A 115,343-nucleotide genomic window follows, 5' to 3' on the forward strand; every position below is an offset into this window, starting at 1 on the left:
ACCGGCTTTTTTCGCCTGTGGATAATTTTTTTGCCGATCTTGCTGCAGCCCCGACTCACGCGAAGCTCGCGAACGATCGAGGGGGTGTTGACCACCGCGGTAACAGATAACGTATGCAGCGGTGGATAACAGGTGTGCAGTCCGGGCTGTGCACAAACAAGGCTTCTGTCCACAGGAATCAACGCCTCTGTCAGCAGCATGCCCCATGCTTGTCAAGCAATCGAATAACAATGCAAGTTCTCGTAATCTATAGAGTATTTCCACTTATCCACTGAAAATGTCCACACCATTAGTTACTACCACAACAGAACTTCTTTATATATTTCTCATTAATTAATAATGACTCTGTGAGTTAGCGACTCACCGTCAAATCGGGTGTGGAAAACCCCTGACGGTTACCCACAGGAGGTTTATACTGGGCGGCTTTCGTGGCCAACCGTTCTCGGCCACCATGAAAAGCGTCGCTGCGACGGCGCTGAACCTCGTCTTGGCGAGGTCTCGAGATCCATTTGCTGTCGGTGCCGATTCGATGCGTTCGCATCAGCACCTCGTGAGGTAAACCGTGGAGTATCCCGACCGTTTTCAGGTCATCGTGATCGGCGGTGGCCACGCCGGCACCGAAGCCGCACTCGCTGCGGCTCGCAGTGGTGTCCGTACCCTGCTGCTGACGCACAACATCGAGACGCTGGGCCAGATGTCCTGCAACCCCGCCATTGGCGGGATCGGCAAGAGCCATCTGGTCAAGGAGATCGACGCCTTGGGCGGCGCCATGGCGCAGGCCACCGACCTGGCCGGCATCCAATTTCGCGTGCTCAATTCCCGCAAGGGACCGGCAGTGCGAGCGACACGGGCTCAGGCCGATCGAGTCCGTTACAAGGCCGCCATCCGTGGAATGCTGGAAAACCAGCCCAATCTGACCCTGTTCCAGCAGGGCGTCGACGATCTGATCGTCGACAACGACAGCGTCGTCGGTGTCACGACCCAGACCGGCATTCGCTTCATGGCAGATACCGTGGTTTTATGTACCGGAACCTTCCTGGGTGGCGTGATCCACATCGGTCTGGATCATCATGCCGGCGGCAGGGCCGGAGATCCGCCGGCCAATGCGCTGGCTCAGCGGTTGCGAGCCCTGCCGTTCCGGGTCGATCGGCTGAAGACCGGTACCCCGCCGCGGATCGATGCCAAGAGCGTCGATTTTTCCAAACTCGAGCGTCAGCCAGGTGACACGCCGTTGCCGGTGATGTCGTATCTGGGCAGCCGCGATCAGCATCCGCGGCAGGTCGATTGCCATATCGGGCACACCAACGAACGCACCCACGAGATCATTTTCGCCAATCTCGACCGCTCGCCGATGTATTCCGGCGTGATCGAGGGCGTCGGGCCGCGTTACTGCCCGTCGATCGAGGACAAGGTTCATCGCTTCGCCGACAAGACCAGCCATCAGGTCTTCGTCGAACCCGAAGGGCTGGATACCCACGAGCTCTATCCCAACGGCATTTCCACGTCGCTGCCGTTCGATGTCCAGCTGCAGGTCGTGCGCTCGATCGTCGGAATGGAAAATGCCCATATCACGCGGCCCGGCTACGCCATCGAATACGACTTCTTCGATCCGCGCGATCTCAAGCATTCGCTGGAAACCAAATTTATCCACAACCTGTTCTTCGCCGGTCAGATCAACGGCACCACGGGTTACGAGGAAGCCGGCGCTCAGGGGCTGCTGGCCGGCATCAATGCCGCCAGACGTGTCCGGGGCGAATCGGCCTGGTGGCCACGCCGCGACGAGGCCTATCTGGGCGTGCTGGTCGACGACCTGATCACCATGGGCACGCAGGAGCCCTACCGGATGTTCACCTCGCGTGCCGAATATCGCCTGCTGCTGCGCGAGGACAACGCTGATCTGCGGCTCACCGCCATCGGCCGCGATCTGGGGCTGGTCGACGATCATCGCTGGTCGGCGTTCGAGACCAAGCGCGAGAAGATCGAGCAGGAGAGCGCACGACTGCGTTCGACCTGGATCCAGCCGAAGACCGAGGCCGGCGAGCGTGTGGCCGAAAAGCTCGGTCAGCCGCTGTCGCATGAGTACAGCCTGATGGAGCTGCTCAAGCGTCCCGAGCTCACCTACGCCGACGTGGCGTCGCTCAAGGGCGAGCCCGTCAGCGAGGAGCCGGTCGCCGAGCAGGTCCAGATCGAGGCCAAGTACGAGGGTTACATCGCGCGTCAGCAGGACGAGATCGATCGTCTGCGGCGCCATGAAGCCACCCCGCTGCCGGAATCGCTGGATTACGCCAGGGTCGAAGGTCTCTCCACCGAGATTCGCCAGAAATTCGAACAGACCCGACCGGAGACGCTGGGCCAGGCCGGCCGCATCTCGGGGGTCACGCCGGCCGCCGTGTCGATTCTGCTGATCCACCTCAAGAAGCGTCGTCTGATCGACGACAGCCGGGCATTGAGCGCATGACGCCAGTTTGTGAACGTCTGCTGGATGACGGTCTGGCGGCGCTGAACGTCGAAATCGAGAGCCCGCAGCGGCAACGATTGCTGTCGCTGCTCGCGCTGTTGCACAAGTGGAATCGCGCCTATAACCTCACCGCAGTGCGCTCGCCCGAGGCGATGGTCAGCCGCCATCTGCTGGACAGCGTCAGCGTGGCCTTTGCCGTGCGCGGACCCACCCTGCTGGACGTAGGGTCGGGACCGGGGTTCCCGGGTCTGGTGCTGGCGATCCTGAATCCCGAACTTCAGGTCACGCTGGTGGACAGCAACGGCAAAAAAGTCCGCTTTCAGCGCCAGGCAGTGATGGAGCTCGGGCTCGACAACGTCAGCTGCGAGCAGGTTCGGGTCGAATCTTTCGATGCGACCTTCGACCAGATCATCTCGCGTGCTTTCGCGGCGCTAGGCGATTTCGTCACGCTGACCGAGCCGCTGCTGGCCGAAGGCGGTGAATGGCTGGCAATGAAAGGGGGGCTCGAATCGCGTGAACTCGAATCGCTGCCGGCCCATGTCGCCATCCACGAACGGCTGGCGCTGACGGTGCCCGGTGTCGATGATGCCGAACGCCAGTTGCTCCGTCTCGGTCGAGTCGATGAGGCGGGCCGACGCTCGTAACGGCGTCAACGGGCCGTTTTGTTATGAAACGGCGGTGTCGTTCATGCCATGCCGGATACACGCTAGCGGATCGCTCGCGATCCACAGGATCAGCCTCGACGAAGGGAGTCGCCAGTGACCAGAATCATTGCCTTGACCAATCAGAAAGGCGGGGTGGGCAAGACCACCACCGCGGTCAATCTGGCGGCTTGCCTGGCGGCACTCGATCGCCGCGTGTTGCTGATCGATCTCGATCCGCAGGGCCATGCCACCATGGGCAGCGGCGTCGACAAGCATGATCTCGACGGCAGCGTGCTCGACGTGCTGCTCGGCGACAAGAGCGCCGCCGAGGTGATCGTCGACTGCGCCGTGGCCGGTTACGCGCTGTTGCCGGGCAACGGCGATCTGACCGCCGCCGAGGTCGATCTGCTCGATCGCGACGGTCGCGAACGGGTGCTGCAGAGCGCCATCGAGAGCGTGGCTGCGGATTACGACGTGGTGATGATCGACTGCCCGCCCTCGCTCAACATGCTGACGGTCAACGCCTTGACCGCCGCCCATGGCGTGCTGATTCCGGTTCAGTGCGAATTCTATGCGCTCGAAGGTCTCTCGGCGCTGCTCGATACCGTCGAGCAGATCCAGGAAAGTGTGAACCCCACCCTCGAGATATTCGGCATCGTGCGGACCATGTATGACCCGCGCAACAGCTTGACCCGAGACGTCAGCAAGCAGCTCGGCCAGTATTTCGGCGACTCCCTGCTCAAGACCACCATCCCGCGTAACGTCCGCGTGGCCGAAGCGCCCAGTCATGGCGTGCCGGTCACCAAGTACGCGCGCCTTTCGCGTGGCAGCCAGGCCCATCGTGTTCTGGCCAAGGAACTGATTCGGCGGTTGGTGCTGTAATGACGATGACTGCTGCGAGGAACACCCCATGACGACGCGCAAACGCCCGCTGGGCCGCGGCCTCGATGCCTTGATCGGCTCCAGTGCCCGTCGCCGCGATAGCCTGTCGCAGGAAGCCGACGCGAATATGCCGGCGCCAGCGCAGGTCTCGCCCGAATCACAAGGGATCGGCGAGCGTCTGGAGCGCCTGCCGTTGCGCCAGCTGACCCGCGGCAAATATCAGCCGCGACGCGATATCCAGCCTGAAGCGCTGGAGGAACTGGCCGATTCGATCCGGGCCCAGGGCGTAATGCAGCCGATCGTGGTGCGACAAATTGGCGCAGAGCGATACGAGATCATTGCCGGCGAAAGGCGCTGGCGGGCATCGCAGCTGGCCGAGGTCGAAACCATCCCCGCGGTCATTCGCGAGGTCAGCGACGAGGTCGCACTCGCCCTGGCGCTGATCGAGAATATCCAGCGTGAAAACCTCAATCCGGTCGAGGAGTCGATGGCGCTGAAACGCCTGCTCGACGAGTTCGAACTGACCCAGCAGCAGGTTGCCGATGCGGTAGGGCGCTCGCGGGCTCAGGTTGCCAATCTGCTGCGTCTACTGGCCCTCGATCCGCAGGTGCTGACGCTGCTGGAACGCGGCGATCTGGACATGGGGCACGCCCGTGCCCTGCTCAGCCTGCCGGCCGCCAAGCAGCGGCACGCGGCGCATGAGGTGGTGGCGCGCGAGCTCACCGTGCGCCAGACCGAAGCACTGGTCAAGCAGATCGCCAGCGGCCAGAAGAAGGCCGAAGACAAGCGCCCCCCGGCCGATGTCGGACGGCTCGAGAATCGTCTCGGCGACCTGCTGGGCGCGCCGGTCAAGATTCATCACAATTCGTCCGGCAAAGGGCGTGTCACGATTCGTTACACCAGCCTCGACGAGCTGGATGGCATACTCGAGCATATCCGCTGATCGGTCTGGCGGGTCGACAGCCGAAGCACGGACGCATCGACGAAAGTATTTAGCGCGTTAACGGGATTTGCGCACTTTTCGCGATCTTTTGCTCAGCAAGATGCCTCAGATCGGTGCAGGTTCGGTTGAAGCGGCATGATCGCTTCTCTATAATCCGGCGGGATTCGTCAGACTGACGCCGCATGGTGACATCGAACGTCGCAGCAGCGAATTCATCCCAGGAATCAACGGCGAGACCGAAGCCATGCAGCCAGCGGCACCGGCCAAGCTTGCAAGACCGCGAATCGCGGGGTTGATCCTGTTACAGTGCGGCGTGGTGATGGGGTTGGCCCTCATCGGCTGGGGTGTCTGGGGTCGCGGAACGGCATTTTCCGCCTTGACCGGTGGTCTCGTCGCTGCCATTCCCAACGCCTTCTTTGCCTGGTGTGCCTTTCGTTATCAGGGCCCGGCACAGGCAAGAAACATCGTCAAAAGCTTCTATCAAGCCGAGGCCGGCAAGTTCGGTTTGACGGCGGTACTGTTCACGCTGGCGTTCGTGGCCGTGCCCCCCTCAAACCCCGCTTTCTTCTTTGGCGCTTATGTAGTGACACTGCTGGTGCATTGGCTGGGCCCATGGCTGCTGCGCCGACCGTCACACATTCAATCTCGAGGCTGAACCATGGCTGGCAACAACATGACGAGTACGGAGTACATCCAGCACCACTTGCAGAACATGACCTATGGTCTGCATCCGGAAAACGGCTGGTCGATGGCTCACTCCGCCGCCGATGCCAAGGCGATGGGGTTCTGGGCCATACACGTCGATACCATGTTGTGGTCGATCGGCCTCGGGGTGCTGTTTCTGTGGCTGTTCCGCTCGGTGGCCAAGCGCGTCTCCACCGGTGTTCCCACCGGTCTGCAGAACTTCGTCGAGATGATGGTCGAATTCGTCGATGGCTCGGTACGCGAGACGTTCCATGGCAAGAGCCGATTGATCGCTCCGCTGTCGCTGACGATTTTCTGCTGGATTTTCCTGATGAACATCATGGACCTGGTGCCGGTGGATTTTCTGCCGATGCTGGCGCAGAAAATCGGCAGCTGGTTCGGTGCCGATCCGTCGCATGTCTATTTCAAGGTCGTCCCGACCACCGACATCAATGCCACGCTCGGTATGTCGCTGTCGGTCTTCGCACTCATCATCTTCTATTCCATTCGCTCCAAGGGACTGTCGGGTTTTATCGCCGAGTTGACGTTGCACCCCTTCAATACGTCCAATATTTTTGCCCAGATCCTGTTGATTCCGGTCAATTTACTGCTTGAACTCGTGACCTTGTTGGCCAAACCGGTTTCGCTGGCGTTACGACTGTTCGGTAACCTCTACGCCGGCGAACTGATCTTTATCCTGATAGCGATGGTCGGACTGTGGCAGCTGCCGCTGCACTTCCCGTGGGCCGTGTTCCACATCCTGATCATCACGCTGCAGGCCTTCATCTTCATGATGCTCACCATCGTCTATCTGAGCATGGCGACGGAAGAGCAGCATTGAGTAGCGTTCCCGTTAACCCCTGACCCCTGAAACTCAACTGAGCAAGACTCGACTGAGCAAGACTCGACTGAAAACTGGAGACAACCATGGAAGCACAAGTTCTGGGCATGACCGCGATTGCCGTTTCTCTGTTGATCGGCCTGGGTGCCCTTGGCACCGCGATCGGCTTCGGTATCCTCGGCGGCAAGTTTCTGGAAGGCGCCGCGCGCCAGCCGGAAATGATCCCGCAGCTGCAGGTCAAGATGTTCATCGTTGCGGGCCTGCTCGACGCCGTGACCATGATCGGCGTCGGTATCGCCCTGTTCTTCACCTTCGCCAATCCGTTTGTCGGTTAACGGCGCCGTTCGTGGCCCACGAGGCCTCCGGTGACCCTTAATCCCAAACCCGTGACGCGAGAGGTGCTGGCGTGAATCTGAACCTTACACTGATTGGTCAGGCCATAGCCTTTGCCGTCTTCGTCTGGTTCTGCATGAAGTATGTATGGCCGCCGGTCATGCAGGCCCTGCAGGAACGACAGAAGAAGATTGCCGATGGTCTGGATGCAGCCAGCCGTGCGACCCGTGATCTCGAACTGGCTCAGGAAAAAGCCGAAGAGACACTGCGGGAGAGCAAGGAGCAGGCGCAACAGATCCTCGAACAGGCCAACAAGCGATCCAATCAGATCGTCGAAGAAGCTCGCGAGACTGCGCGGGCCGAAGGTGAGCGCATCATTGCAGGCGCTCGCAGCGAAATCGATCAGGAGATCAATCGCGCGAAGGAAGAGCTGCGTGCCCAGGTATCGCTGCTGGCTGTGGCCGGCGCCGAGCGCATCCTGGAGTCCTCCATCGACGAAGCCAAGCATCGTGAGCTCGTCGACAAGCTCGCTGCCGAGCTCTAAGGAGGCGCACCATGGCTGAATCGTCTACCGTCGCTCGACCCTACGCCAAGGCGGCGTTCGAGTTCGCGCGCGATCAAAAGGCGCTCCAAGCGTGGTCCCAGAGTCTGTCACTGGTCGCCCAGGTGGCCGCTGACTCCGATGTCCGTGCACGCATTCTCGCCAACCCGCGGCTGACGGCCGACGACAAGACGCGTCTGCTGCTGGAAGTCTGCGGTGACGAACCCTTCGACGAGGGCGTGGGTAATTTCCTGCACCTCGTCGGCGAAAAGGGGCGTCTGGCTGCGTTGCCCGACATTTTCGAAGAGTTCGAGGCGCTGCGCGCCCGGCAAGAAAAGCGGGTCGATGTCACCATCGTCTCCGCCTTCGAGCTGGATGACGCGCAGCAGAACGTACTCGTCGAGGCTCTGAAGAAGCGCCTGAATCGTGAAATCTCCATTACCACTCAGGTGGACCGCGAGCTGCTAGGCGGCGTGATCCTGCGTACCGGAGACACCGTCATCGACGGTTCCGTGCGCGGTCGATTGCAACGTCTGCGCGAAGCGCTCACCGCTTGAGTTCGAGGGACATGGCATGCAGCAACTGAATCCTTCCGAGATCAGCGACATCATCAAACAGCGTATCGATAAGCTGGATGTCGCCTCCGAGGCCCGTAATCAGGGCACCGTCGTCAGCGTCGCTGACGGCATCGTTCGCATCCACGGCCTGGCCGACGCGATGCTGGGCGAAATGATCGAATTCCCCGGTGGCGTCTTCGGCATGGCGCTCAACCTCGAGCGCGACAGCGTCGGCGCCGTGGTGCTGGGCGACTACCTGGAGCTCGAAGAGGGCATGACCGCGCAGTGTACCGGTCGTATCCTCGAGGTTCCGGTCGGCCCGGAGCTGATCGGCCGCGTGGTCGATGCGCTGGGTAACCCGGTCGATGGCAAGGGTGACATCGACACCAAGATGACCGATGCGATCGAGAAGGTCGCGCCCGGCGTCATCACACGTCAGTCCGTCGACCAGCCGGTCCAGACCGGTCTCAAGTCGATCGATGCGATGGTGCCGATCGGTCGTGGCCAGCGTGAGCTGATCATCGGCGACCGCCAGATCGGTAAATCCGCGGTGGCGATCGATGCGATCATCAACCAGAAAGGTACGGGCATCACCTGTATCTACGTGGCGATCGGCCAGAAGCAGTCGACCATCGCCAACGTGGTGCGCAAGCTCGAACAGCACGGTGCCATGGAGCACACCATCGTGGTCGCCGCCGGCGCCGCCGATCCGGCTTCCATGCAGTATCTGGCACCGTACGCCGGCTGCACCATGGGCGAATACTTCCGTGACCGTGGCGAAGACGCGCTGATCGTCTATGACGATCTCTCCAAGCAGGCTGTCGCCTATCGTCAGATCTCGCTGCTGCTGCGTCGTCCGCCGGGTCGTGAAGCCTATCCGGGTGACGTGTTCTATCTCCACTCGCGTCTGCTCGAGCGTGCCGCGCGCGTCAACACCGATTACGTCGAGAAGTTCACCAACGGTGAAGTGAAAGGCAAGACCGGTTCGCTGACCGCACTGCCGATCATCGAGACCCAGGGCGGCGACGTCTCCGCGTTCGTTCCGACCAACGTGATCTCGATCACCGACGGTCAGATCTTTCTCGAGACGGGGTTGTTCAACTCCGGTATCCGTCCGGCGATCAACGCCGGTCTGTCGGTATCGCGCGTTGGCGGCTCGGCCCAGACCAAGATCATCAAGAAGCTGGGTGGCGGTGTCCGTCTGGCCCTCGCGCAGTATCGCGAGCTGGCGGCGTTCTCGCAGTTCGCTTCCGATCTCGACGAAGCGACCCGCAAGCAGCTCGAGCACGGTCAGCGTGTCACCGAACTGATGAAGCAGAAGCAGTACTCGCCACTGTCGGTGGCCGAGATGGGGGTGACGCTGTACGCCGCCAACGAAGGCTTCCTGGACGACGTCGCGGTCGACAAGGTGCTGGATTTCGAACGTGCGCTGCACGATTACATGAAGTCCGAGCATGCCGACCTGCTCGACAAGATCAACCAGAGCGGCGGCTACGACGACGAGATCCAGAAAGGTCTCAAGTCGGGTCTCGAGTCGTTCAAGTCCACTCAGACCTGGTAGGTGGCGCGACCCGCTCCATCGTGATGCGATGGCAGCGGGTCGTCTCGCCCGACTGAGCGGCATGAATCAGGGTGATCCGAGATGGCAGCTGGAAAAGAGATCAAATCCCAGATTGGGAGCATCAAGAACACGCAGAAAATCACCAGCGCCATGGAAATGGTCGCTGCGTCGAAAATGCGTCGGGCTCAGGAGCGCATGGCGGCCAGTCAGCCCTATGCGAAACTGATCCGCCGGGTGGTCGGCCACGTTGCCAAGGCCAACCCGGAATACCGTCACGACTATATGGTCGAGCGTGAGGTCAAGCGCGTCGGCTATATCGTCGTTTCCAGTGACCGCGGGCTCGCCGGCGGCTTGAACGTCAACATGTTCAAGGCGGTGGTCAAGCACGCGCGCGACTGGGACCAGAAGGGCGTCGGTGCCGACTTCGCGGCCATCGGCAGCAAGGCCGGCGGCTTCTTTCGCAAGCGCGGCGGCAATCTGCTGGCGGCGAAGAAAGGCCTCGGCGATGCGCCGGAAGCCCAGGACCTGGTCGGTAGCGTCAAGGTGATGCTCGATGCCTTCGATGAAGGCAGTCTGGATCGGCTCTACGTGGTGTACAACGAATTCGTCAACACCATGAGCCAGAAACCCGTCGTGCGTCAGCTGCTGCCCCTCGAGGCAGTCGAGGACGAAAGCGAAGGGGATGAACAACCCGGTCCCGGCGATACACAGAAAAGCTGGGACTACCTGTATGAGCCGGATGCCAAGACCCTGCTCGATCATCTGCTGGTTCGCTACGTCGAATCCCAGGTGTATCAGGCCGTGGTGGAGAACGCGGCTTGTGAGCAGGCCGCGCGCATGATCGCGATGAAGAACGCGACCGACAATGCCGGCGATCTGATTGACGATCTTCAACTGGTGTACAACAAGGCGCGTCAGGCGGCCATTACCCAGGAAATTTCGGAAATCGTCGGTGGTGCCGCGGCGGTATGACGACAGCGCCGCCCGCGTGGCGGCGGTCTCGAATACGGCTTGGCTAGGCGTCGCATGAATGAAGTCACTTCACGCGACGCCCTACAGGTTTCATTTGCAGGTTTACGAGGAACCACTATGAGCGGACGTATCGTACAAATCATAGGCGCGGTGGTTGACGTAGAATTCCCGCGGGACGACGTGCCCAAGGTCTACGACGCGCTGACGGTCTCGGGCAGAGAGGCCGTTCTCGAAGTACAGCAGCAGCTGGGTGACGGCGTGGTTCGCGCCATCGTCATGGGCTCCAGTGAAGGACTTCAGCGTGGCATCGAGGTCGTGAATACTGGTGCCGCGATCTCCGTGCCGGTGGGCACGCAGACGCTGGGCCGGATCATGAACGTGCTGGGTCAGCCAATCGACGATGCCGGCGACATTGGTGACGATGCCGTGCGCATGCCGATCCACCGTCAGGCGCCCGGCTACGCGGATCAGGCCGCTTCCAGCGATCTGCTGGAGACCGGCATCAAGGTCATCGATCTGGTCTGCCCGTTCGCCAAGGGCGGCAAGGTCGGTCTGTTCGGCGGTGCCGGTGTCGGCAAGACCGTCAACATGATGGAACTGATCCGTAACATCGCCACCGAGCACAGCGGCTATTCCGTGTTCGCCGGTGTCGGCGAGCGTACTCGTGAAGGTAACGACTTCTATCACGAGATGAAGGAATCCAACGTTCTCGACAAGGTCGCGCTGGTCTACGGCCAGATGAACGAGCCCCCGGGCAACCGTCTGCGCGTTGCGCTGACCGGCCTGACCATCGCCGAGAACTTCCGTGACGAAGGTCGCGACGTGCTGCTGTTCGTCGACAACATCTACCGCTACACGCTGGCCGGTACCGAAGTGTCGGCGCTGCTGGGTCGTATGCCGTCGGCAGTAGGCTATCAGCCGACGCTGGCGGAAGAGATGGGCGCCCTGCAGGAGCGCATCACCTCGACCAAGACCGGCTCGATCACTTCCGTCCAGGCCGTCTACGTGCCCGCGGATGACTTGACCGACCCGTCTCCGGCGACCACCTTCGCTCACCTCGATTCGACCGTGACGCTGTCGCGTTCGATCGCCGAGCTGGGTATCTATCCGGCCGTCGATCCGCTCGACTCCACCTCGCGTCAGCTCGATCCGCTGGTCGTCGGCGAAGAGCACTACAATATCGCTCGCGGCGTGCAGAACGTGCTGCAGCGCTACAAGGAGCTCAAGGACATCATCGCCATCCTGGGGATGGACGAGCTGTCCGACGAGGACAAGCTGGCCGTGGCCCGGGCGCGTAAGATTCAGCGCTTCCTGTCGCAGCCGTTCTTCGTCGCCGAGATCTTCACCGGCGCGCCCGGCAAGTATGTATCGCTGCAGGAAACCATCCGTGGCTTCCAGGGCATACTCAACGGCGATTACGACGATATGCCGGAGCAGGCCTTCTACATGGTCGGCACCATCGACGAAGCCGTCGAGAAAGCCAAGAGCATGAAGTAAGCCTGCAGACTCCCGGGAGATATCGCTATGGCCACATTTCAGTGTGACATCGTCAGTGCCGAGAAGGAGATCTTCTCGGGCAGCGTCGAGCAGCTCATTGCTGCCGGCGTGGCCGGCGATCTGGGTATCCTGCGCGGTCACGCGCCGCTGCTGACCGAGCTCAAGCCCGGTCCGGTGCGCGTGATTCAGGAAAACGGTGACGAAGAGCTGTATTACGTCACCGGCGGCTTCCTCGAAGTGCAGCCCAACGTGGTCTCGGTGCTGGCGGATACCGTCACCCGAGCCAGCGATCTGGACGAAGCGGAAGCCGAGCAGGCACGTCAGCATGCGCTGGCCTCGCTCAACGAGCAGCAGACCGAGCTCGACTATACGCGGGCGGCCGCGGAGCTGGCCGAAGCCACGGCTCAGCTGCGTACGCTGCAACAGCTGCGCAATCGAGCCGGCCGCGGCTAACGGCATCGCCGTGCAAGACCCGAAAGGCGACTCTCCGGAGTCGCCTTTTTTATGGTCGTCTGGGAAGGAGCGTTCGAGGAATCTGTCAGCGGCGTCCTCAAGCGCTAGAATGACGCCCAGTTTTCATTGATCAAAAGGATGGACGCCATGACTCTCGACGTCGTGATACTGGCCGCCGGCCAAGGCACCCGCATGCGCTCGAAGACGGCGAAGGTGCTGCACAAGCTGGCAGGGCGACCACTGGTTCAGCATGTCGTCGACACGGCGGCAGGGTTGGAGAACGCCCGGCTGCACGTGGTGGTCGGTCACGGCGGCGAGGCGGTGCGCGAGGCGCTCGCTGACGCCAGTTCGACCCCTGCCGATGGCGAGCTCGCCTTCTGTGAACAGAGCGAGCAGAAGGGGACCGGGCATGCGGTGGCTCAGGCGCTGGACGGCCTCGGCGATGGCAAGGTGCTGGTGCTTTACGGCGATGTGCCGCTGATCCAGGCCAGAACCCTCGAGACCCTTCTTGACGGCGTCGACGAGCAGCACATGGCGCTGTTGACGGTGACGCTGGACGACCCCGGCGGCTACGGTCGGATCGTGCGCAATGCCAAGGGCGCGGTCGTCGCCATCGTCGAACACAAGGATGCCGACGACAAGCAGCGCGCCATCGCTGAATGCAATACCGGCATCATGGCGATGACCGCTGAACAGCTGCGTCGCTGGTTGCCCAAGCTCTCCGCCGAGAACGCCCAGGGCGAGTATTACTTGACCGACGTCATCGCCATGGCTGCCGACGACGGTGTCGAGGTCAAGGCGACCCAGCCGAGCTCGCCGGTCGAAGTCGAAGGCATCAACGATCGTCGGCAGCTGGCGGCACTCGAGCGCGCCTATCAACGTCGCCAGGCGGAGCGTTTGATGACCGCGGGCGTCTCGCTGGCGGATCCGATGCGCTTCGATCTGCGCGGCGACGTTACCGTCGGCCGCGACATCCAGATCGACGTCAACGTGATTCTGGAAGGCCAGGTCACGCTGGAAGACGACGTCGTCATCGGCCCCAACTGCGTAATCAAGGATAGCGTGCTGCGGCGTGGCGCAGTGGTGAAGGCTAACAGTCACCTGGAGGGCGTCGAGATGGGCGAGGGCAGCGACTGCGGCCCGTTCGCCCGGCTGAGACCCGGTACGCGGCTGGGTGCCAAGGCGCATGTGGGTAACTTCGTCGAGACCAAGAACGCCGCTCTCGGCGATGGCGTCAAGGCGGGCCATCTGAGCTACCTGGGCGATACCGAGATCGGTCGCGACACCAACGTCGGCGCCGGTACCGTCACCTGCAACTACGACGGCGTCAACAAGCACCGCACGCAGATTGGCGAGGCCGTCTTTATCGGCTCCAACAGCTCGCTGGTCGCCCCGGTCACCATCGGCAACGGCGCGACCATCGCTGCGGGTTCGACGATCACGCGCGAGGTGAAAGACGACGAGCTGGCCATCGGGCGGAGTCGTCAGGTCGCCAAGCAGGGCTGGCAGCGGCCGGTGAAGATGCCGAAGTCTTGATTCATTGTCTTTGGCGCTCATTCGAGTGAAAAGAGCTCACGACTGACGAGATCCTTACGACCCTTGTCGTCGTTATTGCGAGGGGCAAGCCCCTCGCGCTCCCCTTTTTCGCGCCACAGGCTCAAGAAATCCCGAGCGATTTTCGTCAGCGCTTCGGGTCGGCGCGCAAGGACATCTGACCGCCATGGATGGCGGAAATGCAGAAAATGCAGGAGCAATTTTCTGCCCTGTCCCGGCGCGCCTCTAGCGACCTGCTTCGCTAAAACATCCTGTCCCGCTTGCAGGCCGGAGCTGGCCATCCATGGCCAGCTCGTTCGGCGAACCAAACATCACTCAGATGTCTGGTTCGCCTTACCCATGTCGCTAGACCCGGCTCGCCGAAGATCGCTCGGGTTGAGCCTGGAAGGCGCTATCGGGTGGTTTCTTTCCGGCGACTGGAGAAACTTGCCGTTCAGAATTCAAATATTGGACATCAACGCCTCATACACTGCTGCCAGCGGTCGTCGACCCGCTTGGCGAACCACGCCGTGGTCAGGTTGCGGGTGATCTTGGGGCTCTCGAGCTTGATCCCCGGCAGGCGTGCGTAGGGGATGGGCTGACCCTCCTGCTGTAGCGCCAGCGAATAGACCTTTTCGTAGAGCGCGGTCTGCTCAAATTCGAGGGCATCCTCTTCTTCCAGCGCGTCGCGAATCTCGCCGTCGTCCATGCCCAGCCGACCTTTCAGCGTGCGTACCGCCAGCTCGGTCTGGCCAGCCTGGCGGGAACCGGGGATGATCAGGTCGCCGTCGAGCGCCAGCGGAATGCCGGAAAGCTGGGTCACTGCGGCCTGGAACGCGGCGTTACGGCTGGCATACCAGCCGGCGTTGAAGTCGGCGAAGCGATAGAGGGGCTCGTCGTAATTGGCGGGATAGCCGAACAGATGGGCAATGCCGAAATAGAGCCCGCCGCGCCGGGTGAAGACTTCGTGGCGGATCGAGCCGTCGATCGGATAGGGGTAGTTTTTAGCATGATCCTCGGCGAAACCGACGCTGACCTGCATCGGACCGCCGGTGTGCACCGGGTTGAGGCTACCGAATAGCTGGCGGCCCAGCGGCGCCATATCGATGAAATCCTCGAAGATCTCGCTCATCTCGCGCTCGGTCGTCACCGCATTCAAGCGCTGGTTGTAAGTCTTGCCGTTGGGTGACTCGAGGTTCAGGCCGGCATCCACCAGAAAGCCCGGAATATGCAGCGCACTGGCGCGGCGGTCGATCTCTTCCCGGGCGATGGTCGAGAGATTGGGCACGCTGGGGTCGGCCCGATAAGTCGACTCCTGCTCGATCACGGCCAGCGTGGCGCAGAGATTGTCCCTGGTCGCGGGCAGGTTCTGGGCCGAAAACGCGGCGGTAATGTCCGTCGCCCAGCCGTCACGGTCATCGGCGCTGGCCGGAATGAGTGTCACCAGCTCGCTTTTCACGCTCGCCGGGCGCTGCTCGAAGCCGGGCTGCGGTGTCTGGGTGCTACAGCCGACCAGTAGCGCCAGGCCGAATAGCGGTGCCCAGCGAAGTCCGGCAATCATCTTGAATGTCCTCATGCGCTCAGATGCTCCACCAGCCGCTGCATCATCGCGTCGCAACGCTCGAGCTGTTCGACGGCGATGAACTCGTCCGGTTTGTGGCCCTGGTCCATGCAGCCCGGACCGCAGACCACGGTGGGGATGCCGGCTTCGTGAAACAGCCCGCCCTCGGTACCGTAGGGGACGGTGCCGAAGTCATCGCGGTCCGCCAGGGTAGCAATCAAGCGCGCCACTTCGCTTCCGGCCTCGGTGGTCAACCCCGGATAGGCTTGCAGCGGTTCGAACACGATATCGGTGTTCGCCTCGACCGCGCGCATGCGGGGGAGCAACTCGCTGTCGGCGTAGTCACGCATTTCGCGCTCCACCTCGCCGGCATCGAAGCCCGGTAGCGAGCGCACTTCCCAGTCGAAGCGGCACTCCGACGGCACGATGTTGAGCGCGCGACCGCCCTCTATCACCCCGGTCTGAACGGTCGAGAAGGGCGGATAGAAGCGCTCGTCGTGATGGGCGGGATCGGCCAGGCGCTCGCCGATCTGGGTGAGTCTGGTGATCATCTTCGCTGCGGTCTCGATGGCATTGACCCCCTCCGGCGCGTAGGCGGAGTGGCAGGGCGCACCATGCACGCGGCAGCGCACGCCGAGCTTGCCCTTGTGACCCAGTACCGGCTTGAGTTCGGTCGGCTCGCCGATGATGCAGGCGAGCGGCTTGTGCGGTCTGTCCTCCAGCATCGAGATGATCGAGCGTACGCCGAGACAGCCCACCTCTTCGTCATAGGAGAATGCCAGGTGTACAGGCGTCTCCAGCTCGGCTGCTTTGAGGCTCGGCACCGCCGCCAGCACGCAGGCAAGATAGCCTTTCATGTCGGTGGTGCCGCGACCGTAGAGCTTGCCGTCGCGCTCGGTCATCTCGAATGCAGGCACTGTCCACGGCTGGCCGTCGACCGGCACCACGTCGGTGTGGCCGGAGAGCACCACGCCACCCCGATCGGTCGGGCCGATGGTCGCCCACAGATTGGCCTTGCTGCCCTCGTCGTTATGGATCAGTTCGCTGTCGACGCCGTGCTGGCTCAAGTAATCGCGGACGAATTCGATCAGCGCGAGATTGGACTCGCGGCTGACGGTATCGAAGCCGACGAGTTTCCCGAGAAGTTCCTGACTGGTCATGATGCGGTCGGCCCACCTGTCACCGGATTGTCGTTGTCGCTGAGAGGGTGTTTACAAAATGTCTGCGCTCGACAATACGGCGTTGAAATCCACCTCAAAATGCTCATTTACCCCTGGTAAACTCCGCTTTTTCAGCCGATCTCGCCTTGTCTTGTCTTCGCTCGCCGAATTTGTAAACACCCTCTGAATATGTGCCCATCGTCACGATGATGCCGACCCCCACCGCGCAATGCCACCACCGAGGTCTTTGATTTCCGCTTTTACGTTTTCTTTACGTCTTCGCGCGAATTTCCGCATCGCATTTTTACGCCCCTCGACTCGACACTGAGTGCCTCTCGAACGAGGAGGTGACTCATGTCCTACCTGATGCTGGCGATCGCTCTGGTGACCGCCGTCTACCTGCTGGCGACCCTGTGCTGGCCGGAGCGATTCTAGCCATGAACGCGATGATGCTCTGCTATGCCCTGCTGATCGGATTGGCGCTGCCACTGGGTCTCTACATGGGCCGAGCGCTGGATACGGATCGATCCACCGTGATGGATCGTCTCTTCGGGCCGGTGGAATCGGTCCTGATGCGCCTGGCCGGCGTCGACCGACGGGCGTCGATGACGTGGTCGGCCTATCTGCTGGCCGTGTTGAAACTTCACCTGCTGCTGATCGGGCTGGCCTGGATCGTCTTCATGAGCCAGGGCCTGCTGCCGCTCAACCCCGATGGCATCCCCGGCATGAACTGGGATACGGCGCTGCACACCGCGGTCTCGTTCGCCACCAATACCAACCAGCAGCACTATTCGGGCCAGGTGCAGCTCTCCTACCTGAGCCAGACGCTTGCCATCGTCACGCTGCAGTTTCTGACCCCGGCGACCGGCCTGGCAGTGTTGCTCGCCATCACGCGCACGCTGCTCAAGCGCCAGACCTCGAGCGCGACCACCAGCACGACCGTCAGCACGACCGTCAGCACCAATGCGTCCACAACGCCCGCCAGGCACGGGGTGGGCTACGACTCCTCGGTCGGTCACTGCTCGGTCGGTAACTACTGTGTCGGTAACTACTATGTCGACCTCACGCGGATCGTGGTGCGGGTGCTGCTGCCGCTGTCGCTGATGGTGGCTCTGGTTTTGGTGTGGCAGGGCGTGCCGGCCACCTATCAGGGCGCGCAGAGCGTGACGATGCTCGATGGAGGCGCGGCACAGGTGATTCCACGCGGCCCGGTGGCGCCGATGGTGGCTATCAAGCAGCTGGGTACCAACGGCGGCGGCTGGTACGGCCCCAATTCGACCGTGCCGCTGGAGAATCCGACCGGACTGGCGAATCTCGTCGAGACGATCGCACTGCTGCTGATTCCGGTGGCAACGCTGATCGCCGTCGGTGTCATCAGCGGCCGTCGCCGGCTGATGATGGGTATCGGCGCGGTGATGATCGCGTTTTCGCTGATCACCACCACCCTGATCGTGGTCTCGGAGCGCCTGCCCAACGCCGCGCTGGCCGGACTCGCCGTCGAAGGCAGCCCCAATCTCGAAGGCAAGGAGGTGCGTTTCGGCAGCGATCTCTCCGCGCTGTGGGGAAGCTGGACGACGCAGACCTCCAACGGCTCCGTCAACGCCATGCACGACAGCTTCAATCCGTTGGGCGGGCTGGGCCTGCTGATGGACATGTTCGTCAACGTCACCTTCGGCGGCATCGGCGTGGGTCTGATCGGCTACCTGCTCTATCTGATGCTGGCGGCGTTCATCGGGTCGCTGATGATCGGCCGCGCGCCGGAGCTGTTCGGCAAGCCGCTGGAGACCCGCGAGATGCGCTGGATCTCGCTGGCGATTCTGGCGCAACCCCTGATCATCCTCGGCTTGACCGCCATCACCGTGGCGTTTCCCGCGCTGACCGGCAATTCCAACCCCGGTTTTCATGGCCTCTCCCAGGTGCTCTATGAATTCACCTCGGCATTCGCCAACAACGGCTCCGGTTTCGAGGGACTCGGCGACGGCACACCCTGGTGGAACCTCACCTGCGTGCTGGCGCTGGCGGTCGGTCGTTTCCTGCCGATGCTGGTGCCGCTGGCGGTGGCCGGCTGGTTGATGGAAAAACGCACGGCGCCGCAGGGGCGCGGCACCCTGTCGCTGGAAGGTGGTGCGTTCGTCGGCCTGACCGCGGGTGTCATCGTCATCGTCAACCTGCTCGGTTTCCTGCCAGTGCTGGTGCTGGGTCCGATCGCCGAACAGTTGACCCTACCCTGATGAATCGCGTCGACGGAAACGGAATTGACGTAGCGGGATTGATGGAAACGGGACTGGTGGAAACGGGATCGAGGAAAGAGACATGGCAATGATGCAAACACACGAAGCCTCCCAAGGTCTGCGCGTTCGACCGCTGACCCTGCTGGGGGAATCCCTGCGCCGGTTGAACCCGCGCAGTCTGGCGCGCAATCCGGTGATGGCGGTGGTCGCCATTGGCACCCTGGTTTGCGCGCTCTATACCGGCATGGCGTTTGCCGAGGATGGCGGACAGGGGGCGTTCGCGCTGATCGTGACTCTGGTCCTGCTGGCAACGGTGCTGTTCGCCAACGCGGCCGAAGCGATGGCCGAAGCGCGCGGCAAGGCCCACGCCGGTAGCCTGCGCGCCACTCGGGGCGAGTTGACGGCGCGGCGCGTGACCCAGAGCGGCGAGGAGACGGTCGCCGCTGATCAGCTGCGCCGGGGCGATCGAGTCCGGGTGATCGCCGGCGAGCTGATTCCTGCCGACGGTGAAATCATCCAGGGTGCCGGTTCGATCAACGAATCGGCCATGACCGGAGAGTCCGCGCCGGTGCTGCGCGAGGCGGGCACCGATAACAGCGGCGTCAGCGCCGGCACCAAGCTGCTCTCCGACGAGCTGATCGTCGAGGTCAGCGTGGATCCCGGCGAGTCGCTGCTCGACCGCATGATCGCGCTGGTGGAAGGTGCCAGCCGCCAGAAGACGCCCAGCGAACTGGCACTCTCCGTGCTGCTGTCGACGCTGACGCTGGTATTCCTGATCGTCGTGGTCACGCTGGTGCCGATGGCGCTGTTCGTGGGGATCGAGACCTCGACGGTGATGCTGGTGGCGCTGCTGGTGTGCCTGATTCCCACCACCATCGGCGGGCTGCTGCCGGCGATCGGCATCGCCGGCATGGAACGGGCGCTGCGCGCCAATCTCATCGCCAAGTCCGGCAAGGCGGTGGAGATCGCCGGCAGCATCGACACCCTGCTGCTCGACAAGACCGGCACGATCACGCTCGGCGACCGTCGCGCCACCGAGTTCGCGCCGTGTCAGGGGATCGATCTGACAAGACTGCGGGAGATCGCCGGTGTCTGCTCGCTACAGGATCCGACCCCCGAAGGGCGCTCCATTGTCGTCCTGGCGCGCGATCAGGGCGCGACACTGGATTCGCCACAGAACGCCGAGGTCGTGCCGTTTTCCGCGATGAGTCGGGTGTCCGGTCTCGATTTCGCCGATGGTCGATGCTGGCGCAAGGGCGCGCCCAACGCCATCGCCCGGCTGGTACAGGAAGCCGGAGGCCGCGTGCCGGGGGATTTCGAGGCGCTGGTCGAACGTATCTCACGCCACGGTGCCACGCCGCTGGCGGTGTTGGAGGGCAACGTGTTGCTGGGCGTGATCGCGCTGTCGGACGTGATCAAGACGGGGATCGCCGAGCGGTTCCAGCAACTGCGCGAGATGGGCGTGAAGACGGTGATGATCACCGGCGACAACCCGATTACTGCCGCCGCGATCGCCGCCGAAGCCGGCGTCGACGACTACATCGCCGAAGCGACCCCGGAGCGCAAGCTCGAACTGATCCGTGAGGAGCAGGCCTCCGGTCGGCTGGTGGCGATGATGGGCGACGGCACCAACGATGCCCCGGCGCTGGCCCAGGCCGATCTGGGACTGGCGATGAACTCCGGCACCCAGGCGGCGCGGGAAGCGGCCAACATGGTCGATCTCGACTCCGACCCCGGCAAACTGCTCAGCGCGGTGGAGATCGGCAAGCAGCTGCTGATCACCCGCGGGGCGCTCACCACCTTCTCGCTGGCCAACGACGTCGCCAAGTATTTCGCGATTTTGCCGGCGATCTTCGCCGCCAGCGTGCCGGCGCTGGGCGGTCTCGACGTGCTCGATCTGCACTCGCCCGAGTCCGCGGTGTTGTCGGCGGTGATCTTCAACGCCCTGGTGATACCCGCGCTGATCCCATTCGCCCTGCGCGGCGTGCGGGTTCGCGCCGCCTCCGCCAGCGCCATGCTACGACGCAACCTGCTGATCTACGGTCTCGGTGGTCTGTTTCTGCCGTTCCCTGCCATCAAGCTGATCGATCTGCTCATCGGTCCGCTGTTCTGAGATTTCTGGAGACTTGCCATGTCAGTCACTGATTCCCGTCACGACGTTTCCGCTCATGGTGCCCAGGGTGATCCCCATGAGACCTCTCACGCTGCCCATCGCTTTGCCGGCTCCGGCAGCTGGCTGACGGCAATCCGCTTCAGCCTGCTCATGGCGGTGGTGCTCGGTCTGCTCTATCCGCTGGTGGTGGTCGGATTGGGCCAGTTGGGGTTTTCGCATCAGGCCAACGGCAGTCTGCTGGCCGATGCGGAGGGTCGGGTCATCGGCTCGTCGCTGGTGGGTCAACGATTCACCAGCGAACGCTATTTCCAGGGTCGACCTTCGGCGGTGGATTACGCTGCCGACGCGGTTGGCGGTTCCAACCTGGCGCCGAGCAACCCGGCATTGCGGGAACGTGCCGAAGCCGACGCCAGGCAAATCACCGCCCGCGACGGCGTCGAGCCGGGCCGGATACCGGTGGACCTGGTGACCGCCTCCGGATCGGGCATCGACCCGGCCATCAGTCCCGAAGCGGCCGCGATCCAGGTCGCGCGTGTCGCGCGCGTGCGCGGCCTGGCACCTTCGGCTGTCACGACGCTGGTCGAGCGCTATAGTGACAGCGGCCGGCTCGGTCAGCCGACGGTGAATGTGCTGGCACTCAATCTGGCACTGGACGCTATCGAATGAGATCGAGACGCGCCCGCTACCCTGAGGCGGAATGTCGGAGATCGAAAGCGTGAATCAATCCCGCGAGGTGCAGCGCCCCGATCCGGACGCCCTGTTGGCAACGACAGGGTCCGGTCATGGCGGATCGCTGCGAATCTTTCTCGGCGCCGCTCCCGGTGTGGGCAAGACGAGCGCCATGTTGCGCACCGCGCGGGAACGTTTCGATGCCGGTGGCGACGTGCTGCTGGGCGTCATCGAAGCGCACGGCCGTAATGAGACCGAACGTCTGTGCGACGGATTGCCGAGTCTGGCGCTGACGCCCAGAGAACGTCATGGGCGCACCTTTCATGAATTCGACCTCGACGCCGCGCTGACGCGGCGACCGCAGATCCTGCTGGTCGACGAACTGGCCCATCGCAATATTCCCGGTGGTCGTCACGCCCGGCGCTGGCAGGATATCGAAGAGCTGCTCGATGCAGGTATCGATGTCTGGACCACGCTCAACGTCCAGCATGTCGACAGTCTCAACGACGATGTGGCGCGGATCACCGGTATTCGGATGCGCGAAACGGTCCCCGATCGGCTGATCGCTCGAGCCCGGGACATTTCGTTGATCGATCTCACGCCCGCCGAGCTGATCGAGCGCCTGCAGCAGGGCAAGGTCTACGTGCCGGAACAGGCGCGGACGGCGCTGGAGCACTATTTTTCGCCTGGCAATCTCACCGCGCTGCGTGAACTGGCGCTACGCGTGATGTCGGATCGCCTCGACAGCGACGTGCGCCAGGTCATGGACGCCAGCGGCGTGACGGGCCCCTGGCCGGTGCGGGCAAAACTGTTGGTGGCGGTGAAAGGCAAGCACGGCGATCACGGCCTGCTGCGGGCGGCCAGCCGCTGGGCTCAGCGTCACCAAGCACCCTGGCAAGCCGTGCAGGTCACGCCGCTTCGCGATGTCGATCCCGCCACGGCCAGCGAGTCGAGCAATCTGCGCCAGCAGGCCGAGCAGTTGGGCGGGCGTTGGGAAACTCTCAGCGGTGACGATCCGCTGGCGGAGCTACTGGACCACGCGGCACGCCACAATATCACCGCCTTGATGATCGGACGGGCGACTTCACGGCGACAGGCGTGGTGGCAACCCGGTTGGTGGCGATTGGGGTGGCGATCGGGATGGCGACGACCGCTGGTCGACCGGCTGCTGGCGCGGCGCCCGCCGTTCGATCTGATCGTGCTGGCCGACGAAGAGGCGATGACGCGGCCCTCTCGTCCCCGCTGGCAACCGCCGTTGGCGCGGGAGTGGCTGTGGCCGCTGGCGGGCACCGCGCTGGCGGCGCTGGCGGCCCAGCTGCTTTCGACCCAGGTCGAGCTGGCCAATCTGTCGCTGATCTTTCTGGCTGCCGTCCTTGCTAGTGCGCTGCGCGCGGGCACGCGCTCGGCGATGCTGGCGGTGGTGTTCAGCGCTCTGGTCTACAACTTTCTGTTCACCGAGCCGCGCTTCACGCTGGCCATGATCCATCAGGATCAGGTCCTGACAGTGGTGATCTTCTGCCTGGTGGCAGTGGTCGCGGGCCAGCTGGCGGGCAAGGTGCGGCGGCAGTTGAGCGAACTTCGGGAGAGTCGCCATCGGATCCAGGAGATGCTGTCTATCTCGCGCTCGTTGGCGAGTGCTGCCGATCACGCCCGCGTTCGCGACATTGCGGTCAAGGCGCTGGCCGACACGCTCGGGCTGCCCTGCGTGTTCGTCGAGAGCGACGATGCTGCCGGACCGCCACGGGTCACGGCCTCCCACCCGGGACAGATTGCGCTCGAACCCCCTGCGCTTCAGGCGTCGCGATGGACGCATCAGCATGCGCGGCCGAGCGGTCATGGCACCCAGACCCTGAGCGCGCAGCGCTGGCGGTTCGAGCCCGTCGTCGAAAACGACACGCTTCGCGGCGTGCTGGGGCTGGCGCTGGGAGATCGCCAGCGTCCGCTCGATGCCGCCGAAGAGGCGCTGATCGACAATCTGGTCAACCAGCTGGGCAGCGCCCTGGCACGCACGCGGCTGGTCGCCGATCTCGGCACCGCGCGGCTGGCCGAGGAGAACGAACGCCTGCGCTCGGCACTGCTGTCGTCCGTCTCCCACGATCTGCGCACGCCGCTGGCTTCGATCATCGGCTCCGCCAGTTCGCTGCGGGAGCTCTGGTCGCAGCTGGCCGAAACCGACCGCCAGGAACTGCTCGACGGCATTCTCAGTGAAAGCGAACGACTCAATCGCTACATTCAGAACCTGCTGGACATGACCCGGCTGGGTCATGGCGGGTTGAAGCTCGAGCGAGACTGGGTCGCGCTATCGGATATCATCGCCTCGGCGCTCAAGCGTCTCAAATCGGTGGTCGAACCGCTCACGATCGAGCGTCATCTTGCCGCCGATCTGCCACTGCTTTACGTCCATCCGGCGCTGATCGAACAGGCATTAATCAACGTGATCGAGAACGCCGCGCGATTTTCACCCCAGGGCGGGCGATTGCGCATCTCCGGTGCCCGGGAAGCCGATCAGGTGGTGATCCATGTCACCGACCAGGGGCCGGGTATCGACGAGGCGCTGCGAGAACGCATCTTCGACATGTTCTTCAGCGGTGGCGAGGGCGACCGCGGGCCACAGGGTAGCGGTCTCGGACTCGCGATCTGTCGGGGCATGGTCGGTGCCCACGGTGGCGAGATCAGCGCCGGCCCGGCGGATTGGGGGCAGGGCACCGACATCCAGATCCGGTTGCCGATCTGGGAACCTCCCGCCAGCGAGGTGCCCGCACAGGGGGAGCATCAGCTATCGGGGAACGCAGTGGAGAATGACGGGACGGCGATAGTGAATGGCGGGAACGCGGTCGAAAACGGTGGCAACGGGGTCGAGAGGAGCAGGAATGAGTGATTCTGCGAAGGGAGAACGCGGGCCGCGCATTCTGCTGATCGAGGATGAGCGCCAGATCCGTCGTTTCATGCGAATCAGCCTGACCTCTCAGGGGTTCGAGGTGATCGAGACGGAAGACGGCAATACGGGCATGGCGGCGTTCAACCATCAGCGCCCCGATCTGGTGCTCCTCGACCTGGGGCTGCCCGACATGGACGGCATGGAAGTGCTCGATGCCCTGCGCGCCCAGAGCGAGGTGCCGGTGCTGGTGGTATCGGCACGTGCCAGCGAAGCGGAGAAGGTGGCCGCACTGGATGCCGGCGCCAATGACTACATCACCAAACCGTTCGGCATTCAGGAACTGCTGGCGCGGGTACGGGCCGCGCTACGCACGACCACGCCCGGCACCCTCGGCGAAGGGCTGAAGCTCGGTGAGCTGACCATCGATCTGGCTCGACACCGGATCGTTCGGGGCGGCGAGACCGTTCATCTCACGCCGCGCGAATTCAGCGTGCTGGCGATGCTGGCACGCCAACCCGATCGTGTCGTCACTCAGCATCAGCTGCTGGCCGAGATCTGGGGTCCGGTTCACGTCCACGACACCCACTACCTGCGTATCGTCATCAGTCGTCTGCGCCAGAAGCTGGGCGACGATCCCGACGATCCGCATCGGATCCAGACCGAGGCCGGCATCGGCTATCGCCTGCTCAGCCAGTGAGCGAAACGCTTGCCGACGTTCGCTCTCACTTGATGGCCCTAGCTCTCACTTGACGGCATGAGAGAAATCGGTTTTGATTCGCCTCTATTATCTTTCGAATCGAAACTTAATTGCCGGATTTCGAAACTTACTCTAACTTAATCGAAACTCATGCCCAAACGCGACACCGCTCAGCGCCGCCATGCCATTCTCGCCTACGTCAACGAACACGGGGAAACCCCGGTCGAGACATTGGCGAGCCGCTTCGCGATCTCCGAAGTCACCGTCCGCAAGGATCTCAACACGCTGGAGCGCAGCGGCCTGCTGCTGCGGCGCTACGGTGGGGCGGCACCGTTGCCTCAGGAGATGCTCGCCGAGCCGGCACAGGCATTGTCGCCGTTCAAGCAGGCCATCGCCCGGGCTGCGCGAGCGCGTATCCGCGAGCACAACCGCATCATCGTCGACAGCGGCACCACCACCGCCGCGCTGATCGGCGAGCTGGGCGGCCTGCGCGGACTGGTGGTGATGACCAACTCGCTCGCCGTGGCCGGCGCGCTGCGCGAGCTGGAGTCCGAACCCGCGCTACTGATGACCGGCGGCACCTGGGATCCGCACTCGGAATCCTTCCAGGGCCAGGTCGCCGAGCAGGTGCTGCGCGCCTACGACTTCGACCAGCTCTTCGTCGGTGCCGACGGTATCGACCTCGAACGCGGGACCACCACTTACAACGAGTTGTTCGGCCTGACCCGGGTGATGGCCGAGGTCGCCCGCGAGGTGGTGGTCATGGTGGAGGCCGACAAGATCGGCCGCCGTATCCCCAATCTGGAACTGACCTGGTCGCGCATCGACACGCTGGTCACCGACTGGCGACTCGACGACGTCTCGGCGACCGCCATCGAACGCCAGGACGTGGCGCTGGTGGTCGCCGAACGGCCCGCGGATCAGTAAAGCGAATCAGTAAGACCGTCAACGAATTCTGAAAGGTATCGACTATGTGTGGAATCGTCGCCGCGCTGGCTGCGCGCAACGTGCAGGGCATCCTGCTGGAAGGGCTGAAGCGACTCGAGTACCGCGGCTACGACAGCGCCGGGATGGCAGTGCTGGAGAACGGGACACTCGTGCGCCAGCGCGCCAAGGGCAAGGTCGCGGCGCTTGAGGAGAAGCTGACCCAGCGGGCGCTGAAGGGCAGCATCGGTATCGCCCACACCCGCTGGGCGACTCACGGCAAGCCCTCCGAAGTGAACGCTCACCCACATCTGGCGCGTGAGCGATTGGCGATCGTCCACAACGGCATCATCGAGAACTTCGAGCCGCTCAAGGCTGAATTGGAAGCCGATGGCGTGACGTTCGAATCGGAGACCGACACCGAAGTCGTCGCCCACCTGATCGACCGCGCTTTTCGCCGGCAGGAAGGTGGCGAGACCCTCGATCTGCTGGCCGCCGTGCAGGCCACCCTCGACAAGATCGACGGCGCCTACGCGCTGGCGGTGATGCACGCCGATGCGCCGCGGGAGATCGTCGGCGCCCGCAAGGGCAGCCCGCTGGTGGTCGGCGTGGGCATCGACGAGAACTTCCTCGCCTCCGATGCGCTGGCGCTTCTGCAGGTCACCGACCGCTTCATTTACCTGCAGGAAGGCGACGTGGTCCGCTTGTCTGATGCCCAAGGCATCGAAATCTTCGAGTCCGACGGCAAGCCGGTCGAACGTCCGGTACACACCTATGAGCACGGCGATGCCGCTGCCAGCCGTGGCGAGTATCGTCATTTCATGCTCAAGGAAATCCACGAGCAGCCCGCCGTGATCGCCGCCACGTTGGAGGGCCGGTTGAGCGGTTCCCACGTGCTCGAAAGCAGCTTCGGTGTCGGCGCCAGGGCGCTGTTCGAGCGGGTCAAGCAGGTGCATATCGTCGCCTGCGGTACCAGCTATCACGCCGGCATGGTGGCGCGCTACTGGCTCGAGAAGTTGGCCGGTCTGCCGACCACGGTCGAAGTCGCCTCCGAGTATCGCTACCGCGAAGTCGTCGTGCCGGAAAACACCCTGTTCGTGACGCTATCCCAGTCCGGCGAGACCGCCGATACCCTGGCGGCGCTGCGCTATGCGAAGAGCCGTGCCAAGAGCCGCAATGAGAATGGAGGGCAGGGTTATCTCGGTTCACTGGCGATTTGCAACGTCCCCGGCAGCTCGCTGACGCGGGAGTCCGATCTGTCGCTGATGACCCAGGCCGGCCCGGAGATCGGCGTCGCCTCCACCAAGGCGTTCACCACCCAGCTCGTCGCCCTGATGCTGCTGACGCTCTCGCTGCGCAAACAGCGCGGTGACGAGCGCGAAACGACGCTGGTTCAGGCGCTACGCGGCCTGCCGACGGTGCTCGACAGCGCGCTGGCCATGGACGGGCCGATCGCCGAACTGTCGGAAGCCTTCGCCGAGAAGCACCATGCGCTGTTCCTGGGCCGTGGCACCCAGTTCCCGATCGCCCTGGAAGGCGCGCTCAAGTTGAAGGAGATCTCCTATATCCACGCCGAGGCGTACCCAGCCGGCGAGCTCAAGCACGGCCCGCTGGCGCTGGTCGACGCGGACATGCCGGTGGTCGCCGTCGCCCCCAACGACGAACTGCTGGAGAAGCTCAAGTCCAACCTGCAGGAAGTGCGTGCCCGGGGCGGCGAGCTGTTCGTGTTCGCCGACGAAGGCGTCGCGCTAACTGCCGCCGACAACCTGCGCGTGCTCCACGTACCGCCTGTGGATGAATTGCTCGCCCCCATCGTCTACACCATTCCGCTGCAGCTGCTCTCCTACCACGTCGCCGTGCTCAAGGGCACCGACGTCGACCAGCCGCGCAACCTGGCCAAGAGCGTGACGGTGGAGTGAGGGGAAAGCTTCAAATTGCCGCCAACGGGAAACTGAAAATCAGGGCGGCTCCTGAAATAACCCGGGAGCCGTCTTTTCAAGGCCTTCGAATCATTCTCGGAATCGATCGATAGGAGGCGCTTCAGTGTCGATCGTCGGCATCCATCGGCACCAGTTCGTACGCGATCTCTCCTCGCCGGACGCGGCCGGTACCATACGTATGCGAACCCGCCACCATCGTATCTTCTTCGACCAGCTGCTCGAGAAGTTGCAAGCGTGTGGCTACCGCACGCTCGGGATCCATGTCAGGGACCACACTCCAATGGGGGTAGTGGAACTGGAGCACCGACGAATGCATGAGATCCGCCCACATCAACATCTGCTGACCACGGTCCTCGATCATTACGCCCGTATGGCCGGGGGAATGACCATATAAAGGCACGAATTTCAGTCCCGAAACGATGACGGCATTATCCGGCACGACCTTGATTCGTCCTTCGTACTGCTCGAGTACCGCCTTCGTGACTTTATGGTCGCCCATATTGCCTTCGGGAACGTGTGATCCAGTCCAGAACGCCATTTCACTTTCGCCAACGTAAAGCTGCGCATTTCGATAGCGGGCGCGACCTTCCGGCGTCAGGAGTCCGCCGGTGTGATCCTTGTGAAGATGCGTGATGATGATTCCCTCGACATCTTCAGGTGCGTAGCCGATTGATCGTAATTGTTCGGGGACCTTTCCCCGTTCTGGCCCAGCCTCCTGGCCGCACCCTGTATCGATGAGCCACAGATGATCTTGCCACTCGATGGCGAAGGCATGAAAGGGCTCTATCGAGGGCCCTTCTGGCGGAAGGCCAGCTTTCTGGTAGAGATGCCGGCCTTCTTCGGAGCGTGCTCCCGGTATAAAATCGGGGGTACATGGGTAAGTACCGTCGAGCAACCATGTGATTTTGAATTTTCCTACATCAACGGATTCCGTCACTTAAAATTCCTTCTATCAATGGCGATAAACAAGGGTCTTTTGATCCGTGGTGTAACCCAAATTGGGCATGATAACGAGCGCAAGAGCGCCAGCACCTTGGCTACCAAGGGCACTGGCATTAGCGTAGTGCAATTGCCCGAGTGACCCAATCCGCTAAGCGATCGGCAACGAAGGCCCATGATCGATTTCAAAAAATCGGCTGGATTCTCGATGACCTGTGAGGGGCTCGTGTGACCATAGCAGAGGGTCTCTCAAGCCATGGCACTGACGTGCCATCAACGAACGTGCCGGGCGCAGACGCGTAGATTATCTCTACCGTATCGGCGAGGTGGGCGGGATGATTTGGGAGTCATTGTGGAACGTCGAAACGCTCCTAACGGCGTTATTGACCAGCTGCGACAGATAGAGCGGTCCACGCCGCCCCGGTCAATTCACACGACACCTCCCACAGTCGATCTTCTACCGCTTGGTCCTTGGCTGCATTGCTGCGATGCGCGCGTCTGGGCGCGCCCTTGGTTTCGCTGAAGCCGTCGGGGCCGAAGTAGTCGCCGGGGCGGACATCGTCTCCGAGCGCGGCGTGGAGCGTGGGTCTGGCGCCTGCGGCGGCGGATTGGCTGATCAATGGCATCACCAGTTTGAAGGCGCTGCCGATCAGCGCGCGGCTTTTCACCCCGGCATCGAATAGCGCGGTGCGGGAAAGCCCCGGATGTGCGGCGACGCTGAGGAGGCCCCAGCCGTGCTGATCGCTCTGTTTCTGGAGTGCCTGAGCGAACAGCAGCATGGCGAGCTTGGATTGACGGTAGGCGCGCCAGGGGTCGTACTGCTTGCCGCTATCGAGATCGCCGAAATCGATCCTGCCGCTACGATGCGCCAGGCTCGATAGCTGGACGACGCGTGGCCGAGATTCTGGTTTCGAGGACTCGGCGGCAACCAGCAGTGGCAACAGCAGGCTCGTCAGCAGGAAGTGGCCGAGATAATTGACGCCGAACTGGCGCTCGAAGCCGTCCTGGGTACGTTCGAGTCTGGGCGGCGCCATGATCCCCGCGTTGTTGATCAGCCGTTGCAGTGAGGACTCACTCTCCCGTAGGCGGGTGGCGAACTGGCGCACCGAGTCGAGGCTATCGAGATCGAGCAGTTCGAAGCGAACCTCGGCGCCGGATTGATGATTGCGGACCGCATGGCAGGCGAGTTTGCCCTTCTCGGGGTTGCGACCGGCGACGATGACACGATAGCCGGCGCTCGCCAGACCCTTGGCGGTTTCCAGCCCTAGGCCGGCGGTAGCGCCGGTGACGATGGCCAGAGGGGCGGAGGGTGAGGTCGTATCGCGCATCAAGCGTTCTCCTGCGAAAAGGGGCGCCGAGCAAAGGGGTGTCGAGCAAAAGCGTGTCGAGCAAAAGCGTGTCGAGCAAAGTGAGCCTCGAGCATAGCGAGCCGGTCAGATTCGAGCACTTTGCTATTCTAGGGGGGCAATCAATCAGGAGTCGAACGATGGCAAGCGGAGCAAGAGGATTCATGGGGCGCAGTTGGGGGATCTTGATGGCCTTTGGCGTCATTGCCATCATTTTCGGGCTGTTCGCCATTTTCCGGCCGCTTGCGGCAATAGCCGCGATGACCTGGATCATGGGCATCATGGCGCTGGCGGAGGGCGTCACGAGCCTGGTGACGCTGGCCACAGTGCCGGCAGGCGCCCACAAGCGCTGGCTGGTGTTCTACGGGGTCATCTCGGTGCTGTTCGGGCTGTTTGCCATTTTCAATCCGCTTTCCATGGCCAGTGCACTGCTGGTGCTCGTCGGGCTATGGCTGATCGTCGCCGGTGTCAATCGTCTGATCCTCGGGCTGCGGGTGCGCCGCGGCGTGCCGGGTGAAGGCTGGACGGTGCTGAGCGGCGTGATTGCCCTGCTGCTGGGGATTGCGCTGGTCGTCAGCCCGCTGAGTGGCTTGATCGCCACCGCGCTGTGGATCGGCATTCTCGCGCTGCTTTTCGGCATCGCGCAGACAGTGGCAGCATTGCGGTTGAGAAAAGCGCGATAACGTTCGAGCGACGCCGTCTGTGCAGGTACTCGAGCGAGTCCGCCTGTGCGAGACCGGGTCGGTCGATTCAACGAACACCGCCGGAATCCATGAGATCCGGCGGTATCGTTTTTGCGACTGAATCGTTTTGCGACTGAATCGGGAACGGGGCGGTCTCACGTCTCCGTCAGACGTTCCGCGCCCCAGCTACGCCGCAGATAGCCCATCACGTCGGCCAACTCCTCGCCGCGCACGTCGGCAGGCGCGCCCTGCTCCTGGGGATCGAGATGGAAGATGTAGAGCCGAGACGCGAATTGCGCGAAGGGGAGCGACGCCTCGCCGAAGCGTTCACCATTGCCGGCGGTGCTGACCACGACACCATCGCCCCAATCCTGGCCGCTGTCGTTGTTGGGATTGAAGAAGTAGAGCCGCATGGTGTCATCGGGGCCGAGCGCGGCGCGCAGAATCGTGATCGCGTGCCAACCGATGAAACGTGATGCGCTATCGGTCACGGCGATACCCGCCGGCTGAGGATGGACCAGCGGCTGGTTGCCGTTGTAGAACGGATGATAGGTGGCATAGAAATGGCGATAGAAGGTTTCCGGCGTCTCGATCTTGCCGGTCGTGACATCCACGATGATATGGAAGCCCCGCCCCGCCCACCAACCGTGAAACTCCGGATTGACCCAGCGATGCGGGTCGCCCTCGCGATCGAGGCACAGTCGCCCCATCTCGGCGTAGATGCGATCCAGATGGGGTACGACCAGCAACGATACGGGATCGAGATCCAGCGACAGCCCCGTCGAAAGCCCGGCGCCGCTGCTCATCGAAGAGATCGGCTGGCCTTCGAACTGCATCACGATTTCATCGTCGCGTGCCGCCCAGGCCACCATCTGCAGCAGGTAATCCGGGTCGTTGTACGCCCACATCGACAACGCTCTTGCCGACTGACAGGTCGGGTTGTTGCCCTGTCCCACGCCCAACGGCAGACCCAGCATGCACAGCACGCCCTCGAGCAGTCTCGCCTCGGGAGATACGCTCTGCCCGTAGGCCAACGCCAGACGCTGGCGCGACCCTCCGCTCAGCGGCAGTGCCAACTGGCGCCAGAGGGCGGGAGCCAATGGCGGTTGGTAGAGAATGCCGCGCTCGAGCAGCATCGCCAGACCGTAGATGGCCTGCGCCGTCTCCGGGTAGGCAATGCCATCGACCAGCGCTCTCACCAACTCGTGATAGCACAGCAGACAGTCGCGCCCGGTCGTCGATAGCCCCAGGGCTTCGCTGATCAGGTGATCGTTGTTGTCGAGCAGATAGCGCAGGAGCACCGGGTGGTAAGGCGATACGAGGCCGATATCGCGCATGGCGCGTGCCATGCCGGAGGCTTCCTGCTGTAGTGCAGGAATGTCCATCGCCGACAGTCTCTCCGCGTAGACGCCGACACCGGGGTCTTCGCGACATCCCTGAGTCGGACCGAACAGGCTGCTGACCAGGCGTGCGGCGCCCTGCCCGCTGGTGCCGAGATCGATCTCCGGATTGGCCTGGCAGAGCGCGATCTGGGTAATCATCTGGCGGATCGAATCGGTCAGCAGCGGGCGCTGTTCCAGCAACCGCCAGATTTCATCGATCATCACGTCGATGATGAACTCGAAGCCGATACGCTCGGCCAGATAGCGAAAGAGCGTACGCGGGACGTCGGCCAGTCGGCCCTGAGTCTCGCGTTCCGCTTCGCTGGCCATATCGAATAGCCGCGGCAGATTGAGCGCCAGCACCTGGGTGAGATAGTGGTGGGCGTGTTCGGCGGAGATCAAGGCATGCGGATAATCGCCCTTTGCCACCGCCAGCAGGCGCAGCTCGCTCAGCGATTCGATCGTCACCGTATCGGCGTCGGGGCTACCCAGCGATAACGGCGTCAACGCCGGCAACAGATGTTGCGGCGTTGCCCAGTCGGAGTCGGCGAAGAGTCCCGAGCTATCTATCGCCGCGGCGCGAAGCTCCAGCGCCTCGCAACCGCCGGGTTCCAGCAGGACCCGACGGGCAATGTCGAAAACACGCGTGGCACGCGCGGGCCGAGAGAAGCTCGGCGCCTGTGCCAGCATGGCCAGCGCTTCGTCCAGTTGCTCCAGTCGAGGCGCTAGACGCGCTTCAACGGCTGGGGAATCGGTATCCGACGGCATTACGATATGACTCCTCACCTGGCGATGGCGGTGATCGACGAATTGTCAGGCACTGTCGCGGATCAGACGTAAAAATCAAGTTCTTCCTGATGCTTGAGCAGATCACGCATGCGCTCGGGGTCGTCGCCGAAGAAGAATATCAGGCCCCAGTGGGTACCGAATGCGGTGCGTTTGGTCACCGTCGCCTCGAGGGGCGCGGTCAGCTCGTGATAGTCGAAGTACGGGTGCTGTTCGGTTTCCTCCGGCAGTTCGAGCCGGCTGACCACACGCTTGCGCGGATAGACCCCGAAGCAGCCTGCGCATCCCTTGGCATCTTCCAGAGGCGTGGGGAAGAACGCCTCAACTTCCTCTTCGGTTGCCTTGGGATCGAACACCAGCATCGATGCCTGATAGGCACTGAACCCATAAGCGCGTTCGATGAGCTCGAACGCCTTGAACCCCGGCGGACGATAGGCGACCTCGCCGAAATACATGGTGCCGTCGTTGGTCACGAAATATTCCGGATGAATTTGTCCGAAACGGATATCGAAGGCTTCTATCAGCAGCTCGATCTGGCGGGTGATTTTCTCGCGATAGCGTTCGAGTTCCGGAGTCGCTGGCACGAAAACGGAATAACCCAGCGTGACGTACTCGGAAATATTGAGAAACTGAATCTTGCCATTCCAGACCCAGGCTTCGACGGCAAATTCCCACCCATCCAGGTGGCTTTCCATCAATAACGGATACTCGCTTTCCGAAATCTGTTCTATTTCGTCCGGTGAGCGAATGATCCGATGTCCGAGACAACCGGCTTTATCGAAGGCTTTTAGATGGATGGGGTCATCGGGATCGCCATCCAGCTTGAGCAAGGTCTGGTTGACACGTTTGAAGAAGCGAACGACATCGCTTTTTTCATGCGCCTCTTCGAAAATGCCGACACGAATGCCACCCAGCTGGGCGCGTCGTTTCATCAACGCCTTGTCGCGAAATAAAACGGCCTGACCGTGCAGGCGCGGATTTTTCATCAACACGGAATTGATGGCGCCTGCCCACTCCACCGTCTCTTCGAACAGCGGAACGGCGGCATCCACGCCCATATCTCTCAGCGTTTCCGCAATTTCGAGTGAGCGATCGTTCAGACGTTCGAAATTCCATGAGACGTAGGGAATGTCATGCTGGTTGCAGTACTCCTCCGCCCAATCCGGTGCTACGACCACATAACGTCGATCGAATTTCTCTGCCGCTTCCACGGCGCCAAGGCTCCAACCCAGCAATGCTATGTAACCTTTATCGGGATTCTTATCCATAGGTTTACCTCCCTCCAGATTGGGACTGTTGTTAATGTGAGTCTCAGTGTAGATGAAAGGAGGGTCGGCGTCAGCCGAGCCAAGATTCCTGGGCGGGTCTGACGGTCCAGGCGCTTGTTATGCAACGCCTAAACCATCAATATTTATTTCTGAATGTCGGATTTAAAATACGCAGGAAACGTAGCGGTATTTGTCAAGACTCATGTGTTAGATCGGGCTTTCAATTCCTGGATCCCAATAGTGCAAATTCGGCTAATTGTTCGGCATCAGTACCCACATTTCGCCGCGCTGTTTCATCCGGCTTGCGGCTTCTCCGGCGGCATCTCCATGGCCCCAATAGAAGTCGGCGCGCACTGCGCCTTTTACCGCGCTGCCGGTATCCTGCGCCACCATCAGCCGTTGCAGCGGCTGGTTGGAGAGCGGCTGCGTGGTGGAAAGAAACACCGGCGCACCGAGGGGGATCTCGTCCGGGTCGACCGCGATGCTGCGCTCCGAGGTCAACGGCACGCCGAGTGCGCCCACCGGGCCGCTGGTATCGGCTAACGCTTCGCTGCCCTTGAGTTCGCGGAAGAACACCATGCGCGGATTGACGTTGAGCATGTCTTCGACCTGACCGGGATGCCGGCGCGCCCAGTCACGCACGCCGGGCAGCGTGGCTTCGGCGGGCGTGATCTCGCCACGGTCGATCAGCCGCCGGGCGAAGGACTGGAACGGCTGATTGTTGGTGCCGGCGTAGGCGACGCGCATGGTGCTGCCATCGGTCATCTCGACGCGGCCGGAGCCTTGAATCTGCAGATAGGCCGCTTCCACCGGGTCGTCGACCCACACCAGCTCGGTGCCGTTGAGATCGCCGCTGCGCATAAGCTCAGCGCGGGTCGGCCCGACGTGGGTGTGGCGCTTCCAGTACTTCGGATATTGGTAAAGCGGTGTCTGGTACGGCCCGCCACGCACGCGGGAGCCGCGCAGGATCGGCTCGTAGTAGCCGGTGATCAGGCCGGTGGCGCTGCCGTCGCTGTTGGTTACGCGGTAGGGCGTGAAGCGGGACTCGAAGAAGTTCTGGATCGCCAGGGCGTTGAGCGGATCGACCGATCGGGCATCGTGACAGACGCCCTTCCACGCTGCTTTTCGCTTGAGCCGGGTGCAGCTCTCCTGGAATGCGCTCCACGCCGCCATCGGCTGATCTCGGCTCCAACCCGGCAGATGGCCCCAGTTGGTCTTGCGTGCCGGCTGTTCGACGCGGTTCTCCGGGCTGCCGCTCGGTGTCGTAGTCATGACCGGACCGCTGGAACAGCCCGCCACCAACAGGGCGAAAAAAAGACAGGCCAGCAGCCAGGGAAGACGAGGGAGTGACGTGCGCGGGCACGAGGCGCTGGGTAGCATGCTGAGTCGATCCTTGAACACGATGCGTTGATAAAAGCGAATATAAAGGTGGCGGATGAAAGCTGGAGCGAGCATATCGCCGCCGCTCGGTGGCGTCGAGTCATCGTCCGTGCTTATACAGCCCCAAGGTTAAACCGCTCAAATCCCTGCAAGTTCATCCCACAGCGCATTACACTGTGCCCTTTGTGCTTTCGCGGCAGGACCGTCTCATGACCCATGTCATCTCCATTCAGAGCCACGTCGCCTACGGCTACGTCGGCAACCGTGCCGCCGTTTTTCCGCTGCAGCGGCTGGGGCTGGAAGTCACCGCCATCCATACCGTCCAGTTCTCCAACCACACCGGCTACGGCGCCTTTACCGGCGACGTGTTCAGCCCCGACCACCTCAGGAACGTGCTGGATGGCGTCGAATCGCTGGTCGGGCTCGAGGACGTCGACGCGCTGCTTTCCGGCTATATGGGCGACGAAGGCATCGGCCGCGCCGTGCTGGATAGCGTCGACCGCGTCAAGCAGGCCAATCCGCGGGCGCTCTACTGCTGCGACCCGGTGATGGGTGATATCGGCCGCGGCTTTTTCGTGCGCGAAGGCATTCCCGAATGGATGCGCGATCACGCCATTGCCCGCGCCGATATCGTCACCCCTAACCAGTTCGAGCTCGCCTTTCTCGCCGGGCGCGAGATCGACACGCTGGAAGACGCCCTTGCCGCCGCCGCCGCGCTGCGCGCCAAGGGCCCCAAGGTCGTGCTGATCACTTCGCTGGAAGTGGCCGGGGATGATGAAGGCCACATCGGCATGCTGGTCGATGCCGAAAGCGGCAGCTGGCGAATCGCTACGCCCAAGGTCGATTTCACGATCCCGCCCAACGGTGCCGGCGATTTCACCGCCGCAATGTTCCTCGCCCACAGTCTGCGCGCTGGGCTAAGCGACGAAGGACCCGCCCGCGCGCTGGAACAGACTGCCGCCGCGGTGCAGATGCTGTTCGAACACACCCGGCGCGCCGGCACCCGCGAGCTGGCGATGATCGCCGCCCAGCAGGATATCGTTTCACCGACCGTCACTCTTCATGCCGAACGTCTCAGATAACCTCGCCACGGCCCATCAGCCGCCGCTCTACCTGGGCATGGCGATGTGGGCCAACGCCGACTGGCAAGGCTCCCTGCTACCCGCTCACGGCGACGTGGACCTGCGCGACTACGCCAGCGTGTTCAACGCCGTGGAAGGCAATACCACCTTCTACAGCGGCATTCCCAAGGCCGAAACGGTCGCCGCCTGGGCCGAACAGGCGCCAGCGACGTTCCGCTTTTGCTTCAAGCTGCCCAGCCAGCTGACACACGGCAAACGGCTGCGCGACATCGACGACGAATTCGAGCGCTTCATCGAACGGCTGTCACCGCTCAAGGATCGGCTCGGCCCGATCATGGTCCAGCTACCCAGAGATTTCGGCCAGGGCGAGCTGCCCGCGCTGGAGCGATTGCTCACTCACTGGCCACGGGAGATACCCCGTGCGGTCGAGGTCCGCCACAGTGATTTTTTCCACAAAGGGCCTGCGGAACAGGCATTCAACCGCTTGTTGATAAGTCAAGACGCCAATAGGGTAATGCTCGACGTGCGAGCGCTCTTTGCGACACCCGCAGGGCTTGACAACCGGCTCGCCAAGGCGCAGGGCGAAAAGCCGAAAGTCCCATTACACGTGCTCTGCACGGCGGTCAATCCCATTATTCGTTTTATCGGACACTTCGACGAAGCCATCAATCTGGCCCGTTTCGAGCCGTGGATAGAACGCCTCATCCTGTGGATAAAACAGGGGAAAACCCCTTTTCTCTTTGTGCATACACCGGATAACCGCCAGGCGCCGGAATTGGCACGAAAGTTCTACAATCGCATCGCCGAACGGATCGAGCTGCCGCCACTCGCGGCCTTCCCGGGAGAGCGTCAGGAATCGCTGTTTTAGCCAAATCTGAAACAGGCTGTTGATAACTCGAGCGCCATTCTTCGCCGCGATTTCACCCGTCCATTCATTGCCGAGCGCCTGCCCCGGGCACCGATGAGTGTAGAAAACAACGTTTAAAGTTGATCTTCACGTAAAGGTCAAACAACGCTAGGGTGGGGAAAATCAGAAAAGAGAATAACGACGTGTCCGGCCAGACCTACGCCATTGGCGAACTCGCGCAGCACTTCGACGTCACCACCCGCACCATCCGCTTCTACGAGCAGGAAGGCCTGCTCTCCCCCGAGCGGCGCGGTAAGACCCGCGTCTACCGCGAGAAGGACCGTGTCCGTCTCAAGCTCGCCCTGCGCGGCAAACGCCTGGGTTTCTCGCTGATCGAAATCCGCGAAGTGCTCGATCTCTACGACACCCGCCATGACGGCAGCGTCCGCCAACTCGAACGCCTGCTCGAGATCCTCGCCGACAAACGCGCCAACCTCGAACGCCAGCTGGAAGACATACGCATCATGCAGCGCGAGCTGGATCAGGTCGAAGGACGGTGCAAAGGTGCATTGGGGGAATTAAAGGCGGCAGAACAGGGTCACTGAGCGCTAGTTGGTACACACGGTTCTGCTCTGCGGCTCCCTCGATGGTAGTCAATCTGCACGGAGCAACGGCATGCAACATGACCTGGAAGCCAACAAGCACAATGCTATCGCCTTCTATCGCACGGCTTATCTCGGCGATCCTACCCTTGCCGTCGAAACGTACGTCGGCGCTGACTACATTCAGCACAACCCGGTGGTCGGTAATGGAAAGCAGGCGTTTATCGATTACTTCACGGCAATGGCTGAGCAGTATCCCGGAAAGGACATCGAGTTCGTGCGCGCGGTGGCCGAAGCCGATCTGGTATCCCTACACACGCACCAGACCTGGCCCGGCGGCGATGAGTACGTCACGATGGATTTTTTTCGGTTCGACGACAGCGGCAAGATCGTAGAACACTGGGATTCCATCCAGAGAATTCCGGATGAGACCAAGAACGGAAATCCGATGTACTGAGTACCGGCGGCCTAGCGCTTCAGGTGACGACTTTTTAGCCTCAGGTCAGATGGCTCCAAATGGATAAGCGTTGCGCGATGGGCCTGGCGCCATTCCCCATAGTCCTTGGTGTCATGGCCTTCCCAGAACGCGCGCTCTTGCTCTTCACGCTTGAGCTCAGGCGTCGTCGTGATGGAGTCGAGAATGGCAATGCCGTCGTCCACGGCAGGGAGAAAAACCAGGATGCGCAAGGCGCAAAGGTTGCTAGCCGAGAACGAACCGGGTCCTGTTATCGTCACGCGGCCCGATGGAGCATCGCCATTTTTCCTGACCTGCGATCATGCCGGCCGGCGCATCCCGAGCGTTCTTGGTGATCTCGGCGTCTCGGAAAAGGAGCGGCAACGCCATATCGCCTGGGACATCGGCTCGGCAGCCGTTGCCCATCACCTTTCGGCATTGCTGGACGCCTGTCTTGTCGAGCAAGTCTATTCACGGCTCGTCATCGACTGCAATCGGGATCCGTCGGTACCGAGTTCAATACCGGTGTTAAGCGAATGCACCACGATCCCCGGCAATGTCGGGCTTTCGGAGTTCGAGCGGGCGAGGCGTGTCCGGGAAATCTTCGAGCCTTATCAGGCGCGAACGCGAGCGGAACTCGACCGTCGCCAATCGGCGGGGCGGGAAACTATCCTCGTCGCGATTCACAGCTTCACACCCATTTTCGAGGGCGACCAGCGGCCATGGCATGTGGGCGTGCTTTATCATCGGGATGAACGCCTGGCGCATGCCTTGATGGATCTTTTTCAGCGGGAAGGCAATCTCATCATCGGTGACAACGAACCCTATCAAGTCAGTGACGAGATGGATTACGGCATCCCCGTTCACGGTGAAAAGCGTGGCCTCGTTCATGTCGAACTCGAACTACGTCAGGACCTGATCGCCAATGACGAGGGCCAAAGGGCTTGGGCCGAGCGTCTGGCACGGCTCCTTCCGCAAGCGCGTGCGCGTCTTTGATGGCCTTCCCTCCTCTGCTGTATCTACGTGCCATGTTGACTGGTCAGAGCCATGACCTACCGCAGAATCCCCGACGACTCCCGTTGACCTCACCTAGAGATGATCCCGCAGCGATGTGGGCCGCCTCACAGAGATCGCCCTGACCGGTGATTTCAGTTCGGCAGCGACGCATGCTCGGTTTGCCGCCCGTCGCACGCCTTTGCTTCCACGAGCAGTTGCCTCAAGCTCGCCCGGCGCTGCAAACGTCTGGGGTTCTCGCTGATCGGGATTCGCGAAGTGCTGGATCTCTACGACACCCGCCACGATGGCAGCATCCGCCAACTCGAACGCCGGCACGAGATCCTCGCCGACGAACGCGCCAACCTCGAACGCCAGCTCGAAGATATCCGCATCATGCAGCGCAAACTCGACCAGGTTGAAGAGCGGTGTATAGGTGCACTGGGGGAATTGGAGGCGGCGGAACAGCGTTCCTGATCATGACGTGCCACGGCAATCGGGCTGCCACATCCCTTCTTTATCGATTCCTTGATGAAACAGCGACCCAGCGCCGGAAGCCACGGCTGCCCGACTAAGGCTTTCGTTGGCGTTGCCTGTCGTGTAACGCTTGGTTACTGTAAACGGTAATACGCAAAAGATGACTTACGTAGTCAAAAGCTCACAGTGACAGCCGCGCTGGGACGATGGGGATCATTGTCCTGCATGGCGGGCGGTAGCGTGGCGGATTTCTCCAGAAGGCAACCGAACGGTCCTCCATCACATGACTGTATCTATGCACAGTCATATCAGACCGCGCAAAACGCGCGAGCACGCGAATTCTTCAAAGCGCGCCTAATTATTCTGAGAGTTCTTTGAAATCAATGGGCTAAATGCGAAATGGTTGGCTAGATAAGATTATTGAGAGCGCGCACTCGTTCAAGTGGCAAAACGAGCGCGCCATCTAATACCTGTTATGCCCTATATGGAGGAAGCCTTAGTGCTCGATGACAATCTGTTCACCTCACATTTTCATGAGGATAATATTCCAGTATGGCCGTGTCCTAAATGTGGAGTTCAATCTCTGTCTTGCGACGAAGGTCAATTCAACAAGCAGTTTAAAGAACCTATAGACACAAGCCATCCGGAATTTGATCCTCATTGGATTGAATATATTTTCACGATGCACCTAAAGTGTTCAAACTCTTCATGTGGTTGCCGAGTCGTTTGTGTTGGAACTGGTGATGTATCTCAAGAGTACTTACATAATGGCTCTGGCGACTGGGATTGGTTTGATAGTTTTCAGGTAAATCACTTCGAACCTTCACTTAAAATATTCATACCTCCCAAAGAAACCCCCGAATTGGTAGAAAAGGCCCTTAATGCCTCGTTTTCAACTTTTTTTTCATCGCCAAGCTTAAGTCTAAGCGCTCTACGCTCTGCACTGGAGGTTCTCCTCGGTGAGATGGAGATAGCCTCAGTCGACGCAAATGGCAAATTTTTAAATCTTGCTAAGCGCATTAATCTACTTCCAGAGGAAAGTCGAGAAATTATAGAGCCTGCTAATGCAATACGTTGGCTGGGAAATGATGGGACGCATGCCGGAGGCTTTCGGGTTCGTAAAAGTGATGTGCTTGATGGTTATAGGATTTTTGAGCACATACTAATCGCACTCTATCCTGACAAGAGAGCATCGATTGATGCTTTAGTTGCCCGTATAAATGGAGCCAAAGGATTAGGTCGTTAGGCATAAAAAGTCGTTTAAAAGGACAAAAAACAGTTGGCTTTTGCTCCTTCGTCGCTAACTTTAGCCAACAATTTTTTGCCTCTTAACGAGGCGTTAGATTTCCCGAGAGGATCGGATGAGAATCGAAGATGAATATGTGAAAACAGGATATTTCTGGCTTCCTGAGCGAGATGAGAAAAAAATCCCAGGGGTATTAACCATCAAAAATGGAGGTGATATCGAGCTGGAAGTTGTAGGCCTCTTCGATGACAGTGTTAAATCACTAAACGATGATAATGACCTGAATAGAATAATAGGACATGTTGAGAAAGACGGTTTAGTAACCCTAGAGAACTGCTTTTATACCCAGAAAAACCATGCCTTTGAAGGTATATCAAAATCTAAAGTCTGTGTGAATAAAGTTTTGAGCGGTGTCGCCTATGATGAAAATGAACCCGTAACCTTTAACACTTTATCATTTTCCGTTGATTGTTTAGATGAGTGGGTAGGTATTAGTGGTATTAGCACCGATAATGATTGGGAAAACAAAACCGCTACTATTAGTTACATTCTTCCTGAAAATATTTACTGTGACCTAAATAACGGAATGAAGTTAGAAATTTGCTTTTCTTGTACTACCATCAAATCTTCTAAGGTTATTGAAGCTAAGATTACGCAGCGTGCCTACTTTAAGTTGATATCTGAAGACTTAAGACCTTTGGGTGACTTTACAGAAATTGCATATAAGCTAACTAATTTTTTATGCTTTGCTGTCGACACAACAGTTGCATTGAAAGACTTGTCAGCCACATCAAAAGAGATACAAAGAGACGGCGGCAATGGAAAACAGTACCCTGTTTCGATTAAGGTTTTTTACCCTAGCATTCCATTCACGGAAAAAGTTCCAGATAAAAGCTGGCATAGAATGTTATTCACTTACGGAACGATAAAAAGTAATGCTCAGGATGTTTTTAATAACTGGCTACGTGCATATGAGATTATGGCTCCAGGACTCAGCTTATACTTTTCCACAAAAAATGGGACACAAAAATACCTCGATGGTAAATTTTTAGCTCTGGCACAAGGTCTGGAAACCTACCATAGAAGGATAAGCGATGAAAAGCTCATGGATTCTTCTGAATTTGACTCACTTGTTTCAACAATCAGTGAGAGTTGCCCAGAAGAACATGCCGAATGGCTGAATGGTCGCCTGATGCATGGAAATGAAATTAATTTAGGGAAAAGATTGAAACGAATTATTGAGCCGTTTAAGGATAAGTTAGGCAGCAGTAAAAAAAGAAGTAAGCTGTTAAGAAAAATTGTAGATACAAGGAATTACCTCACTCATTACAGTGAAAACTTAAAGAACAACGCTGCTGGTGGGGAAGAGCTCTGGAACCTATGTCAAAAAATGGAAGTGATATTCCAGTTGCACTTTTTGAAAGTTGTTGGCTTCAGTGATGAAGAAATTGAGAGCGTTGTTGAAAATAGCTATCCGCTAAAGCAAAAGATTAACAAAAATTAACAATTTACTGCACACGGAAAAATTACTCGCTACGCTCCCAATTTTCCGGTGAGTAAGGCGTTAAACGGTCATTGAAATGGACATATCTCATACCTTAATTGACCTTGAAGTGGAGCTGGTAAGTCCTTCGGCGAGAGCCAGCGCTGAGCGCATGATAGCTCCTTTCCGAAAATTTTTAAGAGTTTGGTAGCTCGGGGAAAGTTATCACCAAAGCCGATGTTCTGAAGGCTGATGGACCTATTACAAATTACGAGCTAAGCGATTTTTCGGTCCAAATACTTGGAGAGAGGGCGGCGCTAGTGAAATACCGTGCCAGCACTCCATGTCATAACTCATACAGGAGTTCGGTTTGGGTGAAACACGGAAATAGGTGGAAAATGCTTCATCATCAATCTACGGTGGTGCCAAGTGACGTTTAACCAAGCGCAGCACTACGCAGCCTTCGGCTGCCGGATGCTCGCAAGCTCGCACCGGTGTGCGCAGCGATATGCCTAAGTACGAATACGCACAGCGGCGTCGTGACGACGGCACGATCGAGCGCATCTATCCGCGAGACCTACATGATGCCGGTACAAGAGCAACCGCTCGGGCATCGGAGCTGTGGGATGAGCACTTTGAAGTTCGGGTATTCCCTCGATATCGGACGGATGCCCCCCATTTTTATTCACTAGGCAAGCGCCGTTACATTGATGAGCGTGTCGAATCCGACCCTTCTCACGATAAAAGAGTCGAGGAGTTATTGGCCAGGCTCAAGGGAAATGAATACAAAATCGGCTTCTATGAAAAGGATGGAGAAGAGAAGCAATTCGTGACGGTCGCCAAGCCGAGCAACTATCTTTGGGATAGCGAGGTAACGCGATCTCTAACTAGAAGCGTTAGGTGCCGGCATGACATTTTCGGCGAGGCGGAAGGGAGAAACCTTACTGCAGGGTTTCCGTGGGTCGCAATTGAAGTAGTAAACACCCACTACCCAGACGAAAAAACGCTAGAAGCCTTCCTGGCCCTCAGTGAACAATTGCCATTTGTCGTGCTCTTTGATCTCGTAGCTGTTCCGAATTATTTTTTTAAAATAGATGAAAAGCGGCAAGAAATACGCACTATCTATTATGTCTACGATGGTTCCGTTTGGAAGAACGGCAACCGCTGGAAGAGGTGCTCTGCTCAGTTTCTACGCGAGAAACTTGAGGAACACAAAAACTATGTCATTAGTAGACGAAGTTAGGCATAACAAATCGCTGCAGGTGACGTTTGACCCGCCACCTACTTTTGCTGTCGCAAAATCAGGCGCCGCCTCAAATGCACCTGAGCTGAGGCATTCGATCACTTTGCCGCCAACGCCACGCCCACCTTCGACCGATTCGGCTTGCCGATGTTCTGGGTTATCCACACCCCTGTCTCTGCCAACTTATCCAGATCCACGCCGCTGTCGATGCCGAGGCCGTTGAGCAGGTAAATCACGTCTTCCGTGGCGACGTTGCCGGTGGCGCCCTTGGCGTAAGGGCAGCCGCCGAGTCCGGCGACGGCGCTATCGATCACGCCGATGCCTTCCTCGAGTACGGCGTAGAGATTGGCCAGTGCCTGGCCGTAGGTGTCGTGGAAGTGGGCGGCGAGCTTGTCTCTGGGGATCTCTTTGGCCACCGCTTCGAGCAGGCGCTTGGCCTTGAGCGGGGTGCCGACGCCGATGGTGTCGCCCAGCGAGATCTCGTAGCAGCCCATCTCGTAGAGCGCCCGGGAGACCTCGGCGACCCTGGCGGGGGCTATCTCGCCCTCATACGGGCAGCCGAGCACGCAGGAGACATAGCCGCGCACGCGCACGTTCGACTCACGGGCGCGTTCGATCACCGGGGCGAAGCGCGCGAGCGATTCGGCGATGGAGCAGTTGATGTTCTTGTGCGAGAAGGCTTCGCTCGCTGCCGCAAAGATGGCGACTTCCTCGACGCCGCACGCGAGCGCGGCTTCCAGTCCTTTCAGATTGGGCGTGAGCGCGGAGTAGACCACGCCCGGCCGGCGGCGAATGCCGGTCATCACCTCGCGGTGATCCGCCATCTGCGGCACCCACTTGGGCGAGACGAAACTCGCCGCTTCGATCCGTTTGAGCCCCGCCGCGCCGAGCCGGTCGATCAGTTCCAGTTTGGCGGCCGTGGCGATGGGTTCGGCCTCGTTCTGCAGCCCGTCCCGCGGGCCGACCTCGACCACACTGACTCTTCTTGGCATTCCCATCTCACGTTCCTCGGCTCTGTCTGAAAAATGCCTGCGCTCGCCCATACGGCGTTAAAAATTGGCTCACTGAACAACGTTCAGAACGTCCGCAGGACGGCCCGAAGGGCGAGCGGAGCGAGTAACATACTCATTTACACCCCCGTAAACTGGGTCGCCAGCCCGGTCCTTCTTCGCCAATTTTTGCCTTGTCTGGCCATCGCTCGCCGACTTTTCAGAGAGAGCCTAATTCGCTTCTACATCAACGAAAGCGAGCAACTCATCCCCCCGCGCCACGGCGTCGCCCACCTTGAAGTGAAACGCTTCCACCGCGCCGGCGGCGGGGGCGCTCAGGGTGTGTTCCATTTTCATCGCTTCCACCACCACCAGCGGCGTGCCTTTCTCCACCGCCTGGCCGGGTTCGACCAGCAGTGCCACCACGGTGCCGTGCATGGGCGCGCTCAGTTTGGCCTCGACCTCATGCGATAGATGATCGACCCGGTCCGAGCGCCGCCAGATCAGGCGGGACTCGAAGCCGGCGGCGGTCAGGATGATCGTTTCGCCATCCAGAGCGGGATCGGTGCGCGCCAGCAGGCGACGGCGATGGCCATCCAGGGTGATCGCCACGGCGTCACCGTCGAGCCGCTGCAACTTCCCCTCGTAGTCATTTGATTCTTTTCCATCCCGATTCACGCTCAGTTGCCAAGTTGACTGCGATCCAGAGCGTGTCGCGGTCACGGGGATCGGTGGCGCGCCTTCGGCCTCGGCAAATGCTAGTCGAACGTGCTGTGGGGCGTTGAGCCGCCAGCCGTCACGGCGCTCCCACGATGAACGTTCATCGCTGGCTCGATTCAACTGGTCGAGCGCCACCAGCGCGGCGCAGGCGAACTCCGCGTTGGAGACCGGTTCACTCGCGAACAGGTCGTCGTGGTGGTGTTCGATAAAGCGGGTGTCGAGCCGGGCGGCGATGAAATCCGGATGCGTGATCAGCCGCTGCAGAAAGCGGCGGTTGGTGGTCACGCCGGAGATATCCAGCGCCGCTAGCGCGCGGTCCATCTCCGCCAGGGCCTGGCCGCGATCCTCGCCGTGGACGATCAGCTTGGCCAGCATCGGGTCGTAGTGCATCGAGATGTCATCGCCGGCTTCGACGCCGCTATCCAGACGCACGCGATCCGCCGCCAGGCCGCCGGCGTTCAGGTCGAGCCCGAACCGTTTGAGCGTGCCGGTGGCGGGCAGGAAGTCGTTGTCCGGGTCTTCGGCGTAGAGTCGCGCTTCGATGGCGTGGCCGTTCAGCGTCAGCGCGTCCTGGGCCTTGGGCAGCGGCAGCCCGGCGGCCACGCGCAGCTGCCACTCGACCAGATCCTCGCCGGTGATCATCTCGGTAACCGGGTGCTCGACCTGCAGCCGGGTGTTCATCTCCATGAAGAAGAACGGCGAGCCGTTCTCCTTCGCGGTTTCGGCGGCGGCATCCAGCAGGAACTCCACCGTACCGGCGCCGACATAGCCGATCTCCTGGGCGGCGCGGACGGCAGCTTCGCCCATCTCCTGGCGCAGCGCGGGGGACAGATTGGGCGCCGGGGCTTCTTCCAGCACCTTCTGATGACGGCGCTGCACGCTGCAGTCGCGCTCGAACAGGTAGACGCCGTTGCCTTGGCTATCGCAGAACACCTGCACTTCGACGTGGCGCGGCTGGGTCAGGTACTTCTCGATCAGCATGCGTTCGTCACCGAAGGCGGCGCGGGACTCCCGGCGGCAGCCGTCGAGGGCGGCCTGGAACTCGCTGTCGGACTCCACCACGCGCATGCCCTTGCCGCCGCCCCCGGCGCTGGCCTTCAGCAGCACCGGGTAGCCGATTTTTCCGGCTTCTTCCTTGAGCAGGGCATCGTCCTGCGCCTCGCCGTGGTAGCCAGGCACCAGCGGCACACCGGCGTTGGCCATGCGCGCCTTGGCCGACGCCTTGTCGCCCATGGCGGCGATGGCGCTGGCCGGCGGGCCGACGAAGACGATGTCGGCGGCCTCGCAGGCGGCGACGAACTCGGCGTTCTCGGAGAGAAACCCGTAGCCCGGATGAATGGCGTCGGCGCCGCTGCGCTGGGCGACGACAATGACCTTGTCGATATCGAGATAGCTCTCCCGCGCGGGCGCCGGGCCGAGGCGCACGGCCTCGTCGGCTTCACGCACGTGGCGCGCGTTGGCGTCGGCATCGGAATAGACGGCGATGGTGCGAAGCCCCAGACGGCGGGCGGTGCGCATCACGCGGCAGGCGATCTCGCCGCGGTTGGCGATCAACACCGAACGTAGCGGGCGAGGCGCGTGGGTCAGGCTCATGAGCGCGATTCCTTGTTATCCGTGTTGCCGTCCTGATCCCCGTTGGCATCCCCCGTGCGTTGCCAGGCGGGTGGGCGCTTGTCGAAAAACGCCGCGAGCCCTTCCTGACCTTCGCGGCTGACCCGCAATTCGCTGATCGTGCGACAGGTGGCATCCACCGTGGCGTCGCTGTCGGGATCGCGGGCGACCCGGGCCAGCAGCGCCTTGGTGGCGCGCTGGGCCTGGGGTGAGGCGGCGAGCAGCCGCTCGATCATCTGATCGATCTGGGCGTCCAGGGCTTCCCCATCGGTGACTTCATGCACCAGACCGATCGCCTGCGCGGTAGCGGCGTCGATCACCTCGGCGGTGAGCGCGTAGCGGCGCATCTGGCGCGGGCCGATGGCGAGCTGAACATAAGGGCTGATCACCGCCGGCGACAGGCCGATGCGCACTTCCGACAGGCAGAATTTCGCCTTGTCGGACGCGATCACCACATCGCAGCAGGCGGCGAGCCCCACCGCGCCACCGTAGGCCGCGCCCTGCACCCGGCACAGTGTCGGGCAGGGCAGCGCGTCCAGCTGCTGCATCAGGCGCGCCAGTTCGCGAGCGTCTTTGAGGTTATCGTCGAAGCTGAAGTCGACCATGCGCTTCATGCCTTTGAGATCCGCCCCGGCTGAAAAGTGCTTGCCCTCGGAGCCCAGCACTACCAGCCGCACCTCGCTACGTTCGGCCAGCGCGTGCAGGCGTTCGAGGTGAGCGTTGAGCTCGCCGATCAACGCATCGTCGAAGGCGTTGTGCACCGCGGGGCGGTCCAGCGTCAGCCGCGCGACGCCGTGGGAATCGATGGTCAAACGAGTGAAGCTATCGGATATGGCTGCCATAGCGGTCTCTCATGATCATGTTGGCTTCGAGCTGCTCGTGGCTCGCTGCCCGTCGCTCGTGGCTGGGCGCGAAGCGCCTACATGCGGAACACGCCGAAGCGCGTCTCCTCGATCTCCGCATTCATTGCGGCTGATAGCGCCAGGCCGATCACGTCGCGGGTCTGCAGCGGGTCGATCACGCCGTCGTCCCACAGCCGAGCGCTGGCGTAATAGGGGTGGCCCTGGCGTTCGTACTGTTCGCGAATCGGCGCCTTGAACGCCGCTTCCTCGTCTTCCGGCCAGTCGCTGCCGTCGCGTTCGAACTGCTCGCGCTTCACCTGGGCCAGCACGTTGGCGGCCTGCTCGCCGCCCATCACCGAGATGCGCGCATTGGGCCACATGAACAACAGATTCGGGTCGTAAGCGCGGCCGCACATGCCGTAGTTGCCAGCGCCGAAGCTGCCGCCGATCAGCACGGTGAACTTGGGCACCTTGGCGCAGGCCACGGCGGTGACCAGTTTGGCGCCATGCTTGGCGATACCTTCCTTCTCATACTGGGAGCCGACCATGAAGCCGGTGATGTTCTGCAGAAAGATCAGCGGGATCTGTCTCTGGGCACAGAGTTCGATGAAGTGCGCGCCTTTCTGGGCGGATTCCGAGAACAGCACGCCGTTATTGGCGACGATACCCACCGGATGGCCGCACCAGTGTGCAAAACCGGTGACCAGAGTGTCGCCGTAGTAGCGCTTGAATTCGTCGAAGTCGGAATCGTCCACCAGCCGCCCGATCACCTCGCGCACGTCGTACGGCTTGCGCAGGTCGGTGCCGACGATGCCGTAAAGCTCCGACGGGTCGAGACGCGGCGGTGCGGGTTTTTTCATCGCCAACTGGCCGCGCTTGTGCCAGTTGAGACGGGAAACGGCGCGGCGGGCGAGCTGCAGCGCGTGGGCGTCGTTTTCGGCGTAATGGTCGACCACACCGCTGATCTTGGCGTGCACATCGGCACCGCCCAGATCCTCGGCGCTGATGGTCTCGCCGGTGGCCGCCTTCACCAGCGGCGGGCCGCCGAGAAAGATGGTGCCCTGGCCGCGTACGATGATCGATTCGTCGGCCATTGCCGGCACGTAGGCGCCGCCGGCGGTGCAGGAGCCCATCACCACCGCGATCTGCGGGATGCCCGCGGCGGAGAGCGTGGCCTGGTTGTAGAAGATGCGGCCGAAATCGTCATGGTCGGGGAAGACCTCGTCCTGCTCGGGCAGGTAGGCGCCGCCGGAGTCGACCAGGTAGACACACGGCAGGCGATGCTTGCGGGCGATCTCCTGGGCGCGCAGGTGCTTTTTCACCGTCAGCGGGAAGTAGGTGCCGCCCTTGACCGTGGCGTCGTTGGCGACGATCACGCACTCCACGCCGCTGATCCGGCCGATCCCCGCCACCACGCCGGCGGCGGGCACGGGGGAGTCGTAGACCTCGTGCGCCGCCAGCGCGCCGATCTCGAGAAACGCCGCGCCCTCGTCGAGCAGATGGTCGATCCGATCCCGCACGAACAGCTTGCCGCGGGACTCGTGCCGCGCGCGGGCCTTGTCGCCGCCGCCCCGGGCGATGCTGGCGGTCAGCGCGTGGAGCTTGTCGACTTCGCCCCGCAGAGCCGCCTCGTTGGCCTGGAACGCTTCCGTACGCGGGTTGATCTGGCTACTCAGTATGGCCATGGAAATCCTCTTGCGAGCTACGAGCTACGAGCTACGAGCTACGAGCTATGAGCAGTTCGAGGCTCGAAGCCCGCAGCTCGATGCTGATTTATGCCGATTCAGAGAACAGTTCACGCCCGATCAACATCCGCCGAATCTCGCTGGTACCCGCGCCGATCTCGTAGAGCTTGGCATCGCGCAGCAGTCGCCCGGTGGGGTATTCGTTGATATAGCCGTTGCCACCGAGCAGTTGGATCGCATCCAGCGCCATCTGGGTCGCTTTTTCGGCGCAGTAGAGAATCACCCCGGCGGCGTCCTTGCGGGTGGCGCGGCCACGGTCGCAGGCGCCGGCCACCGCGTAGAGATAGGCGCGGCAGGCGTTGAGCGTGGTGTGCATGTCGGCCAGCTTGCCCTGCACCAACTGGAACTCGCCGATGGGCTGGCCGAACTGCTTGCGCTCATGGACGTAGGGCACCACCACGTCCAGGCAGGCCTGCATGATGCCGACAGGCCCGGCGGCGAGCACGGTGCGCTCGTAGTCCAGCCCGCTCATCAGTACTTTGACGCCGCGGTTCTCTTCGCCCAGCACGTTTTCCGCCGGCACCTGGCAATCCTCGAACACCAGCTCGCAGGTGTTGGAGCCGCGCATGCCCAGCTTGTCGAGCTTTTGGGCGGTGGAGAAACCGGCGTACCCCTTCTCGACGATGAAGGCGCTGATGCCCTTGGCGCCGGCCTCCGGGTCGGTCTTGGCGTAGACCACCAGCACGTCGGCGTCGGGGCCGTTGGTGATCCACATCTTGTTGCCGTTGAGCACGTAGTGATCGCCTTGCCTGTCGGCGCGCAGGCTCATCGAGACCACGTCCGACCCGGCGCCGGGCTCGGACATCGCCAGGGCGCCGACATGCTCGCCGCTGATCAGCCGAGGCAGATATTTGGCCTTCTGCTCTGCGCTGCCGTTGAGCTTGATCTGGTTGACGCAGAGATTGGCGTGGGCACCGTAGGAAAGACCCACCGACGCGCTGGCCCGGGAGATCTCCTCCATCGCGATGCAGTGGGCGAGATAGCCCATGCCGCTGCCGCCGTCTTCTTCGGCCACGGTGATGCCGAGCAGGCCCATGTCGCCGAACTTCCGCCATAGATCGGCCGGGAAGACGTTGTCGTGGTCGATCTGGGCCGCACGCGGGGCGATCTCGTCGCGGGCGAAGGCGTTGACCTGCTCGCGCAGCATGTTGAGCTCGTCGGCGAGCCCGAAATCGAGCTCGGTATAGGGGGCGTGCATGGTGGAATCCTCGCTGTCCGATACCGCTTCTACGTCTTGGTGTATGTGTCTTGGTACGTTGACGTTAACGTCAATAGGCGAAGGCGGCTAGAGCCCCTCGACCATGGTCTAGGACCCAGACACGGTTATAGGGTTTTAGCGCAGGATCAATATCAAGATTTGAGTTTATTCGTTATTTGCGTGACGATTAACCATTAACGTTAATGCGGAGCGCACCACTGATGTCTCAGACATTGAGCTTGGACCAGTTCCGAACCGCCTTTCATGCTGGCGGCCTGGTTTCCGTGGCCATCAGCGCCAGCGGTGGGGCTTTTTTCATCACGGCTCGATCGCGGGAAGGGGAGTCTTTGATACTGGGAACCACCCGCGACAAGAAGCGGCGAGCGTTTCGCGATGCGGGCAAGGCGGTGGCTGTCATGCACAAGATCGGCGCGCGTCGTTTCGAAGTGGATACCTCCCATTGGGAACCGGAGCGAACGGACGACACCAGAGTGCGTCGACCGGATGCTGCCGAGCGCCAACATCAGGCGCAGCAAGCACGGTCTCACGATGCGTGGTTTAGGAGGCAGGTTCAGGCGGCGCTGGACGACGACCGCCAGCCAGTCGACGATCGAACCGTGCAGGCACGTTTCGCTCAGCGCCGCGCCGAAGCCCGACGTTTGCTCGAGAATGATACGTGAAGTTGGCTTGGCACCCGCTGGCGCTCGAGGACCGCGAAGCTATCTTCGATTATCTGGTAGTTCGTAACCCACAGGCAGCCGTCGACACCGACGAGAGGATCGAGGCGGCATTGAATCGTCTGATCGATCACCCTGATAGTGGCCGTGAAGGGCGCCTGGCAGGCACTCGTGAGGTGGTGATTGACGGCACCCGCTATATCGCCGCCTACCGTGTCCAGCGGGATGCCGTGCTCGTCCTGCGGCTGCTTCACGGTGCCAGACAATGGCCAGATTCCGTTCCCTGACTCCTGTTGGCTCCTCCAAGCCGAGGCTTTGATCGACGCGTCGAGCTCGCGATTTGTTACTACTCTCGAGGTTTTACCATGCCCATCTGGAAACGTGAGTCATCACTGGAAGCGCTCACCGCCGAGTGCCGGAACACCCTGGTCAGCCATGTCGGTATCGAATTCACCGAGCTGGGCGAAGACTGCCTGCGCGGGCGCATGCCCGTGGATGAAAGAACCCGCCAACCCTACGGCCTGCTCCACGGCGGCGGCTCGGTGGTGCTGGCGGAGACGCTCGGCAGCATCGCCGCCAATCTCTGCCTGGCCGACCCGAACAAGATGGCGGTCGGGCTCGATATCAATGCCAACCACGTACGCGCGATGCGCGAAGGCTGGGTCGAGGGCTGCGCCCGGCCGCTGCACCTTGGCGCCTCCACCCAGCTGTGGGAGATCCGGATCGAGGACGAACGCGGCCGGCTGGTGTGCATGTCGCGTCTGACCATGGCGGTGGTCAACCGGGGATGAGCCCTTGCGTTTGGCCCTATCTCAATGACGCTTCGGCGTGCCGAATTCACTAAAATACGTAGGTTGAGAAATCAGTCTTCGGAGATGTGTTTTCGTCGGATGAAATCAGCAAAAAGCGGAACCGTAAAATCAAGATAACCGTGATCGGTGCTGTAAATCATGCCTTTGTAAATGATGCTCGCACGTGCTGGTCCGATTGATTTCTGTGTGCGATTCATGGCTCTAGCGATGTCGGCAACCTGATACGGGCCGTCGCCAAGAGTTGCCATCGCCTTGACGAAACCCACCTCTGCTTTGGTTAAACGATCCAGGCGGACTCTAAAGAAACCATTGTCTAGAGAACTGATCGTTTCCGTATAGGACTCCTGGACATCGCGTTCATTGATTTCGGGTCCCAGTGCGTTGTTCCAGGAAAATGAGGCCAGTTCCTGCAAGAAGAATGGATAGCCCTTTGTCACATCGAAAATTGCTGCTAGCGCTGCGTTAGAAATGGAAGCCTCTTCATCCAGGATCGGCTTTTCGATGGCTTTTGCAGCGGCTTCTTCATCAAGTGCACCAACTGCAGGATAATTGAATAACCTTTCTGCATAGGATTTAGCCTCCCCCGCGAGGCGGGCCACCTGAGGCAGCCCTGCACCTATAAAAACGATAGGCCTTCCGTCTTGAGATATACGGTGAAGGGCGACGATCAAGGCGGAGAGATCTTGCTGAGAGAGATATTGGACTTCGTCAATGAGAAGAACCCAGCCTTTGTTCGCAGCTTGGGCAGCTCGACCGATTTGATCAAAAAGGTCTGGCAGGTCGTGCTGCATGTCTCCGCTTTCTGCCAAGCCCGGCTCAGGAGGCGGTTCGACGCCAATGTTCACACCTGCCACTTCGATATTGAATACGGATGCGAAATTACGCAGCCCGCCCAAAGCACGTGAAGCATGACGTTTGGCTGCTTCGACGCCTGATAGGGAGCGAGATACCTTGCGCATCTCGGGGTAGAGAAGGCCTGCCAAATTAGTTTCTTCAGGGGCTTCGACTCTGGAAACAAGGAATCCTTCAGCTTCGGCGATGCGGCCAATCTCGCTTAGTAGAACCGTTTTACCAGTGCCTCGGAGGCCTAATAGCATGATCGAACGTGCTGCTCGTCCTTTGATTGCGCGGCCACAAGATATCTTGGCAGCCTGTAGAATCGCATCGCGCCCGGCGAGCTCGGGTGGACGGCTACCGGCACCAGGTGCGAACGGATTTCCATACGGGTCCATGTGACGTTCCTGAAAGACTCTAGCGATGGATAGTGAAAACTAATAAAAAATACTAGTCTTCTTTAGCTTTTGCTAGAGAGTCTGGCGAGAACAGACTTCCGCTGACGAGAAGGGACCCAAAACTGGGCTAATCCCCGCCCCCAGGACCTGGCTACTCTAACCCCAGCTCCTCACTCGTCGCCTGGCGCATGCGGAATTTCTGGATCTTGCCGCTGACGGTCATCGGGAACTCGTCGACGAAGCGGACATAGCGCGGGATCTTGTGGTGATCGATGCGATCGCGGCAGTAATCACGGATGGCCTCTTCGTCGAGTTCGACCCCCTCCACCAACCGCACCCAGACTGCCACCGCCTCGCCGTACTTCGGGTCCGGCACGCCGAAGACCTGAGCGTCGGAAATACCTGGATGCGTGTAGAGAAACTCCTCGATCTCGCGGGGATACAGGTTCTCGCCGCCGCGGATGATCATGTCCTTGATGCGTCCGGTGATCGCCACGAAGCCGTCGTCGTCCATCATCGCCAGATCCCCGGTATGCATCCAGCCCTGCGGGTCGATCGACTGGCGGGTGGCCGCATCGTTGTTCCAGTAGCCGAGCATCACGCTGTAGCCACGGGTGCAGAGCTCGCCGCTGACGCCGCGCGGCACGATCCGGCCGCTGGCGGGGTCGATGATCTTCACTTCCAGGTGCGGATGGATGGTGCCGACGGTGGCAACGCGCTTGGCCAGCGGAGCGTCCGGGCGGGTCTGCAGGCTCACCGGGCTGGTCTCGGTCATGCCATAGGCGATGGTGACGTCTTCCATGTGCATGCGCTCGATCACCCGCTTCATCACTTCGATCGGGCAGTTGGAGCCAGCCATGATCCCGGTGCGCAGGCTGGAGAGATCGAAATCGCCGAAGCGCGGGTGCTCGAGCTCGGCGATGAACATCGTCGGCACGCCGTAGAGCGCCTGGGCGCGCTCGGTTTCCACCGCGCGCAGCGTCGCTTCGGGGTCGAAACCGTCGTTGGGATAGATCGCCGTGGCGCGATGGGAAAGACACGCCAGATTGCCCATCACCATGCCGAAACAGTGATAGAGCGGTACCGGAATCACCACCCGCTCGCCGGGCTGCAGGTTCATCCCGCCGCCGACGAAGTAGCCGTTGTTGAGAATGTTGTGGTGGGTCAGCGTGACGCCCTTGGGGGCGCCGGTGGTACCGGAGGTGTACTGAATGTTGATCGGGTCGTCGAACTGCAGCTCGGCCTGCTGCGCGGCGAGGCGTTCGGCAGGCACGCTGTCGGCAAGGTGGTGAAGATCGGACCAGTGCCACATGCCCGGCGTCGCCAACGCGTCGTCGAGACAGACGACGTGCTTGAGCTGGGGAAGCGTGTCACAGGTCAGGGTGCGTGCGCCGGCCAGCGGCCTTTGGTCGCTCATCGGCGGATCGCGTAGTACCGGTGCCAGCTCGCAGAGGATGTCGACGTAATGCGACTTGATGGTGCCGCCGACCCGGTACGCGCCCTGCAGCACCAGGGCGGAAAGGCCGGACTGCGTCAGCGCATGCTCGAGTTCGTGGGCGCGATAGCTGGGGTTGAGGTTGACCAGGATCGCGCCGATTTTGGCCGTTGCCAGCTGGGTTAGCGCCCACTCGGCGCCGTTGAGTGACCAGATGCCGACCCGGTCGCCGCGTTCGATGCCTAGCGCGAGCAGGGCCCGCGCAACACGGTCGGCTGCGTCGCGCAGCTCGGCATAGGTATAGCGCAGATTCTGGTGGCAGCTGACCAGCGCTTCACGCTCGGGGCATTCGCTGGCGGCCGCATCGAGGCAGTCGCCGATGGTCATGCCGATCAGGGGCAGATCGCTGGTACCGCTGACGTAGCTCCTGGACCCAAGGCCCTTGCGGTTTTCGCTTGCTGACATGCCGATATCTCCGAGAGAGCGTCTGAATGTCGGGGCTCGTGTAGGGGGGTCGTATTAGTGCGGCTCAGGCGAGCCGTTCGATGCCGATGGCCGTAGCCTCGCCGCCGCCGATGCAGATGGCTGCCACGCCCCGCGTCATTCCGTGATGGGTCAGCGCATTCAACAGCGTGACCAGGATCCGCGCCCCTGAGGCGCCGATAGGGTGACCCAGCGCGCAGGCGCCGCCATGGACGTTGACTCGTTGGTGATCGAGCCCGAGTTCGTGCATGGCTGCCATCGCCACCACCGCAAAGGCCTCGTTGATCTCATAGAGATCGACGCCTTCCCGCGACCAGCCGAGCCGTTCGTGCAGCTTGCGGATAGCGTGGATCGGCGCCACCGGGAAATCACCGGGACGCATGGCGTGGCTGACATGGCCATGCACCCGCGCCAGCGGCGTCAGGCCCAGCCGCTCGGCCTCGCTTTGGCGCATCAATACCAGCGCCGCGGCGCCGTCGGCGATCGAGCTCGAATTGGCGGCGGTGACGGTGCCGCCGTCGCGGAAGGCCGGTTTCAACTGCCCGACGCGGTCGATGTTGGCCTTGTAGGGCGGTTCGTCGTGCTCGACGCGATCCGTACCACGCCCGGCCGGCGCCTCTAATGCCACGATTTCGCTGGCGAACACGCCGGAATCGATCGCCCGCCTGGCCCGGGTCAACGAATCGATGGCGTAGGCATCCTGGCGTTCGCGGGTGAAGCCGAAGGCCTGGGCGCAATCCTCGGCGTAGGTGCCCATCAGCCGGCCCGGCTCGTAGGCGTCCTCGAGCCCGTCGAGAAACATGTGATCGAGCACCTGCGCGTGACCCATGCGCAGGCCGGTTCGGGCCTTGGGCAGCAGGTACGGCGCGTTGCTCATGCTCTCCATGCCGCCGGCGATGGCATGCGTGACGCTCTCCAGGCGCAGCGCATCGAACGCCTGCATCGCCGCTTTCATGCCGGAACCACACATCTTGTTGACCGTGGTGCAGGGCGTCGATTCGGCGAGCCCGGCGGCCAGCGCCGCCTGACGTGCCGGCGCCTGACCGAGACCTGCCGGCAGCACGCAACCCATGAGCACTTCATCGATGGCCGCTTCGTCGATGGCGTCCGGCGCCAGCCCGGCGTGTTCGAGCGCACCCCGAATCGCCGCCGCGCCTAACTGCGGGCAGCTCAAGCCGCCGAGCGCGCCCTGGAAAGCGCCCATCGGCGTGCGTTTGGCACCGACAATCACGATCGGGTCTTCGGATTTCATCGCGTTTCTCTCTGTAAGTTCGTGGCATCAATTGGCATTCATTCGAATGCCGCCGTCGAGCCGAATCACCTCCCCGTTGAGATACCGGTTCTCGAGGATCTGGCGCACCAGCGAGGCGTACTCCTCGGCGTGGCCCATCCGCCTGGGAAACGGCACCTTGGCGTTGAGGCCGTCGCGTACCTCGGCAGGCATGCCCTGCATCATCGCGGTATCGAAGATGCCGGGGGCGATCGCCATCACGCGAATGCCGGAGGTCGCCAGTTCGCGGGCGGCGGGCAAAGTCAGCCCGACCACGCCGGCCTTGGAGGCGGCGTAGGCCGCCTGGCCGATCTGGCCTTCGAACGCGGCTACCGAGGCGGTATTGATCACTACGCCGCGTTCGCCGTCGTCGTCGATAGAGGCGCCGTCATTCGAAGCCCGGTCCTGCATCGCGGCCACCGCCAGACGCAGCATGTTGAAGGTGCCGATCAGGTTGATATCGATCGCACGTCGAAAACTGTCGAGTCCGTGGACGCCGCGCTTGCCGTGGATCTTCTCTGCCGGCGCGATGCCGGCGCAGTTGATCAGGCCGTGGAGAGCGCCGAAGCGCTCGAGCGTGTCGGCGATCGCTCGTTCGCCGTCGGCTTCGCGGGTCACGTCGGCCTGCAGCGCCAGTGCCGTCTTGCCGAGCGTTTCCGCCTGGCTGCGGGCCGCTTCGATGTCCTGATCGACCAGCGCCACGTTGGCGCCGGCCTCGATCAACATCCTTGCCGTGGCGGCGCCCAGCCCGGAGCCGCCGCCGGTGACGAGGAAAGTGCGTTCAGCCAGTTGCATGAGTCGGTTCCTTCTCGACAGGCCGATCGACGAGATCGCGCAGTGGATGGCTATCGCAATCCCACGGGGAAACGAAGCAGGCCTGGATATCGGCGTCGGGCACGGCACCGTGCACGTGCTGCCATCGGGGATTCCGGTCCTTGTCGATCAATAGCGCCCTGACGCCTTCGGCGAGATCCCCCCGGGCGGCGCAGGCGAGCGAGAGATTCAGCTCCTCGCGGAGCACCTCGGCCAGCGACAGCCGTCGGCAGCGAGACAGCTGACGGAGGATCAGTCGGGCCGAGAGCGGCGACCCGGCGGCCAGATTCTTCGCCGCCCGAGCGATCCACGGGTCGTCGTCGCTGGCGGCATCGATGACCCGGCGAATCAGCGTTTCATCGTCATCGTCATCGGTGAGCGCGTCGAGGGTATCGAGCCGCGGCTGTACCTCGGGCTTCGGCGCTCGTTCGCGACTGGCATCGGCGTGTTGCCGCAGAACGTGGCCCACGGCGCGAGCGGGTTCGCCCCAGTCGGCCTGGCGCAGATCCTCGATCACGGCCTCTCGGCGCATATCGTCGATCAGGCGGTCGGCCAGGCCGACGAACAGCGCATCGCTGGCGTTGAGTCGGGCGCCGGTCAGGCCCAGGAACAGGCCGCTGCGCCCGGGGCAGCGATTCAGAAACCAGCTGGCGCCGACGTCCGGATAGAGTCCGATGGTGATCTCCGGCATTGCCAGCATCGAGCGCGGTGTGACGACTCGGTGAGAAGCGCCGACGAACAGCCCGATACCGCCGCCCATGACGATGCCGTCGCCCCAGGCGATGACGGGTTTGGGGTAGCCGTGGAGGGTGTGATCGAGGCGGTATTCGTGGCTGAAATAGCGTGCGATGAAGCCTTGGGCCGCCGCCGGGTCATGATCGGTCTCGCCCGCGACAATGGCACGATGCAGCGCGACCACATCGCCGCCGGCGCAGAAGGCCTTGTCGCCGGTGCCCTCCAGCCACACGGCTGCGATAGCGTCATCCGTCGCCCAGGCATCGAGCTGTGACTGCAGGTCGTCGATCATCTCGAGCGTCAGCGCGTTGAGGCTCCTGGGCGCGTCGAGCGTCACCCGGCCGATGCGGTGGCCGTCGGCGGTATCCAAGGTCTCCAAATGGAGAGCATCGAATCGGCCCGGGTCGGTCATGAGCCCTCACCGCGTCGCATCGAGTCGGAATGCCAGCGGGGCTCGCGCTTGTCGAGGAAGGCGCCGATCCCCTCGGTGGGCGCATCGGTGTCGAACAGCTCCAGGAACAGTTCACGCTCCATCCGGTAGCCGCTGGGCAGATCCTGGTGGCGGGCATTCATGATCAGCCGCTTGCAGCGTGCCAGCGCCTCCGGGCTCTGCTGCGTGCTGGTGGCGGCCAAGGCGAGCGCGGTTTCCAGCGCGGTGCCGGTATCGACGACCTCTTCCACCAGCCCGATGGCGAGCGCGCGTTCGGCATCGATGCGCTCGCCGCACAGAATCATGCGCTTGGCCCAGCCTTCGCCTACCAGCCACGGCAGATGTTGGGTGCCGCCGGCGCAGGGCAAAAGCCCCACCCTGGCCTCGGGCAGCGCCAGCTGTGCCTGGCGTTCAATGACCCGAATATCGCAGGCCAGCGCGCATTCGAGTCCGCCGCCCATGGCGTAGCCGTTGATCGCGGCGATGCTGACGCCGCGATAGGCGGCCAGCGCTTCGAATGCCCGGCCGAAGCGGGTCGCCATCTCCAGCGCGGCGGGCTTGCCGCCCTCGCTGAAGCGCTTGAGATCGGCCCCGGCGGAAAAGAACTTCTCTCCCGCGCCGACGATCACCAGCGCCTGGATCTCGGGGTCGGCGTTGAGCGCGTCGATGTGCTGTTCCAGCGCCGTCAGCGAGGCCTCGTGCCAGGTATTGGCGGGCGGATTGTCGATGGTGATCAGCGCCACCGCGCCGCGACGTTCCAGACGCAGACCGGTTTGTTTGGCGTCGTTGTGAGATGAGGGCTCATGAGCGGTCGTCATGACAGGTTCTCCAGATCGTCCTTCGCCAGCAGTCGGCGGGCCACCACCAGCCGCATGATTTCGTTGGTGCCCTCGAGTATCTGATGGACCCGGCAGTCGCGAACGTGGCGTTCCAGCGGGTAGTCGCGCAGGTAGCCGTAGCCGCCGTGAAGCTGCAGCGCGTCGTTGCAGATCGTGAAGCCTTCGTCGGTGGCAAAGCGCTTGGCCATGGCGCAGTAGAGCGCGGCGTCGGAATCGTTGCGGTCCAGCTTGCTGGCTGCCAGCCGCACCATCTGGCGCGCCGCGACCAGCTGCGTGGCCATGTCAGCGAGCTTGAACTGCAGCGCCTGGAAACTGGCCAGCGGCTTGCCGAACTGTTCCCGCGTTTCCAGATAGCGATGCGCGGTTTCCAGCGCGGCCTGGGCCGTGCCCACGGAGCAGGTGGCGATATTGATGCGCCCGCCGTCCAGCGCCTGCATGGCGATCCGGAAGCCTTCGCCTTCTTTCCCCAGGCGATGGTCTGCCGGCACGCGCACGCCGTCGAAGCTGATCGCCCGGGTCGGTTGGCTGCGCCAGCCCATCTTCTCCTCGTGCTTGCCGTACTCGATGCCGGGGCTGTCCGCCGGTACCGCGAAAGCGGAAATCCCGTCGGCGCCGCTGTCCGGCTCGCCGGTACGCGCCATGACCACCAGCAGATGGGTACTGCCGGCGCCGGAGATGAACATCTTGCTGCCATCGATGACGTAGCCGTCTTGTTCGCTGTCGCCATCACGACGGGCGCGGGTTCGCAGCGCCGCCGCGTCGGAACCGGCGCCGGGTTCGGTCAGGCAGTAGGAGCCCAGCTTCTCGCCGGTGATCATGGCCGGCAGCCAGGCCTCGCGCACGGCGTCCGTGGCGTAGCGGGAGAGAATCCCGTTGACCATATTGTGGATGGTCAGGAAGGCGGTGGTGGTGGTGCAGCCTTTGGCCAGCTCCTCGATGATCAGCGTGGCATCGAGCCGGCTCAGCCCCAGGCCACCGTGCGCCTCGGGAATATAGAGCCCGCAGAAGCCCATCTCGCCGGCGCGGTGAAACGTTTCCACGGGAAAGACGCCGTTGGCGTCCCATTCGGCGGCGTTGGGCGCCAGTTCGCGTCGGGAAAACTGACGTGCCGCTTCCCGGTAGGCCAACTGATCGTCGTCGAGTTCGAAATTCATGACGAAGGGATTTCCATCGCTGAGGGGTTTCGATAAAGGCTTTTGACGTGCCACGCCTTGTGGGCCTGGGGCACGTACCATCGTCCAGTTCTAGCGATGCCTTCCGCGCTGCCACAATTGGACCTAATGCTCAAAGACCAAGGTCGGATGGTGACAAGTTGACATTAACGTCAAGGTCACATGTTGAAGCGACCGCCGAAATCGGTCGCTCTCCGACTTGTCGGACTCATGTGGAAAGAGCGGCTCACGAGGCGGCTCTTATCTCGGTCATCGATCTCAGAGGAGGGTTACAACACAGGCGAGCAAAGGCAAGACAAGGCAAAATTGGACGAAAAGCGAAGTTTACAGACGGGTAAATGGGTATTTGAGGCCAATTTTAACGCCGTATTGCCGCGTGCAGCCCTGTTGTAAACATTCTCTCAGGAAGCATCAGATGAAGAAGAACCAAACCACGGTGAAGCCGGTGCACAAACCGATCTTTGCCAACGGCGACGACATCCAGATCCCCGTTTTTACCCAGCTCAAACCCGATGGCACCGTTTACGCCGATGCCGGGCCGAGCTCCCTCGACGAGCCGACGGCGCGGCGCATCTATCGCGCGATGCTCTACACCCGCGTGCTCGATGAACGCATGCTGGCGGCCCAGCGCCAGGGGCGGCTCAGTTTCTACATGCAGTGCACCGGCGAGGAAGCGGCGGTAATCGGCAGCACCGCGGCGCTGGACGATGCCGACATGATCATGGCGCAGTATCGCGAGCAGGGCGCGCTGGCCTACCGCGGCTTCACCACCGACGAGTTCATGGATCAGCTGTTCGGCAACGAGCGCGACCCCGCCCATGGTCGTCAGATGCCGATTCACTACGGCTCGCGAGATCTCTACTACCTGACGATTTCCTCCCCGCTGGCGACCCAGATTCCCCAGGCCACCGGCTACGCCTATGGCCAGAAACTGGCCGGCAAGGGCAACTGCACGCTGACCATCTTCGGCGAGGGCGCGGCCTCGGAAGGGGATTTTCATGCCGCGCTCAACATGGCATCGGTGCACAAGGTCCCGGTGATCTTCCTGTGTCGCAACAACGGCTATGCCATCTCCACGCCGGTCGCCGAGCAGTTCGCCGGCGACGGTATCGCGGCCCGTGCCTTCGGCTATCGCATGCAGTCGATCCGGGTCGACGGCAACGACATCCTGGCGATGTACGAGGCCACTCGCGAAGCGCGCCGGCTGGCGGTGGAGCAAAACGAACCGGTATTGATCGAGGCAATGACCTACCGCCTGGCGGCTCACTCCTCCTCCGACGATCCTTCCGGCTATCGCAGCAAGAAGGAAGAGGAGGCGTGGCACAAGAAGGACCCGCTGCGCCGTATGCAGCGCTGGCTGATCGAGCATGGCTGGTGGAACGAGGACGAGGAACGCGAACTGACCGAGTCGCTGCGCCGCGAGGTGCTGGACGGCATGAAGCAGGCCGAGAAACGTCGCCCGCCGGCACTCGAGACGCTGGTCAGCGACGTCTATGCCGAGACACCACCGCTATTGCGCGAGCAGTTCGAGGCGCTGGAAGCGCATATTCGTCGTCATCCCGAGACCTATCCCAAGAGTGCGCCGTGGCTGGACGACGACGGCGCGACGGAGGGCCGAGCATGAGCCGAATGAATCTGCTCCAGGCGGTCAACAACGCGCTGGATACCGCCATGGCGGCCGACGAACGCGTGCTCTGCTTCGGCGAGGACGTGGGTGTTTTCGGCGGTGTGTTCCGCGCCACCAGCCATCTGCAAGAAAAATACGGCCGTGCTCGCTGCTTCAACACGCCGCTGGTGGAGCAGGGCATCATCGGCTTCGCCAACGGCCTGGCCGCCCAGGGTTCGGTGCCGGTCGCCGAGATCCAGTTCGCCGACTACATCTATCCGGCGTTCGATCAGTTGGTGAACGAGACCGCCAAGTTCCGTTACCGCTCCGGCAACCTGTTCGATGTGGGCGGCCTCACCGTTCGGGCGCCCTACGGCGGCGGCATCGCCGGTGGCCACTATCACTCCCAGTCGCCGGAGGCCTATTTCGCGCATACGCCGGGGCTGACGGTGGTGGTGCCACGCAATCCACACCAGGCCAAGGGGCTGTTGCTGGCCTCGATCCGCTCGCCGGATCCGGTGATCTTCTTCGAGCCCAAGCGGCTCTATCGCGCGTCAGTGGGTGAGGTGCCGGACGAGGACTACGAGCTGCCGCTGCGTCAGGCGGAGGTGATCAAGGAAGGCAACGACATCACGCTGCTGGCCTGGGGTGCGCAGATGGAAGTGATCGAACAGGCCGCCGAGATGGCCGAGAAGGAGGGCGTCTCCTGCGAGCTGATCGATCTGCGCACGATCGTGCCGTGGGATATCGAGACCGTGGTGCAGTCCGTGCTCAAGACCGGGCGCTTGATCGTCAGTCACGAGGCGCCGCTGACCGGGGGCTTCGCCAGCGAAATCGCGGCGACGATCCAGAGCCGCTGCTTCCTCTATCTGGAGTCGCCGATCGAACGGGTGACCGGGCTCGACACGCCGTTCCCGCTGACGCTCGAGAAGGAGTACATGCCGGGGCCATTGAAGGTGCTCGATGCCATCCACCGCACGATGGATTTCTAGGAGGGTGAGATGAGCGATTTTCGATTGCCCGATACCGAGGCCGGGAACGTACCGGCGACGAAGGATTTCATTCTGCCCGATCTGGGCGAGGGCATCGTCGAATGCGAGGTGGTGGCGTGGCGCGTGGAAGAGGGCGAGGAGATCGCCGAGGATCAGCCAGTGGTCGAAGTCAGCACCGACAAGGCGGTAATGGAGATCACCGCGCCGGAAGCGGGGCGGATGGTGCGCCACTACTGTCAGCTCGACGAGATCGCCCGGGTGCATTCGCCGCTGTTCGCCTACGTGCCGCAGGCCAGCGACGAGAGTCGCGATTCAGCCGAGGCTGCCGCGGCGTCAGCTCCAGCGCCAGCTTCAGCTCCGGCTCTAGCGACAGTCGACGCTGTTCCACGTGAAACCTCGGCGGCCCAGGGGAACGACGAGAACTCCGGGGTAGCGCCGGCAGAGGTTGGCTCTCCCTCATCGAATGCTGGCCGCCTACGCATTCCGGCCAGCCCGGCCGTGCGCCGTCGCGTGCGCGAGCTCGGCGTGCGCCTCGAGGAGATTCCCGGCAGCGGCAAGGATGGCCGGGTGCTCAAGGAAGACGTGCTGGCGTTTCGGCAGCAACAGGAAAAGCAGCAGGAACAGCGCCGTGAGCCGGCCGCAACGTCGGATCATCAGACCACGACGGCTGCCGATTCTGCCTCCAACGGCGAGCGCGTCGAGCCGCTGCGTGGCGTGCGCGCGGTGATGGCCCGGCGGATGAGCGAGGCGGCGTCGACGATTCCGCACTTCGCCTACGGCGAGGAGTTCGATGTCACCGAACTGCTGACGCTGCGGGAACGTCTCAAAGGCGATTTCGAAGCCCGCGGCGAGCGGCTGACGCTGATGCCGTTGCTGATGAAGTCGCTGGCGCTGGCCGTGGCGGAGTTCCCCTTGCTCAACTGCCGGCTCAATCCGGCAGCCGACGCCATTCATTACCAGGCTGCCTGCCATATCGGCATGGCGGTGGACAGCGCCAGCGGCCTGCTGGTGCCCAACGTCAAGCATGTCGAACGACTGAGCTTGCGCGAAGTGGCGAGCGAGGTGGAGCGCCTGACCCGCGCTGCCCGCGACGGGCGAGTCGAACCGGCCGATCTCAAGGGCGGCACGATCAGCATTTCCAACATCGGCGTGCTGGGCGGCACCTACGCCATGCCGATCATCAACGCGCCGGAGGTGGCGATCGTCGCCCTTGGCCGAGTCCAGCGGCTGCCGCGTTTCGCGGAAGATGGTTCAGTGGTCTCCCGGGCGATCATGACCGTGACCTGGTCCGGCGATCATCGGGTGCTGGATGGCGGCACCATGGCGCGCTTCTGCAATCGCTGGAAGGGCTATCTGGAAGGGCCGGAGACGATGCTGGCCGAGCTGCGCTGAGCGCGGAGCGGACTCCCATGACCGAGCCGACGGAGCTGCAGCAGTTCTACATTCCCGAGGAGCAGTCGGTCTATCTGCTCAGCCAGAGCCAGGCGCGGCAGCTGCGGGAGTGGATAGAGCGCTGCCGTCACCAGCTCGCCCAGGTCGGCTATCGCGAGGTCGAGCTGGTCGGCAAGGGCGCCTATGGCTTCGTCTTCGCGGGTATCGATAGCGCCGGCGATAGCCACGTCTTCAAGTTCACGCGCCAGAATTTGCCGCAGTCGTTCCACGAACGCCTCGAGGAGGAGGCGTTCATGCTCGAACAGGTCGATCATCCGCGCGTTCCCAAACTGATCGCCTACCGTACCCTGCGCCATCAGGCGATGCTGGTGATGGCGCGTGCGCCGGGCACCAATCTGGAAGAGTTCTCGCTACGCCAGGGCCGACTGACAGCGCGGCTGGTGATCGGGATCGCCGCCCAGCTGGCCGACATCCTGCGCGCGCTGCGCCGCGAATCTGCCGAGGGCCGGCTCGTGGTTCACGGCGATATCAAACCCTCCAATCTGATGTTCGATCCCCTGACCGAGCAGATCGCGCTGATCGACTGGGGCTCGTCGGTCTTCGCCCAGCTCGATGCCGAGGGGCAGTTCCTGTCGCGTAACGTGATGGCGCTGATGTCCGCCGATCTTCAGCACACCAACGCCCGCATGGGCGATGTCTACTACATCGGCGAGGAGCAGCTGAACGGCGCGCTGTCCTCGCCGCGTTTCGACGAGCAGGGCGCCGCCGCGACCCTCTATGCGCTCGCGACGGCACAGTCCAGCCGCTTCGGTCATGAGACGATCCCGGCAACCTCGCTGGGCTTGCCGATCGAGTTCGCCCGGGTACTGGATGCCATGCTCAGCAACGACCCCGCACTACGCCGACGGGCCGGGGACTATTTTCTCCAGCACATGCCGCGCATCGCCCGCACCCTTATCAGCGAACCGGTGGCCGCGCCGGAAAGTCCGCTGGTGCCGGTGTGGGTGCGCTCGCTGGAGCAGGAAATCGAGACGGTGATCTACAGCTCGCGCAAGGCGTTTCTGCGTGACGATCATCATCTGGACGAAGCGCGCGATGACACCCTGAGCGCGATCAATGATGTCCAGCTCGATCGCTACTACAAGCAGTTCATGCAGGGCATGGGCGATCTCGAAAAGGCTTTTCTGGTAGCGGTGGGGCGGCTGGGCAAGTATCCGGTGGTGGGTGGCCTGGCGGTGCGCTGGAGCGACGCCGGCGTCGAGTTCGACACCACCTTGAGCCTCAACGAACCCTCGCTGCGAACGGCTTTTGTGGCGGCGGTGAACAACATGATCACCTTGGCCCGGGCGATTCGCCGCCGCGACGGCGTGTTCAAGGCGTGCCTGTTCAACGCCCGGCGCACCCTGCACGTCGACCGTGACGACGCCTCGCAGCCGTTCGTGCCCGACGCGGCCCGCGCGATTCCCTACGAGGTCAGCCCGACGCCGGAACTGGAGGACGCCAGCCGCGAACACTCCTACTTCGAGGACGGCCCGGACCCCGAGGAGTTCCTGCGCCTGCCGACGGTGATGATCGAGGCGCTGTCGCGACTCAATGCCATCCATCACACCGGAATGATCATCTTCGAGGCGCTGCCGACCCATCTGAAGATCCACAGCTACTACCGCCTGCTCGATCCGGCCCGGGAGGCCGAGTTCCGCGCCTGTCTGGAGACGCTGCTGGCGGCGGTGCCGCAGATCGACGGGCTCGGCGTTTCCGGGTACATGAAGATGCCGTACAAGAACACCCGGCATTTCGCGCATCGAACACAGCAGGTCGATTCCTGAACTCGATCCGCGGCAGCGAGTCGCAGCGCTTTACGCTCGATCATTGCGTTTTCGGCACGCTTTTCACCCCATTTGGCCGTTTTTATGGCGGAACCGGGGATGAATCGGATTCGAGTCGGTATAATCCGCGCGTTTTCTGTTCAAGCGGCCCGAAGCTGCCGCCAAGGCAAGCGGCCCGAAGCTGCCGCCAAAGCCAAACGGCCCGAAGCTGCCGCCAAAGCTTTCAAGCGGCCCGAAGCTGCCGCCAAGCCAAGCGGCCCGACGCTGCTGCCGAGCCAAGCGGCCCGACGCTGCCGCCAAAGTGAAACAGCCGGAGACGCTCCCGGGCTTTAAAAACGACACCGGGTCCGGCCTCTCGAAGGGGCGGTATTCCGATAACAGCAATACTCGATGGTGAATTCATGGCCAAGCAATCCCACGTTCATGCGCAGTGGTCCTCGCGCACGGCGTTCGTACTCGCGGCGACCGGCTCGGCCGTCGGTCTCGGCAATATCTGGAAGTTCCCCTACATGGTGGGCGACAGTGGCGGCGCGGTGTTCGTGCTCGTCTATTTGGTCTGCATCGCCCTGATCGGCCTGCCGATCCTGGTTTCCGAATGGCTGCTGGGCCGGCGCGGACAGTCAAACCCGATCAATACCATGCAGACGCTCAGCCGCGATTCGAAGAAATCACCCGATTGGGTGCTGGTGGGCATCGCTGGCGTGCTGGGTTCGTTTCTGATTCTCTCTTTCTATAGCGTCGTCGGCGGCTGGTCGCTCAACTACACCTGGAGCACGTTGACCGGCGATCTGGGCAGGTCCAGCGGAGTCGATGTCGGTGATTACTTCACCACCCTGCTGAGTCAGCCGGGCACGCTGCTGTTCTGGCACACGCTGTTCATGCTGATCACCTTCGGCATCGTCGCCGGCGGCGTCAAAGGCGGCCTGGAGCGGGCGGCCAAATGGCTGATGCCGCTGCTGATCGTGGCGCTGATTCTGCTGATCGGCTTCGGTGCGACCACCGCCGGCTTCGGCGAGGCGGCGGCGTTCATGTTCTCGCCCGACTGGAGCAAGCTCAACGGCGGCGTCATTCTCGCCGCGCTGGGCCATGCCTTCTTCACGCTGTCGCTGGGGATGGGGATCATGATGGCCTACGGCTCCTACCTGGGGCAGGAGGTCAATCTGATCAAGACGGCGCGCACCGTGGTGATTCTGGATACCGTCATTGCCCTGGGCGCCGGCATGGCGATCTTCCCGGTGGTGTTCGCCAACAACCTGGATCCGAGCGCCGGGCCGGGCCTGCTGTTCGTCACCCTGCCGCTGGCGTTCATCAACATGCCGTGGGGGTTGGCGTTCGGCACGATCTTCTTCGCGTTGCTGACCGTGGCCGCGATAACCTCGGCGATCTCGCTGCTGGAGCCGGTGACGGAGTTTCTGGAAGAGCGTACGTCGCTGTCTCGGCTGGGTTCGGCGTTCGTCGCCGCGCTGGCGACCTGGGCGCTGGGGATCGCCGCGCTGCTGGCGTTCAACGTCTGGTCCGGCTTCCAGCCGTTCGGCTTCAACGTCTTCGACCTGCTCGACGCGCTCACCAGCAAGCTGATGCTGCCGCTGACGGGCCTGGCCGCGATCGTCTTTACCGCCTGGTTCCTGGATAGCGAGGGTGTGAAGCAGGAGCTGGGTCTGGGGCCGAAAGGCCGGGTGCTGTGGCACTACGTGTCGCGTTACGTAGCGCCGATCGGGGTGGTCGTGGTGTTCTTCAATAGCCTGTAGAGCGTCGATCGCCTTGGCACGCTTCGACGCGTGACAGGGCTCTGCCGTCGGAGAGGGTTCCGACGGTTCAGGCAGCGGCCGCTGTTCTCTTCGAGGACGCGGCCGCTGATCGTTGAGGCCGGCGAAGCGAAAGAGTTGCGAATGAGTGGCGAAAGAGCGGACGGCTGCTTGTCAGCGATGCTTCCGGCTTTGCCCCGGGTTTCCGCTACTCTGGCAGCTCGGCGATCTCTTCCGCCAGCTGGCGCTTTTCCTGACGCTGCTCGATACCGCGCCGGGCCTTGAGGTAGCGAACGGCAGCCCTGCGCTTGCGCTGTTCGTGCTCGCTGACTTCCAACGTCATGAAAATGTCGATGATTTCGCTTTTCAGGGTGTGAAGATGTTCGACGGTCGTCATGATCGAATCTCCTGGCATCCTCGGATCGGTCGGTTAGCACCCGACATGCATACTATACCTAACATTACAAGATCATGACGGTTAGCTTTTGTCATGCTTTCAACGTCGTTTGTCCCATGTGTCGCCGTTGCAACGAGTCGGGCATACTGAACATGGAAACTTACATCGAAACCCGAAGAGGCAAGTCCGCCTGATGTCGCCACCCGAGAGCCAGCCATGAGCCGTTCGCTGTTCGATGAATTGCGCGTGCACATGGATCGCCTGCGCCGCTCCGAGCAGAAGGTGGCGCGCTTCGTGCTGCGCAACCCCGAAGAGGTGATCCTGATGCGGATCACTGATCTGGCCAGCGAGGCGCAGGTCAGCGAGCCGACGGTGGTGCGTTTCTGTCGTGCCATGGGCATGGCCGGGTTCCAGGAGTTCAAGCTCAAGCTGGCGCAGATGATGGCCAAGGGCAGCCAATACGCCCAGTTCACCATGAACGACGGCGACAGCGTGGCCGAGTTCTCCCACGGTATCTTCGACAGCACCATCGAGACGCTCGAGCAGGTCCGCGATCATCTGGACAACGAGGCGCTGGGCCGCGCGATCGCGGCGCTGGCGGTGGCCAATCGGGTCGAGTTCTACGGTTACGGCGCCTCGGGGATCGTCGCCGCCGATGCCCAGCACAAGTTCTTCCGGCTGCAGATCCAGACCTCGGCCTACTCCGATCCGCATTTGCAGGCGATGTCCGCCGCGACCCTGAAAGCAGGCGACGTGGTGGTGGCGATCTCCCAGACCGGCCGCACCCGGGCGCTGATCGCCAGCGCCAGGACGGCGGTCAAGGCAGGGGCGACCGTGATCGGCCTGTGCCCCAGCGATTCGCCGCTGGCCCGCGAGGTGACGCTGACACTGCCGGTCGACGTGCAGGAAGACACCGAAGTCTACATTCCCATGACCTCGCGTATTGCCCATCTGCTGACCATCGACGTGCTCGCCGTCGGCGTGGCCAAGAATCGTGGCCCGCAGATCAGCGATCAGCTCAAGGCGATCAAACGCAGCCTGGGGTCGCTGAGGGTCTCCAACAACGTGTCGTGACGGCTTCGTGACCGGAAAACGTCGCCTTCGGGCGGCGTTTTTTGTGTCTCGATAACTGTATGTATAGACAGTAATCGTGTTCTGAGTGACACTGTCGGCAACGTTTCAACCGTCTCGGCCACCCTTATGTCGTCACTCGCTTCTCGCCGTTTCCGATGGATATTGCTGCCGCTGCCCGGTACGGGGGCCGGCTGATGAGCAGCCTGGAATCCCTGCTCGACAGCCGTCAGGTCTGGCGTGCCCAGGCGGGCGGCGTCAGCGACGGTGGCGATGCGATTGCCAGCGGGCACGCCGAGCTCGACGCGCTATTGCCGGGTGGCGGCTGGCCGTCGGCCGCCATCAGCGAGCTGCTGTCGTCGGGGGCCGGCAACGGTGAGCTCGCCCTGCTGTGGCCGCTGCTTTCGCGGATGACCCGCGAGGGCCGGCCGGTGGTGCTGGTATCGCCACCGGGCGTGCCGTATCCGGCGGCGTGGCGGCAGGCGGGCGTGGCGCTCGAACAGTGTCACTGGCTGGACGTGCAGGGGCGCGAGGCGCTATGGGCGACGGAGCAGTGTCTTCGTGCCGGCTGTTGCGCAGTCGTAGTCGCCTGGCTGCCGCAGGCCGATAGTCGTCTCATGCGCCGGCTGCAGGTGGCGGCGACGAGCGGGAATACGCTGGCGTTCGTTCACCGGCCGCTGGCGAAAGTGGCCGAAGCCTCCCCGGCGCCGCTGCGAATACGACTGCACCGGCATGCCGAGCTGGAGATCCTCAAGTGTCGCGGTGGCTTTGCCCCTGCGCGGCGAATCGCCTTCGGCGCCGGAGCGTGACGCCATGCGCTGGGTCTGCCTGCTGTTTCCGCGCCTGGCCCTGGAGGGTGCGCTGCGCCGCCGTCCCGATCCCGAGGCGCCGTTCGCGCTGATCGACGGGCCGGTACAGCGTCAATGCATTCGCGCTGCCAATCGCGCCGCGCGTGAGCAGGGCGTCAAGCCCGGCCAGGCGCTGGGCTTTGCCGAAGCGCTCTTCAATGCACCCGAACATGTGCAGGTTAATGCGCCGCTTTCCAAGGCGCCCGGACACGCGCACTTCAACGCGCCCGATGCCTCGCCAGATAGGGGTTCTCGATCCGGTTCGAGTCAGCGGCTCGAGACGGCACTCTTCGATGTCGACTCGGTGGAGCGCTGGCGCCGACGGCTGGCGACCTGGGCCTACGGTTTCAGCGCTCAGGTCAGCCTTCACTACCCGCATGCGCTGGTGTTCGAAGTCGCCAGCAGTCTCGATCTGCTGGGCCCGTGGCCGCGTCTGGAGGCGCGACTGCGGGCGGAACTCACCGCACTCGGTTTTTCGCATCGGCTGGTGATCGCCCCCAACCCGGCGGCGGCGCGAGTCCTGGTCAATGTCCACGACGGGCTGGCGGTGGACGACACCGGGCTGGAGTCGGCGCTGGCAACGCTGCGTCTCGACCGCGCCGGGCTGGCGAGCATCGATGCCGATCGTGACATCCTGCAGACCCTGAATCGCAGCGGTTTCCAGCGGCTGGGAGAGCTGTTCGCCCTGCCGCGCAACGCCCTGGCCCGACGTTTCGGTGGCGGTCTGATGCGCCACCTGGCCGAACTGCGCGGGGAGTGGCCACTGGCGCTCGATTACCACCGCCCGACGCCGCGGTTTTCCCGCACTTTCGAATTCGACCAGCCGGTACATGCCATCGCCGGTCTGGCCTTTCCACTCAAGCGGCTGTTGCAGGAGCTGGGCGTGTTTCTGATGGGTCAGGATGCGGGGGTCGAGCGGTTCCGGCTGACGTTCGAGCTGGAAGATGGCCCGCCGCAGACCGTCGAGATCGGTCTGTTGGCGGTACAGCGCGACCCCGACACGTTGCTCGAGCTGACCCGCGCCCATCTGGAGCGCGTGCGTCTCGCCGGCCCGGTGACGACCTTGACGCTTTTCGCGCCTCAACTGGCGGCCTATGCGCCGATTCGGCGCGAACTGCTGGAGGGGCCGGCACGTCAGGCCCAGGCCTGGGCGGCGCTGCATCAGCGGCTGGTGGCGCGGCTGGGGGCGCCGGTGCTCAAGACGCTGGTCGAACATCGCGAGCATCGCCCGGAAAAGGCGGTGCTGAACGGCGCCGGGCCACGGGCGCGTGACGCCAGTGCCGGCCCGCCGCGCCCCGGCTGGCTGGCCAGCGTGCCGCAGCGCTGCGATGGCGACGTGGTGCAGCTGCTGGCGGGGCCGGAGCGGATCGAAAGCGGCTGGTGGGACGGCGACGACATCCGCCGCGACTACTACCTGGCCCAGTGGGCCGACGGCCGTCAGGCCTGGGTCTGGTGCGAGCCGGAGCGGCAGGGCTGGTACCTGCACGGCTGGTTCGGATGAACGATGGCTTTTCACTGCGGCCCGACACTGCCGCCTCATCGCGGCCTGACATTGCCGCCTTATCGCGGCCCGATGCTGCCGCTTCGGACGCCCGACAAAGCCTGGGCGCGGCACCGGGCGCGGCACCGGACGCCTGTAGAATCGGCGCGGGTGCGGGCACCTGTAGAATCGGCGCGGATGCGGGCGCCTTTAAAGACCCCTACGCCGAGCTGCACTGCCTTTCCGCCTTCAGCTTCCAGCGCGGGGCCTCGACCGCGGAGGAGCTATTCGAGCGCGCCGCGCGGCTCGGCTATCGGGCGCTGGCGATCACCGACGAGGCCACGCTGGCGGGGATCGTGCGCGGCTGGCAGGCGTCGCGGGAGCACGGTGTCGCGCTGATCGTCGGCGCCGAATTTCGTACCCAGTGCGGTATTAAGCTGGTGCTGCTGGTGGAGAGCCAGCGCGGCTACGAAGCGCTCTGCGGGTTGATCACTCGCGTCCGCGGTCGCGCGCCCAAGGGCGAGTATCGGCTGCTCGCCGGGGATCTCGACGAGCTCGACGGCGGCGAGGGTCTGTTCGCGCTGTGGATCCCCGGCGCCGTGCCGGACCCTGCCATCGGCCAGCGGCTGGCACGCGCCTTTCCCGATCGGCTGTGGTTGGCGGTGGAGCTCCACTATGGTTTCGACAATGGCTGCGACAACGCCGCGCGTCTGGCCCAGCTGCAGGCCCTGGCCGAAACGCTAGGCATACCGGCGCTGGCGGCGGGAGACGTTCACATGCACGCCCGCGGCCGGCGGGCGCTGCAGGATTGCCTCACCGCGATCCGCCACCATCAGAGCGTTTTCGAGGCCGGCGATACCCTGTTTGCCAACGGCGAGCGCCATTTGCGCAGCCGCGATGCGCTATCCGCGATCTATCCCGCCGAGCTGATGGCCGAGAGCGCGGCGCTGGCGGCACGCTGTCATTTCGATCTCGGCGAGCTTCGCTACACCTATCCTCACGAAGTGGTGCCGGACGGCAAGACGCCGGCCGAATGGTTGCGCGAGCTGACGGCCCGGGGCTGCGCGCGACGCTGGCCGGCAGGTGTGCCGGAGAAGGTCGCCCGGCAGATCGACTACGAACTCACACTGATCGAGGAGCTCGGCTACGAGCACTACTTCCTCACCGTTCACGACATCGTCGACTTCGCGCGGCGCCAGCAGATTCTGTGCCAGGGGCGCGGCTCGGCAGCCAACTCGGCGGTCTGTTACGCGTTGGGGATCACGTCCATCGATCCCTCGCAGACATCGCTGCTGTTCGAGCGCTTTATCTCCCGCGAGCGCGACGAGCCGCCGGATATCGATGTCGATTTCGAACACGAACGCCGCGAAGAGGTGATCCAGTACGTCTTTCGCCGCTACGGCCGTCATCGCGCAGCGTTGACCGCCGTGGTCAGCCATTACCACGCTGCCGGGGCGATCCGCGATATCGGCCGGGCGCTGGGCTTCGCGCCGGAGCGCATCGATCAGTTGGCCCGCTGCGCCGGACGCTGGACGGACGTCATTCCTGACGAGTCGCGACTCAGAGAGCAGGGCTTCGAGCCGCAAGAGCCGATGCTCAAACGCCTGCTGGTGCTGGCCGGCACGCTGGTCGGCTTTCCGCGCCATCTCTCTCAGCACCCGGGCGGGTTTGTGATTTCGGAGGCGTCGCTGCAGACGCTGGTGCCGGTGGAGAACGCCGCCATGCCCGAGCGCACCGTGATTCAGTGGGACAAGGACGATCTCGATCTGATCGGCCTGCTCAAGGTCGACGTACTGTCGCTGGGCATGTTGACGGTGCTGCGGCGCAGTTTCGATTTGCTCAAGCGGCATAGAAGACTCGATTACGGGCTGGCGGATCTGCCACCTGACGACCCCGAGACCTACGCCATGATCCAGCGCGCCGACACGATAGGCGTGTTCCAGATCGAATCCCGCGCACAGATGGCGATGCTGCCGCGGCTCAAGCCGGCCAAGTTCTACGATCTGGTGATCGAAGTGGCGATCGTGCGCCCCGGGCCGATCCAGGGCGACATGGTTCATCCCTATCTCAAGCGGCGTAACGGCGAGGAACCGGTGACCTATCCTTCCGAGGCGGTCAAGGCGGTGTTCGAGCGCACGCTGGGCGTCCCGCTGTTTCAGGAGCAGGTAATGGCCCTGGCGATCGAAGCGGCCGGCTACAGTCCCGGCGAGGCCGATCAGTTGCGCCGTTCGATGGCCGCCTGGAAGCGCCATGGCGGACTCGAGCCCCATCGCCAGCGCATCGTCGAGGGCATGCTGGAGCGCGGCTACGAACTGAGCTTCGCCGAGCGCATCTTCGAGCAGATCAAGGGTTTCGGCAGCTACGGTTTTCCCGAATCCCACGCCGCTAGTTTTGCCCTGTTGACCTACGCCAGCTGCTGGCTCAAATGTCACGAACAGGCGATCTTCGCCTGCGCCCTGATCAACAGCTGGCCGATGGGCTTTTATTCGCCGGATCAGGTGCTGCAGGATGCCCGCCGCCATGGCGTCGAGGTTCGCCCGGTCGACATTCGCGAGAGTCAGTGGGAAAGCACGCTGGAGGACGCCCCCCAAAGCACGGGCCGGCTGGCGATCCGGCTGGGCCTGCACATGATCAAGGGCCTGGCCGAGAGCGACGGCGAGCGGCTGTTGGCGGCGCGCGACACGCCCGGCTGCGACAGCGTCGAGCGTCTGGCGGCACGGTCTGGAATCAAACGGACGGTGCTCTCGCGGCTCGCCGATGCCGGAGCGCTGGAAGGGCTCGCGGGGGATCGTCATCGGGCGCGCTGGGCCACGGCCGGTATCGAGGATTCGCTGCCGCTGTTCGCCCAGGCTGACGTTGAGATCGTCACCGACGCTGAAGAGGAGGCACTGGTGTTGCCGGCCATCGAAGTGGGTGAAGCGATCAAGGCGGATTACGCCACGCTCGGCACCACGCTGGGACCGCATCCGATGTCGCTGCTGCGCCAGCGCTGCCACACGAACGGTATTCGGGGGCTGGGGGGCGTGGTGGATTCGAAACGCCTGGCCGATCTGCCGAGCGATATCGGCGTGGCGATTGCCGGACTGGTGGTCGGGCGACAGCGTCCCGGCTCTGCCAAGGGGGTGACTTTCCTCACCCTCGAGGACGAATTCGGCATGGTCAATGTCGTGGTCTGGCCGCATCTGGCCGTGCGCTACCGTCGTATCCTGCTGGAATCACGCATGCTGCGGGTGAACGGCAAGCTGGAGAGTCAGGAAGGCGTGCGTCATGTCATCGCCAAGCGTCTGACCGACCTTACCGGCCTGCTGGAAGGATTGAGCACGCGTAGTCGGGACTTTCATTGAAACAGGTTTCTCCGTCATGGCTCTGTTGTGGTGGCGGCGAGTGAGCACGGCGGCGTGGACTGGCAAAACGGCCGGATCCTGTGGTTAGGTAAGGAACCATTGTGCTACGCAACCGGTCTTCACTGTCATGCTTACGGCGGCGTAGCCACACAGCGACGAGTTTTTCTTTCAGGCACACGACTTTTTCTTTCAAACACAAAAGAGGCGACGGATTTATGGAGAGCATTGGCGTAGGACCCTGGATTGCCATTGCGGTGGCCGTCGGTGCCATTGGCGTGCTGGTCGGCTACTGGCTGGGCACCAGGATGGGCGGCCACAACACCGAACCGATGCGCGAGCTCAACCGCGAGCACAAGGTCTACAAGGAAGACGTTCGCGAGCACTTCGAACAGGTCTCCGCGACCATGACCCGTATGGTCGAGGACTATCGCGAGATGTATCACCACGTTGCCAAGGGCGCCGAGAAGCTTGCCGACATGCATCACGAGACGGTGATCGAGCCGCCGCCCAAGCCCGAAGCGATCACTCAGGATCTGCACGAGCCGGAGGCCTCTTCCGGGGTGTCTGATAAGCCATCCGACAAGCCGTCTGACCAGCCGTCTGACAAACCATCCAGCACCGAGAAGCCGTCTGCCGGCTCCGAGCATCGCGCGTCGCCGGGCATCTCGACTTCGCCGGGTGTCTCGACTTCGCCGGGCATCTCGACATCGCCGGGCATCTCGACCTCGCCGAGTGCTGCCGCGTCATCGGGTATCTCGACTTCGCCAAGCGCTTCCGCGACGCCGGGCGTCTCCAGCGCCGGTCCGAACGCCGGAAACGCCAGCGAACCGAACACGGCGTCGTCGGCTGCCTCCAGAACCTCCTCGGAGCGCCCGCAGGATGCGGCGATTCGCGCCGCTGCCGAGGATGCCGCCACCCAGCGTGGGCCGTCTTCGGATAAGCGCTAAGCGCCCCGGCGGGGCTTGCCGGCTATGTTAAGCTGGCGCGCTCTTTTCCATTCCCATCAGCAGGCCCCGCACGGTACCCAATGGATGATGTCTCGGCACTAATCGACTCCCTCAACGCCAATCAGCGCGAGGCCGTCGCCGCGCCGCCCGGTAATATGCTGGTGCTGGCCGGTGCCGGCTCGGGCAAGACCCGGGTGCTGGTGCATCGTATCGCCTGGCTGATGCAGGCCGAAGGCGTCTCTCCCTACGCCATTCTGGCGGTGACCTTCACCAACAAGGCGGCCCGCGAGATGCGCACGCGTCTCGAGGCGCTGCAGGGCGCGTCGCTGCGCAACATGTGGGTCGGCACCTTCCACTCCATCGCCCATCGCCTGCTGCGCACGCATTGGCACGACGCGCGGCTGCCCCAGCATTTCCAGATCATCGACAGCGACGATCAGCTGCGACTGGTCAAACGTCTGCTGCGCGACCACAACGTCGACGACGAGCGTTATCCACCCAAGCAGGTGCAGTATTTCATCAGCGGCTGCAAGGAAGAGGGGCTGCGCCCTCAGCAGGTGTCGACCCACGGCGACCCTTACATGGCCAAGATGGTCGAGCTCTACGAGCTCTATCAGCTGACCTGCGAGCGGGGCGGACTGGTCGATTTCGGCGAGCTGCTGCTGCGCAGCCTGGAACTGCTGCGGGATACGCCGGCCCTGCTCAAGCACTATCGCGAGCGTTTCGGACATATCCTGGTCGACGAGTTCCAGGACACCAACACCCTGCAGTACGCCTGGTTGAAATTGCTGGCCGGCGCTGATGGCAATGGCGGGAGCGACGACGATCGCGCGGCGATGATCGTGGTCGGCGACGACGATCAGTCGATCTACGGCTGGCGCGGGGCCAAGGTCGAGAACATTCGCCGCTTCGAGAGCGAGTTCGCCAACACCCGGACCGTGCGCCTGGAGCAGAACTATCGCTCCACCAGCGTGATTCTGGATGCCGCCAACGCGCTGATCAGCCAGAACAGCGGGCGCATGGGCAAGGAGCTGTGGACCGACGGCGACACCGGCGACAAGATTTCGGTCTACGCCGGTTTCAACGATCTCGACGAGGCGCGCTTCATCGTCGATACCATCGGCGAGCAGTCGCGTAACGGTTTCTCTCGACGCGAGATGGCAATTCTCTATCGCTCCAACGCGCAGTCGCGGGTGATCGAGGAAGCCCTGATCCGCAGTGGCGTGCCGTATCGCATCTATGGCGGTCAGCGCTTCTACGAGCGCCTCGAGATCAAGAACGCGCTGGCCTATCTGCGGTTGCTGCTCAATCGCGAGGACGACGCCTCGCTGGAGCGGGTGATCAACGTACCGCCACGCGGTATCGGCACGCGCACGGTGGAGATCCTGCGTCATCGCGCCAGGGATACCAATGTCTCACTGTGGCAGGCGCTGCATGACAGCCTCAGCGACGGCACGCTCAAGGGGCGTGCGGGCAATGCGCTCAACGCCTTCGCCGAGCTGATCGAACGCCTCGACAACGACACCGCCGGCATGGCGCTGTACGAGATCATCGATCACGCCATTCAGATCTCCGGCCTGATCGAGCATCACCGCAGCGAGAAGGGCGAGAAAGGCCAGGCGCGGGTCGAGAACCTCGAGGAACTGGTCAATGCGGCGCGGGCGTTCTCGCAGAATGCCCAGGCCAATCCGATCGACCTGCAGGAGGTCGGCGAAGGCGCCGCGGCGCTGGAGCCGTTCCTGGCCGAGGCGGCGCTCAATGCCGGCGATCACGAAGCCGACGAGTTCGAGGACTGCGTGCAGATGATGACGCTGCACTCGGCCAAGGGGCTGGAATTCCCGGTGGTGTTCGTGGCCGGCATCGAAGAGGGGCTGTTCCCGCACAAGATGTCGCTGGAGGAGCCGGGACGCCTCGAGGAGGAGCGCCGGCTCTGCTATGTCGGCATGACCCGCGCCATGCGCAAGCTCTATCTGACCTACGCCGAGATTCGCCGTCTGCACGGTCGCGAAACGATGGCGCGGCCCTCGCGGTTTTTACGCGAAGTGCCCGAGGAGCTGCTCGAGGAAGTGCGTCTGCGCGGTCAGATCTCGCGGCCGGTGACGTCGCGGCCGAACGTGGGGCCGGCACGCCAGCAGGGCATCGAAGGCGTCGACGACCTGCCGTCGCTGTCGCTTGGCCAGCGGGTCAGCCATCCGCTGTTCGGCGAGGGCGTGATTCTCGATGCCGAGGGCGAAGGCGCGCGGGCCCGGGTTCACGTCAGCTTCGAAGGCGAGGGTGACAAGTGGCTGGTGCTGGGCTTCGCCAAGCTCACGCCGCTGTGACCACGTGCGGTTCACGTCGCCGCCGGGTCGGCCCAATGCGGATGTCGTCATCTGTTTGCAATACTGTTGTGCCAGAATGGCGAGATAGGTCGTAAAACGTTCGTCGCGCCCCTGCTTTTCTTCGCGCCTCTCATTTGGAGCCTCGCATGGATATCACCAGCGATACCCACAGTCAGCACATCTCGCAGCAGTTCAATCAGGACCTGGAAGCCATCAAGACCCAGCTGATGGCGATGGGCGGGCTGGTCGAGAAACAGCTTCAGGAAGCGCTGGCGGCCCTGCTGGACGGTGACAGCCAGCTGGCCATCCGGGTGCGCGACAATGACAGCAGCGTCAACGACATGCAGCTCAAGATCGACGAGGAGTGCGTGCGGATTCTGGCGCGGCGCCAGCCGGCTGCCTCCGACCTGCGCCTGGTCATTGCGGTCATCCGGGCCACCAACGATCTCGAACGCATGGGTGACGAAGCCAACAAGATCGCGCGCAATGCGCTTGACCTGATCGAGGCCGGACGGATTCCCCAAGGCAGCGTCGAGATTCGTCATATCAGCGAGCACGTCGGCCATATGCTGCGCGATGCGCTCACCGCCTTCGCCCGTTTCGATACCGAACTGGCGCTGAAAGTGGTTCAGGAAGATGCTTCGGTGGACAGCGAATACACCACTGCCATGCGCTCGCTGGCGACCTTCATGATGGAAGATTCGCGCTCCATCGGCGGCGTGCTGAGTGTGATGACGGTACTGCGAGCGCTGGAGCGGATCGGCGATCACGCTGACAACCTCGCCGAGCATGTCATCTATCTGGTCAAGGGCCACGATATTCGCCATACCTCGAAGAAAGAGCTCGACGCGGAAGCCCTGCGCGGTCGCTAGCGCCGCAGCAGGGGCGGCACTGGCTATCGCCGCATTGACGCGACATCGGCGGGACTGTGTTAGCGTGTCGATCACGCAACATACTGTCTGGTCGACGGATTCGGCATGATCTATCCCCTGAAAGCGATTATCGAAGGCACGCGTCTGGTTTTCGAACCCGGCCTGCGCCGCTACGTAATTGGCCCCATCGTGGTCAATCTGCTGCTTTACGGCGGCACCCTTTTCTATCTGTTCGAGAATTTCGGCGGCTGGCTGGATTACGGCATGGGTCAGATCCCCAGCTGGCTTACCTGGCTGGAGTGGCTGATCTGGCCGCTGCTGGTGGTCGCGCTGGCACTGATCGTCTTCTTCACCTTCACGCTGGTCTCCAATCTGATCGCGGCGCCGTTCTACGGTTTTCTGGCCGAGAAAGTGGAAACCCGGGTCACCGGGCGGCCGCCGAGCGACGAGCGCGGTCTGGTCAGATCCGGTGTCGATGCGCTGGGGCGTGAACTGGTCAAGCTGGGCTACATTCTGCCGCGCATGGCGTTGCTGTTCCTGCTGGGCTTCGTGCCGGGCCTGAATCTGATCACGCCGTTTCTGTGGGCGGCGTTCTCGGCCTGGATGATGGCGGTTCAGTATCTCGATTATCCGATGGACAACAACCAGGTCGGTTTCACCGACATGCGTCGCCGACTGCGCGCGCGCTGGTGGCCGACGCTGACCTATGGCGCCTGCATGTCGGTGGCGACCTGGGTGCCGGTGCTCAACCTGATTCTGCTGCCCGGCGGCGTTGCCGGTGGCGTCATGCTGTGGGATCGCTACTACCGCTCCATGGTCCCGGTCGCCCGCTGAGGACAAGCCGTCCGCGAGAGCGAGCGCGTGGCAACAAAATGCCGGGCTGGGGTTGAAAGTCGCCGTGGACAACGCCATCTACAATGAACGACATGGAGATTTGCCGAAGCCTTGATGCCAACGTTGTCGACGCTTCGGAAAATCTTTCAAAATCAAGGTGATTGATAATCTGGGCATAGCCGAACAGTGCTCGAGCTCGCTTGACACTGTGGCCCGTTGCTCACTATTTTGATTCACCCGAGAGGCGCCCGCGTTGGGCAATGCCTCCTCACGAAAGGGAGTTTAGATCATGGCTCATAGCTTACCGTCGCTACCCTATGCGTATGACGCGCTGGAACCCAAGATCGACGCAATGACGATGGAGATTCACCACTCTCGTCACCATCAGACTTACGTCAACAACCTCAACGCCGCGCTGGAAGGTACTGGCCTCGAGGACGTACCGGTCGACAAGCTGATGGCCGATATCGACAAGGTGCCGCAGGACAAGCGCCAGGCCGTCATCAACAACGGCGGTGGTCACGCCAACCACTCCCTGTTCTGGACCGTGATGTCCAAGGACGGCGGCGGCAACCCGACCGGCAAGGTCGCCGAAGCCATCGAGAGCGAGCTGGGCGGTTTTGAGGCTTTCAAGGAAGAGTTCAAGAAAGCGGCCGTCGGCCGATTCGGCAGCGGCTGGGCATGGCTTGTCGTCACGCCGGAGAAGAAGCTCAAGGTCATCAATACCCTGAACCAGGACAGCCCGCTGATGGACGGCGTGACGCCGATCCTGGGCCTGGACGTCTGGGAACACGCTTACTATCTGAAGTATCAGAACAAGCGTCCGGACTACATCGCTGCGTTCTTTGACGTCATCAACTGGGATGAAGTCAACCGCCGCTATGCCGAAGCCACCGCCTGAACTTCGGCGTTGACTGTCTCGGTATGAGATAGAGTAAGTATACGAGATGCCCTCGCCTCGGTTTCATTGCCGAAGCGGGGGCATCTTGCGTTGATTCCCACCACCGCGCCTTTTCTGATAGGCTGAGGCCGTTGGCTTCCTGCCGGCTCATTGCCCGACTCTCGTTCCCACTCTCGCCAGACGACCCGACATGACGACAAAGCGCTGCGATGCCAATTTAACGCTCACTGATGTAAATAATTTTCAATTGCGCCTGAGATCGTTTCTGGATGAGTACGACGTGGCCTATCGTAGCGACGAGCGCCAGGTGGCGATCGACCTGCCGGGGGGCGAGGCGCGCTTCTCGATCAGTCGGGTCGGCCTGCATCTCGAAGCCGAGGCGTCGACGCGGGATGGGCTGGAAACACTGCGCAGCATCATCGAACACTACGTGTCGCTGTTTGCCGGCGAGAACGCGCTGCCGCTGCACTGGCATGGCGACGTCATCGCCGCGCCCACGTTCGCCAACTTCCGCGAGATGCGGGTAACGCGAGTCGAAGACCTGAGCCCCAGTATTCGCCGGCTGACGCTGACCGGTGAGGATCTGGCGCGTTTCGATCATTCCGAAGAGTGGCACGTACGCCTGCACTTCCCGCCCGCCGGAATCGCACGCCCGCAGTGGCCGCGGCCCACCGCGCAAGGCGGCACACAGTGGCCGCCGGAGGATCAGCGCGCCGAGATTCGCTACTACACCATTCGTCGCCTGGACGTCGCCAGCGGCGAGGTCGAGATCGACTTTCTGCTGCACGAGGCGCCGGGGCCCGGCGGTGACTTCGCCCGTCGCGCCCAACCCGGCGACGTCTGTGGCATGGCCGGCCCCTATGGGCGGGGCGTCGCCGCGGCATCGCACTATCTGCTGGCCGGTGACGAAACCGCCATTCCTGCCATCGCGCGGCTTTTGGAGACGCTACCGACCAGCGCGCAGGTTGAGGCGTGGCTTGAGGTCGAATCGCCGGTGGATGAGCTGGACCTGCCCGTTTCCGATCACTGCCGCGTCAGCTGGCGTCACCGCTGCCGTGGGCACGCACCCAGCGAGCAGCTCGCCTCGGCGGTGGTCGAGTCGATGCCCGCGGCCAGGGACGATCTGTTCGTCTGGTTCGCCGGCGAAGCGGAGGTCAGCCAGCGCCTGCGCAAGCGCCTTAAACAGGAGTTCGGGCTGCAGAAGGGGCAGCACTTGGTGACGGGCTACTGGAAGAGAGAGACCGGCTGAGCCCAGCGCCTATTGAGTTCGTTCGAGTACCAGCAGCGGGTCGATCCGGGTATCGAACCAGTTCATGCCCCAGTGCAGATGAGGGCCGGTAGCGCGGCCGGTGGAACCCACCGCGCCGATCACCTCGCCCTGTTCGACACTGTCGCCGACTTTCACATCGATTCGCGACAGATGGAGAAAGTTGGAGCTGATACCGTAACCGTGATCGAGCAGCACGGTACCGCCGGTCAGATAGAGATCGTCGGCAAAGGTGATCACGCCGCTGGCCGGCGCCTTGACCGGCGTACCCTCGGCGGCGGCGATGTCCATTCCCGAGTGCGCCGAACCCGGCGTGCCATTGTAGATCCGCTGATTGCCGAAGCGCCCGCTGATCCGGCCTTTTACCGGCCAGATGAAAGGCTGGGCGAAGCCCACCCGATCGTCATTACGCGCGCGCTCGGCGCTGACGGCGGCCTGCTCGCGCTGGATACGCTGGGCGATCTCCGGTGGCGGCGAGACCGTCTTGGGTGGCACGCCGTCGATGCGCTCGATCGGCCAGTCCCGCGGGGTGACCGCCACCGATATCTGGCGACTGCGCCCGTCGGGCGTCGTGATATCGACGGTCTCGGCGCCGCTGGCATCGCGGCCCACCCCGAACACCACTGTGCCATAGCCGGTGACGCGCAGATCGTGCCCGGCCGTCGTCACCTGACTGCCCGGCGGAACGCGACCGATCACCATCGAGCCTTGCTGCACGCTATCGGGAAAGGTGATCGGGATGGTATCGATACGAGCGGTGTCGGCGCGAACGCCGGCGATGGCACACGACCACAGCAGCACAAAGGCAGTGGCGCCGACCAGGCGGCGCCAGGAGAGGAAAGCGGGGGTTGTCGGCAGGGTCGTCGGCACCGGTGAAGCTCCGTATCGCGGGATGCCGCCACCATAACCCGATCTGATGGCGGGAGAAACGGTGGCGGGAGAAACGGTGGCGGGGGAACGGTGGCGGCAACGAGCGCCTGGATCCGAGCCAGATTCTGTCCCAGACCTAGAACGATTCCCAGTTGTCGTTATCGTCTCGCGCCGGTCGGGAAGGCGATGCCGTACTCGGCGCTGGGATCGGTGCCAGCTTGGGCGTCGATGACGCCGCCGTGGCTGATGTCGTGGCTGATGTCGTGGCCGTGGCCGATGTCATGGCCGCTGTCGGCGACGAACGGTAGCGTGTCATCAGGTCGCCATACTCGACATTGGCGACCTTGAATCCGGCCAGGGCCTGCTCCAGCGTCGCCACCTGCGCGTTGAGCGTGGAGGCGGCGGCGGAAGCCTGCTGTACCAGCGAGGCGTTCTGCTGGGTCACCTGATCCATCTGCACCACGGCTTCGTTGACCTGATCGATTCCGTTGGACTGTTCGCCGGAGGCGACCGAAATCTCCTCGATCAGATCGGTCATGCGGGCCACGGACTGGACGACGCGGCGAATGGTGTCGCCTGCCGTCGCCACGATCTCGGAGCCGGCATCGATCTTGCGATTGGAGGCGTCGATCAGTTGGCGAATCTCGCGGGAGGCATCGGCGCTGCGGCTGGCCAGCGTGCGCACTTCGTTGGCGACCACGGCGAAGCCTCGGCCCTGTTCGCCGGCCCGGGCGGCCTCGACCGAGGCATTGAGCGCCAGGATATTGGTCTGGAAGGCGATCGAGTCGATCACCCCGACGATCTCGGTGACCTGGCGCGAGCTGTCGGTGATGCCCTGCATGGTCGAGACGACCTGATCCATCATCTCGCCGCCCTCCGTCGCGGTGGTGCGCGCCTCGCCGGCGAGGCCGCTGGCTTGGCGGGCGTTGTCGGCGTTCTGGCGCACGGTCTGGGTCAGTTCTTCCATGCTGGAGGCGGTCTCGCCGATGGACGCGGCCTGCTGCTCGGTCCGCGCCGCCAGATCCTGGTTGCCGTTGTGAATCTGGCCGACACCGACGGTAATGGTGGTCGAAGCGTGGCGAATATCGGTCATCGATGCGGCCAGATGAGCGCGCATCCCCTCGATGGCCGCGAGCAGGCTGCGGTCGTCGCCCGAGCGCACGTTCAGCGGCGTGGTGAGATCGCCCTGGGCGATATCCTTGACCGCATCGCGGGCCTGGCGCGGGTCGCCACCGAGATCGCCCAGCACGTTGCGGATGACCCAGCCCATGATCAGCGTGATGATCGCCCCGATGACCCCGGCGATGAGGCTCATCTTGAGTACGCCGGCCCAGAACGCCTGCTGGATGTCGCTGATGTAGACGTTGGCGGCGAGGTACCAGTCCCACTCGGGCACGTAGCGGACGTAGTTGAGGCGGGACACGTCTTCGCCGTCGGCATTGGTCGAGGTGTACTCCAAGGTACCGTCGTCGGGCGAGTCCGCCAGCGCCTTGAGTTCGCGATAGAAATAGACTCCGTTGTCGTCGCGGAAGTCGCTCATGTCGCTGCCGATCTCACGCTTGGGGTGATAGACCAGATGGATGTTGCTGTCGAAGGCATAGACATAGCTGCCGTCGAGATCCAGCGCCGATAGATTCCTGCGTGCGAAGTTCTGGGCAGCTTCGGTGGAGAACTCGCCGTTGGCCGCGCGCTCGGCATAGCGCTCGACCAGCGTCTGGGCGCTACCCACGAAGCTCTTGAGGCTGTTCACGCGTTCGGCCATCAGCGTCTCGCGCTTCTCCAGGGCCATCCAGCCCACCAGAATCAGCATGCCCAGCCACATCAGGCCGACCGTAATCCAGAGTTTCTGCCGCATCGTCATCGGGAAGGGATCCTTGTTGATCGTGAGAAGTGCGATTCATTTAGATGATTTAGAGGAATCCACTATCGGCCGATGACGATCCAGATTGAGAGGAAAGCGAGAGAAGAGTGAGAGACGAGCGAAAGACAATCGAGAGGAAAGGGAGAGGGAAGCGTGGAAAACCCGAAAAGCGGGAGCGTCAGGCCGGCGTATCGGGCGATACCGAAGTCGGGCGAGCGGGAGCTGCTGCCAGACGCGATGCAGGAAACACGCAGCGAAAGCGCGCGCCGAGTCCCGGGCGGCTGACGATCTCCAGCGTCGCCTCGTGGCGCAGCAGCACGTGCTTGACGATGGCCAGACCCAGGCCGGTGCCGCCGGTGGCAGCGCTGCGGCCCTTGTCGACGCGATAGAAACGCTCGGTGAGGCGCGGGATGTGAATGGGGTCGAAACCGTCGCCATCGTCTTCGACCTCGATGGCGGCGCCGTCGTGCCACGGCTTCCAGCGTAGCGTGATGGTGCTGCCCGCCGGCGTGTAGCGAACGGCGTTGAATACCAGATTGGAGATGGCGCTGCGGATCTCCTTGGTATTCGCCAGCAGCTGCCGAGGCTCCTCGGCTTCTATCGTCAACTGGTGACGTTCGGTGCTCAACTCGCGGGCATCGGCGGCGATGCCCGCGAGCAGCGTCGCCACGTCCAGCGTTTCGCGATCATTGTTGGGGCTGTCGATCTCGAGGCGCGACAGCAGCAGCAGATCCTCGACCAGATTCTGCATGCGCGTGGTCTGCGCCTGCATCTGGCCGAACCCTCGCTGCCAGCGTTCGGGGAGCTGGCCGGCATGGTCCGAGTAGGTCTCGAGATAGCCGGCGAGTACCGTCAGCGGCGTGCGCAATTCATGCGAGACGTTGGCCACGAAGTCACGACGCATCATCTCCAGCTGATGCAGCCGGGTCACATCGCGGGCCATCAGCAGGCGTTCGTTGTCGCCGAACAGGGTGAGATGGAACTGCAGGCTGTGATTGGCCTGAACCGGCGAGGGAATCAGCAGCGGCTCGCGGTAGTCACCCGACTCGAAATAGGCGATGAAGCGCGGATCGCGCAGGAAGTTGGTGATCGGCTGGCCGCGGTCATGGTCGGCCTGCAGGCCCAGCATGTCGCCGGCAGCGCTGTTCCACCAGTCGAGGTCGCCTCGGGAGTCGAGCATCACCACGCTGTCGCGCATCGCTTCGCAGGAGTCCTGGATTCGCCGCAGGATATCGCGCAGACGTCCCTGCAACTGGGTCTGGGCCTTCTGGTAGCTGTACAGGCGGTCGAACAGGTCGCCCCACACGCCGGTACCGGGCGGTGGCGCCTCGCGCGGGTTCTTCAGCAGCCAGATATAGAGCTTGCGCACGTGACGCAGATGCAGGAAGACGTAGAGCCCAAGCCCGGCGGCCAGCCCCCAGCCGAGTCCGGCGAGCAAATTGTGGCCCAGTTCGCCGAGCAGCAGGCCGATCGCGCCCAGTCCGAACAGCATGTAACCGAGACGCCACAGTTCGTTGATCCAGTAGCGCACTTGCTGACTTACTCCCGGGTCGAAAAACGGTAGCCGGTGCCGCGCACGGTCTGGACCAGATGCTGATGCGCTTCACCCAGCGCCTTGCGCAGCCGGCGAATATGCACGTCGACGGTGCGCTCCTCCACGTACACATTGCCGCCCCAGACCTGATCCAGCAACTGGCTGCGGGTGTAGGCGCGCTCCTGATGGGTCATGAAGAACTGCAGCAAGCGGTACTCGGTCGGGCCGATCTCCAGCGCGCCGCCATGGGAAGTGACGCGATGGCTGGAAGGATCGAGGCGCAACCCCTCGACTTCGACCGCTTCCTCGATGCCTGGCGGCGTCGCCCGGCGCAGCACGGCTTTGAGCCGGGCGACGAGCTCGCGTGGCGAAAACGGCTTGGTGATGTAGTCGTCGGCCCCGGCTTCCAGCCCCTGCACCTTGTTGTCCTCCTCGCCCTTGGCGGTGAGCAGGATAATCGGCATCTCGGCGGTGGCTTCCTCGCGTTTCAACCGGCGTGCCAGTTCGATACCGCTGGTACCGGGCATCATCCAGTCGAGCAGAATCAGGTCGGGCTTCTGGTCCAGCGCCATGGCGTGGCCGGTCTGGGCGTTGTCCGCCTCGAGCACGCGATAGTCGGCCATTTCCAGGGCGATGGCGATCATCTCGCGGATCGATGCTTCGTCGTCAACGATGAGTACGGTCTTGGAGCTCATGCGCATGCCTCGGGTGAGCCGCCGGATGACCAATGCCGCGTGATGCGATTGACACGTTGGGGATGGCTTCCGGCCGTGACAGAACGGTGACGATTACATCGTGAAAATATGACAGCGATATGACAGGGGCGCTAGTTCGGTCGGTTTCGTTTCCATCAGACCGGCGGCCACAGCGTCAGCACCAGCCCCGCGAACAGCAAAAGCCCCGACCAGAAATTGTTGAGGAAGGCGCGGAAACAGGCGTCGCGCTCGCGTTCGCGGATCAGCCACTGCTGATAGACGAAGGTCGCCGCCATCGCCGCCAGGCCCAGCCAGAAAAATCCACTCAACACCGGCTGCTCGACGCCGATCCAGGCCAGCAGTATCAGCGTCGCCAGCTGTAGCAGGCCGATGATCCGCTTGTCCCAGCGGCCGAACAGTCGCGCGGTGGACTTGATCCCGATCTTGATATCGTCGTCGCGATCGACCATTGCATACTGGGTATCGTAGGCCACGGTCCAGGCGACGTTGGCGACCAGCAACAGCCAGGCTTCCAGCGGCACGTCGCGACTGATCGCCATGAACGCCATGGGGATGCTCCACGAGAACGCCATGCCCAGTACCACCTGGGGCAGATGGGTGTAGCGCTTCATGAACGGGTAGATTGCGGCGAGCGCGACGCCGACGAAGGAGAGCAGCACGGTGGCGAGATTGGTCAGGCAGACCAGCACGAAAGCCAGCACCACGAGGCCCGCGAACAGGACCTTGGCTTCCTTCTCGCTGATGCGTCCGGTTGCCAGCGGCCGCGACTGGGTGCGCTTGACGTGGCCGTCGAGATGGCGGTCGGCGTAGTCGTTGACCACGCAGCCGGCGGCGCGCATCAGATAGACCCCGAGCACGAAGATGATCAGCGTGGCCCGATCCGGCAGGCCGTCGGCGGCCAGCCACAGCGCCCACAGCGTCGGCCACATCAAAAGCCAGGTGCCGATCGGCTTGTCCAGCCGCGTCAGGCGCAGGAAGTCGGGCAGGCGCGCCAGCCCGCGTGGGCGGGCAGCTGAACCTTCGCCGCGTGGTTGGGCGGCTGGACCAGCGCCGCGTGTCTGGGCGGCTGAATCAGCGCCGCGAGAGCGGGCGGGGTCGGAACCGGCGTGGGACATGGAGTTCTCCGAGACGACAGGCTGTCGATAGCGTGGGCCGAACCTTACACCACCCTTTTCCCGGCTTCGAGTCGTTGTATCCTCGAGGCACGATTGGCCTCCTGCAGGGAGCATGACGCGTATGCGCAGCGGCTTTGGTTTCGATCTCCGGAGCATGGAAATCTTCGTCGAGACGCTGGACCGTGGCAGTCAGAGTGCGGCGGCGGCGGCCCTGGGGCTGAAGCAGTCCTCCGTCTCCCAAAGCCTGGCGACGCTGGAAGAGGTTCTGGGCATCGCGTTGATCGAACGCCATGCGCGGCCGTTGGAACCCACCGCCGCCGGGCGTATCTTCTACGATCGCGCCCGCCGCATGCTCGACACCGCGCGGGCGACCCGGCGCGAACTCGACTCCGGCGCCTTCCGCCAGTTGCATCAGGTGCGCATGGCGCTGGTGGACTCCCTGGCCACTGCGGTGGGGCAGCCGCTGATCGCCGCGATACGTCGCCACACCAGCGATTACACTGTGACCACCGGGCTGTCTCACATGCACGGCCATGCCCTGCTCACGCGCCACGTGGACATCATCATCTCCGACGATCAGCTCGAGGACTACAACGGTCTCGAGCGCCATGCGCTGCTGGCCGAGCCCTTCGTGCTGGTGCTGCCCGGCGACTGGACGGGGCCGGTGGCCAACCTGCCGGCGCTGTCGCGACGGCTCGACTTCGCCCGCTATACCACGCAGTCGCTGATCGGCCAGAGCATCGAGCGGCATCTGCGTCTCAACCGCGTGGAGCTGCCGGCGAAGCTGCATCTCGACAACACCTTTGCCCTGCTGCGACTGGTCGACGGCGGGGCCGGCTGGACCATCACCACGCCGCTATGTCTCTATCAGGCCGGCCTCGACCGGCTGCATCTTCGCATCGAGCCGCTGCCGCTGGCGCCGCTGATTCGCAAGCTGACACTGGTGGCACGCCGCGAGGAGCTGCGCGATCTGCCGGTGCAGCTGGCAACGGAAGCGCGGCGGCTGCTACAGCGTCATTTTCTCGCCGAACTTCGTCATCACCTGCCTCAGGTCGCCGAGCAGGTGCGGATAAACTGATTCGATCGCGACAGTCCCGGGTCGTTTTTCGGTCGCTATCGATTTTTCCGATAGCGCCGCGTTGGGTGGCATTGATCGAGATTGCCTTTCCGCGCGCATCGTGATCAGACTCGAAGCGGACGCGGTCAGACGATGCCGGCGTCGCTCCGTCGCCACTCGAGGGGACTCGGGGAAGATTCGGGGCGGTTACGGCAGCGGATCGCGATGCGAGATGACTCGATCCAGTGGAGACAACAATGACAAACCACGATAAATCCGCCAGTGGCATCGCCTACAAGCAGCAGGATACCCAGTACTTCGAGAAACGCGGCCTGCGCCGTCACGCCGGGCCCTGGTCGCTGTGGGCGCTGGGGGTGGGCGCGGTGATCTCCGGGCACTATTCGGGCTGGAATCTGGGGCTCGCCTCGGGGGGCTGGGGTGGCATGGTGATCGCCACCGTGATCATCGCCATCATGTATCTGGGCCTGACCTTCTGTATCGCCGAGATGTCGCCGGCGCTGCCGCATACCGGCGCCGCCTACTCCTTCGCGCGCTCCTCGATGGGGCCCTGGGGCGGTTTCGTCACCGGACTGTGCGAGAACGTCGAGTACGTGCTCACGCCGGCGGTGATCGTCTTCTTCATCGGCGCCTATCTGGGCGGCATCTTCGAGACCGGGCCGGCGTTCCAGCCAGTGTGGTGGCTGCTGGGCTACATCGTCTTCGTGGGGCTCAACATCGTCGGGGTCGAACTCTCGTTCAAGGTGACGCTCTCCGTCACCTTGCTGGCATTGGCGGTGCTGCTGGTGTTCTGGTTCAGCGCCTTCACCCATCTCGACTTCTCGACCTGGGCGCTCAACATCGCGCCGGGCGGCGGCGAGCTCGAGGGCGGCCATGGCCCGTTCCTGCCGATGGGGATCGGCGGCGCGCTGGCGGCGATGCCCTTCGCCGTATGGCTGTTTCTGGCCATCGAGCAGCTGCCGCTGGCCGCCGAGGAGTCGGTCGACCCGCGGCGCGACATGCCGCGCGGCATCCTGCTCGGCATCACCACGCTGATCGTCTCGGCGGCGATGATCCTGTTCCTCAATCCCTCGGTGGTCGGGGTCGGCGCCTATGCTCTGGGGCAGTCCGGCGAGCCGCTGCTCGATGGCTTCAAGGCGATCTACGGCAGCGGCACGGCGAAGTTCCTGTCGCTGCTCGCGATCATCGGGCTGATCGCGAGCTTCCATACCATCATCTTCGCCCAGGGCCGGCAGATCTATTCGCTCTCCCGCGCCGGCTACTTCCCGACCTTCCTGTCGGTGACCCACGGCTCCCGCAAGACGCCGCACGTGGCGATGATCAGCGGCGCGATCATGGGCATGGTGATCATGCTGATATGCTTCTTCGCCTTCGGCATGCAGGAGGGTTCGGCGGTGATCGGCGGCACCCTGCTCAACATGGCGGTGTTCGGGGCGATGTGCTCCTACATCGCCCAGGCCGCCTCCTTCATCCTGCTGCGCAAGCACCATGCCCACATCGAGCGTCCCTATCGCAGCCCGTTCGGCAATCCGGGCGCCTGGGCGACCATCGTCATCGCGCTGGTGACGATCTACTTCCAGCTCAGCGACGGGACTTATCGCATCGGCGTGATCGGCGTCGCCGCCTGGCTGGCGGTGGGCATCCTCTATTTTGCACTGGTCGGTCGCCACCGCCTGATCCTGTCGCCGGAAGAGGAGTTCGCCATGGAGCAGCGCGACCAGCAGCGCAGCGCCGGTGGTACCGATCGCGCGGCCAAACCCTGAGCGTCATCCCCACAGTCAGCGAGGAACGGTCATGAGTCATCTGCAAGCCAGAGCAGTGAGCACCGTCGAGCAGGCGCGCAAGATCGTCGAGGCGCGAGGTCTCAGCCACGTCAAGGTGGGCATGTTCGATATGGACGGCGTCATGCGCGGCAAGTACATGCAGCGCGACAAGTTTCTCGATGCGCTCGACAAGGGGTTCTCGTTCTGCGACGTGGTGCTGGGCTGGGACAGCAAGGACGAACTCTACGACAACGTGCAGTACACCGGCTGGCACACCGGCTACCCGGACGCGGCGCTGAAGATCGTGCCGGAGAGCTGTCGCGATCTGCCGTTCGAGGGCGACATGCTGCTCTTCCTGGCGGAATTCGACGGCGCGGCCAGCGAGATCTGCCCGCGGGGCCTGCTCAAGCGCGTGCTGGCCCGGGCGGAGTCGCTGGGGTTCGAGGTGCAGGGATCGCTGGAGTACGAGTTCTTCCTGTTTCAGGAGACGCCGGAGTCGGTGCGCGAAAAGGGCTTTCGCAATCTCAAGCCGCTGACCCCGGACATGATGGGCTACTCGATGCTGCGCAGCTCCGTGCACAGCGAGATCTACCATGAGCTGCTGGCGCTGGCGGAGACCATGGATTTCCCCATCGAGGGCCTGCACACCGAAACCGGCCCCGGTGTGCTGGAAGCGGCGATCGGCGTCGACGACGCTCTGCTGGCGGGCGACAAGGGCGCGCTGTTCAAGACCTTCACCAAGGTATGGGCCCAGCGCCGCAACCTGATGGCCACGTTCATGGCCAAGTGGTCGCCGGACTATCCCGGCCAGAGCGGGCATATCCACCTTTCGCTGAACGAGCGCGACAGCGGTCACTCCGCCTTTTTCGATGCCGACAAGCCCCACGGCATGAGCGATACCCAGCGCCACTTCGTCGCCGGGCAGCAGAAGCTGATGCCGGAGTTTCTAGCCATGTTCGCGCCCACCATCAACAGCTACTCACGGCTGATTCCCGGTTTCTGGGCGCCCACCGAAGCCACCTGGGGCGTCGAGAATCGCACCTGCGCGCTGCGCGTCATCCCTGGGTCGGACAAGTCCCAGCGGGTCGAATATCGCCTCGGCAGTGCCGATGCCAACCCGTATCTGGCGCTGGCGGCGGCGATCGGCGCCGGTCTCTACGGTATCGAGCAGCGCCTCGAACCCGACGCGGCCGTCGAGGGCAACGCCTACACCCTGACCCATCCGCCCCATCAGATGCTTCCCCGGACACTTTGGGAGGCCGCCGGACGGCTGCGGCAGAGCGACGCCGCCCGGACACTGTTCGGCGACGCCTTCGTCGAGCATTTCGCCGCCACGCGGGAGTGGGAGGAGCGCCAGTTCCGGCAGCATATTACGGATTGGGAGCTGGATCGGTACTTCGAGATCATCTGAGGGGGCCTGCTGCACGGCGCCAATGCGGCGTTGGAGCGCCTCGGAATCTGCTCATTGACACCACCAGTCAACTGCGCGATTCCTCGTTGCTCCGCCTTGCCTTGACGCCGTTCGCGTGGCCCCGCGTGAACTGGATTTCACGAAAGCGACTTTATCGAAAGCGACTTTATCGAAAGGGAGCACGCCGGATCATGACCCCACAACGTACGATTTCCCCCGTGGATGGAACGGTCTACGTCGAACGCGAGCTGGCCGATGCGGCGCACATCGAGGCCTGCGTGGCGGGTGCCGTGACGGCACAGCGCGAATGGCGCCAGACGTCGCTCGAGACCCGGGCGCGTCACTGCTCGGCGATGGTCGATGCCTTCGTCGCGCGGCGCGATCGGCTCGCCGAGGAGCTGACCTGGCAGATGGGCCGGCCGATCGCCGCGGCGGGCGGGGAGATCGGCGGGTTCGAGGAGCGCGCCCGGGGCATGATCGCGCTGGCCGAGTCGGCGCTGGCGCCGATCCGGTTGGCCGAGAAACCGGGCTTCACCCGCTACATCACCCGCGAGCCGCTGGGCGTGTCGTTGATCGTGGCGCCGTGGAATTTCCCCTTCATGACCGCCGTCAATGCGATCGTGCCGGCGATCATGGCCGGCAACGCGGTGATCCTCAAGCACTCCGCGCAGACGCCGCTGTGCGCCGAGCGAATCGCTGAGGCGTTCCAGGCCGCCGGCCTGCCCGAGGGGGTATTCCAGTTCCTGCATCTGGCCCATGCCGCCACCGAGGCGCTAATTCGCGATCCCCGGATCGATCACGTCTCGTTCACCGGCTCGCTCGGCGGTGGCGCGATGGTCGAGCGCAACGCGGCCGGGCGGTTCATCGCCACCGGTCTGGAGCTCGGGGGCAAGGATCCGGCCTATATCCGTGCCGATGTCGATCTGGACGCCGCCGTGGACGGGGTCATGGATGGCGCCTTCTTCAACTCGGGGCAGAGCTGCTGCGGGATCGAACGCATCTACGTCCATCGCGACATCAGCGAGGCGTTCATCGAGCGTGCGGTAGCCTGGGTGCGCCAGCTCGAGCTGGGCAACCCCACCGATCCCCGGACCACGCTGGGGCCAATGGTTCGCCCCGCCGCCGCCGACTTCGTGCGCGGGCAGATCGAGGAAGCGGTGGCCGCCGGGGCCAAGGCGTGGATCGACCCCGGCGAGTATCCCCTGTCCACGCCGGGCAGCGCCTATCTGGCGCCCCAGGTGCTGACCAACGTAGACCACTCGATGCGGGTCATGCGCGAGGAGAGCTTCGGACCGGTGGTGGGCATCATGACGGTGGCCGACGACGACGAGGCGGTACGCCTGATGAACGACAGCGACTTCGGCCTCACCGCGGCCGTCTTCACCCGCGATATCGCCGTCGGTGAGGCACTGGCGGCGCGGCTCGAGGCGGGTACCGTGTTCACCAATCGCTGCGACTACCTGGACCCCGAACTGGCGTGGACCGGGGTCAAGCAGTCGGGGCGCGGCTGCTCGCTGTCACGGCTGGGCTACGACACCCTGACGCGGCCCAAATCCTTCCATCTCAAACATGCCTGAGCGATGCGCCGAGAGCCCGGTCAGGGGCTCGCTCGAACGACAGCTCGGATGACAATACAGGAGAGAGTCATGAGTCGATTGGATAGCAACCGGCCGGCATTCGACACGGTCGCCGACTGGAACTACCCCACCCGCATTCTCGTCGGCGCGGGCCGCATCGCCGAACTGGCCGAAGCCTGCCGTTCGCTGGGCATGCGCGCGCCGCTGCTGGTGACCGACCCGGGGCTGGCGGCGCTGCCGATGGTGGATCAGGCGCTGGAGCAGTGCCGCGATGCCGGGCTGGAGGTCGGCTGTTTCAGCCAGATCCAGGGCAACCCGACCGGCGACAACGTCACCGCCGGCATCCGCGCCTTCCGCGAAGGCAACCACGACGGCGTGATTGCCTTCGGCGGCGGCTCGGGGCTCGACGCCGCCAAGGCCGTGGCACTGATGGCGCGCCAACGGGACGACCTGTCGCTGTGGTCGCTGGAAGATCGCGGCGACAACTGGCGCCATGCCGAGGCCGACGCCGTGCTGCCGGTGGTGGCCGTGCCCACCACGGCGGGTACCGGTTCGGAGGTCGGACGCGCCTCGGTGATCACCGATCAAAAGGCCCACGTCAAACGCATCATCTTTCACCCTCGAATGATGCCGGGGGCGGTGATTCTCGATCCCGTCCTGACCCAGGGGCTACCGGCACCGATTACCGCCGCTACCGGCATGGATGCGCTGTCCCACTGTCTCGAGGCGTGGTGCGCGCCCGGCTATCACCCTCAGGCCGAGGGCATTGCGGTGGAGGGCATGCGCCGGATTCGCGAGGCGCTGCCGCGCGCCTATCGGGATGGCAACGATCTCGAGGCGCGGCTCGACATGCTGACGGCCTCGATGATGGGCGCCGCCGCGTTCCAGCGCGGACTGGGCGCGATGCACGCGCTGGCGCACCCGCTGGGGGCGCTGTTCGACGCCCATCATGGCCTGCTCAACGCCGTGCTCATGCCCTACGTGCTGCGTGCCAACACTCCGGCGATCGGCGAGCCGATGGTGCGCATGAGCCGATATCTCGACCTTCCGGGGTCAGGCACCGCTGGTGTCATCGACTGGGTGCTGGCGCTGCGCGAGGATCTGGGAATCCCCCATACCCTGGCGGAACTGGGCATCGACGATTCCCGTGCCGAGCTCGTCGGGCGCATGGCGATCGAAGATCCTTCCGCCGGCGGCAACCCGATCCCGTTCGATGCCGACGCGTATCGGAGCCTCTTCATGGCGGCGCTCGAGGGGCGTCTGTAGCGCGGAGGCTTTTCAGCCGATTCCTTTCCATGACCCGGGAGCCCGCCGATGCGTATCGGTCTGTTGCAGTGCGATGACGTCGACCCGGCGCTGCGCGCGCGCCATGGCAACTATCCGGCGATGTTCGAGCAGCTGTTTCGAAGCATCGACCCGACGCTGGAGTTCCAGGTCTGGCGCTGTCTGGATGGCGAACTGCCGGCGGATATCGAAGCCGTGGACGCCTGGTTGACCACGGGCTCCAAGTTCGGGGTCAACGATGGCGAACCCTGGATCGAAGCGCTCTGTGGCTGGGTGCGCGAGCTGTGGGCGGCACGCAAGCCGCTGGTGGGCATCTGCTTCGGCCATCAGCTGATCGCCAGGGCGCTGGGCGGCGAAGTCGCCCAGCATCAGCGCGGCTGGGGCGTCGGTGTCTCCTTCAATCAGGTGACGCGGCAGGCCGAGTGGATGGTGCCGCAACAGGCCGGGCTCGATCTGGTGGTCAGTCATCAGGATCAGGTCGTGACGCTGCCGCCGGGCGCTGAAGTGCTGGCGGGGAGCAATTTCTGCCCTTACTACCTGATGCAGATGGGCGAATGTTTCCTCGGCGTGCAGGGGCATCCGGAATTTTCCAGAGCGTACTCGGCCGACCTGATGGCGCTGCGGCGCGGCAAGATCCCCGACAATCGGCTCCGGGAGGGTTTGGCGTCGCTGCAGGCCGAGGTCGACGATCGGCAAGTGGTGCGCTGGATTCTGGCGTTCCTGCGGCAGGCGATTGCCCGGCGATCGTGAAGGCTATCTCTCGATCTGTGTTGGCGAACCGCCATCGAGGCTAGCGAGTGACGGACAGGCCCAGATCCTCGGCCATTTCATACCGAAAACACTCCTGAACCAGCAGCTGGATGCCGCCGTGGCGAAAACGCGAGCGCCGCAGCCATAGTCCATCGCATAGCCCCTCGCATAGCCCTTCGCCGCCGGGTGAGACCCGTGCCACCTCGATCGGGTCGCGGGCGAGGTCCGGCTGCGCGAACAGCCAGCTGCCCAGCGAGCGTTCCCCCAGCGTGCGCAGGCGACGGCAGCCGATGCGGTCCAGCGGGGCGATCGAGCGTGCCGAGACCCAGGGCCGATCGCCGCTCATCAGCATCACTTCGCGCACCCAGGCCACCTCGGTGAGCGCCAGTCCCAGCGCTCGGGCTTCGTCGCGCCGCGGTCGCTCGACGCCCTGATGCATCAGCTTGACCCGAAACGGACGCTCGGAGGCCGCGATCAGCCGCGCGGTCAACGAGTCGGTGGACGCCACCCACTGCCACCAGTCGGCGCTCATGCGAGGGCGGTGAACAGCGGCGGGGGACCAGCGAACCCAGCGCCAGGAGCGTTCGGCAGGAGAGAGGGCGTGGCAGAGAGCGTGACAGTGACGGGCTGGGGGCACGCGAAACAACTCCATGAGTACCATGAAAGAACTCTCCCGAAGCACGCCGGCCGGCGCGTGGCGGCACGGTCGAGAGGCGGCGTAGTGTACCATGGCGCTTCGTAACGACCGACCGAACGAGCTCCTGCCATGCGCCAATTCGAGCAAGCGTCAACGCCACTCACCATCATCGGTACCGGGATGGCGGGTCTGAGCCTGGCCCGGGCGGTTCGCAGCCGTGATACCGCACGGCGGATCACCCTGATCAGCGCCGATAGCGGCGACGAATACGCCAAGCCGCTGCTCTCCAGCGCCTTCACCAAGCGTCAGACGGCCGAGGCGCTGGTGGTTCGCGATGCGGTGGGCATTGCCGAATCGCTGAACGCGCAGATCCGCACCCATACCCTCGTCGAGGCGATCGATACGACCCGCCAGCGCCTGCATATCGGCGCAGAAACGCTCCCCTACGGCCAGCTGGTGCTGGCGACCGGCGCCGCGCCCCGGCAGCCGTTCGAGCTGGACCCGGCACTGCGGGGGCGGGTCTTCCAGATCAACGATCTCGACGACTACCGGCGTTTGCGCGGCGTGCTGGATCGTCACCCCGAGCGCCAGGCTCGCATCGCTATCATCGGCGCCGGGCTGGTGGGCTGCGAGTTTGCCAACGATCTCCATGCCGGGGGCCATCGGGTGGCGCTGGTCGCTCCCGAGGCGACGCCGCTGCCGCGACTGCTGCCGGCCGCGCTGGGGCGGGCGTTGGGCGAGGCCTTCGCGGCAGCGGGAATTGATCTCGCCTTCGAGCGTCACCTGACGACGCTTCACGACGACGGCGAAGGCGTGACCCTGACGCTGGACGACGGCGAGACGCTGGAGGCGGACCTGGTCCTGGTCGCGACCGGGCTGACGTCCCGTACGGCACTGGCCGAGGCCGCGGGACTGGCGGTATCGCCAGCGGGCATCCTGACCGACCGACGGCTGGCTACCAGCGATCCGGCTATCTTCGCGCTGGGCGACAGCGCCTGTGTCGGTGGCCTCGGGGCTCGCTCCGACGACGGCCTGAACGCGATGTACGTGCAGCCACTGCAGGCCAGCGCCAGGGCGCTGGCCGCGACGCTCACCGGTACGCCAACTCCGGTCGCGTACGGCGCCTGGCCGGTGATGGTCAAGACACCGCTGCTGCCGATTGCCGCGCTGCCGCCGCGAGAGCCGCCGGATCACTGGCGGATCGAGGGAGAAGCCGGCGATTTCAGTGCCCTGGCCGAGGACGAGAATGGCCGGCTGCTGGGGTTTGCGCTCACCGGACGCTGCGTTCGTCGTAAAGTCGAACTGGCGCGAGCGGCCCCCCCGTTGCTAGGCTAGCTTCGATGGCTGCGGGTATGTCAGCCATGAATCGTTACCTGATGCTGGACAAACCGCGCCCCGAGCTGCCTATTATGCGCTCGGAGGGCATCTTGTCCCTCATCGAGAACAACAACTCGTTTGATATGCGAGGCGTGTGTCAGGTAACGCCATTGCCAAATTAGGAGGGCTCTATGCGTAAGCCAGAACTCGCTGCGGCGATTGCCGAGCGTGCGGATCTTTCGAAGGACAAGGCCAGTCAGGTGCTGAACGTCATTCTCGACGAAATCACCGGTACGGTTTCCAAAGGTAGCGATGTCACGTTGATCGGTTTCGGTTCATTCACGGTTCGCGAGCGCGCCGCACGGACGGGCAAAAACCCGCAGACTGGCAAGCCGTTGGACATTCCGGCCAGCAAGACCGTGGCCTTCAAGCCCGGTAAAGCTCTCAAGGACGCCGTTAGCAAGTAATTCCGGGTTTTGAGTCGTTCGTCGATACGATGAGCGAAACGATAGCCGGTCCGCCGCAAGGGCGGGTCGGCATTTTCCCGCCATATTCCCAATCCCGTTTGGTTCGTGCGAGGTGGCATGAAGCTCAAGTTGATGCTCTGGTGGCTTGGCGTGATGCTCAAGCGCGCACGTTCGCGCAAGGCCGCGTTTCGCGACACGTTGGAAAGACTTCAGCGATTCGACTGGGGCGTTGCGACCGAAGATCTGTCGATCGCTCGTCACTATCGGATGACGCCACAGGCGGTTCAGAGCGGTGTCGGGTTGCCGGTGGATCTGGCGCTGGAACTGCGTTTCCGTGATGCCGACAGTGCCACGCGCTTTTTGCGCAAACCTTCCCAGCGTGCCTTTCGCGAAGGCCTGTTCGACGGGCGATTGCGGCTGGTTGGGGATTCCCGCGATCTCGAGCGATTGCAGAGTCTGCTGAAGCATCTGTAAGCGAACTCCAGCGTCGTTCTTTAGCGCCTGCTTCAGCGTCGTCTCCAGCGTCTTTCTCTGGACGTCTTTCTCTAGACGTCTTCCTTAGGGGGCTTCTTTCAGAGTCTTCCTTTCCCGCCGCTTCCACCGGTCGTTTCGATAACGCCGATGCCGGCCGCGAGAAAAACTGCCCACCCCTGGCCTGTTGGCAGCGATGGGCAGTCTCGATAAACCCTGAAGCGTTTTCTTGTCAGAGCCGTCGCAAACTACTTCGAATCGAGCGACGGGCTCCGGGTAAGCGCGTTTACTGAGCGGCTTCGGCCTCGCTGGAGATCTCGATGTTGATCTCGTCGCTGACGTCGGGCACGTACTGATCCATACCGAAATCGCTGCGCTTGATGAGGGTCGTGGCGTCGAAGCCCAGCGCCGGCACATTGGCCATGGGATGATTACCCGCCTTGTTGAGCGTGGCGTGCAGCACGACCGGCTTGGTGACGCCCTTGATGGTCAGATCGCCATGAACGTCGTATTGATCGTCGCCGGTCGACTCGATTGCGGTGCTCTTGAAAGTGGCGTCGGGATATTGCGCGACATCGAAGTATTCGGCGCCCAGGAACTCCTCGTTTAGCGCCGGCACCTTGGTATCCACGCTCTTGACCGGAATGGTCACGTCGACGCTGGAGTTCGACACGTCGTCTTCGTCGAACTGGATGGTACCCTTCACGTCCGAGAACGTTGCCGTCGGATGGGAGAATCCGAAGTGGGCCCAGGAAACCACCACGCTGGTATGCGTGGGATCCATCTGGTAAGTCGTGGTGTCCGCCATCGCGCTGGCGCTTGCGGTCCCCGCGAGGAGGGCCAGGGCCAGAGTCGCCTGTTTCAGAATCATTGATTAGCTCCGTTGATCAAAGTCTTGGCTATCGGTTTGCTCGAACTGGCGGCCGTGAACGGCCGCCACCCTCGATATTCAGGTCTTGCTATCAGGACATGGCCGGGAGATCGAACACCAGCACTTCGGCGTCCTTCCCGTTGTCTATCGTCACGCCGGGCTCGTCCACGAGCATCAAGGCATCGCCGCCTTCAAGCGCCTGGCCATTGACCGTCACGCTTCCCCTGACCACATGCACGTAGCTCTGGCGACCGTCCGACAATGCCAGTTCTGCACGCTCGTCGCCATCGAGTAGCGAGGCGTAGATGAAGGCGTCCTGCTGCAGCGTGAGCGAACCATCGCGGCCGTCCGGCGACAGAATCAGACACAGTCTGCCGCGCTTGTCGGCGTCGGTGAAATCCTTCTCGGCGTAGTTCGGCGTTAGGCCGCGCTCCCTCGGAAACAGCCAGATCTGCAGGAAGTGTACCGGTTCGCTGGCAGAGTGATTGAACTCGCTGTGCTCGACGCCGGTGCCGGTGGTCATGATCTGGACTCGCCCCGGGCCGATCGAGGAACCGTTGCCCAGCGTGTCCTTGTGGCCCAGCTCGCCGCTCAACACGTACGAGAAAATCTCCATGTCCTGATGGCCGTGCTGGCCGAAGCCCTGCCCCGGCGCCACGCGATCCTCGTTGATCACTCGCAGCGCGCTGAAGTGAATGTGGCCGGGATCGTGATAGCCGGCGAACGAGAACGAGTGATAGCTCTTGAGCCAGCCGTGATCGGCATAACCGCGTTCGTTGCTGGGTCGAATCGTCAACATGTCCGTCTCCTCTCAGAGAGCACCGCCGATCTTGCCCGGGTGCGATGAGACGAGTTTACCGACTAAATAATCGAACAAAAGTGCGTTAATACGCATATTTCAGCGCATAAAAACGAAAGGTCGCGGTGCGGTCGGGCTTCCATCGGGCTCGGTTTCAGCGTGCTGCCTGAATCGCCTCGGCCAATGCTTCGACAAGTGCCAAAGCCGATTCCACCCCGTCTTCCGCGAGCCGCTCGACGAGAGCGCTGCCGACGACCACGGCATCGGCAATTCGGGCAACGGCGGCGGCCGTGTCGCCATCGCGCACCCCGAAGCCGACGGCGACGGGCAGGGATGTCTGCTGTCTGAGCTCACCGATCGAATCGCCCAGTGAGGCTGCGATATCGAGTCGCTGGCTGCCGGTGACGCCGTTGAAGGCGATCCGGTAGACGAAGCCGTCGCCCTGAGCCAGCAGCGCGGGTAGTCGCTCGGGGGGCGTGGTCGGGGCGACCAGCGGAATCCGCGCCAGCCCCAGGTCACGCGCTTTCGCTGTCAGCGCGGCGCCATGTTCCGGCGGCAGATCGACCAGAATCAGACCGTCGACGCCAGCGTCGGCTGCCGCCTGCAGAAAGCGATCCTCACCGACGCGCTGGATTGGATTGAGATAGCCCATCAGCACGATCGGGGTGTCGGCGTCTCGTTCCCGGAAATCCCGCACCATGTCCAGCGTCAGAGCCAGTGTCTGGCCGTTCGCCAGGGCTCGATCACCGGCGCGCTGAATCGCTACGCCGTCGGCCATCGGGTCGCTGAACGGCATGCCCAGCTCGATGATGTCTGCCCCCGCCTGGGGTAGCCGCTCGAGTAGCTGGCGGGATTGTTCGAGATCGGGATCGCCGGCCATGACGTAGGTGACCAGCGCGGCGCGATTTTCTTCACGCAGCGTCGCAAAACGTCGCGCCAGGCGGGAATCGGTATTCAACGTCTCGGTATTCAATGTCTCAGTATTCAAAGGCGTCGCACTCATGATCCGGCCTCCTCGGGCATCAGATGGCGGGTGATGGTGTCCATGTCCTTGTCGCCGCGGCCGCTTAGGCAGACCACGATGACCTGATCCGGTCCCTGCGCCGCCGCCAATCGGCCGGCGTGATGGAGCGCGTGGGCGGATTCCAGGGCCGGAAGAATGCCCTCCAGCCGGCAGCAGAGACTGACGGCTTCCAGCGCCTCGTCGTCGGTGACCGCGACGTAGCTCGCCCGGCCGCTGTCGTGCAAATAGGCGTGCTCGGGGCCGACACCGGGATAGTCGAGCCCGGCGGAGATCGAGTGGGCGTCGAGAATCTGGCCGTGATCGTCCTGCAGCAGATAGGTGCGATTGCCGTGCAGAATACCGGGCGCGCCACCATTGATGCTGGCGGCGTGGCGGCCGCTCTCCAGCCCTTCCCCGGCCGCTTCGACGCCGACCATGGCGACGTCGTCGTCGAGGAAAGCGTGGAACAGCCCCATGGCGTTGGAGCCGCCGCCGACGCAGGCGACCAGCGTGTCCGGCAGACGGGCCTGTGTCGCCAGCAGTTGCTCGCGGGTCTCGACGCCGATCACCGACTGGAAGTCCCGCACCATGCGCGGATAGGGCGCCGGACCCGCTACGGTGCCGATGATGTAGAAGGTGTCGTCGACATGGGCGACCCAGTCGCGCAGCGCCTCGTTCATGGCGTCCTTGAGCGTCGCCGTGCCGCTATGGACGGGCACGATCTCGGCACCGAGCAGATGCATGCGCTGGACATTGGGCTGCTGGCGCTCGATGTCTGTCGCGCCCATGTAGATCACGCAGGGCAGGCCGAGTCGCGCCGCCACCGTGGCGACGGCGACCCCGTGCATGCCGGCGCCGGTCTCGGCGATCAGCCGCCGGCGACCCATACGTTGGGCCAGCAGGCCCTGGCCGAGGGCGTTGTTGATCTTGTGCGCGCCGGTGTGGTTCAGATCCTCGCGCTTGAGATAGATCCTCGCGCCGCCGAAGTGCTCGGTCAGGCGTTCGGCAAAATAGAGCGGCGTGGCGCGACCGACGTAGTCGCGCTGAAGCTCCTGCAGTCGGCTCTGAAAGGCCGGGTCGGCGCGCGCCTCGTCATAGGCGGCTTCGATCTCGGCGATCAGCGGCATCAGGGTTTCGGCGACGTAGCGTCCGCCGTAGCCGTGCTGTTGCTGATTGCCGTCGCCGTCATTCGGGCTGGCGCCGAAAAAACCATTCTCGTCGGGAATATCCCTCGTCATCGAGCTCATCGGTCATTTCCTGTCGGTCGATTCGATGGCGTCAGATTAGGCTGGTAGCGCAATACGGAAAATCGATAAACTCTCCCCGTTCTGTGAGTAAAAATCACCTATCAAAGGGAGTGAAATGGTCACACTACCCCCGCTCAATGCGCTGCGCGCGTTCGAATCAACCGCCCGGCTGGGCAGCGTGACGGCCGCCGCGCGCGAACTGCACGTCACCCACGGCGCCGTCAGCCGTCAGCTCCGCACGCTAGAACAGCATTTCGGCGCGGCGCTGTTCGACAAGGCGGGGCGGGGAATCGTGCTGACCGTTCACGGTCGGGAACTGTATCAGTCGGTCGGTGAGGCTTTCTCACGCTTGAACGAGGGCTGCGTGGCGCTCAGACGGCGTCTCGACGAGGCGCCGTTCACGCTGGCCTGTCCGGGAAGTCTGCTCGCCCGCTGGCTGATCCCGCGACTCGACCGGCTCAATGCCGATCTGCCGGAATTGCGCCTGCGGGTGGTTTCCAGCGAGCACGAGCTCGATCCGAGGCGCGAGGATGTCGATGCCACGCTGCGCTTCGCCGCGCCGCCGTGGCCTGACGACATCACGGTGATCCCGCTGATGCCGGAGCGCATCGTCGCGGTGGCGACACCGGAGATATGGACGACGGCGGCGAAGGGCTCGGCCAGGGCAATGCTCGAGCGCCTCACGCTGCTGGATACGGCCTCACGCCCGCAAGCCTGGCCCGAATGGACAGCGGCCATGGGCGTCGAGGAAGAGACGCTTGCGGCGGCGCGGGCCAAGGGACGCAGCTTCGAGCATCTCTACTATCTGCTGGAAGCCGCGCTGGCCGGGCTGGGTGTCGCCATCGCCCCGCAGCTATTGGTGGCAGCCGAGCTGCGCCAGGGCCGCCTGATATCGCCTTGGCCCGCCATCGAAACCTCCGCGTCGCTGGGGCTGTGGCTGGCCCCGGGCGCCGATACCCGGCGCGGCCAGCGCCTCGCCGAGTGGCTGCGTCGCGAGCTGGCCGAGGCATAGTAATGGAACTTAGTGTCGGGGCTTAGGCAGGGGCTTAGGCAGGGGCTTGGTTAGTGCCGGAGCTCAGTTAGTACCGAGCCTCAGTGCCTAGCCTGCTCGCGTGCCTGCATGCGTTCCATGGCGCGACGATAGGAGCCGTTGCGCACCGCCCAGCGCACCACCGGGGCGATGGTGCGGATGCTGGAACGTACGGCGTGACGCTCGAGCGTCGACATCTCGAGGCTCAGCAGTGTCGCTGCCCAGGGTGGCAATAGATCGATGCCGGCACGCATGAACAGCGCCCCGGCGGGGCGAATGATCGGGCTCGGCGGCAGCGCGTGCAGCAGCACGTCGATCACGTCGCGCGTCCGCGAATCGCAGACCAGGTAGCGGCGCTGATGGTCCAGATAGGCCTCGATGGCCGCTCGGCTCCTGGGAACGTCGCGTGCGCCGAGTGCTTCCGCCACGCGTGCGGTCTCGGCGAAATAGCGATCCTGATCGGCAAGGCTCAGATCCGGATTGCGATAGCGCCGGTGCGCGGCCAGAAATCGACTCATCTCGGCGACGTGCACCCACACCAGCAGCTCGGGGTCATTGGCGGCGTAGGGCGTGCCATCGGCGGCGTGGCCGCTGACCCCATCGTGGACCCGCCGGACTCGATCGAGGATGCGTTCGGCGTCGTCGCGGGAGCCGAAAGTGGTGACGGCGATGAACTGGCTGGTACGGCGCAGTCGGCCGATCATGTCCTGACGGAAGTTGGAGTGGTCCCAGATGCCGGCCAGCGCCAGCGGGTGCAGCATCTGCAGCAGCAGCGCGCTGACGCCGCCGCACATCATCGGCGTGAACTCGCCGTGGACTTTCCACGCCACGGTTTCCGGTCCGAATAGACCCGGATCGCCCTTGGGCTGGGTGTAGTCCACGCCGCCCAGCGTGCGCCCGGTGAGGTGGCTGATGCGATTTTCGATGGCGTCACGCAGGGAAGTCATGGCATTGAGATCATGTTATTGGGGTCATGTTATTAAGCTCAGTTCAGGGCGACGAGGCAGGGATGATCTCGCCATCGGCAGCGGGAACACCGTCGCGGATGGCGCGGGAGAAGGCCTCGCTCCCCGCATTGTACGGAATCTCCCGGGCGCGCAGATCGATATACCCCCGACTGCGCAGGAACTCGAGCGGGTGGCTCGTGTCCAGCCCGCCGATATCGTAGACGTATTCCGGCAGATAGCCGGAGAGAATCAGCCGAATATCCCGGGGCAGTCCGGGCACGATCTTGTCGACCATGTCGAACACGATGGTGGTGCAGTTGCTGGTCAGGGTGTTGTAGAACTCAGGTGTCTGACGCAGTCGCTCGGCTTCGTCGAGATAAGCCAGGAACAGTTCGCGACGCGCCTGGGGGGTTAGTCCGACGCGATAGAGATAGACGTCTTCCTCGCGCACGTTGCTGCGCAGGCGCAGGATATCGTTCTCGTCGGCGGCGATCAGGTTGAGCTCGAACTGCTTGAAGAAGCCACCGCTGATGGAAAATGCCTCGTTCTTCTCGCGCCGGATCTCCACCGAAAACGTCAGATGCCGGCCGTCGTCGAAACCGAAGGTAACCAGGGTGTGGGCGATCGCCGGCCCCATCCAGTAGGAGACCACCATATCCACCGCGTCGAGCCGAGAGAGGTCGTACTCGCGAGTTTCCCAGCGCGGTATCGCCGTATCCGGCGTCTGCCACTCGAAGTCGCGCACGTTGTGAAGCGTGATCCGGTCGCCGTCGCGTTCGACCGCCAGTTGCCGCGCCACGTCCGGCGCCCACTCGCGATCGTTGCTGGGCTCGAGACTTTGCCACCAGCTAACCAGGACGACCAGGGCCAGCGTGAACGTCAGCCGAATCGCCAGGGCCACGCGGTCTCTGCGCGATTGGCGAGGTGAATCCCGGCGGACCCGCCATGGCGCGATCAGCGCCGCGCCGCCGATCAGCACCCACGCGGCAATGACGACAACGACGAGCGGGCGCGGCCCCGGCAGCTCGAAATGCAGCGCGAGTGCACCCCAGCCGATCACGCTCAGCATCACCACGGCACGCAGCAGCTGAGCCCCGAACCCCAGCGCGCGTCTTACGCCGGTTCGATGCGAATTCCTGGTCGGTCCCACGCTTTTCCTCTGCCGTCTGCTAAATCCCGATCATGCCGAAGTCCAGGGTCGGGATAAAGGCAAAAGACGTTGCGGCCGACAGGATCAAGGACGTTATACTAAAGTCTAAGCGCTGGTCAGGTTCTCTATCCGTTCACCGTCGGCGGTATCTGTTCCCGCTGAGGCGAGCGCGCTATCGTGACGGCATAACCATAATCCTGGAGAGACCGAAATTTCCGATTCGTTTTCCCACTCCCTGCGCCAGCTGTGGACGTTGGACAAGTTTGCCTACAGCTTCCGGGTATTTCTGGCGTTCAGCGGCGCCATCGCGCTGAGCTGGTCCCAAGACCAGATCGCGCTCGCCATCCCGCTGTTTCTGGGTATCATCGCCAGCGCGCTGTCCGAGACCGACGACAACTGGGAAGGTCGCGTCCGCGCCCTGCTGGTCACGCTGGTCTGCTTTCTGGTCGCCTCGAGCTCGGTGGAGCTGCTGTTTCCCTGGCCCTGGCTGTTCGCCCCCGGCCTGGCGCTGTCGGCGTTCACCTTCATCATGCTCGGCGCCGTCGAGCAGCGCTACGCCACCATCGCCTCGGCAACGCTGATCCTGTCGGTCTATTCGATGATCAACATCGAGCAGCACGGCGGCACCACCGACGGCAATTTCTGGCATCAGCCGCTGCTGCTGGTCGCGGGCGCCGCCTGGTACGGGCTGATCTCGGTGATCTGGTGTGCGCTGTTCTCGCGCCAGCCGGTCAAGCAGAGCATGGCCCAGCTGTATCGGGAGCTGGGGGAATACCTGATCATCAAGGCGACGCTGTTCGAGCCGCTGCGCGGGGTCGATGTCGAAAGCCGACGGGTGGCGCTGGCCCGCCAGAACGGCCGCGTGGTGACCGCGCTCAACCAGGCCAAGGAGATGATCTTCCGCCGGCTCGAGGGCCAGCGCGGCAGCCGCAAGCTCAACCGTTACCTGCGGCTCTACTTCATTGCCCAGGACATCCACGAGCGGGTCAGCGCCTCTCACTACCCCTATTCCGCGCTGTCGGAGGCGTTCTTCCACCACGACGTGCTGTTCCGCTGTCAGCGCCTGCTCGACCAGCAAGGCCGGGCCTGCAAGCGGCTGGCCAAGGCGCTGCTGCTGCGTCAGCCGTTCGAGCACGGCCAGAGCGAGCAGGCGCTGGAGGATCTGCGCGCCTCGATCGTCTATCTGCGCGCCCAGCGCAATCCGGCATGGACCCCGCTGCTGCGCTCGCTGCAGGCGCTGGGCCGCAATCTGGCGACGCTGGAGGATCAGCTCTCCAGCGCCCACAATCCGGACGCCGTGGCCGATCAGAAGGACGCGACGCTGTTCAATCGCTCGCCGCGCAGCTTCAAGGACGCCTGGGAGCGCATCCGGCTCAACCTGACCCCGGGTTCGCCGACCTTTCGCCACGCGCTGCGGCTGTCGACGGCACTGCTGGTAGGTTACGGCGTGCTGCATCTGGTCCATCCGACGCAAGGGTACTGGATCCTGCTGACCACGTTGTTCGTGTGCCGGCCCAACTTCGGGGCGACGCGGCGCTTCCTGCGTCAGCGCATCGTCGGCACGGTGCTGGGTCTGGTGGTCGGCTGGGCGCTGATCAGCCTGTTCCCGAATCCGCTGATCCAGTCGTTGATCGCGGTGGTCGCCGGCGTCACCTTCTTCGCCAATCGCGAAAAGCACTACGTGATTGCCACCGCCGCCATCACCACGCTGGTGCTGAGCAGCTTCAACCAGGTCGGCGACGGCTTCGATCTGATCCTGCCGCGACTGATCGATACCCTGATCGGCGCGTTGATCTCGGGCCTGGCGGTGTTCTTCATCCTGCCGGACTGGCAGGGGCGGCGGCTGCACAAGGTCGCCGCCACGGCGCTGACCAACAGCACGCTCTACCTGCGCGAGATCATCCATCAGTACGAAGCCGGCAAGCAGGACGATCTCGCCTACCGGCTGGCCCGGCGCAACGCTCACAATGCCGATGCCGCGCTCTCCACGGTGCTGGCCAACATGCTGCAGGAGCCGGGTCATTATCGGAAGAAGGATGCCGACGAGGGCTTTCGCTTTCTGGTCGTCTCCCACACCCTGCTGGGCTATCTCTCGGCGCTGGGCGCGCATCGGGGCACGCTGACGCCGACCGAGGCCGACGCCGATATCCATGCCGCCGCCCGGCGTATCGCCGATGGTTTCGATTCGATCGCCGCCAGTCTCACCTCACGCCAGCCGATCCCCGAGCTCAAGAACGAGCAGAGCGCTCTGATGGTGATCTTCGAGCAGGAGCCCGCCGCCGCCCAGGATGACGCCGACGACGAGCGCCGCGTGATCCAGACCCAGCTGCTGCACATTAGTCGCCAGCTGGTGCCGATGAGCGAGGCGGCAGGGCGGCTGGTGGCGCGGCCGGATGAAACGTCGAATGCGATGAACGGTGTCGAGAAGGACGCCGGGAACGTCTCCGAGCGAACTTGAAACAGCCCGTGTTTGCGTCTAGACCTGCCCGTAGCGTCCGGCTTCGTCGCCCAGCCAGCGGCGGATCAGCGGGGTCGCGGCGTCGGGGGCTTCTTCGAGTAGCGCCTGGGCCAGCGCGGTGACGGTATCGAGCAGGTCGCGGTCGCGCTCCAGATCGGCGATCTTCATCTGCGCTAGGCCGGTCTGGCGGGTGCCGAGCACTTCGCCGGGACCGCGCAGTTCGAGATCCTTCTCTGCCACCTTGAAGCCGTCGGTGGTGTCACGCAGGATGCCGAGGCGCTGGCGCGAGTGGTTCGACAGCGGTGGGTGATAGAGCAGCACGCAGTAGCTGTCGACGCGGCCCCGGCCGACCCGACCCCGTAGCTGATGCAGCTGGGAAAGCCCCAGTCGCTCCGGATTCTCGATGATCATCAGGCTGGCGTTGGGCACGTCGACCCCGACCTCGATCACCGTGGTCGCCACCAGCAGGTCCAGCTCGCCGCGCTTGAAGGCGTCCATCACCTCGACCTTCTCCTGCGCCTTCATGCGCCCGTGGACCAGGCCCACGTTGAGCTCCGGCAGCGCTTCCACCAGCGTATCGCGGGTCACTTCCGCGGCCTGGCAGGTCAGCGTTTCCGACTCCTCGATCAGGGTGCAGACCCAGTAAGCCTGGCGGCCCTCGGCGCAGGCGTTGCGGATGCGTTGAATCACCTCCGGGCGGCGTTCGTCGGGCACTGCGACGGTATGCACCGGGGTGCGGCCCGGCGGCAGTTCGTCGATCACCGACAGGTCGAGATCGGCGTAGGCGCTCATCGCCAGGGTGCGCGGGATCGGGGTGGCGGTCATGATCAGCTGGTGCGGGGTCAGGCCGCCGGACTCGCCTTTCTGGCGCAGCGCGAGGCGCTGGTGAACGCCGAATCGATGCTGCTCGTCGATCACCGCCAGCCCCAGACGGTGGAAGATCACGTCGTCCTGGAACAGCGCGTGGGTCCCCACGGCGACCTGCACGCGGCCGTCGGCGATGGCGGCCTTGGTGTCGAGGCGCGCCTTGCCCTTGAGTTTGCCGGCCAGCCAGCCGACCTCGATGCCCAGCGGTTCGAGCCAAGCCCGGAACTGGCGAAAGTGCTGCTCGGCGAGGATCTCGGTGGGTGCCATCACCGCCGCCTGACAGCCGCCGGCGATGGCGTTCAGCACCGCCATCGCCGCGACCACGGTCTTGCCCGAGCCGACATCGCCCTGGACCAGGCGCAGCATCGGCACTTCGCGCTCCAGATCGCGCCCGATCTCTTCGAGCACGCGGCGCTGGGCCTGGGTTAGCGAGAACGGCAGCTGGGTCAGGAATCGCGCCTGCAGATTGCTGCTTGCCGCGAGTTTGGGGGCACCGTCGGCCTGAATCCGCAGGCGGACCTGGCGCAGGCTCAACTGATGCGCCAGCAGCTCTTCCAGCGCCAATCGCCGCTGGGCGGGATGACGTCCCTCGGCCAGACGCTCCTGGGGTGCATCCGGCGGCGGTTCGTGGAGATAGCGCAGCGATTCGATTAGCCCCGGCAGGCGAAAACGCCCGCGCAGCGGCTCGGGAATCCACTCCGGCAGGCTCTCCGGCGCTTGGGCCAGCCGCTTCAGCGCCTGCTGGATCAGGGCCCGCAAGCGCGGCTGTGCCAGCCCTTCGGTGGTCGGATAGATCGGCGTCAGATGTTCGTCCACCGGCGCCGCTTCGGTCTGGATCAGGCGATATTCCGGATGGTAGATCTCGAGCCCGGTGCTGCCGGCGCGGGCTTCGCCGAAACAGCGCACCTGAACGCCCTTAGTGAACTGCTGTTGTTGAGCCGGCGAGAAGTGAAAGAAGCGCAGGCTAAGAATGCCGGAGCCATCCTTGAGCCGGACCAGCAGGCTGCGGCGACGGCCGCGAACGACTTCGGCGGCGCTGACTTCGCCTTCGACCACCGCTTCGGTACCGGCACGCAGCGTACCGATCGGCGTGATCCGGGTGCGGTCCTGATAGCGCAGCGGCAGATGGAACAGCAGGTCGGCGATCCGTTCGACGCCGAGTCTGGCCAGCTTCAAGGCCAGCGCTTCGCCGACGCCGGAGAGTTCGGTAACCGGTTGGTCGAGGCTCATGCGGCCTCGACGTCGCTGCCCTGGATTTTATCGATCGCCTGGATCAGCGCATCGATCGCCTTGGGTCGCGGGAAGCTCGCGCGCCACGCCAGCGCCACGCTGCGCTTGGGGGCGCTGCCCTTGAACGGGCGGCTCTCCAGCAAGCCGTTTTCGTAGTGACTGGTGCCGATCGCCAGCTTGGGCAGCACCGTGATGCCGAGCCCCGAGGCGACCATGTGACGAATGGTCTCCAGCGAGCCGCCCTCGGCAATCAGGGTGTTCGAGGGATTGTTGAGCTGGGCGTTGATCGCCGGGCAGGCCTCCAGAATCTGGTCACGGAAGCAGTGGCCTTCGCCGAGCAGCAGCAGACGTTCGGTGAGCAGGTCCTCCTTGTCGATGGCCGCCTTCTCCGTCCACGGATGGCCGGCTGGCAGCAGAACCTCGAACGGCTCCTCGTAGAGTGTCTTGGTGACGACATCGGGCTCGTTGAATGGCAGCGCCACGAAGATCGCATCGAGTTCGCCGCTGCGCAGCTTGCGGCGCAGCACACCGGTGAAACTCTCCTCGATATACAGCGGCATCTGCGGGGCAATGCGCGTCAAAGCCGGGATCAGATGCGGAAACAGATAGGGGCCGATGGTGTAGATGGCGCCGATTCGCAGCGGGCTGATCAACTGATCCTTGCCTTCGGTGGCCATTTCGCGGATCAGCGTGGCCTGCTCCAGCACGCGCTGGGCCTGCTCGACGATCCGCTCTCCCAGCGGGGTGACCTGGACGGTGGATTTGGAGCGTTCGAACAGAGCAATGCCGAGTTCGTCCTCGAGTTTCTTGACGGCCACCGAAAGCGTCGGCTGAGAAACGAAGCAGCGTTCGGCGGCGCGACCGAAGTGGCGCTCCTGGGCCAAGGTTACGATGTAGCGGAGTTCTGTTAGAGTCATTAGCTGGGACCGAAAGGCTCCCTGTCTGCGCGATACGGCGAATGAATAAAGCGACGGCGGATGAACAAGTCGACTCAGTGGCGCGAATGAGTCGACAGGTACGCAGTTCTCGTGGTTGTGCGCGTCCTCAAGGACGAATCATCAAGGACGTTTTACCAAGAGGCTAGGGAAAGGTGAAGAAAACTACGCTAATTCTCGGTTGCGGCGATATTGGCACCCAGCTCGGGAAGCAGTTGATCGACGCCGGCCAGCGGGTAATCGGCGCGCGGCGCAATGTCGCTGCGCTCGATGGAACCGGTATCGAGGCGGTGGCGCTGGACGTGACCGACGAGGCGGCGCTGGCGGCGCTGCCGGACGCCGACATCATCGTCTATTCGGTGACCGCGGACCGGTTCGAGGAGTCCGCCTACGAGGCGGCTTATCCGACGGGTCTGAAGACTGTGCTGCAGGCCTTCGGCTCCCGTAAAAAGAAGCCCGAAAGGATATTTTTCGTCTCTTCGACCAGTGTCTACGCCCAGCAGGCGGGCGAAGCGGTCGATGAAACCACCGATACCGAGCCACACGGCTTCTCCGGCACGCTGATGCGCGAAGCCGAGCAGGCCCTGCTCGCGCACGATCTGCCGGGCACGGCGCTGCGTTTCTCGGGCATCTACGGTCCGGGACGCGATCGTCTGATCCGCCAGGTGAGCGAAGGCCGTATTGCCGCTTCCAATCCGCCGATGTATTCCAACCGCATCCATCGCGACGACTGCGCGGGCGTGATCGCCCACCTGATCCAGCTGACGCTGGATGGCAAGCCGCTGGAGCCGATCTATCTCGCCAGCGACTGCGATTCGGCGCCGCTGCATGAAGTGATGGCCTGGATCGCCCAGCGGCTCAAGGTCGAGACGCCGGACGTCATCCAGTCTCCGCTGCGTCGTCGTTCGAGCAAGCGCTGCAACAACCAGCGGCTGCTGGATTCCGGCTACACGTTTCGCTATCCCACCTTCCGCGAAGGTTACGAGGACGTGCTGCAGCAGGGCGGTTTCCTGCCGGCCGAAGAAAAAGCCGGTGCCCGGAAGAAGTCCGGTGCCAAGCCGAGCAAGGCGAAAGGCTGAAGCCCGACCTCGATCCCGCATGACGATTCGACGACGAATTCGTGTCAACGACATGACACGAATCGTCAAACCGCTGATAGACATGGAAAAGCGCCTGCGGGCGCTTTTTTCGTTACCCCTCCCGCCCTCCGCTTTGTCACCGTTTCTTAATTGTCTAGATAAATAACCGTCACACGACATCGCCAGACTGTGTTCAACATTTCGGGGCCAGGGGTTGATGATCCGACCCTCGGCCCGACACTTTCCGGGACGAATCGTATGACCGCCATCATTAGCGTCGAACGGCTCGACAAATCCTTCGGCACCCACGCCGCGCTGCGCGAGGTCGGGTTCGAGATCGCCAATGGCGAAATGGTCACCCTGATCGGGCCGTCGGGCTCGGGCAAGTCGACCCTGCTGCGTCATCTCGTTGGATTGAGCCGTGCCGACCGCCATTCGCACAGCCATGTGCGGGTGCTGGATCGCGACGTACAGCGCGGCGGGCGTCTGCTCGGCGCCAGCCGCGAACAGCGCCGTCGCTGCGGCTATATCTTCCAGCAGTTCAATCTCGCCGGCCGTCTCAGCGTGTTGACCAACGTATTGATCGGCCATCTCGGTGCGATGCCGCGCTGGCGGGCGCTGATCGGCCGCTTCACCCAGCAGGAACGCGATCTGGCGCTGCGCGCGCTCGAACGCGTGGGCATCGTCGGCCTGGCCCATCAGCGCGCCAATACCCTTTCCGGTGGCCAGATGCAGCGCGTCGCCATCGCCCGGGCGCTGGTTCAGGAGGCGGACGTGATCTTCGCCGACGAGCCGATCGCCTCGCTCGATCCGCGCAGTGCCCGCGAGGTGATGGAAATCCTGCAGCGGATCAACCGCGAGGATGGCCGCACCGTCGTCGTCACGCTGCATCAGGTCGAGGTCGCCCGCCGTTACTGCCGTCGTGCCATCGCGCTCAAGCTCGGCCGGCTCTATTACGACGGGCCGATCGAAGGCCTCACCGATAACCGCCTGCAGACGCTCTACGAGAACGCCGGCCTCGACGAACTCGAGTCCCGCCAACCCGATCCCCGGATCGCACCGCCGCTGCACGCGGTGGGCTGATCCGGGCGAACACGAGCCCATAACAACCGATCCACCACCACCGACCTCCAAGGAAACGACATGATCTCCTCTTGCTTACGCCGTGCGGCTCTGCCGCTGATCGCCGGGCTCGGCCTGCTCGGCAGCACGCTTGCCGTCAGCTCGGCCCAGGCCGCCGACCAGCCGCTGCGCTTCGGCATCATATCCACCGAGTCGAGCACCAACCAGTCGACCCAGTGGCAGCCGTTTCTGGACGACATGGCCGACGCCCTGGGCGTCGAGGTCAAGCCGTTCTTCGCCACCGACTACGCCGCGGTGATCCAGGCGATGCGCTTCGACAAGGTCGATCTGGCCTGGTACGGCAACAAGTCGGCCATGGAAGCGGTCGATCGCGCCGGTGGCGAGATCTTCGCCCAGACCGTCGCCGCCAACGGCGCACCGGGTTACTGGAGCCTGATGATCGTCAACAAGGACAGCCCCTACAACGACGTCGACGATATCCTCGAGCACGCCAGCGAGCTGACCTTCGGCAACGGCGATCCCAACTCCACCTCCGGCTATCTGGTACCGGGTTACTACGTCTTCGCCAAGAACCACGTCGATCCCAAAACCGCATTCAAGCGCACGCTCAACGCCAATCACGAGACCAACGCGCTGACCGTGGCCAACGGCCAGGTCGATGTCGCCA

General features: G+C 63.2%; 97 protein-coding genes and 1 pseudogene (1 of these 98 only partly in view). 63 read left to right on the plus strand and 35 right to left on the minus strand.

Features of this window, described 5'->3' with window-relative positions:
- Positions 1 to 562 precede the first annotated feature (562 nt).
- The 14 genes from mnmG to glmU all read left to right on the plus strand — a co-directional run bounded on the left by mnmG (position 563) and on the right by glmU (position 13,902).
- The gene (mnmG, locus tag BTW08_RS05220) at positions 563 to 2,458 is read left to right on the plus strand and encodes a tRNA uridine-5-carboxymethylaminomethyl(34) synthesis enzyme MnmG (RefSeq protein WP_075561464.1); all 1,896 of its coding nucleotides are present in this window, start codon (positions 563 to 565) and stop codon (positions 2,456 to 2,458) included.
- The gene (rsmG, locus tag BTW08_RS05225) at positions 2,455 to 3,102 is read left to right on the plus strand and encodes a 16S rRNA (guanine(527)-N(7))-methyltransferase RsmG (protein WP_075561465.1); all 648 of its coding nucleotides are present in this window, start codon (positions 2,455 to 2,457) and stop codon (positions 3,100 to 3,102) included. The genes mnmG and rsmG overlap by 4 nt, the downstream gene beginning before the upstream one ends.
- A 114-nt stretch (positions 3,103 to 3,216) precedes the next feature.
- Positions 3,217 to 3,984: a ParA family protein gene (locus BTW08_RS05230; RefSeq protein ID WP_075561466.1), complete on the plus strand. Its 768-nt coding sequence runs from the start codon at positions 3,217 to 3,219 to the stop codon at positions 3,982 to 3,984.
- Positions 3,985 to 4,012: 28 nt separating this feature from the next.
- Positions 4,013 to 4,927: a ParB/RepB/Spo0J family partition protein gene (locus BTW08_RS05235; RefSeq protein WP_075561467.1), complete on the plus strand. Its 915-nt coding sequence runs from the start codon at positions 4,013 to 4,015 to the stop codon at positions 4,925 to 4,927.
- A 244-nt stretch (positions 4,928 to 5,171) separates the two neighbouring features.
- Positions 5,172 to 5,582, plus strand: a complete 411-nt coding sequence (locus tag BTW08_RS05240) for a F0F1 ATP synthase subunit I (RefSeq protein WP_075561468.1) — start codon at positions 5,172 to 5,174, stop codon at positions 5,580 to 5,582.
- Between the two features lie 3 nt (positions 5,583 to 5,585).
- The gene (atpB, locus tag BTW08_RS05245) at positions 5,586 to 6,452 is read left to right on the plus strand and encodes a F0F1 ATP synthase subunit A (RefSeq protein ID WP_075561469.1); all 867 of its coding nucleotides are present in this window, start codon (positions 5,586 to 5,588) and stop codon (positions 6,450 to 6,452) included.
- 86 nt (positions 6,453 to 6,538) lie between these two features.
- Positions 6,539 to 6,787 (plus strand): F0F1 ATP synthase subunit C, encoded by a 249-nt coding sequence (gene atpE, locus BTW08_RS05250; RefSeq protein WP_011508579.1) that lies wholly within the window; start codon positions 6,539 to 6,541, stop codon positions 6,785 to 6,787.
- Positions 6,788 to 6,858: 71 nt separating this feature from the next.
- The gene (locus BTW08_RS05255; protein WP_075561470.1) at positions 6,859 to 7,329 is read left to right on the plus strand and encodes a F0F1 ATP synthase subunit B; all 471 of its coding nucleotides are present in this window, start codon (positions 6,859 to 6,861) and stop codon (positions 7,327 to 7,329) included.
- 11 nt (positions 7,330 to 7,340) lie between these two features.
- A complete protein-coding gene (locus BTW08_RS05260) occupies positions 7,341 to 7,883 on the plus strand; it encodes a F0F1 ATP synthase subunit delta (RefSeq protein WP_075561471.1) in 543 nt (180 codons plus the stop codon).
- A 16-nt stretch (positions 7,884 to 7,899) separates the two neighbouring features.
- Positions 7,900 to 9,444 (plus strand): F0F1 ATP synthase subunit alpha, encoded by a 1,545-nt coding sequence (gene atpA, locus BTW08_RS05265; protein WP_075561472.1) that lies wholly within the window; start codon positions 7,900 to 7,902, stop codon positions 9,442 to 9,444.
- An 81-nt stretch (positions 9,445 to 9,525) separates the two neighbouring features.
- Positions 9,526 to 10,416 carry a F0F1 ATP synthase subunit gamma gene (atpG, locus tag BTW08_RS05270; RefSeq protein WP_075561473.1) on the plus strand — a complete coding sequence of 297 codons (891 nt, stop codon included), beginning with the start codon at positions 9,526 to 9,528 and terminating at the stop codon, positions 10,414 to 10,416.
- A 117-nt stretch (positions 10,417 to 10,533) separates the two neighbouring features.
- A complete protein-coding gene (gene atpD, locus BTW08_RS05275; RefSeq protein WP_075561474.1) occupies positions 10,534 to 11,913 on the plus strand; it encodes a F0F1 ATP synthase subunit beta in 1,380 nt (459 codons plus the stop codon).
- Between the two features lie 27 nt (positions 11,914 to 11,940).
- Complete coding sequence (locus tag BTW08_RS05280; RefSeq protein WP_075561475.1) at positions 11,941 to 12,366, plus strand: F0F1 ATP synthase subunit epsilon; 426 nt, start codon at positions 11,941 to 11,943, stop codon at positions 12,364 to 12,366.
- A gap of 147 nt (positions 12,367 to 12,513) precedes the next feature.
- Positions 12,514 to 13,902 carry a bifunctional UDP-N-acetylglucosamine diphosphorylase/glucosamine-1-phosphate N-acetyltransferase GlmU gene (glmU, locus tag BTW08_RS05285; RefSeq protein ID WP_075561476.1) on the plus strand — a complete coding sequence of 463 codons (1,389 nt, stop codon included), beginning with the start codon at positions 12,514 to 12,516 and terminating at the stop codon, positions 13,900 to 13,902.
- A gap of 17 nt (positions 13,903 to 13,919) precedes the next feature.
- Here the strand turns inward: glmU and BTW08_RS05290 are convergent, their stop codons facing one another.
- The 3 genes from BTW08_RS05290 to argE form a co-directional block, all read right to left on the minus strand.
- Positions 13,920 to 14,201 (minus strand): hypothetical protein, encoded by a 282-nt coding sequence (locus BTW08_RS05290; protein WP_075561477.1) that lies wholly within the window; start codon positions 14,199 to 14,201, stop codon positions 13,920 to 13,922.
- 173 nt (positions 14,202 to 14,374) lie between these two features.
- Positions 14,375 to 15,475 carry a DUF1615 domain-containing protein gene (locus BTW08_RS05295; RefSeq protein ID WP_075561478.1) on the minus strand — a complete coding sequence of 367 codons (1,101 nt, stop codon included), beginning with the start codon at positions 15,473 to 15,475 and terminating at the stop codon, positions 14,375 to 14,377.
- Positions 15,472 to 16,620 carry an acetylornithine deacetylase gene (gene argE, locus BTW08_RS05300; RefSeq protein WP_075561479.1) on the minus strand — a complete coding sequence of 383 codons (1,149 nt, stop codon included), beginning with the start codon at positions 16,618 to 16,620 and terminating at the stop codon, positions 15,472 to 15,474. The genes BTW08_RS05295 and argE overlap by 4 nt, the downstream gene beginning before the upstream one ends.
- A gap of 437 nt (positions 16,621 to 17,057) precedes the next feature.
- Between argE and kdpA the strand changes: the two genes are divergently transcribed.
- The 7 genes from kdpA (at position 17,058) to glmS (ending at position 28,051) form a co-directional block, all read left to right on the plus strand.
- Positions 17,058 to 18,851 carry a potassium-transporting ATPase subunit KdpA gene (gene kdpA / locus BTW08_RS05305; RefSeq protein WP_075561480.1) on the plus strand — a complete coding sequence of 598 codons (1,794 nt, stop codon included), beginning with the start codon at positions 17,058 to 17,060 and terminating at the stop codon, positions 18,849 to 18,851.
- Positions 18,852 to 18,933: 82 nt separating this feature from the next.
- On the plus strand, positions 18,934 to 20,964 hold the full coding sequence (kdpB, locus tag BTW08_RS05310) for a potassium-transporting ATPase subunit KdpB (RefSeq protein WP_281491956.1): 2,031 nt from the start codon (positions 18,934 to 18,936) through the stop codon (positions 20,962 to 20,964).
- An 18-nt stretch (positions 20,965 to 20,982) separates the two neighbouring features.
- Complete coding sequence (gene kdpC, locus BTW08_RS05315) at positions 20,983 to 21,630, plus strand: potassium-transporting ATPase subunit KdpC (protein ID WP_083627695.1); 648 nt, start codon at positions 20,983 to 20,985, stop codon at positions 21,628 to 21,630.
- A 49-nt stretch (positions 21,631 to 21,679) separates the two neighbouring features.
- Positions 21,680 to 24,511: a sensor histidine kinase KdpD gene (locus tag BTW08_RS05320; RefSeq protein ID WP_139313580.1), complete on the plus strand. Its 2,832-nt coding sequence runs from the start codon at positions 21,680 to 21,682 to the stop codon at positions 24,509 to 24,511.
- Positions 24,504 to 25,208: a response regulator transcription factor gene (locus BTW08_RS05325; protein WP_075561482.1), complete on the plus strand. Its 705-nt coding sequence runs from the start codon at positions 24,504 to 24,506 to the stop codon at positions 25,206 to 25,208. Before BTW08_RS05320 ends, BTW08_RS05325 begins: the two co-directional genes overlap by 8 nt.
- Positions 25,209 to 25,358: 150 nt before the next feature.
- The gene (locus BTW08_RS05330; RefSeq protein WP_075561483.1) at positions 25,359 to 26,135 is read left to right on the plus strand and encodes a DeoR family transcriptional regulator; all 777 of its coding nucleotides are present in this window, start codon (positions 25,359 to 25,361) and stop codon (positions 26,133 to 26,135) included.
- Between the two features lie 44 nt (positions 26,136 to 26,179).
- The gene (gene glmS, locus BTW08_RS05335) at positions 26,180 to 28,051 is read left to right on the plus strand and encodes a glutamine--fructose-6-phosphate transaminase (isomerizing) (RefSeq protein ID WP_075561484.1); all 1,872 of its coding nucleotides are present in this window, start codon (positions 26,180 to 26,182) and stop codon (positions 28,049 to 28,051) included.
- A gap of 121 nt (positions 28,052 to 28,172) precedes the next feature.
- Here glmS and BTW08_RS05340 read toward each other — a convergent pair whose 3' ends face one another.
- Both BTW08_RS05340 and BTW08_RS05345 read right to left on the minus strand, forming a co-directional pair.
- Positions 28,173 to 29,009, minus strand: a complete 837-nt coding sequence (locus BTW08_RS05340) for an MBL fold metallo-hydrolase (RefSeq protein ID WP_075561485.1) — start codon at positions 29,007 to 29,009, stop codon at positions 28,173 to 28,175.
- 382 nt (positions 29,010 to 29,391) lie between these two features.
- On the minus strand, positions 29,392 to 30,339 hold the full coding sequence (locus BTW08_RS05345) for an oxidoreductase (RefSeq protein WP_075561486.1): 948 nt from the start codon (positions 30,337 to 30,339) through the stop codon (positions 29,392 to 29,394).
- A 158-nt stretch (positions 30,340 to 30,497) separates the two neighbouring features.
- Here BTW08_RS05345 and BTW08_RS05350 point away from each other — a divergent pair, with 158 nt between their 5' ends.
- Positions 30,498 to 31,040 carry an HdeD family acid-resistance protein gene (locus BTW08_RS05350; protein WP_075561487.1) on the plus strand — a complete coding sequence of 181 codons (543 nt, stop codon included), beginning with the start codon at positions 30,498 to 30,500 and terminating at the stop codon, positions 31,038 to 31,040.
- A gap of 155 nt (positions 31,041 to 31,195) precedes the next feature.
- Here the strand turns inward: BTW08_RS05350 and BTW08_RS05355 are convergent, their stop codons facing one another.
- From BTW08_RS05355 to BTW08_RS05365, 3 genes are all read right to left on the minus strand, one after another.
- Complete coding sequence (locus tag BTW08_RS05355) at positions 31,196 to 33,190, minus strand: hypothetical protein (RefSeq protein ID WP_075561488.1); 1,995 nt, start codon at positions 33,188 to 33,190, stop codon at positions 31,196 to 31,198.
- A 62-nt stretch (positions 33,191 to 33,252) separates the two neighbouring features.
- Positions 33,253 to 34,476 (minus strand): carboxylate--amine ligase, encoded by a 1,224-nt coding sequence (locus BTW08_RS05360; protein WP_075561489.1) that lies wholly within the window; start codon positions 34,474 to 34,476, stop codon positions 33,253 to 33,255.
- A 252-nt stretch (positions 34,477 to 34,728) separates the two neighbouring features.
- Positions 34,729 to 35,931: an MltA domain-containing protein gene (locus BTW08_RS05365; RefSeq protein ID WP_246837645.1), complete on the minus strand. Its 1,203-nt coding sequence runs from the start codon at positions 35,929 to 35,931 to the stop codon at positions 34,729 to 34,731.
- A 134-nt stretch (positions 35,932 to 36,065) separates the two neighbouring features.
- Between BTW08_RS05365 and pdxY the strand changes: the two genes are divergently transcribed.
- The 9 genes and pseudogenes from pdxY to BTW08_RS05420 all read left to right on the plus strand — a co-directional run bounded on the left by pdxY (position 36,066) and on the right by BTW08_RS05420 (position 44,283).
- On the plus strand, positions 36,066 to 36,938 hold the full coding sequence (pdxY, locus tag BTW08_RS05370) for a pyridoxal kinase PdxY (protein ID WP_075561490.1): 873 nt from the start codon (positions 36,066 to 36,068) through the stop codon (positions 36,936 to 36,938).
- Positions 36,919 to 37,806 (plus strand): DUF72 domain-containing protein, encoded by an 888-nt coding sequence (locus BTW08_RS05375; RefSeq protein WP_075561491.1) that lies wholly within the window; start codon positions 36,919 to 36,921, stop codon positions 37,804 to 37,806. The genes pdxY and BTW08_RS05375 overlap by 20 nt, the downstream gene beginning before the upstream one ends.
- Positions 37,807 to 37,988: 182 nt before the next feature.
- Positions 37,989 to 38,390, plus strand: coding sequence for a MerR family DNA-binding transcriptional regulator (locus BTW08_RS05380; RefSeq protein ID WP_139313581.1), 402 nt, complete (start codon positions 37,989 to 37,991; stop codon positions 38,388 to 38,390).
- A gap of 70 nt (positions 38,391 to 38,460) precedes the next feature.
- The gene (locus BTW08_RS05385; protein ID WP_075561492.1) at positions 38,461 to 38,844 is read left to right on the plus strand and encodes a nuclear transport factor 2 family protein; all 384 of its coding nucleotides are present in this window, start codon (positions 38,461 to 38,463) and stop codon (positions 38,842 to 38,844) included.
- Positions 38,845 to 39,027: 183 nt separating this feature from the next.
- Positions 39,028 to 39,837, plus strand: a complete 810-nt coding sequence (locus BTW08_RS05395) for an N-formylglutamate amidohydrolase (RefSeq protein WP_210403193.1) — start codon at positions 39,028 to 39,030, stop codon at positions 39,835 to 39,837.
- A gap of 231 nt (positions 39,838 to 40,068) precedes the next feature.
- Positions 40,069 to 40,311 (plus strand): annotated as a pseudogene (locus tag BTW08_RS05400) (MerR family DNA-binding protein); the annotation flags it as partial.
- Positions 40,312 to 40,810: 499 nt separating this feature from the next.
- Entirely contained in the window at positions 40,811 to 41,557 is a 747-nt protein-coding gene (locus BTW08_RS05405) for a DUF4145 domain-containing protein (RefSeq protein WP_210403194.1), read from the plus strand.
- A gap of 115 nt (positions 41,558 to 41,672) precedes the next feature.
- Complete coding sequence (locus BTW08_RS05410) at positions 41,673 to 43,061, plus strand: HEPN domain-containing protein (RefSeq protein WP_075561497.1); 1,389 nt, start codon at positions 41,673 to 41,675, stop codon at positions 43,059 to 43,061.
- Positions 43,062 to 43,548: 487 nt separating this feature from the next.
- A complete protein-coding gene (locus BTW08_RS05420) occupies positions 43,549 to 44,283 on the plus strand; it encodes a hypothetical protein (RefSeq protein WP_075561498.1) in 735 nt (244 codons plus the stop codon).
- Between the two features lie 98 nt (positions 44,284 to 44,381).
- Here the strand turns inward: BTW08_RS05420 and BTW08_RS05425 are convergent, their stop codons facing one another.
- The 5 genes from BTW08_RS05425 to BTW08_RS05445 all read right to left on the minus strand — a co-directional run bounded on the left by BTW08_RS05425 (position 44,382) and on the right by BTW08_RS05445 (position 51,388).
- Positions 44,382 to 45,281 carry a hydroxymethylglutaryl-CoA lyase gene (locus tag BTW08_RS05425; protein WP_075561499.1) on the minus strand — a complete coding sequence of 300 codons (900 nt, stop codon included), beginning with the start codon at positions 45,279 to 45,281 and terminating at the stop codon, positions 44,382 to 44,384.
- Positions 45,282 to 45,503: 222 nt separating this feature from the next.
- On the minus strand, positions 45,504 to 47,585 hold the full coding sequence (locus BTW08_RS05430; protein WP_075561500.1) for an acetyl/propionyl/methylcrotonyl-CoA carboxylase subunit alpha: 2,082 nt from the start codon (positions 47,583 to 47,585) through the stop codon (positions 45,504 to 45,506).
- Complete coding sequence (locus BTW08_RS05435) at positions 47,582 to 48,445, minus strand: enoyl-CoA hydratase-related protein (RefSeq protein ID WP_075561501.1); 864 nt, start codon at positions 48,443 to 48,445, stop codon at positions 47,582 to 47,584. Before BTW08_RS05435 ends, BTW08_RS05430 begins: the two co-directional genes overlap by 4 nt.
- Before the next feature lie 77 nt (positions 48,446 to 48,522).
- A complete protein-coding gene (locus BTW08_RS05440) occupies positions 48,523 to 50,130 on the minus strand; it encodes a carboxyl transferase domain-containing protein (protein ID WP_075561502.1) in 1,608 nt (535 codons plus the stop codon).
- 88 nt (positions 50,131 to 50,218) lie between these two features.
- The gene (locus BTW08_RS05445; protein WP_075561503.1) at positions 50,219 to 51,388 is read right to left on the minus strand and encodes an isovaleryl-CoA dehydrogenase; all 1,170 of its coding nucleotides are present in this window, start codon (positions 51,386 to 51,388) and stop codon (positions 50,219 to 50,221) included.
- A 221-nt stretch (positions 51,389 to 51,609) separates the two neighbouring features.
- Here BTW08_RS05445 and BTW08_RS05450 point away from each other — a divergent pair, with 221 nt between their 5' ends.
- The 3 genes from BTW08_RS05450 (at position 51,610) to BTW08_RS05460 (ending at position 52,856) form a co-directional block, all read left to right on the plus strand.
- Positions 51,610 to 52,068 carry a hypothetical protein gene (locus tag BTW08_RS05450; protein ID WP_075561504.1) on the plus strand — a complete coding sequence of 153 codons (459 nt, stop codon included), beginning with the start codon at positions 51,610 to 51,612 and terminating at the stop codon, positions 52,066 to 52,068.
- The gene (locus BTW08_RS05455) at positions 52,065 to 52,352 is read left to right on the plus strand and encodes a type II toxin-antitoxin system RelE/ParE family toxin (RefSeq protein ID WP_075561505.1); all 288 of its coding nucleotides are present in this window, start codon (positions 52,065 to 52,067) and stop codon (positions 52,350 to 52,352) included. The genes BTW08_RS05450 and BTW08_RS05455 overlap by 4 nt, the downstream gene beginning before the upstream one ends.
- A gap of 78 nt (positions 52,353 to 52,430) precedes the next feature.
- Positions 52,431 to 52,856 carry a hotdog fold thioesterase gene (locus BTW08_RS05460; RefSeq protein WP_075561506.1) on the plus strand — a complete coding sequence of 142 codons (426 nt, stop codon included), beginning with the start codon at positions 52,431 to 52,433 and terminating at the stop codon, positions 52,854 to 52,856.
- A 71-nt stretch (positions 52,857 to 52,927) separates the two neighbouring features.
- Here the strand turns inward: BTW08_RS05460 and BTW08_RS05465 are convergent, their stop codons facing one another.
- The 7 genes from BTW08_RS05465 to BTW08_RS05495 all read right to left on the minus strand — a co-directional run bounded on the left by BTW08_RS05465 (position 52,928) and on the right by BTW08_RS05495 (position 61,268).
- Positions 52,928 to 54,109, minus strand: a complete 1,182-nt coding sequence (locus BTW08_RS05465) for an ATP-binding protein (RefSeq protein WP_075561507.1) — start codon at positions 54,107 to 54,109, stop codon at positions 52,928 to 52,930.
- Between the two features lie 151 nt (positions 54,110 to 54,260).
- Positions 54,261 to 56,009 carry an AMP-binding protein gene (locus tag BTW08_RS05470; RefSeq protein WP_075561508.1) on the minus strand — a complete coding sequence of 583 codons (1,749 nt, stop codon included), beginning with the start codon at positions 56,007 to 56,009 and terminating at the stop codon, positions 54,261 to 54,263.
- A 64-nt stretch (positions 56,010 to 56,073) separates the two neighbouring features.
- On the minus strand, positions 56,074 to 57,279 hold the full coding sequence (locus BTW08_RS05475; protein WP_075561509.1) for an acetyl-CoA C-acyltransferase: 1,206 nt from the start codon (positions 57,277 to 57,279) through the stop codon (positions 56,074 to 56,076).
- Positions 57,280 to 57,306: 27 nt separating this feature from the next.
- Positions 57,307 to 58,092 carry an SDR family NAD(P)-dependent oxidoreductase gene (locus tag BTW08_RS05480; protein WP_075561510.1) on the minus strand — a complete coding sequence of 262 codons (786 nt, stop codon included), beginning with the start codon at positions 58,090 to 58,092 and terminating at the stop codon, positions 57,307 to 57,309.
- Complete coding sequence (locus BTW08_RS05485; protein ID WP_075561511.1) at positions 58,079 to 59,257, minus strand: enoyl-CoA hydratase/isomerase family protein; 1,179 nt, start codon at positions 59,255 to 59,257, stop codon at positions 58,079 to 58,081. Before BTW08_RS05485 ends, BTW08_RS05480 begins: the two co-directional genes overlap by 14 nt.
- The gene (locus tag BTW08_RS05490) at positions 59,254 to 60,093 is read right to left on the minus strand and encodes an enoyl-CoA hydratase (RefSeq protein WP_075561512.1); all 840 of its coding nucleotides are present in this window, start codon (positions 60,091 to 60,093) and stop codon (positions 59,254 to 59,256) included. The genes BTW08_RS05485 and BTW08_RS05490 overlap by 4 nt, the downstream gene beginning before the upstream one ends.
- Entirely contained in the window at positions 60,090 to 61,268 is a 1,179-nt protein-coding gene (locus BTW08_RS05495) for an acyl-CoA dehydrogenase family protein (RefSeq protein ID WP_075561513.1), read from the minus strand. Before BTW08_RS05495 ends, BTW08_RS05490 begins: the two co-directional genes overlap by 4 nt.
- 433 nt (positions 61,269 to 61,701) lie before the next feature.
- Between BTW08_RS05495 and BTW08_RS05500 the strand changes: the two genes are divergently transcribed.
- The 5 genes from BTW08_RS05500 to BTW08_RS05520 all read left to right on the plus strand — a co-directional run bounded on the left by BTW08_RS05500 (position 61,702) and on the right by BTW08_RS05520 (position 68,850).
- The gene (locus BTW08_RS05500; protein WP_075561514.1) at positions 61,702 to 62,910 is read left to right on the plus strand and encodes a thiamine pyrophosphate-dependent dehydrogenase E1 component subunit alpha; all 1,209 of its coding nucleotides are present in this window, start codon (positions 61,702 to 61,704) and stop codon (positions 62,908 to 62,910) included.
- Complete coding sequence (locus tag BTW08_RS05505) at positions 62,907 to 63,884, plus strand: transketolase C-terminal domain-containing protein (RefSeq protein ID WP_075561515.1); 978 nt, start codon at positions 62,907 to 62,909, stop codon at positions 63,882 to 63,884. Before BTW08_RS05500 ends, BTW08_RS05505 begins: the two co-directional genes overlap by 4 nt.
- Positions 63,885 to 63,893: 9 nt before the next feature.
- Positions 63,894 to 65,276, plus strand: coding sequence for a 2-oxo acid dehydrogenase subunit E2 (locus tag BTW08_RS05510; protein ID WP_075561516.1), 1,383 nt, complete (start codon positions 63,894 to 63,896; stop codon positions 65,274 to 65,276).
- A 17-nt stretch (positions 65,277 to 65,293) separates the two neighbouring features.
- Positions 65,294 to 67,102, plus strand: coding sequence for a phosphotransferase (locus tag BTW08_RS05515; RefSeq protein WP_075561517.1), 1,809 nt, complete (start codon positions 65,294 to 65,296; stop codon positions 67,100 to 67,102).
- Positions 67,103 to 67,503: 401 nt separating this feature from the next.
- A complete protein-coding gene (locus BTW08_RS05520; protein ID WP_075561518.1) occupies positions 67,504 to 68,850 on the plus strand; it encodes a sodium-dependent transporter in 1,347 nt (448 codons plus the stop codon).
- 205 nt (positions 68,851 to 69,055) lie between these two features.
- Here BTW08_RS05520 and BTW08_RS05525 read toward each other — a convergent pair whose 3' ends face one another.
- A complete protein-coding gene (locus tag BTW08_RS05525; RefSeq protein WP_075561519.1) occupies positions 69,056 to 69,244 on the minus strand; it encodes a hypothetical protein in 189 nt (62 codons plus the stop codon).
- Positions 69,245 to 69,460: 216 nt separating this feature from the next.
- On the opposite strand from BTW08_RS05525, the gene hexR reads away from it, so the two are divergent.
- The 10 genes from hexR (at position 69,461) to BTW08_RS05575 (ending at position 83,111) form a co-directional block, all read left to right on the plus strand.
- Entirely contained in the window at positions 69,461 to 70,318 is an 858-nt protein-coding gene (hexR, locus tag BTW08_RS05530) for a transcriptional regulator HexR (protein WP_075561520.1), read from the plus strand.
- A gap of 194 nt (positions 70,319 to 70,512) precedes the next feature.
- A complete protein-coding gene (gene imuA, locus BTW08_RS05535; RefSeq protein WP_075561521.1) occupies positions 70,513 to 71,124 on the plus strand; it encodes a translesion DNA synthesis-associated protein ImuA in 612 nt (203 codons plus the stop codon).
- The gene (locus BTW08_RS05540) at positions 71,078 to 72,664 is read left to right on the plus strand and encodes a DNA polymerase Y family protein (protein WP_139313582.1); all 1,587 of its coding nucleotides are present in this window, start codon (positions 71,078 to 71,080) and stop codon (positions 72,662 to 72,664) included. Before imuA ends, BTW08_RS05540 begins: the two co-directional genes overlap by 47 nt.
- The gene (locus tag BTW08_RS05545) at positions 72,661 to 75,987 is read left to right on the plus strand and encodes an error-prone DNA polymerase (RefSeq protein ID WP_083627697.1); all 3,327 of its coding nucleotides are present in this window, start codon (positions 72,661 to 72,663) and stop codon (positions 75,985 to 75,987) included. The genes BTW08_RS05540 and BTW08_RS05545 overlap by 4 nt, the downstream gene beginning before the upstream one ends.
- A gap of 215 nt (positions 75,988 to 76,202) precedes the next feature.
- Positions 76,203 to 76,934, plus strand: coding sequence for a DUF1043 family protein (locus BTW08_RS05550; protein WP_075561523.1), 732 nt, complete (start codon positions 76,203 to 76,205; stop codon positions 76,932 to 76,934).
- 80 nt (positions 76,935 to 77,014) lie between these two features.
- Entirely contained in the window at positions 77,015 to 79,255 is a 2,241-nt protein-coding gene (gene uvrD, locus BTW08_RS05555) for a DNA helicase II (protein WP_075561524.1), read from the plus strand.
- A 146-nt stretch (positions 79,256 to 79,401) separates the two neighbouring features.
- Positions 79,402 to 80,127 (plus strand): phosphate signaling complex protein PhoU, encoded by a 726-nt coding sequence (phoU, locus tag BTW08_RS05560; RefSeq protein ID WP_075561525.1) that lies wholly within the window; start codon positions 79,402 to 79,404, stop codon positions 80,125 to 80,127.
- A 105-nt stretch (positions 80,128 to 80,232) separates the two neighbouring features.
- On the plus strand, positions 80,233 to 80,961 hold the full coding sequence (gene cysZ, locus BTW08_RS05565) for a sulfate transporter CysZ (RefSeq protein WP_075561526.1): 729 nt from the start codon (positions 80,233 to 80,235) through the stop codon (positions 80,959 to 80,961).
- Between the two features lie 289 nt (positions 80,962 to 81,250).
- On the plus strand, positions 81,251 to 81,862 hold the full coding sequence (locus BTW08_RS05570) for a superoxide dismutase (protein WP_075561527.1): 612 nt from the start codon (positions 81,251 to 81,253) through the stop codon (positions 81,860 to 81,862).
- Between the two features lie 280 nt (positions 81,863 to 82,142).
- Positions 82,143 to 83,111 carry a siderophore-interacting protein gene (locus BTW08_RS05575; RefSeq protein WP_075561528.1) on the plus strand — a complete coding sequence of 323 codons (969 nt, stop codon included), beginning with the start codon at positions 82,143 to 82,145 and terminating at the stop codon, positions 83,109 to 83,111.
- Between the two features lie 9 nt (positions 83,112 to 83,120).
- Here BTW08_RS05575 and BTW08_RS05580 read toward each other — a convergent pair whose 3' ends face one another.
- From BTW08_RS05580 to ubiA, 5 genes are all read right to left on the minus strand, one after another.
- Positions 83,121 to 83,999, minus strand: coding sequence for a M23 family metallopeptidase (locus BTW08_RS05580; protein WP_210403195.1), 879 nt, complete (start codon positions 83,997 to 83,999; stop codon positions 83,121 to 83,123).
- 136 nt (positions 84,000 to 84,135) lie between these two features.
- Entirely contained in the window at positions 84,136 to 85,860 is a 1,725-nt protein-coding gene (locus BTW08_RS05585; RefSeq protein WP_075561529.1) for a methyl-accepting chemotaxis protein, read from the minus strand.
- A gap of 178 nt (positions 85,861 to 86,038) precedes the next feature.
- Complete coding sequence (gene phoR / locus BTW08_RS05590; RefSeq protein WP_075561530.1) at positions 86,039 to 87,391, minus strand: phosphate regulon sensor histidine kinase PhoR; 1,353 nt, start codon at positions 87,389 to 87,391, stop codon at positions 86,039 to 86,041.
- A gap of 8 nt (positions 87,392 to 87,399) precedes the next feature.
- Positions 87,400 to 88,089 carry a phosphate regulon transcriptional regulator PhoB gene (phoB, locus tag BTW08_RS05595; protein ID WP_075561531.1) on the minus strand — a complete coding sequence of 230 codons (690 nt, stop codon included), beginning with the start codon at positions 88,087 to 88,089 and terminating at the stop codon, positions 87,400 to 87,402.
- 155 nt (positions 88,090 to 88,244) lie between these two features.
- The gene (ubiA, locus tag BTW08_RS05600; RefSeq protein WP_083627699.1) at positions 88,245 to 89,225 is read right to left on the minus strand and encodes a 4-hydroxybenzoate octaprenyltransferase; all 981 of its coding nucleotides are present in this window, start codon (positions 89,223 to 89,225) and stop codon (positions 88,245 to 88,247) included.
- 121 nt (positions 89,226 to 89,346) lie between these two features.
- Here ubiA and BTW08_RS05605 point away from each other — a divergent pair, with 121 nt between their 5' ends.
- From BTW08_RS05605 to BTW08_RS05630, 6 genes are all read left to right on the plus strand, one after another.
- Complete coding sequence (locus BTW08_RS05605) at positions 89,347 to 90,303, plus strand: LysR family transcriptional regulator (RefSeq protein ID WP_075561532.1); 957 nt, start codon at positions 89,347 to 89,349, stop codon at positions 90,301 to 90,303.
- Positions 90,304 to 90,539: 236 nt separating this feature from the next.
- Positions 90,540 to 92,063 (plus strand): amino acid permease, encoded by a 1,524-nt coding sequence (locus tag BTW08_RS05610; protein WP_075561533.1) that lies wholly within the window; start codon positions 90,540 to 90,542, stop codon positions 92,061 to 92,063.
- A gap of 31 nt (positions 92,064 to 92,094) precedes the next feature.
- Positions 92,095 to 93,474: a glutamine synthetase family protein gene (locus BTW08_RS05615; RefSeq protein WP_075561534.1), complete on the plus strand. Its 1,380-nt coding sequence runs from the start codon at positions 92,095 to 92,097 to the stop codon at positions 93,472 to 93,474.
- Positions 93,475 to 93,665: 191 nt separating this feature from the next.
- On the plus strand, positions 93,666 to 95,051 hold the full coding sequence (locus BTW08_RS05620; RefSeq protein ID WP_075561535.1) for an aldehyde dehydrogenase family protein: 1,386 nt from the start codon (positions 93,666 to 93,668) through the stop codon (positions 95,049 to 95,051).
- A 69-nt stretch (positions 95,052 to 95,120) separates the two neighbouring features.
- Entirely contained in the window at positions 95,121 to 96,317 is a 1,197-nt protein-coding gene (locus BTW08_RS05625) for an iron-containing alcohol dehydrogenase (protein ID WP_075561536.1), read from the plus strand.
- Between the two features lie 48 nt (positions 96,318 to 96,365).
- Complete coding sequence (locus BTW08_RS05630) at positions 96,366 to 97,085, plus strand: gamma-glutamyl-gamma-aminobutyrate hydrolase family protein (RefSeq protein WP_075561537.1); 720 nt, start codon at positions 96,366 to 96,368, stop codon at positions 97,083 to 97,085.
- Between the two features lie 40 nt (positions 97,086 to 97,125).
- On the opposite strand, the gene BTW08_RS05635 is transcribed toward BTW08_RS05630, so the two are convergent.
- Positions 97,126 to 97,722 carry a chorismate lyase gene (locus BTW08_RS05635; RefSeq protein ID WP_246837647.1) on the minus strand — a complete coding sequence of 199 codons (597 nt, stop codon included), beginning with the start codon at positions 97,720 to 97,722 and terminating at the stop codon, positions 97,126 to 97,128.
- A gap of 129 nt (positions 97,723 to 97,851) precedes the next feature.
- Here BTW08_RS05635 and BTW08_RS05640 point away from each other — a divergent pair, with 129 nt between their 5' ends.
- The 3 genes from BTW08_RS05640 to BTW08_RS05650 all read left to right on the plus strand — a co-directional run bounded on the left by BTW08_RS05640 (position 97,852) and on the right by BTW08_RS05650 (position 99,980).
- On the plus strand, positions 97,852 to 99,057 hold the full coding sequence (locus BTW08_RS05640) for an FAD-dependent oxidoreductase (RefSeq protein WP_075561538.1): 1,206 nt from the start codon (positions 97,852 to 97,854) through the stop codon (positions 99,055 to 99,057).
- 173 nt (positions 99,058 to 99,230) lie between these two features.
- Positions 99,231 to 99,506 (plus strand): HU family DNA-binding protein, encoded by a 276-nt coding sequence (locus BTW08_RS05645; RefSeq protein WP_071230476.1) that lies wholly within the window; start codon positions 99,231 to 99,233, stop codon positions 99,504 to 99,506.
- Between the two features lie 117 nt (positions 99,507 to 99,623).
- Positions 99,624 to 99,980 (plus strand): hypothetical protein, encoded by a 357-nt coding sequence (locus BTW08_RS05650; RefSeq protein ID WP_075561539.1) that lies wholly within the window; start codon positions 99,624 to 99,626, stop codon positions 99,978 to 99,980.
- A 283-nt stretch (positions 99,981 to 100,263) separates the two neighbouring features.
- Here the strand turns inward: BTW08_RS05650 and BTW08_RS05655 are convergent, their stop codons facing one another.
- From BTW08_RS05655 to trpB, 4 genes are all read right to left on the minus strand, one after another.
- A complete protein-coding gene (locus tag BTW08_RS05655; protein ID WP_075561540.1) occupies positions 100,264 to 100,848 on the minus strand; it encodes a YceI family protein in 585 nt (194 codons plus the stop codon).
- Between the two features lie 91 nt (positions 100,849 to 100,939).
- The gene (locus tag BTW08_RS05660) at positions 100,940 to 101,647 is read right to left on the minus strand and encodes a pirin family protein (protein ID WP_075561541.1); all 708 of its coding nucleotides are present in this window, start codon (positions 101,645 to 101,647) and stop codon (positions 100,940 to 100,942) included.
- 154 nt (positions 101,648 to 101,801) lie between these two features.
- Positions 101,802 to 102,650, minus strand: coding sequence for a tryptophan synthase subunit alpha (trpA, locus tag BTW08_RS05665; RefSeq protein ID WP_075561542.1), 849 nt, complete (start codon positions 102,648 to 102,650; stop codon positions 101,802 to 101,804).
- Complete coding sequence (trpB, locus tag BTW08_RS05670) at positions 102,647 to 103,888, minus strand: tryptophan synthase subunit beta (protein ID WP_075561626.1); 1,242 nt, start codon at positions 103,886 to 103,888, stop codon at positions 102,647 to 102,649. The genes trpA and trpB overlap by 4 nt, the downstream gene beginning before the upstream one ends.
- 124 nt (positions 103,889 to 104,012) lie before the next feature.
- Between trpB and BTW08_RS05675 the strand changes: the two genes are divergently transcribed.
- Entirely contained in the window at positions 104,013 to 104,909 is an 897-nt protein-coding gene (locus BTW08_RS05675; protein WP_075561543.1) for a LysR family transcriptional regulator, read from the plus strand.
- Positions 104,910 to 104,989: 80 nt separating this feature from the next.
- On the opposite strand, the gene BTW08_RS05680 is transcribed toward BTW08_RS05675, so the two are convergent.
- Entirely contained in the window at positions 104,990 to 105,874 is an 885-nt protein-coding gene (locus tag BTW08_RS05680; protein WP_075561544.1) for an oxygenase MpaB family protein, read from the minus strand.
- Positions 105,875 to 105,917: 43 nt separating this feature from the next.
- Complete coding sequence (locus BTW08_RS05685; RefSeq protein WP_246837651.1) at positions 105,918 to 107,024, minus strand: DUF4105 domain-containing protein; 1,107 nt, start codon at positions 107,022 to 107,024, stop codon at positions 105,918 to 105,920.
- Between the two features lie 253 nt (positions 107,025 to 107,277).
- Here BTW08_RS05685 and yccS point away from each other — a divergent pair, with 253 nt between their 5' ends.
- The gene (gene yccS / locus BTW08_RS05690) at positions 107,278 to 109,482 is read left to right on the plus strand and encodes a YccS family putative transporter (protein ID WP_246837652.1); all 2,205 of its coding nucleotides are present in this window, start codon (positions 107,278 to 107,280) and stop codon (positions 109,480 to 109,482) included.
- An 18-nt stretch (positions 109,483 to 109,500) separates the two neighbouring features.
- On the opposite strand, the gene recG is transcribed toward yccS, so the two are convergent.
- Both recG and BTW08_RS05700 read right to left on the minus strand, forming a co-directional pair.
- Positions 109,501 to 111,579: an ATP-dependent DNA helicase RecG gene (gene recG / locus BTW08_RS05695; protein WP_075561546.1), complete on the minus strand. Its 2,079-nt coding sequence runs from the start codon at positions 111,577 to 111,579 to the stop codon at positions 109,501 to 109,503.
- Positions 111,576 to 112,496, minus strand: a complete 921-nt coding sequence (locus tag BTW08_RS05700; protein ID WP_075561547.1) for a hydrogen peroxide-inducible genes activator — start codon at positions 112,494 to 112,496, stop codon at positions 111,576 to 111,578. Before BTW08_RS05700 ends, recG begins: the two co-directional genes overlap by 4 nt.
- Before the next feature lie 173 nt (positions 112,497 to 112,669).
- On the opposite strand from BTW08_RS05700, the gene BTW08_RS05705 reads away from it, so the two are divergent.
- From BTW08_RS05705 to phnD, 3 genes are all read left to right on the plus strand, one after another.
- On the plus strand, positions 112,670 to 113,593 hold the full coding sequence (locus BTW08_RS05705) for an SDR family oxidoreductase (protein WP_075561548.1): 924 nt from the start codon (positions 112,670 to 112,672) through the stop codon (positions 113,591 to 113,593).
- A gap of 258 nt (positions 113,594 to 113,851) precedes the next feature.
- Positions 113,852 to 114,676, plus strand: a complete 825-nt coding sequence (gene phnC, locus BTW08_RS05710; protein ID WP_075561549.1) for a phosphonate ABC transporter ATP-binding protein — start codon at positions 113,852 to 113,854, stop codon at positions 114,674 to 114,676.
- Between the two features lie 60 nt (positions 114,677 to 114,736).
- A protein-coding gene (gene phnD, locus BTW08_RS05715) for a phosphonate ABC transporter substrate-binding protein (protein WP_075561550.1) crosses the window boundary here: on the plus strand, positions 114,737 to 115,343 show its 5' portion. Its footprint extends 452 nt past the window's final position; 607 of the gene's 1,059 nt are visible here — the first part of the coding sequence; it begins with the start codon at positions 114,737 to 114,739; its stop codon lies beyond the right edge, outside the window.

It is taken from the genome of Salinicola sp. MH3R3-1 (assembly GCF_001937155.1).
Lineage (GTDB): Bacteria > Pseudomonadota > Gammaproteobacteria > Pseudomonadales > Halomonadaceae > Salinicola > Salinicola halophyticus.

Bases quoted from the DNA above. Each gene is read 5' to 3' on its own strand.
- rsmG (WP_075561465.1), top strand. From the start codon at position 2,455: ATGACGCCAGTTTGTGAACGTCTGCTGGATGACGGTCTGGCGGCGCTG.
- BTW08_RS05235 (WP_075561467.1), top strand. From the start codon at position 4,013: ATGACGACGCGCAAACGCCCGCTGGGCCGCGGCCTCGATGCCTTGATC.
- BTW08_RS05240 (WP_075561468.1), top strand. From the start codon at position 5,172: ATGCAGCCAGCGGCACCGGCCAAGCTTGCAAGACCGCGAATCGCGGGG.
- atpB (WP_075561469.1), top strand. From the start codon at position 5,586: ATGGCTGGCAACAACATGACGAGTACGGAGTACATCCAGCACCACTTG.
- atpE (WP_011508579.1), top strand. From the start codon at position 6,539: ATGGAAGCACAAGTTCTGGGCATGACCGCGATTGCCGTTTCTCTGTTG.
- BTW08_RS05260 (WP_075561471.1), top strand. From the start codon at position 7,341: ATGGCTGAATCGTCTACCGTCGCTCGACCCTACGCCAAGGCGGCGTTC.
- atpA (WP_075561472.1), top strand. From the start codon at position 7,900: ATGCAGCAACTGAATCCTTCCGAGATCAGCGACATCATCAAACAGCGT.
- atpG (WP_075561473.1), top strand. From the start codon at position 9,526: ATGGCAGCTGGAAAAGAGATCAAATCCCAGATTGGGAGCATCAAGAAC.
- atpD (WP_075561474.1), top strand. From the start codon at position 10,534: ATGAGCGGACGTATCGTACAAATCATAGGCGCGGTGGTTGACGTAGAA.
- BTW08_RS05280 (WP_075561475.1), top strand. From the start codon at position 11,941: ATGGCCACATTTCAGTGTGACATCGTCAGTGCCGAGAAGGAGATCTTC.
- glmU (WP_075561476.1), top strand. From the start codon at position 12,514: ATGACTCTCGACGTCGTGATACTGGCCGCCGGCCAAGGCACCCGCATG.
- BTW08_RS05290 (WP_075561477.1), bottom strand. From the start codon at position 14,201: ATGGCCAGCTCCGGCCTGCAAGCGGGACAGGATGTTTTAGCGAAGCAG.
- BTW08_RS05295 (WP_075561478.1), bottom strand. From the start codon at position 15,475: ATGAGGACATTCAAGATGATTGCCGGACTTCGCTGGGCACCGCTATTC.
- argE (WP_075561479.1), bottom strand. From the start codon at position 16,620: ATGACCAGTCAGGAACTTCTCGGGAAACTCGTCGGCTTCGATACCGTC.
- kdpA (WP_075561480.1), top strand. From the start codon at position 17,058: ATGAACGCGATGATGCTCTGCTATGCCCTGCTGATCGGATTGGCGCTG.
- kdpB (WP_281491956.1), top strand. From the start codon at position 18,934: ATGGCAATGATGCAAACACACGAAGCCTCCCAAGGTCTGCGCGTTCGA.
- kdpC (WP_083627695.1), top strand. From the start codon at position 20,983: ATGTCAGTCACTGATTCCCGTCACGACGTTTCCGCTCATGGTGCCCAG.
- BTW08_RS05325 (WP_075561482.1), top strand. From the start codon at position 24,504: ATGAGTGATTCTGCGAAGGGAGAACGCGGGCCGCGCATTCTGCTGATC.
- BTW08_RS05330 (WP_075561483.1), top strand. From the start codon at position 25,359: ATGCCCAAACGCGACACCGCTCAGCGCCGCCATGCCATTCTCGCCTAC.
- glmS (WP_075561484.1), top strand. From the start codon at position 26,180: ATGTGTGGAATCGTCGCCGCGCTGGCTGCGCGCAACGTGCAGGGCATC.
- BTW08_RS05345 (WP_075561486.1), bottom strand. From the start codon at position 30,339: ATGCGCGATACGACCTCACCCTCCGCCCCTCTGGCCATCGTCACCGGC.
- BTW08_RS05350 (WP_075561487.1), top strand. From the start codon at position 30,498: ATGGCAAGCGGAGCAAGAGGATTCATGGGGCGCAGTTGGGGGATCTTG.
- BTW08_RS05355 (WP_075561488.1), bottom strand. From the start codon at position 33,190: ATGCCGTCGGATACCGATTCCCCAGCCGTTGAAGCGCGTCTAGCGCCT.
- BTW08_RS05360 (WP_075561489.1), bottom strand. From the start codon at position 34,476: ATGGATAAGAATCCCGATAAAGGTTACATAGCATTGCTGGGTTGGAGC.
- BTW08_RS05365 (WP_246837645.1), bottom strand. From the start codon at position 35,931: ATGCTCGCTCCAGCTTTCATCCGCCACCTTTATATTCGCTTTTATCAA.
- pdxY (WP_075561490.1), top strand. From the start codon at position 36,066: ATGACCCATGTCATCTCCATTCAGAGCCACGTCGCCTACGGCTACGTC.
- BTW08_RS05375 (WP_075561491.1), top strand. From the start codon at position 36,919: ATGCCGAACGTCTCAGATAACCTCGCCACGGCCCATCAGCCGCCGCTC.
- BTW08_RS05385 (WP_075561492.1), top strand. From the start codon at position 38,461: ATGCAACATGACCTGGAAGCCAACAAGCACAATGCTATCGCCTTCTAT.
- BTW08_RS05395 (WP_210403193.1), top strand. From the start codon at position 39,028: ATGGCAATGCCGTCGTCCACGGCAGGGAGAAAAACCAGGATGCGCAAG.
- BTW08_RS05410 (WP_075561497.1), top strand. From the start codon at position 41,673: ATGAGAATCGAAGATGAATATGTGAAAACAGGATATTTCTGGCTTCCT.
- BTW08_RS05420 (WP_075561498.1), top strand. From the start codon at position 43,549: ATGCCTAAGTACGAATACGCACAGCGGCGTCGTGACGACGGCACGATC.
- BTW08_RS05425 (WP_075561499.1), bottom strand. From the start codon at position 45,281: ATGGGAATGCCAAGAAGAGTCAGTGTGGTCGAGGTCGGCCCGCGGGAC.
- BTW08_RS05430 (WP_075561500.1), bottom strand. From the start codon at position 47,585: ATGAGCCTGACCCACGCGCCTCGCCCGCTACGTTCGGTGTTGATCGCC.
- BTW08_RS05435 (WP_075561501.1), bottom strand. From the start codon at position 48,445: ATGGCAGCCATATCCGATAGCTTCACTCGTTTGACCATCGATTCCCAC.
- BTW08_RS05440 (WP_075561502.1), bottom strand. From the start codon at position 50,130: ATGGCCATACTGAGTAGCCAGATCAACCCGCGTACGGAAGCGTTCCAG.
- BTW08_RS05445 (WP_075561503.1), bottom strand. From the start codon at position 51,388: ATGCACGCCCCCTATACCGAGCTCGATTTCGGGCTCGCCGACGAGCTC.
- BTW08_RS05450 (WP_075561504.1), top strand. From the start codon at position 51,610: ATGTCTCAGACATTGAGCTTGGACCAGTTCCGAACCGCCTTTCATGCT.
- BTW08_RS05460 (WP_075561506.1), top strand. From the start codon at position 52,431: ATGCCCATCTGGAAACGTGAGTCATCACTGGAAGCGCTCACCGCCGAG.
- BTW08_RS05465 (WP_075561507.1), bottom strand. From the start codon at position 54,109: ATGGACCCGTATGGAAATCCGTTCGCACCTGGTGCCGGTAGCCGTCCA.
- BTW08_RS05470 (WP_075561508.1), bottom strand. From the start codon at position 56,009: ATGTCAGCAAGCGAAAACCGCAAGGGCCTTGGGTCCAGGAGCTACGTC.
- BTW08_RS05475 (WP_075561509.1), bottom strand. From the start codon at position 57,279: ATGAAATCCGAAGACCCGATCGTGATTGTCGGTGCCAAACGCACGCCG.
- BTW08_RS05480 (WP_075561510.1), bottom strand. From the start codon at position 58,092: ATGCAACTGGCTGAACGCACTTTCCTCGTCACCGGCGGCGGCTCCGGG.
- BTW08_RS05485 (WP_075561511.1), bottom strand. From the start codon at position 59,257: ATGACCGACCCGGGCCGATTCGATGCTCTCCATTTGGAGACCTTGGAT.
- BTW08_RS05490 (WP_075561512.1), bottom strand. From the start codon at position 60,093: ATGACGACCGCTCATGAGCCCTCATCTCACAACGACGCCAAACAAACC.
- BTW08_RS05495 (WP_075561513.1), bottom strand. From the start codon at position 61,268: ATGAATTTCGAACTCGACGACGATCAGTTGGCCTACCGGGAAGCGGCA.
- BTW08_RS05500 (WP_075561514.1), top strand. From the start codon at position 61,702: ATGAAGAAGAACCAAACCACGGTGAAGCCGGTGCACAAACCGATCTTT.
- BTW08_RS05505 (WP_075561515.1), top strand. From the start codon at position 62,907: ATGAGCCGAATGAATCTGCTCCAGGCGGTCAACAACGCGCTGGATACC.
- BTW08_RS05510 (WP_075561516.1), top strand. From the start codon at position 63,894: ATGAGCGATTTTCGATTGCCCGATACCGAGGCCGGGAACGTACCGGCG.
- BTW08_RS05515 (WP_075561517.1), top strand. From the start codon at position 65,294: ATGACCGAGCCGACGGAGCTGCAGCAGTTCTACATTCCCGAGGAGCAG.
- BTW08_RS05520 (WP_075561518.1), top strand. From the start codon at position 67,504: ATGGCCAAGCAATCCCACGTTCATGCGCAGTGGTCCTCGCGCACGGCG.
- BTW08_RS05525 (WP_075561519.1), bottom strand. From the start codon at position 69,244: ATGACGACCGTCGAACATCTTCACACCCTGAAAAGCGAAATCATCGAC.
- hexR (WP_075561520.1), top strand. From the start codon at position 69,461: ATGAGCCGTTCGCTGTTCGATGAATTGCGCGTGCACATGGATCGCCTG.
- imuA (WP_075561521.1), top strand. From the start codon at position 70,513: ATGAGCAGCCTGGAATCCCTGCTCGACAGCCGTCAGGTCTGGCGTGCC.
- BTW08_RS05545 (WP_083627697.1), top strand. From the start codon at position 72,661: ATGAACGATGGCTTTTCACTGCGGCCCGACACTGCCGCCTCATCGCGG.
- BTW08_RS05550 (WP_075561523.1), top strand. From the start codon at position 76,203: ATGGAGAGCATTGGCGTAGGACCCTGGATTGCCATTGCGGTGGCCGTC.
- uvrD (WP_075561524.1), top strand. From the start codon at position 77,015: ATGGATGATGTCTCGGCACTAATCGACTCCCTCAACGCCAATCAGCGC.
- phoU (WP_075561525.1), top strand. From the start codon at position 79,402: ATGGATATCACCAGCGATACCCACAGTCAGCACATCTCGCAGCAGTTC.
- cysZ (WP_075561526.1), top strand. From the start codon at position 80,233: ATGATCTATCCCCTGAAAGCGATTATCGAAGGCACGCGTCTGGTTTTC.
- BTW08_RS05570 (WP_075561527.1), top strand. From the start codon at position 81,251: ATGGCTCATAGCTTACCGTCGCTACCCTATGCGTATGACGCGCTGGAA.
- BTW08_RS05585 (WP_075561529.1), bottom strand. From the start codon at position 85,860: ATGACGATGCGGCAGAAACTCTGGATTACGGTCGGCCTGATGTGGCTG.
- phoB (WP_075561531.1), bottom strand. From the start codon at position 88,089: ATGAGCTCCAAGACCGTACTCATCGTTGACGACGAAGCATCGATCCGC.
- ubiA (WP_083627699.1), bottom strand. From the start codon at position 89,225: ATGTCCCACGCCGGTTCCGACCCCGCCCGCTCTCGCGGCGCTGATTCA.
- BTW08_RS05605 (WP_075561532.1), top strand. From the start codon at position 89,347: ATGCGCAGCGGCTTTGGTTTCGATCTCCGGAGCATGGAAATCTTCGTC.
- BTW08_RS05610 (WP_075561533.1), top strand. From the start codon at position 90,540: ATGACAAACCACGATAAATCCGCCAGTGGCATCGCCTACAAGCAGCAG.
- BTW08_RS05615 (WP_075561534.1), top strand. From the start codon at position 92,095: ATGAGTCATCTGCAAGCCAGAGCAGTGAGCACCGTCGAGCAGGCGCGC.
- BTW08_RS05620 (WP_075561535.1), top strand. From the start codon at position 93,666: ATGACCCCACAACGTACGATTTCCCCCGTGGATGGAACGGTCTACGTC.
- BTW08_RS05625 (WP_075561536.1), top strand. From the start codon at position 95,121: ATGAGTCGATTGGATAGCAACCGGCCGGCATTCGACACGGTCGCCGAC.
- BTW08_RS05630 (WP_075561537.1), top strand. From the start codon at position 96,366: ATGCGTATCGGTCTGTTGCAGTGCGATGACGTCGACCCGGCGCTGCGC.
- BTW08_RS05640 (WP_075561538.1), top strand. From the start codon at position 97,852: ATGCGCCAATTCGAGCAAGCGTCAACGCCACTCACCATCATCGGTACC.
- BTW08_RS05645 (WP_071230476.1), top strand. From the start codon at position 99,231: ATGCGTAAGCCAGAACTCGCTGCGGCGATTGCCGAGCGTGCGGATCTT.
- BTW08_RS05650 (WP_075561539.1), top strand. From the start codon at position 99,624: ATGAAGCTCAAGTTGATGCTCTGGTGGCTTGGCGTGATGCTCAAGCGC.
- BTW08_RS05655 (WP_075561540.1), bottom strand. From the start codon at position 100,848: ATGATTCTGAAACAGGCGACTCTGGCCCTGGCCCTCCTCGCGGGGACC.
- BTW08_RS05660 (WP_075561541.1), bottom strand. From the start codon at position 101,647: ATGTTGACGATTCGACCCAGCAACGAACGCGGTTATGCCGATCACGGC.
- trpA (WP_075561542.1), bottom strand. From the start codon at position 102,650: ATGAGTGCGACGCCTTTGAATACTGAGACATTGAATACCGAGACGTTG.
- trpB (WP_075561626.1), bottom strand. From the start codon at position 103,888: ATGACGAGGGATATTCCCGACGAGAATGGTTTTTTCGGCGCCAGCCCG.
- BTW08_RS05675 (WP_075561543.1), top strand. From the start codon at position 104,013: ATGGTCACACTACCCCCGCTCAATGCGCTGCGCGCGTTCGAATCAACC.
- BTW08_RS05680 (WP_075561544.1), bottom strand. From the start codon at position 105,874: ATGACTTCCCTGCGTGACGCCATCGAAAATCGCATCAGCCACCTCACC.
- recG (WP_075561546.1), bottom strand. From the start codon at position 111,579: ATGAGCCTCGACCAACCGGTTACCGAACTCTCCGGCGTCGGCGAAGCG.
- BTW08_RS05700 (WP_075561547.1), bottom strand. From the start codon at position 112,496: ATGACTCTAACAGAACTCCGCTACATCGTAACCTTGGCCCAGGAGCGC.
- phnC (WP_075561549.1), top strand. From the start codon at position 113,852: ATGACCGCCATCATTAGCGTCGAACGGCTCGACAAATCCTTCGGCACC.